The sequence below is a fragment of the Lysinibacillus sp. 1 U-2021 genome, from assembly GCF_029916965.1.
Taxonomy (GTDB): Bacteria; Bacillota; Bacilli; order Bacillales_A; family Planococcaceae; genus Lysinibacillus; species Lysinibacillus capsici.
The window spans coordinates 3051503-3166845 of record NZ_CP123966.1 but is presented as its reverse complement, the minus strand read 5'-3'; the positions used below and the strand labels follow the sequence as shown (position 1 = coordinate 3166845).

Here is a 115343-nt window from a genome sequence, read left to right as displayed (position 1 = left end):
ATAGTACAGCTACTTTTTAGATTTAAGCATCATGAAGATGGGGTTGTCCACATAGAAATGTGAGACAACTCCATTTGTTTTTTTTCACGACATCATCCATACTATTAATGGACTCTATTGAAGATAGGCGGTATAAAAATGAACGCACAAAAACTTTCAAAGCGATTAGAAGCAGTAGCGAAATTTGTTCCTACAGGAGCAGTCATGGCGGATATTGGTAGTGACCATGCCTATCTACCATGCTATTTAATTCACAAAGGGACTGCCTCATATGCCATAGCAGGGGAAGTTGTAAAAGGACCCTATGAATCGGCGGTAGGACAAGTACAGAAGGAAAACTTAACTGAAAAAATTATAGTACGCCTTGCAGACGGTTTAGCAGCGATCGAAGAAGCTGACCATGTGGATACGGTGACAATAGCTGGCATGGGTGGACCATTAATTGTTTCCATTCTAGAGAAGCATCCAGAAAAGCTTCAAGGTGTCACACGTCTAATCCTACAACCGAATATTCACGCCAAGGTTATCCGTGAGTGGGCTTTAGCACATCAATGGGCGATTCTTGATGAAGAGATTTTAGAGGAAGATGATAAAATCTATGAAATCCTTGTGTTACAAAGAGGGCAAATGGAGCTCTCTACAGCCGAGATTTTGTTTGGACCTAAGCTAAGCCTGCGTAAATCACCAGCATTTACGAAAAAATGGTTGCGTGAAAAAGACAATTGGCAACGTGTACTACAATCCATTGAAGGAGCAGAACAAACACCTGAAATTGAAGAAAAACGTGCAGAGTTAACGGCTCTGATACATTTAGTAGAAGGAGTTTTGTAAGATGAAAACGGTAAATGGCCAAGAAGTTATTCAAGTGTTCGAAGCATGGTCGCCCAAAAAACTAGCTTGTATGGACAATGATCCAATTGGACTAGCGATAGGGACCCTCAACAAACCTGTAAGTAAAGTTTTGGTGACGTTAGATGTCACTGAAGCCGTGGCAAATGAGGCAATAGAAAAAGGCTGTGAGCTGATTATCGCACATCATCCACCAATCTTTAGACGCCTAGCGAATATCCGCACAGATCATCCAGCAGGGCGCTTATATGAAAAGCTCATTAAACACGATATTGCTGTATATGCCGCTCATACAAATTTAGATGTAGCCGAAGGTGGGGTAAATGATTTATTAGCAGATGCCCTACAGCTAAAAAACCGTTCAATATTAGAAGAAACGTATGCTGAGAATTTGTTGAAGCTGGCAGTCTTTATACCAACTGCTAATGCCCAAGCATTACGTGAGGCGCTTGCAAAAGCTGGGGCGGGTCGTATTGGCGACTATGAAGCATGTAGTTATACAACGACTGGAGAAGGTCGGTTCCGTGCATTAGCAGGAGCTAATCCGTTCGTTGGCTCTGTTGGTGAATTACATGTGGAGGAAGAAGTAAAGGTAGAAGTTGTTTTTCCTGAATCCATTAAAGGCCGCGTGTTAAAGGCCATGCTTACTAGCCATCCTTATGAGGAGCCTGCCTATGATGTAATACGTCTTGAGCAGCAAACAAATGTGATGGGATTAGGGCGTGTAGGTTACTTAACAAAAGACATGACGTTACAACAATTTGCTGAATTCGTTAAACAGCAACTAGATGTGCCAGCTGTGCGTGTAGTGGGTGATTTACAATCGAAGGTCAGCAAGGTTGCGCTTGTTGGTGGAGATGGTAATAAATATATCTATGCGGCAAAACGTGCAGGAGCTGATGTTTTCTTAACAGGCGATATGTACTTCCATACAGCTCAGGACGCACAAGCCATTGATCTGCAAATAGTAGATCCTGGTCATCATGTAGAAAAGGTAATGATTGCAGGAGTAGCAAAAAAAATGGCTGAACTATGTGAGGATAAAAAATACTTGGTTGAATTCATCCAATCAACGATCCATACAGAACCATTTTTATTTGTATAAGTGAGGGAACTAATATGGCTAATGAAAGACCAGCTGGTAATAAAGCAGGCAAGCTATGGATCATGATTGGTTTATTCATCGTTGTTTTTGGTATTGGTATGACGGTGATGACCAATATGGTCAATGATAAGAAAATCGATGCAATGACACAGCAATGTGAAGATGATGGTGGACAAGCAATTGTAGCAAAGGAGAAAAACTTTTTATCCACTAGCTACTCATTTGAATGTAAACAATGAGATGGGGCTGAACGCTAGCAGTACTAGTGTTTCAGCCTTTTTGAATGCAAGGAATCTATGAACAGTGATAAGATGTAGATAAAATTGATTAACAGAAGTGGAGAGAGTTGTCTTGTTTATTCGTTTATCTAAAGATCAGCAGGAAATGATTCTTGCTGATATTCAACGTTTTTTTTATAATCAGCGTGATGAAGACATTAGTGAATTTGAAGCTGAACGTATGTTAGATTTTATCAAGGAGCATATTGCCCCCTATATTTATAATGCTGCCTTGTCAGATGCCAAGTATGTTGTGGAAAGACAATACGCCTCTATTGAAGAGGAATTAGAGGCATTGGAGCAGCCCATTAAAACAAAATAATCCTCTTTATCCCTCTAGATTAAATATTTGACAGGAAAGAATGGTTGATGATACCTTAATCTTGAATTAGAGATAATTCAATTCTAACTATTCAGAGCTAATTAACGGGTGATGAATAAAGGGATATTTTTCTGACCAAAATGGTTACGAGTGGCGAACACGTACGATAAACCGTGATGGAGTCACAAGAATGGATGATAAGAGGAGGCGTCATATGTTAAAAATCGGTATTATTTTAGGAAGTACGCGAGAAGGTCGTGTAAGCCCACAAGTTGGAGCTTGGGTAAAGGAAGTTGCGGAAAAACGTCGTGATGCGGAATATGAAATTATTGATATCGCTGAATTTAAATTACCATTTTTAGGGGAACCAGGTGGAGATACTTCTGGGGTAGCTGCATGGTCAGAAAAAGTAGCAGCTTGTGACGGCTTTGTCTTTATTGTTGCTGAGTACAATCACTCCATTACAGGTGCATTAAAAAATGCATTAGATTATTTACGAGTTGAATGGAACAATAAAGCTGCTGGTATCGTCTCTTATGGTTCTGTTGGAGGTGCGCGTGCAGCAGAGCATCTACGAGGAATTCTCGGAGAATTGCTAGTTGCAGATGTTCGAGTACATCCAGCACTATCATTATTTACTGATTTTGAAAACGGCTCTGTCTTTAAACCAAAAGAGGTGCAAGCAGATTCAGTTCATCAAATGTTAGATCAGCTTGTGCCATGGTCAACTGCTTTGAAAACAATTCGATCCTAAACTTAAAGCTTTGATTCAGACGGCCGCTTTCAGAAAGCGGTCGTTTTTTGATGAGGTAAAATCCATTAATGTTTGATTTCTTCAAGGACTTTTTCCTTTAAATCATTCTCCATCGAAGATAGTTTTACTGTATTAGTGAGACGCTCTTTTAGTTCTTTATCTGTCATAATGCCACGTTCCTCTAAGATTTGTACAAGCAGATTTAATGTCAGTATATTTTTAATATCCGCTGCTTTTGATGCCATTTAAAACCCTCCATAATGATAGAATTACTACTTCTTAAGTGTACTCCTTTTTGAGAAGCATGACACAGAAAGGACAAAACAAAGCAAATTTATTTCGCGTCCCGGAATATATAGGGAAAAATAAGCGATACAAATTCAATTATAAAGAGTGGAGATACTGTATGGACACTGCATTTTAGTATGAAAAGTATGTGCTGTTTCAAGCTAGAAAAGCGAATATTGTAGTAAAAGGGGACATACCTTCCTATCAGGAGGGATTCAATGGGTAAACGGTTTGGGCTTGTCATCGGACTGTTGGTAGTCATTATATCTATGTTGGTCCTATTTGATAAATTTGCAGGAGAGAAAAGGTCAGAAGCAAATAAAGAGGCTCAATCGCTTATAACAAATGAAGAGTTGAGTCTGGCTCGATTGAAGGATAAGCTACTTGAAAAGTATGTCGGCATTGACGTTAAAACGACGGAAGAAAAGGAATTAGTAATCCAAGTTGTAGGCGGAGAAGACTATTTCCAGTCAATTAAAAAAGATATGGAATCCATAGCAAAAAATGCTTTAAAAACGTCGCCCTTAAAGGACTATCCCATAGTTTTTGAAAGATGGGAGTTTACCTCCTTGCTTGATAACAACAAGATAATGGGGGATGATATGAACCTTTTGATGGAAGATTTAATTGCGGGCTTAGAAGCTTTTGACGTATATGAATATTTAGTTATTGAAAATCGAACAACCATTACCATACAAACAACGATAAAGGGCGCTACGCATGAGGCACTTGAGTTAGCTTTAAGGATGGAAGAAGCCATCAAGAAGATTGTACAAGCAAAAGCATCACAAAATGCTTCCTATGTTATTAACATATTAAATGCCCAACGAGAAAAAATAAATTAGCTGTGTAGAAAAATAACATAGGATTAAGGCATCGAGATTTTAATGCTCGATGCCTTTGACATGTTTAAAGCAGCTATGTAGTTGTTGCAAAGAGAGCTTGATAAAGAGTTGCTAGGAGTGCAACAAAGCGCATATCATCTGCTTGGAAAAGCTTAAACTGTATACCTATCTTTATTAGCTCAGTCTCAATAAAGCTTGCACTCGCAATCTTTTCATCATTGCAATATAAATAAGCAGTAGAGGTAAAATCCTTTTCAAAACGAAATTCTAAATCGTCCATTGTAAATGAATAAGAGGATTCTAATAATTGCACTGTTTTCCGTTGAATGGGTATCAAGCTGCCATCAGGCATAACAATTTGATGGCTGACTCCTTTTGTTAACAGGGTAGATTGTACTTGAAAAAGTGGTGCACCTAATGTAGTTCGTGTCTCATAACGGTACGGTAATGTTTGCTGTGCAGCTACCAGCAAGACAGCATTCAGTACTTTACCAGCAGAGGTACGCTCCATTTTTTGAAGTACACATACTGTTTCGTTGTGTTCATTCACGATTGGAATATCTGTGAAGCTTTTAAAGCCCTTCGGATAGGTAAGTGTAAAAGTTGTCATAAAGAAACCTCCAGTCATTATTTATACGAGGAGGTAGTCGATGAGGTTTCAAGAAACTAGCTCTACGGTGTTTTTTATCTACTTGCCTCTTTATAAATAAAAGAACGGGCTGCTGAAGTAGCAAATTCTTTACTTTCAGCAGCCCTTTTCATTTTAGGACATTTGGGTATGACCGGACAGAGCACGCTTTTCCTGCTCTGTATCAAATTCTTTTTCCATTTTTGACACGACCACTGTTGCTACACCATTACCAATTAGATTTGTAACTGCACGTGCTTCTGACATGAAGCGATCGACGCCGATTAAAAGGGCAATCCCCTCTACTGGGATCATCGGGAATGCTGCTAATGTTGCTGCAAGTGTAATAAAGCCAGAGCCTGTTACACCAGCTGCCCCTTTAGAAGTAAGCATTAAGATGGCTAATAACGTAATTTGATGCCAAACATCTAAATCCACACCATAGGCTTGCGCAATAAAGATAGCAGCCATTGATAAGTAAATGGATGTTCCATCTAAGTTAAATGAATAGCCTGTAGGAATCACTAGCCCTACCACTTGCTTTGAACAACCATAGTTTTCAAGCTTACGCATCATGGAAGGTAATGCAGATTCAGATGAAGATGTTCCGATAACGATAAAGATTTCATCTTTAATGTACTTGATAAATTTAAAAATACTAAAGCCGAAGTAATGGGTAATCAATCCAATGATCACAACAATAAAAATGAACATTGTCATGTAAACAGATAGCATTAAAAATCCTAAGTTTCCTAATGATTTAAGTCCAAAATTTCCGATTGTATAACTCATGGCACCAAACGCACCAATAGGAGAAATTTTCATCACCATGTTAACGATTTTAAAGAAAATATCTGCAACTTGCTCGAAAAATTTAATAACAGGTTTAGCTGGTTCTCCAATCGCCGCCGCAGCTAGTCCAAATAAAACAGCTGAGAACAAGACTGGTAATAATTCACCATTTGCTAAAGCACCAACTACATTTTCAGGAATAATTTGCATAACAAATGCACCTAAACCATGCTCTGCAGCCGCAGCGTCTGTATATTGTGAAACATCAGCACCGCTTGCTGCATCTGTATTAAAACCTTTACCTGGTTGAACAATATTGACAACGATTAAGCCAATTGCAAGGGCAAAAGTTGAAACAATTTCAAAATAAATTAAAGCTTTTCCACCAATTTTACCAACCTTTTTGACATCCCCCATGCTACCAATGCCGATTACGACTGTTAAGAAGATAATTGGTGCTATTAACATTTTAATAAGTTTAATAAATATATCCGCCAAGATTTTGAGCTTTGCCCCGAATTCTGGGAATGTTGCTCCGATGATAATCCCTAGCACAATGGCGATCAATACTTGTACTGTTAAGTTTTTAAAATTTATCCGCATATAGTTCTCCCCCTACAACATCTATGAATATTGTGTGAACGCTTTCATGTGGTTATCATAGCTGAAATTTTCCGACAATAGTGTTTATGACCGTAATGGTTGTATTGTTCATTTTGTTCATTCTGAGAGGAAAAGAAGTTAAGGCTAGTAATATCAAGGGTTTTAAGCTGTTTTATAGTAGTTGTAAGATTGGTGAATCTATTATAATACAAAAGAAAAAATCCTTACGTATTGTAAGGATTTTTCATTAATGAACAAAAGTATTAAGGAGCAACGATTTTTTTAATCTCTGCTAAGATTTGATCGTTTTGAAGATGGGCTCTATAAAAATCATAAACAGGTGCAAGTTGTTCCTTAAAGCGCTGTCTTTCTTGGGGACTCATTGTATACACATCAAAATCATCTAGCTGTTTCAGCTTGTCCATATCTTGTTCATTCATAAGTTCAGCCTGCTCAAATTGCCAATCGGTTGTTTCTTTCATAGCATCCAACAACTGATGCTGAATTTTGATAGGTAAAGAATTCCAAAAGGTTTCATTCATTAACACAGCATAGCCTAAAATTCCATGCTGGGTGATCGTCATATGCTTTTGTACTTTGTAAAAACCCTTTGAATAGATATTTGAAGCGGTATTTTCTTGTGCATCTATTGCATGCTTCTCTAAATCCGAAAAGACCTCACTAAAAGAAATAGGTATAGGTGTTGCTTTGACCACTTCAAATTGCTTTTCTAATGTTTTACTTGGCATCGTACGCACTCGTAAGCCCTGCAAATCTTCAAAAGTATGAATAGGCTGCTTAACAGAGGTTAGATGCTTAAACCCATTGTACCAAAAGCCAAGCCCTTTAATATGGAACGGCTCTAGCTCATTCACCAATTGTTCACCAATAGAACCCGTTAGGACTTCCTTTACTTGCTCATTTGTATTAAATAGAAAGGGTAAATCAAGCACTTGCCAATTAGGAACATAAGCTGTCATTTTAGAAAAAGTAGGAATGATCATTTCCACTTCTCCCTTTTGCAATGCCTGAAATTCATTTTCATCATTAAATAAAGAGGAGTTGGAGTAGACATGTACTTTGACCCTCCCATTTGTTTTTTCTTCTACTAGCTCAGCAAATTTGTTGGCAGCTTGACCTTTAGGGGTATTTTCAGCGACGACATGACTTAAGTGAATTGTTATCTGTGTGTCTAAACCCTTTTGCTCATCATCATAGGGAAGCGGCTTGGCGAATAGTAATCCTTGCTGAACACTGATAGTGAGGATTAACACAAACACAGTTATAATCGTTCCAATAATAAATTTTTTCATTGTATACACCCAATTAATTCGTATTTTCTGATGTTTTTGTTATTCTAACATATGGAGTAAGCTAAAATATAGTAGGAGGGAGGCGGTCAGTTGAAATTTCAGAAGTTATCCATGCAAAGAAAAATTATGTCTCTAACTTTTTTTATTCTCATGCTTTCCTTTAGCATTGGCGGTACCTTTTTGTTAGGTTTTGTCATGAATGAGCAAAAGACCAAACTAAGTGATCAAGCACTTCTTGTAGCAAAAACCGTCTCACAGCTTCCTGAAATAAAAACATATATTGCTAGTGAAAATTACTATGATGCCGTACAGCATATTAATCCTGTTGTAGAAGAAATCCGTGATATCAATGGGGCAAAATATATTGTTGTTCTTGATATGCAACGACGAAAATATTCTCATCCTAATAGCCAGGAACTTGGTCGAATATCACAATCTGGAGATTTAAACGCTGCTTTTTCAGAGCATTACTATACGTCGATTGCACGTGGGGAACATGGTAATATGGTTCGTGCGTTTGTTCCGATTATGAATCATGAAGGACAACAAATAGGTGTTACAGTAGTAGGGTACAGTGTTCTTACGGTAGTGGAGTTACTGCAAACAATGCAAACCGAACTAATGATTACTGTTCTATTATCGTTACTATTTAGTGCATGGGGAGCACGAACATTGGGGCTTCATATGAAAAAGCAAATGTTTGGATTAGAGCCGCATGAAATTGCCAAAATGTATGTAGAACGTACAGAAACGTTTAATGCCATGCACGAAGGCATCATTGCTATCGATAATGATTTGACCATAACGATTTTTAATGAAAAAGCCTGTGATATCTTAGGCGTTTATGAAAAACCCTCTACATTGATAGGACAGAAAATCTTTCATGTCTTGCCAGATACACGACTTCCTGAAATTTTAGAGCTGGATCAGCCGTTATTTAATCGTGAGCTGTATATTAATAATCATAGTATTATGAGTAATCGAATTCCAATACAGGTGAATGGCGAAACTGTTGGTGCAGTGGCCATGTTTAAAGACCGTACGGAAGTGAAAAAGCTTGCCGAAGAATTAACAGGCGTTAGAGCATTTGTCCAAGCCCTTCGTGTACAAACACATGAACATAAAAATAAACTGCATACGATAGCGGGTCTTTTACAGCTAGGTCATCATGAACAGGCACTTTCCTACTTAACACAAGTGAAGGAAGAGCATGATGAAATCACTAACTTTTTAAACGAACGAATAAAAAATGAAAATATTTCTGGGCTATTGCTCAGTAAAATTTCCTATGCGAAGGAACAAGGAATTCGTTTGGAAATTGACCGTGAAAGCCGATTAACATCATTTCCAGCTAATTTGGATCATCATGATTTCGTCATTCTCTTTGGTAATTTGATAGAAAATGCGTTTGATGCATTAAAGGATGTACAGGTCGAGGAGAAGGTGATTCATGTTTCTGTGGATGAAGATGATGACGTTTTAGCCATATTAGTAACCGATAATGGTGTTGGCATGACGGAAGAGGTCAAACAGCACATTTTTGATAATGGTTATTCTACAAAAGAGAAAAACTACCGTGGAATAGGATTATTTTTAATAAAGGAAATTGTCGAAAAAGGGCAGGGTGACATCGAAGTCATCAGTGAGCCGAACAAAGGAACAAGTTTTTTAATCACCTTTTATTATTCATAATGGGATGGAGGGCTAGCAGTGGCACAAATCAGGGTATTATTAATAGAGGATGATCCAATGGTACGAGAGGTAAATCGTCAATTTATTGAAAAGGTAGAGCATTTTCAAGTGGTTGGACAGGCACCTAATGGGTTAGAAGGCATTACGCAAATTTGCCAACTGAAGCCTGATTTAGTTTTTATGGATATTTTTATGCCAGAGCAAGATGGTATTACAAGCTTACGCAAAATACGTGAGCTCGATCTACCAGTAGATGTTATTACCGTGACAGCCGCAAATGATATGGAGACAGTGAAACAGATACTGCATCTAGGTGTTTTTGATTATATTATGAAGCCCTTTTCTTTTGAACGTGTTAAAGGGACACTTGACAATTATTTACGCTTTAACAAGCAAACTCAAACAGAACGAGAGCTCACACAGGGAGAATTAGATCAGTTATTTCATTATCGTGATGGACAAACCATGTTGGATCAATCTGTTACATTGAAATCCGAAAAAAATCTCCCAAAAGGTTTTAATCGTACAACACTTGAAAAAGTTGTGCACTTTTTACAATCGGTGGATGGTGCCTCAGCGGAAGAAGTAGCCAGTGGAATTGGCATTGCCCGCGTAACAGCTAGAAGATATTTAGATTACCTCGAAAAACAAGAGGAAATCACAATGGATGTCCATTATGGTGGCATTGGTCGTCCTATAAACTATTACTTTAGTAAATAAAGAAAATCCTGATTGTCAAAATGACCATCAGGATTTTTTGCGAGTAATTAATAAGGCATAATTTTATCAACAGGTGTTGGTGTCTTAATCTTTGGCAGAATTTTATCTAGTGTTACTGTACGCTTAATCTCGTGTGTAGATGGATCATTTTCATCAAATTGATCAAGGAAGTTAATAACCTCTTTTACAATTGGTGTTGGCGTAGAAGCACCTGCTGTTACAGCAACGATGTTGATACCTTTTAACCATTCTACTTTTAGCTCTGAAACATCTGCAATTCGATAGGATGGTGTTCCTGCAATTTCTACAGAAACTTGTGTTAAGCGGTTCGAGTTATTAGATTTAGGATCACCTACAACAATAAGTAAATCCGCTTCACCTGCTTGCTGTGCAACAGCCTCTTGACGGACTTGTGTAGCTAAACAGATCTCTTTGTGTACCTCAATATGTGGGAATTTTTCTTTTAAACTATCCATTAAATGGGCGACATCCCATTGGCTCATTGTCGTTTGATTTGTGACAAGTAATTTATCATTCGTTAATTGTAAAGCATCAATATCGTTAGAAGACTGTACTAAGTGGACATGATCTGGGGCAACGCCAATAGCACCCTCTGGTTCGGGATGTCCTTTTTTACCAATATAAATAATGTCATAGCCTTCTGCTGATTTTTCACGAATTAAATCGTGGGTAACTGTTACATCAGGACATGTAGCATCAATGGACACTAAGCCTTTTCGCTTCGCAATCTCACGAATTTCCGGTGAAACACCATGTGCTGTAAAAATGACAGTACCTGTTTCAACTTGTTCAATAATTTCTAGGCGGTTATCACCATCTAACGTGATGATCCCATCCTCTTCAAACGCATCTGTGACGTGTTTATTATGCACAATCATCCCTAAGATGTAGATAGGTCTTGGTAATGTTTTATCAAGTGCGGCGTTACGAGCGATCACCATCGCATCCACAACACCGTAGCAATAGCCACGTGGATTAATTTTTAATACTTGCATGGTGGTTGTGACTCCTTTCAAGCTTACCTATCTACATTATAACGGACAGTGACAGTGAATACAAAGAAACGTTCATTTACATTGGTGGTTGGAAAATACGTGGTTTAGATGGAAGTGGCTCGGGAGGCGTAAATGATGCACTTTGCCTAGATGACCGTCTACTTCCAGCAGCCTTACTATCGCTTCCTGCTGCTTCTGTTGCTCCACCGCCAGCGGAAGGAAGTCCTTGGAATCCTTTATACAATTTTAAAAGTGATGGAATATTTTTCACCATCGGCATAGCTTGTTGGATATAGGGGGTATAGGTTTTGGCTGTATTAAATAAACTGTTGGCTTGCTGTAAAAATGAACCGACTTTTGAAGCTTCTTGCACAGGTGGCATCGGCATTTGCCCTCCAAATGAACCTATTCCATTAGCCATTGGAAAGCCGCCTGGAATTCGTGGTTGAACAGGGAAGCCTCCAGGCGGGAAAAAGGACTGTGGTGACATCTGTGGAGGTGTTTGCATGGGCATGGGCATTCTCATGCCACCCGGATACATTGGGTATGGATAAGGTGGTCGAAATACCATAATGATCTCCTTTCTACTTGTTTTTCATTGATGACATACCTGACTATAGCTATGATATGCAAAGGCTAATAGGAGGGTTCAATAAAGCTACATAAAAGCAAAATGTAATATGGAATTTGTAAAGTAGAAGTCCAAATACAGCTAGACCTTAGGCTCCATATTCATTCATCCTCTTCATGATAGCGAAGCATTCGATAGCCTACCCGTACATGTGTCTGAATAAGTTTGGGCTGTGCTGGATTAACTTCTATTTTTTTTCGAAGTGTAGCCATAAATACTCGTAAACTTGGAACATCTGATTGAAGAGCGTTTTGCCAGATTTCCTTTAAAATATAATTATGTGTTAGAACTTTCCCAACATTTTTGGATAAAACAATTAAAAGTTTATATTCAATCGGCGTCACATGTATTTCTTTTCCATTTACAAATACTGTATGATCAACATAATTAATTTGAAGATAACCATTTGTGAAAATGGGATTCTCTTTTTCAAGTGGTTGTTCATAGGCCATTCTTCTTAAGGCAACCCGAATTCTTGCTAATAATTCTTCCACACTAAATGGCTTTGTTACATAATCATCTGCACCTGCATCCAAAGCATTAATTTTATCATGTTCTTCTCCACGAGCACTTACGACGATAATTGGTGTTTGATTCCAACTTCTAATTTTTGTGATTAGTTCTACGCCATCTATGTCTGGTAGACCTAAATCTAAAATAAAAACGTCAGGTTTTATGGTAAGAGCCTTTTGAAGGGCACTATTACCATCACGTGCAATGTCGAATTCATAATGGTTTGTCGCTAATGTCATTTTGATTAAATTGGCAATTGCTACATCGTCCTCAACTACTAGAATTCTTTTACTCATCAAATTTCATTACTCCTTTTTTCAGCGAAAAGTTAAAAATCGTTCCTTGTGGTTTATTATCTGAAACGTTTATGCTGCTACCATGTAATTTTAAAATTGTTTGACAGAGTGCTAAGCCTAAACCAAGACCACGTCTACTATCACTGCGTTGTACTTTTCCAGTTGTAAATGGCTCAAACAAGCTACTTTTTAAAGCGTCATCGATTCCAGGCCCATTGTCAGAAATACTAAAACTTACGAATCCATCTGATTCTTTCACTATGATCGTAATGGCACTACCTGGTGGGGTGTAAGTCAATGCATTATCGATGATATTAATGAAAACTTGTATGATGAGTCGAGCATCCATTAAAGCAAATAAAAACTCAGGTTTAATTTCATAAGATATTTTATGTGTATTGTTTTGACGAATAACATGGGAAAGTGCCTCTTGAATAATATCTTCTACTAGTTCAATTTGCATTTCTAACGCAAATTGCCCATCCTCTAACTTAGATACAGCTAGTAAATTTTCAACCATTTGTACAAGCCATTTTGAATTTTTATAAATATCTTCATACAATTTATTTTTTTCAATCTCTGGTATTAGTGGTGCATTGTTGAGTAAGATATCTGCATTTCCAGAGATAGCAGTGAGTGGTGTCCTAAGGTCATGAGAGATTGCACGTAAAAGGTTAGCTCGCATCTGTTCCATTTCAGCTTCTCGCGCTACTTCCTCATTAAGTTTCTGTAAATACCATTTATCCAAAGCGAATGAAAAATCATTAATAATGGCGTGCAAAATATTGCGCTCAAATGCAGGCAATGGGGAGACTTTAGATAGGGCAATACCTATAACACCCTTCACATCTCCATTAGAAATAACAGGTATATAATAAGCGTTCACTTCAGGAAAGATGTCTGTAGATACACCTGCTACATGCCTATTATTTGTAACCCAACTAACAACACCACATTCATTTGGATTATCGAAAAGTACAGCTATTTTTTGATTTTCACTACTAGACATTGTTTCAGTACGAAAGAAAGATGATTTCTCAATTACCTGGTTATTTATTTCGAAAAATTGTACAGGCTTTTCTACTAATTTAACAATTTGAGACATGCCTTCAACTATTATTTCTTCAATAGACTTAGCATGTTGAAGCCTACGATTTGTTTCAAGGAGCACCTCCATTCGATAAGATTTACGAATGGCTATAATGGTTTGCTCCTTTATCTTCTTTGTTAAGCTACTCGTAATTACGCCAGAGATAAACATGATAAAAAATGTCATTGGATAGTCACGATGATAAGCATCAAATGAAAATCGAGGCTCTGTAAAAAAGTAATTAAAAAGTAAGACAGCAATAATGGAGTTAATAATACTCATCATCGATCCAGTTGACCAAATAGCAAGGATGAGGACCCCTAAAATGTAAATTGTAATGATGTTTGACTCGCTTATACCTATTGAATATAGATATAAGCCGACAATTGATATGAAGCAAAATACGATAAACATTTTGAACAAATCAAGCCATTCAAATGATAATTTATTACTTATACTAGGAAAATAAAATGGTTCATTTTCTTGATCTGGTACTATGTGTAAGGCTAAGTTCGGAACAAATTCATTCAGGCGGTCACTTATTTTTGTGCTTGGTCGCCACCATTTTTTCCTCATACTTGTTCGTCCGATAACAAGTTTCGTGACCCCACTAATTTGAGCATAATTAGCAAGGGCTGCTGCTACGTCGTCTTCTTGAACGATGACGACATGGCCGCCAAGCTGTTCCACAAGTTTAATGTGTTGTTGTAATCGTTCTGAATTTGCACTACTTCCTTCTTGCTCCTGCAGGTTTTGTACATAAAGAGCAGTAAATTTACCGTGTAATGCTTGTGCAAGTCTTGCAGTGGTTCTAATAACTTTTGCATTTGTAGGAGAGCTACTGATACCAACTAGTAGGTGTTCTTCAATTTGTACAGGGTGTTTGACAGATTCATGGTTGTTTATTTGTTTATAGTTGATTGTATCCGCTGCTCTACGTAATGCGATTTCTCGTAATGATACTAAATTTTGTTTACGGAAAAAAGAATGCAGTGCTTTTTCCGCTTGTTGTTTTGCATAAACTTTACCTTCTTGTAGGCGTTGTATTAGTTCATCTGGTTCAATATCTACAACTTTTATTTGAGATGCTTGATCAATTAAGTAATCAGGGATACGCTCTCGTACTTTAATGTCAGTAATTTCTTCTACTAAGTCATGAAGGCTTTCAATATGTTGAATATTTACAGTTGTATAAACATGAATCCCCTTTGACAGTAGTTCTTCAACATCTCCAAAACGCTTCTTGTGCCGCATTGTTGGAACATTGGAATGTGCCAATTCATCGATAAGAACAATTTCTGGCTTGCGCTGCAATACGGCATCAATATCTAATTCATAAAAAGCTTTTCCTCTATAGCTTATTTTTTTCGTCGGAATTTGCTCAAGCCCTTCTAGTAAAGCTAACGTATCTGGACGAGGATGCGGTTCTACATAGCCAACCACCACATCTTTACCTAATTTTTGAGCTTGATGTGCTGCATCTAACATTGCGTAAGTTTTACCTACTCCAGCAGCATAACCGAGAAAGATTTTTAAATTCCCTAAAATTTGTTGCTCCTGTTGAAGTCTAGCTAAAAACATCTCAGGAGTTGGACGTGTATTTTCCATCCTCGTTCACCTCATTTGTATTATAGCGTTAACTCCCATTAAGAAAGTATAAAGATTTTGCCTCTTTATGCTTTCTTAATAGAAAAGTAGATTTCCTAACACTACATTAATTTGAAAGTCAGTATGATGAGAACAACCTAAATGAAGGAGGGGTATTTTATTGATGGACTTTTATATGGTTGTATTGTTACTGATAAGCTTCGGAAGTCTTTTGTCATTAACTACATGGTGCTTCAAGCTAGTGGATGAGCAATAAGGAGGAGATAGGAATGTGGATTTTTATCGGGATTGTACTTGTATTCTTGTTTGGTTATCTAGGGCATGCATTACTTTGTCCTGAAAATTATTAAAGGCTGTTAGGAGGTAATGCACTATGTGGCAAATAGCCATAGTATTAATTATTTATTTACCGCTCGTTATCTTAACTGGGCATTATCTATATCGAGTAACATTACATCAAAAAACATGGCTTGATCCTATTTTAGACAAAGTTGATGCAGTAATTTATAAATTGTGTGGCATTAAACAAGTAGATATGAATGGTAAAGAATATGTACTTTCATTAATACTTTCAAATGCAATTATGGTTTTTATTGGATATTTTTTGTTGCGCATTCAATCATTCCTGTTTTTAAATCCAAATAATATTAGCAATATGGAAGCTACACTTTCATTTAACACAATCATTTCTTTTATAACCAACACAAATCTTCAACATTATAGCGGTGAATCTGGACTCAGTTATTTATCACAGATGCTAGTCATTATCTTCATGATGTTTACATCTGCAGCTACTGGTTATGCAGCTTGTATGGCGTTCTGTCGTCGCCTTGTTGCGAAAACAGATACTATTGGGAATTTCTTTATTGATTTTGTTCGTGTTATTACGCGTATTTTAATGCCTATCTCCATCGTTGTTGCCATTATTTTAGTATCTCAAGGGACACCACAAACCTTAAGTGCAAATAAAACAGTACAAACAATCGAAGGAAAATTACAAGATATTGCACTTGGACCTGTTGCTTCTCTAGAATCGATTAAGCATATAGGTACGAATGGTGGGGGCTTTAACGGAGCCAATTCAACAACACCTTTTGAAAATCCAACCGTTCTCTCAAATATAGTGGAGATGTTATCGATGATGCTATTGCCGGGCGCTTGTGTAGTTGCCTTTAGTTTGATGATTGCTTATAGAAAAAAGAAAACTATTTTTGGAAAACAAGGTTTAGCTATTTTTGCAGCAATGAGTATATTGTTTCTACTCGGATTAGTGACTGTGTACATAGCAGAGAAGGCTGGTAATCCAATTATAAGTGAACTCGGTATAACACAGGAGCTAGGGAGCATGGAAGGAAAAGAAATGCGTTTTGGAGTAGTACAATCAGCATTATTTACCACTGTCACTACTGCGTTTACAACAGGATCTGTTAACAATATGCACGATACATTGACGCCTCTTGGGGGTCTAGTACCGATGTTTAATATGATGCTAAATGTTGTGTTTGGTGGTAAAGGGGTCGGCCTGATGAACATGATGATGTATGTTCTACTAACAATTTTTATTGCCTGTTTAATGATTGGGCGATCTCCTCAGTTTTTAGGTAAAAAGATTGAAGAGAAAGAAATGAAATTAATTGCTCTATGCATTTTGATTCATCCGGCTATTATTTTGCTATTTTCAGCACTAGCAGTTGTAACACCAACAGGAATAGCAGGGATAACGAATCCAGGTGCTCACGGATTATCACAGGTTTTATATGAATTTGCTTCAGCCTCTGCCAACAACGGCTCAGGGTTCGAAGGGTTAGCAGATAACTCCACATTTTGGAACGTGACAACAGGACTTGCAATGTTCTTTGGACGATATTTAACCATTATCATTCAACTTGCGATTGCGTCACTACTTGCCAAAAAATTTTGGCACAGTGATTCAAAAGGAACATTAAAAACGGATAATACTACTTTTACTTTTTTACTAGTGGCTATCGTTTTAATGATTGGTGCCCTAACATTTTTACCAGCTTTAGCACTTGGTCCAATTACAGAGCATTTACAACTTTATTCTTAATGGAGGAGAGAGCATATGGAAACAGTAAGAAAGAGTTTTTTGACAAGTAAGATGCTGAAAAATGCAATGATAGACGCTTTAAAAAAGTTTAGTCCCACTTATATGCTAAAAAATCCTGTTATGTTTGTTGTAGAAGTAGGATTTTTGTTTGTGGTGCTATTAGTTCTTTTTCCAAATATGTTTGGGAGTGTAGTTGAAGAACACGCTCGATTATACAATGGAATAGTTGCTATCCTACTTTTTGTTACAATTCTATTTGCTAATTTTGCAGAGTCAATTGCAGAAGGAAGAGGTAAAGCACAAGTTCAAACTTTAAAAAAAACAAAGACAGTGACACAGGCTCGTGTGTTGCTTCATGATGGTACGGAAATCCTTAAACAGGCCAATGACCTAAAAAAAGGAGATATTGTATTAGTTCAAGCTGGAGAGGTAATTCCAAATGATGGGGAAGTCATTGATGGCATTGCTACTGTGGATGAATCGGCAATAACAGGTGAATCTGCCCCTGTTGTAAAAGAACGAGGCGGCGATTTTTCATCCGTTACGGGTGGTACGACGGTTACGAGTGATTGGTTGATGATTGAAATTACTTCATTGCCTGGCGAATCATTTCTGGATAAAATGATTTCGCTTATTGAAGGGGCTAGCCGTAAGAAAACACCAAATGAAATAGCCCTTAATACACTTCTAGTAAGTTTAACAATTATCTTTCTGTTAGTGGTAGTGTCCCTCTATCCAATGACTATGTATTTGAATGTGCCAATTTCTATCGCAACATTAATAGCACTTACAGTTTGTTTAATTCCTACAACGATTGGTGGATTATTATCCGCAATTGGTATTGCAGGTATGGATAGGGTAACACAATTTAACGTCATCGCAATGTCTGGGAGAGCGGTGGAAGCCTGTGGAGATGTGGATACATTAATCTTAGATAAGACTGGCACGATAACATATGGCAATCGAATGGCAGCTGAGTTTCTACCAGTAAAAGGAGTTGCCAGGGAAGAGTTAATGCAAGCTGCATGGCTTAGTTCTCTAACAGATGATACACCTGAGGGAAAATCTATCTTATCGCTTGCTTGCGAATTAGGGGTGAATACGGACGGTGAAAAAAGCATTATCCAGACAAGTAAACATATTCCCTTTACTGCACAAACACGAATGAGTGGCTTGGATAGGGTGGATGGCACAAAAATTCGAAAAGGTGCCTATGATACGATAAAAAGAGAGAGTTTGAAGGCAGGGTACAGTATTCCTTCAAATCTAGAGTTGCTGGTTCAACAAGTATCTACAGTAGGGGGGACGCCTCTGGTCGTAGCACTGAATGATAAAATTTTAGGCGTTATTTATCTAAAGGATATTGTCAAGGCTGGGCTAAAGGAACGTTTTGAACAGCTTCGTGAAATGGGGATTAAAACCATTATGTGTACAGGAGATAATCCACTTACAGCAGCAGCCATTGCAAAGGAAGCTGGAGTAGATAGCTTTATCGCAGAAAGCAAACCTGAGGATAAGATTCAAGTCATTAAGGATGAACAGGCACAAGGGAAGGTAGTAGCAATGACTGGTGATGGTACAAATGATGCACCAGCGTTAGCGCAGGCCAATGTTGGTCTTGCAATGAATTCAGGTACAAATGCAGCAAAAGAAGCAGCTAATATGGTTGATTTAGATTCAAATCCAACTAAAATTATTGAAATTGTAGAGATAGGGAAGCAGCTTCTGATGACACGTGGCGCTTTAACAACATTTAGTATCGCTAACGATATAGCAAAATATTTTGCCATCATACCTGCTATGTTGATGGTGGCTGTACCTGAGATGAGCGCATTAAACATAATGAAACTTAATTCTTCAACAAGTGCGATTATTTCTGCCTTAATTTTTAATGCAGTCATTATTCCCTTGTTAATTCCAATTGCAATAAAGGGAGTAACGTATAAACCAATGAGTGCTACAAAACTTTTGAATAAAAATTTATTAGTCTATGGTATAGGTGGTATTATAGCTCCTTTTATTGGGATTAAGTTAATTGACATACTAGTTGGTCCACTATGCCGTAGTTTTGGGCTATAGGAGGAAGGTACATGCGAAAACTATTTATGAACTTAAAGCAAGCAATTCTTATTACAATAACAATGTTTATACTGTGTGGGCTAATCTACCCTTTTGCGGTGACTGCTTTAGCTCAAGGATTACTCCATCATCAAGCAAATGGTAGTTTACTAGAAATCAATGGTAAAGCTGTTGGTTCAGAACTGATCGGTCAATCCTTTTCAGCACCATCATATTTCTGGGGACGTGTTTCAGCCATTCATTATAATGTTTATACTGAGGATGATACGGTACCAGACAAAAATGGTCAGTTAAATTATAGTGGTGTGACTTCTGGAACTTTTAACTATGCACCATCTAATCCAGAATTGAAGAAGCGAATTGAAGCAGATATCAAGAAGTTTCTACTTGCAAACCCAACAGTAAAACGCCAAGATATACCTGCAGATTTAATGACAGCTTCTGGCTCAGGGCTGGATCCACATATTAGTGTGAAGGCTGCAAACATTCAAGTGAAGCGCATTGCCCTAGCAAGCGGTCTTTCAGAAGAAGAGATTGAAAAAATCATTGAAGAAAATACGGAGAAACGAACACTAGGAATCTTTGGAGAAAATAAAGTGAACGTTCTAATGGCGAATTTAACTATCATGAAAAAAATGGATAATAGACAAGAATAATAACTATAAAATCAGGTAGAGAAATGCTTTATTCTCTACCTGATCGTATTTTATGCTTGAGAATTTACAAGAATTTTAATATGATTACGTTCCTTCATTAATGCTTCAAAGCCTTCTGTTACCACTTCATCAAGAGCAATTCGTTTCGTAACAAGCTTGTCTGCAGGGAAGTAACCTTGGGTCATCAGCTCCATTACGGCTGGGAAAATATCGCGGTAGGCAATAATTCCTTTGACTGTTCGTTCTGATAGAACGATATTGTTCGGTTGGATAGCAGCTGTAGACTCCCAAATCGACACGATGATTGTTTCACCTTCAAAAGTTGTTGAGTCAATAGCTTGTTGTAATACCACAGGAACGCCCGTTACTTCAAAGGCAACATCTACACCACCATTTGTTAATTCATGTAGACGCGCAACGGCATCTTCATCTTTAGGGTTAATAACGGCTGTTGCACCAAGTTCTAAAGCTTTTGCGGCACGCTCTGCTGAAAGCTCTACAGCATAGATTTCTGCTGCGCCTGCTGCACGTAATGCTTCAATGACAAGAAGCCCGATTGGTCCAGTTCCAAAGACGGCAGCTTTGTCACCGGCTTTTAATTTACTTTGACGCACGGCATGTAGAGCGACTGCTGCTGGTTCTACAAGTGCTCCTTGCTCATAAGAAAGCCCTTCTGGCATTTTGTGAACCATTTTCTCATCTACCATTGTATATTCGGAGAATCCTCCGCCACCGCCTGAAAGACCGTGGAAACCTAAATGTTTACAAATATTATATTTACCTTTTTTACAGGCAGCACATTCGCCACATGCAAGGATTGGTTCTACTACTACAGGATCACCGATTTTAACAGATGTAACACCATCGCCAATTTCAACTACTTCACCTGAAAATTCATGTCCCATTACAATAGGTGCTATGTCTTTACTTACATAGTGAGGTTGCTCCACTGGAATAAAGATTGGCCCAGCTGCGTATTCATGTAAATCACTACCACAAATCCCTGTCCAATGTACTTTGATTTTTACTTTTCCAGGTGCGATGACTGGTTCTTCAATGTTTTCTACACGGATGTCTTTTGCTTTATACCATCTTGCTGCTTTCATAATCTACCAACCTCCCATAATATCTTACAGCTCTATCATAACATGTGGGGAATCTGCTAATCATTAGTTCCCTATAAATTGACATAAAAATTACATATTACAAGCGTTTTCGAACATTGTTACAGCGCTTTTTTGATTGCATATTCTGCGTATTTCAAGTACCTTTGATAAGGGCTTTGTTACGGTGATAATAAAACATTAAAAATATGTTTATGCTAGTAAGAAATAGGACGTAAATATACCTTAAAGTTCGAATCATGGTACAATGAAAAAGATGTTAGGAGGAACGAATGATGTCAAAATATACTGATTATAATTTTCAGCCATTTTTGCAGGACGCCATTGCAAATCTTGGCTTTACAGAACCGACACCAATTCAAAAAGAAATTATTCCGCTTTTATTAAAAGGGAAAAGTGCTATTGGACAGGCACATACAGGAACAGGGAAAACACATAGTTTTTTAATTCCAATTGTTCAACGTATTGATGTAGAAAAACAGGAAGTACAGGCCGTTATTACTTCTCCTACACGAGAGTTAGCACAGCAAATTTTTGATGCATTAAATCAATTAATAGAAGGAACTGCTATTCAAGCAAAACTATTTATTGGGGGTACGGACAAACAACGCTCCATTGATAAATTAAAAACACAGCCACAAATTGTTGTTGGGACACCAGGTCGTATTCGTGACCTTGTTTCAGCACAAGCGTTATTTGTGCATACAGCACCAATTTTAGTTGTCGATGAAGCGGATCTAGCTTTTGATATGGGCTTCATTGAAGAGATTGATGGATTTGCTTCCCAGATGCCAGAAAAGCTTGAAATGTATGTTTTTTCTGCAACAATTCCAGAAAAACTTCAGCCATTTTTAAAGAAATATATGGAAGCGCCAGTGCATGTCCATATGAATGATAAACGACCAGTGGCAGAAGGCATCGATTTTGTACTTGTACCAGTGCGCTCAAAATCGCGTAATAAACGTTTATTAGAAGTCATTGAGGGCATTAATCCCTTTTTAGCTGTTATCTTTACCAACACACGTAAAACAGCAGAACATGTTGCTGGCTACTTAAATGAGCATGGTATCCGTTGTGGCCAAATTCACGGTGATTTAAGTCCACGTGATCGTAAAAAAATGATGAAGCAAATCCGTGATCTTGACTACCAATACATTGTAGCAACTGACTTAGCTGCTCGTGGTATTGATATCCAAGGCATTTCTCATGTTATTAACTACGAGATTCCAGAAGACTTAGAATTCTTTATTCACCGCGTTGGTCGAACAGCGCGTGCAGGCAATAAAGGGACAGCCATTACTTTATTTGAGCCATCAGACGAGGATGCAGTAGTGCGCGTAGAAAAAATGGGCATTCCTTTTGTGCAAAAAGATGTAAAAGATGGCGAATGGTCAGAGTTAAAAGAGCGTCATGCCCGTAAAAATCGTGTGAAGCAAGAGAATGAAATTGATGTGAAAGCAAAAGCGTTGGTACGTAAGCCTAAAAAGGTAAAACCTGGCTATAAACGTAATATGAAGTGGGAAATGGAAAAAATTAAAAAACGTGAACGTCGCTTAAAGGCACGCGGTAAAAAATAAGGGGGCTTTTACATGTTACTTGGCTCACATGTTTCGATGAGCGGGAAAGAAATGCTACTTGGCTCTAGTAAAGAGGCACTGTCATACGGAGCCAATACATTTATGATTTATACTGGAGCACCGCAAAATACACGTCGCAAAGCCATTGCTGACTTAAACATTATGAATGGACTCCTGCATATGAAAGAGCATGGGATGACCAATATTGTTGTACATGCACCTTACATTATTAATATTGGCAATACGGAAAAACCAGAAACATTCCGTCTCGGTGTAGATTTTCTACAATCGGAAATTGAACGTACTGCTGCACTGGAGGCAACGCAAATTGTTTTACACCCTGGTGCCCATGTAGGAGCTGGTGCTGATGCTGGTATTGCTAAAATTATTGAAGGTTTGAATGAGGTATTATCTCAGGACTATCCCGTTCAAATTGCATTAGAAACCATGGCAGGGAAGGGAACAGAATGTGGACGTTCCTTTGAAGAACTTGCTAAAATTATTGATGGTGTAACGAATAACGAGCGACTTTCTATATGCTTTGATACCTGTCATACACATGATGCTGGCTATAATATCGTGGAAGATTTTGATGGTGTATTAAACGAATTTGATAAAATGATAGGCGTGGAACGCATTAAAGTATTGCATATCAATGACTCCAAAAATGTGCGCGGTGCAGGTAAGGATCGTCACGAAAATATTGGCTTTGGTCATATTGGGTTTGATGCCCTTAACTATGTCGTACACCATCCACAATTAATGGATGTTCCTAAAATTTTAGAAACACCCTTTGTCCCTCTCAAGAGTGACGCTAAATCTAAGGTAGCTCCGTATAAAGTGGAAATCGATATGTTACGAAGCGGTACTTTTAAACCTGAGCATATTGAAGCTTTAAAAGGCTAACAGAAATAACCCGAAATCAGGCTAGTTCTGATTTCGGGCTTTTTTTATTTTGTAAACAAGGCGATGAGTTGACGAGAGCGCTTTCTTCCTAAAACGGCCTCCACTTCAACAAGAATATCTTTAGGAATCCCTAAAAATAGCCAAGAAAATGAGAATTGCTCCAAATAAGGTCGAAGTTTTTTTACTTCAGAAGTCGTAATGCTAAAGCCTTCTTCACGAGCAATCGCGACAATTTCCTTATCCGTGCTTTGTGCTAATTGCTGTAAAAATTGAATACTCAAAGTCAATCCTCCTTTATCTCATTAATTTTCACGAAATCATTTATACACTTGCAATCAGCTATTCGAAAAAGCATCCATCTTCTTTTCTTTACAAAAACTGCACTTTCCTTTATACTTACAATTTGTAAATCGTAATGATTTTGAATTAGAAAGAAGCGATCATGCATGAAAACAACACTTATTGACATTGAAAATGTGTCATTTCAATATGACTATACGCAAGTTTTAAAAAACATTTCTTTTCGTGTAGAAGAGGGAGATTTTTTAGCACTTCTCGGCCCAAATGGTTCGGGAAAATCAACATTATTAAAAATTATTTTAGGTTTGCTGAAACCTTTATCCGGAGACATAAAATTATTTGGTGAACCAAGTGCAAATTTTAAGCACCGTGAATGGATTGGCTATGTCTCGCAAAAATCCAATGCCTTTAATTCTGGGTTCCCGGCAACCGTGCAAGAGGTCGTGAAAAGTGGATTAACGAAAAAATTAGGGCTTTTTAAAAGACCTGGCCGAGATGCCAAAGACAAAGTTCAAGAAGCTTTAAAGGCAGTTGGTATGGATGCTTATATGAATCGCAACATTGGAGAACTATCTGGTGGACAACAACAACGTGTTTTTATTGCAAGAGCTTTAGTCAGTGATCCCAAACTGCTCATTTTAGATGAGCCAACTGTCGGCATTGATCACGAGAATGTGCAGTCATTTTATGATATGCTGGCGAAATTAAATCGGGAACAAGGAATTACGATGATTCTTGTCACACACGATGTCGATACGGTATCGAATCGTATTAGCCATGTGGCATGTTTGAATCAAACGATTCACTTCCACGGCTATAAAAATGAATTTGATAATATTTCTCAGGATGCGCTAGACGCTTGGTATGGCCATTCCGTGAGAAAGATTCATTAGAAGGAGCAGGCATATGATTGAAGCAATTTTACATTATGAATTTTTACAAAATGCCTTTTTCTCTGGATTATTAATTGGCATACTTGCGCCCCTGCTAGGTGTGTTTATTGTTGTACGTAGGCTATCCTTGATTGCGGATGCTTTGTCGCATGTAACACTTGCTGGAATTGCTGGGAGCTTATACATTAGTCAATCAGTAACAGCCTTAGCAATGCTCAATCCTATTTATCTAGGAATACTAGCCTCTGTGAGTGGCTCTGTCTTGATTGAGCGTTTAAGACGTTTGTATAAGCACTATGAGGAGCTTGCCATTCCTATTATCATGTCAGGTGGTATTGGGATTAGCGCCATCTTTATTTCACTTGCCAGTGGTTTTAGCACAGATTTAATGAGTTATTTATTCGGCTCAGTTTCGGCTGTATCTCGTCAAGACTTATGGGTAGTGATTGGCATTGCTGCCATTGTGATAATCTTTTTGTTTTTATTTTTTAAAGAATTATTTGTTTTGTCTTTTGATGAGGAATATGCAAAAGCTAGTGGACTTCCAGCTCGTTGGGTTCATCTTTTATTTATGATTGTCACAGCGCTTGTCATTGCGGCAAGTATGCGCATAGTTGGTATTTTACTTGTATCATCTCTAATGACATTGCCTGTTGCAGCAGCAATGCGCTTAGCAAAGGGCTTTAAGCAAACCATCATTTATGCCATTGTTTTTGGAGAAACAGCTGTACTAATTGGTCTAATTAGCGCATTTTATATGGATTTAGCGCCAGGAGGCACGATTGTTGTCACTTCTATTCTGATTTTGTTACTTGTAATCCTAGGGAAGAAAGTAGCCTTTAAAATAGCTGCAAAGCAGGGGGAGGTAGCGCAATGAATATTTCAAGAGCGTGGGAAATATTAAAGGAAAATGGCTATAAAAAAACAGATAAACGGGAGTTAATATTAGATATGTTTGCAGCAACAGATAAATATCTAACAGCCCGTGATTTATTGGATGTTTTAAAAAAAGATTTTCCGGGAATGAGTTTTGATACTATTTATCGTAACCTTGCTACTTTTGTGAAACTTGGGATATTAGAAGAAACAGAGCTATCAGGGGAACGTAATTTCCGTATGCACTGTGAATCTGCGCATCATCACCATCATTTTATCTGTATGGACTGTGGCAACGTCAAAGAGCTTAATCTTTGTCCAATGGAAATGTTAGGTGAAAAATTGCCTGATTATGAAATTGAAAATCATAAGTTTGAAATATACGGTAAATGTCCTGATTGTAAGCATGAAACTCTGTCACATTAAATGTTGACAGAGTTTTTTTCTATGTAAGAAGAGGGTGCCAATAGAAGGCTACCCTCTAAAAGGATTAAGCTACTGCCACTCGACGAATCGCAACAATTTTATTGCAATCTACAATTAAAGGAGAAGCAGCTGCTGCACCTGGCTCAAGGAAGTATGCACAGCAATTTCTTGGATCGAAGGAAATGAAAGTCACACCTAAGAAGCTAATACCTCCAGATAAGAAGATATCTAGTGTAGTAGCTAGCTCTAATTTTCTTAATTGGTGACAAATACAGCCTCTACAGTTGCTGCTCATTCTTGGTGTACATTTTTCTTCTTTTTTACAGTGACATTTTTCCTCTTTTTGGCAATGGCATTTTTCAACTTTACGTTGACAGCATTTTTCCTCTTTTTTAGGACATTTACAGCCTTGCCAGTTCATATGTGACATATATCTTTTATCTTCCATTGTCTAGACCTCCCTTCCTCTAGTTTCGTAAGGGTAACCCTTACAGTAATAATCTATGTTTGGTGCATAGCTAGAGGCTGGCGATATGTCCGATAGGCTGCTTAAAAATCTATATTTTTCTCAAAAACTTTTGCAATGTGTAAAGCCCTAAGCTGAAATATTGCTATAAACATCTAATCAAGCTAATGGTATGGGAATAGATTTCTGATTTCCTTCTACAAGCGCGAAAAAAAGATGAATCTTTACATTTCTGTAAAGATTCATCTTTTAAATAGAAGTTTATTGATGTTTTTGTTGGAAATCTACCATGAAATCTCGTAAAGCTTCACATGCCTCAAGGGGCACTGCATTATAAGTGGAAGCACGACAACCACCTACAGAACGATGTCCATTCAGCCCAACAAAACCTGCTGCCTTTGCCTCTACAAGGAATAATTTTTCCAGCTCCTCATCTGCAACACGGAATGTAATGTTCATTAAAGAACGACTTTCTGGTGTGGCATGGCCTTTGTAGAAGCCATTACTATTGTCAATGGCATCATAAATGACTTTGGCCTTTAATTCATTATGTTTCTCAATTTCTGTTACGCCGCCTTTAGCTTCAACCCATTTTAACACCTCGCCTAGCATATAGATCCCAAATGTTGGAGGTGTATTATAAAGTGAATTACTATCAGCATGTGTTGTATACTTTAGCATCGTCGGAATATTTTTATTGGCTTTTTCAAGTAAATCTTTGCGAATAATTACGACCGTTACACCTGAAGGACCAAGGTTTTTTTGAGCACCAGCATAGATGATTCCGAACTTTTCAATATCAACGGGTTTTGATAGGATGTCACTTGACATATCTGCCACTAATGGAACATTTCCTGTATCAGGGTAGTTTTTCCATTGCGTACCATATATCGTATTATTGGATGTGATGTGAACATATGCATCATCTTCATTGAATTGAATATCTTCTAAAGCAGGAATATTGCGGTATTGGTTTTCTTTTGTGCTTGCAGCTTCAACAGGTGTCCCAAATAATTTAGCTTCCTTAAAAGCTTTCTCAGACCATGAGCCTGATAATACATAGCTAGCTTTTTGCTCGGTTGTTAAGAAGTTCATAGGCACCATTGTAAACTGAAGGCTTGCTCCACCCTGTAAGAATAGTACCTCATAGTTTTCAGGAATAGCATAAAGTTTTTTTAATAAAGTAATGGCTTCGTTATGTACTTCATCAAAAATGGCACTACGGTGACTCATTTCCATAATGGACATACCTGAATCACGGAAGTTTACTAATTGCTGTTGAGCATTTTCTAATACTTCTTGTGGTAGAGCAGATGGACCTGCGTTGAAATTGTATGCACGTTGTGTCAAAGTGGTACACTCCTTGTTTGGTTAATAACAGAACTTTACTGGATTATAACCTAATTTTCAAGAGAAAAAATAAAATTCTTAATATTTGAGCAGAATGGAGACAGACTCGCAACAAAATGTACACATTTAAGCAGGTATTTTTCATTAAAAACGAACAAATAGAAAGTTATTTTTGAAATTAAGTGATATTTTCCGTATATTAAATATTTTTTGTTGCCATAAAAACGATAATGTTCGTGTTTTAATTTACAAGTATTTCCTTCTCGGGAGTGTGAAACCTACAGGCTAAAGCAAAACCATTAAAATCGATTGTTAGAGAAAACTCCTTATTACTTTACGAGAGATAAGCAGGTTTTTGTATAATATTATAAAGAAAAGAAAAAGAGGTGTTCAGGATGTTTACAGTAGAGAAAGCTTGTTTAGTAGTGGTAGATGTGCAAGGAAAGTTAGCAACAATTGTTGATGACAGTGAAATGGTAATTGAAAATGTGGCAAAGCTCGTACAAGCAATGCAGGCACTGGAAGTACCTATTTTATGGCTAGAACAAAATCCAAGTCGTTTAGGGGGAACGGCTCTTGAGATTGCTCAGCATTTAGAAGGGCAACCGATTCCTAAAATGGCCTTTAGTGCGTGCCAAGAAGAGGCATTTGTAGAGGCGATGAAGGAAAATGGACGTACTCAATTCATTGTGACAGGTATCGAAACACATATTTGTGTGTACCAATCGGCTAGACAACTGAAAGAACAAGGATTTGAAGTAGAGGTTGTTGTAGATGCCGTATCTTCTCGAACAAAGGCAAATAAAGAAATTGGGCTTACAAAGATGCATGCGCTCGGTATTTACCCAACTAGCACCGAAATGATCTTGTATGAGCTACTACAACGTGCAGATCATGAACATTTTAAAACCATTTTGAAGCTTGTCAAATAACGTCACTAAAATCGAAACAATTGGTATATGTATTCCATTCATTGTAATAACAATTTTGTTTTCAAGAGAAATATATACAAAGAAATTGGGTTAGATTGAATAAATGTAGATGTCTAATGGGTCTATAGACCTTTATTGGGCATCTTTTTTATTTTAGGGCTAGATTATGTGTGACATTACTCATATAAAAACTTAGCCATTCCATTTGTTGTATACTATAATTAAAAATCGGGAATTCGTTATGGGTAAATAACTTTTAATTAGGATGATGACGATGAAAAAACAGTCATTTTTATGGGAGAAATGGAACAGCTAACATGGCTTGCCAAGCAATCCTCAAAGATCCCTCACACATCTGAGCAGCTTATCTCACAAGGGTTTTTACCTGAGGCAATTGGCCAATATGTGTTCATAACGAAAAATTTCTGGCAGCTTAAAGAGCCTTTATTATGGATTCATTCATTAGAAAATGCCTCTGTAAAAGGTAACTTTTATGCTCACTTGAAAGAGACAAATTCACAGACAGACGCTGCGATTGAAACAAAAGAAGGGCAATTTGTTGTAGCCATAAATCAAAATGCTGATAAGGAAGACGGTAAAGTAGCTAAAAAAGGTGAAATATCCTATGTTTTAATGGCAGAATTTGTTGGGCTCATCCTTGTCATTGCCGTTATCCTGTATATCATCCTTCGTAAACGAAAGAAAAATCAACTGAAACAATAAAAGCAAAGTCGCGAATGTGCGACTTTGCTTTTTTATGCAGGCATGTCCGTTGGTGTTGGTTTTGCATAGCCCTCTTTATACGTGTCATCAATGAACTGACGAATTTCTTTTAAGCTCTTGCCTTCCTTGTGCAGTTGTGCTGATTGGACAGCAATCTCTAAGCACACTAAACAACGCGTCCCATGATCATCCCAAACAATCGAACCATCCTCACGTTTTTCCTGAATAAAGCAATTTAAATTACTTTTATGGCCAGCAGATTCCCCACAGCCGCAATAGCATGGCATCCATTCGAGAATCTCTGTTGATTGTCCAGCGATTTGATAGACTAAGCGTATATTTTCTTGTTTGCCCTCTAAAAAGGTTGGTAGGACGTCAGCAGAAGCCGTTTCTTCTTGGATATCACCAGATGCCTCTGCATGGTCATGACCTTCATGTGAAGCGTCATTTGCTTTAGGAGAGGTTTCAGCACTGTTTTTATTTTCTCCACAAGCACTTAGTAACAGTAACGCCAATATAACAAAAATAGTAATCGATTTCTTCAAAAATAGCGCCTCCTACATGTTTACAATACTTCCATTATAACATCGTTTTCATAAACATTTACAGACGCCTCGTAGAAAATCAGTGAAATATATCTAATCCACGTGTTTTGTTCATGAAATGTTCCATTTTCTCGCTCAATAATTTTTTTAAGAAGAATCCGAACAGGATAAAAATGAACCAGAAACCAAATAGGAAGATGAGGTCCATCCAGACTGTTGACCAAATAATTCCGCCGACAGCTTCCCGCATCATTTCAATCGCATACGTAAATGGTAAAAAAGGGTTGATTATTTGGAAGAACCTCGGCAATAACTCGACTGGATAGGTTCCACCAGAGCCTGCAATTTGTAACACAAGCATCACAATCGCTAAAGCTTTTCCTACATTACCGAAGACGGATACGAGTGTATAGACAACCGTTACAAATACGAGACTAATAAAAAGTCCAAATAAGATAAAGTAGGCAGGTGCTTGAATGGAGCCGTCTACTAAGAAAATATCTCCAATGGTAATAATGAGAGTTTGAATAAACGAGAAAGTTGCAAATGTTAAGAGTCGACCAAAGTAAATTTCTCGAATACTATAAGATGAATCTCCGTGGAGATTCACAGACAATAATGAAATTAACAGTAAACAGCCTACCCAAATAGAGAGTACTGTGTAAAACGGTGTCATGGCTGTTCCATAGTTCGCAATAGGGAATACGCGATGTTCCTTTAATTTAATAGGCTCCTCAAAGAAATCACGTTCGGCGTTGACATCATTTTTTAGTAATTGCACAATCTCTGCTAGATCCGCTTCTTCTTCTAAAGTTCGTAGCTTATTCGCTAATTCTTTGATTTTAGCACTTAAAGTTGGAAATTCAGTTTGTATTTTTTGAATAGCTTGATTTGCTGTTCCTAGCGTGTTTTTGGCCTGTGTCAATTTATCTGTTGCCTGAGGTATGAATTGTTTTACATTTGTCAGCATGGTAGAAGCGTTAGTTAAAGTTTGCTTCGCACTGGTAAGGGTAGATCGAATTTGTGGCTCTAGACTTTCGCTATAATAGGATAAGAATTTTTGTAAATTAGCTGTAGCATTTTGTGCGATTTGCTGAATAGCTGTAATGTCTTGCTTGATAACATCTTTATCAATTGGCTTTAATTGATCCACTTTATTTAGTAAATCGTCATGTAGCGTCTGTAATTGTTGTAATGAGCTAAGCGCATTTGACGTAGAATCAATGAAGTTTGGAGGATGTTCCAAAGCTTCGCGAATGGCTGTCAGCTGTTCGATGATGGGTTGATTCGCTTCGGCATTACTTTCCTGTAAAGAACCAATAATGGTTGTTAAAGAGTCTTCTAATTGCTTACGAGTCGAAGCATCTGCCTGAATTAATTTTTGCAGTGCCTCAAGCGTTTGAATACTCTTGTTTATGTTGTCTTTAGAAGTTGACAATTGATTTTTAAGTGCCTCTTTCGTTTGCGTAATGGAGGCAGGGTCAAAATTTATACGATTGAGCTTATTGATGATCTCTGTAAAATGTTGGGCAATATTTTGAACAGTTGTGACATCCTTTTTGATGATAGGGGATAGTTCATTAAATAAAGCATCTGCTTCATTCACTAAATGTAAACCCTTTTGAATGGTAGTTAAACCATCTGTTGTTAGTTGTTCCACCTGTGGAACTTGTGTCAGCGCCTGATTAAGTAATTGATTTGCCTCTTTTCCTTGAGTAGAGGCTTGCGTTAAAAATGAATTAATATCAGGTAAATGCTGTTCGATAGTAAAAACATAGTTTTCGAATTTGCGAAAATCAGGTATGTCACGTTCCATTTCAATTCCAATTGAATTAAAAATAGAAAAAAGTGTCCCATTGACGGTGGATACAAATTCATTCGAAACCTGCTGTGTAAGTACGCTCGCTCCTTTACTTGTAATTTTAGGGGCAATAGGATTCTTTTTTTCATTTACATAATAATCAATATGGGCCTTCGTTGGTTGGTCGGTTAAAATAGAGGTTAGTTTTTGCGAAAAATCATTTGGAATGATTATGACTGCAAAGTAATCACCATTTTTTAATTGTTCCTTAGCTTTTTTCTCTGTTTCCAGCTTCCAAGTAAAGCTTTTATTCGTACGTAAAGTCTCAATTACTTCATTCCCGACATTAATTGCTTCATCTCTTACCGTGGTTCCCGTATCTTCATTGACAATCGCGATTTTCATATTAGAGGTGTGGGCGTAAGGGTCCATGGAGGCATAAATATTTAGCCAGGCATAAAGAGATGGAAGAAAAATTAGCCCACCTATAATGACAGCTACGACCCAGTTTGTGACAATATTACGGATATCTTTTGTATAAATTTGAAAAACATGCTGGAACGAGTTTTTCATCATGATCACCCCACATTCAAATTTTCATGAACTCTCACTATGTATGTTCCCAAATATACTTGAAATTATGTTATAAATGTGAAATATCTTCATTTAAAGGCGAATTAGTTTACTAGGTTTTCAAAACAATTTATAATCAATCGCGAATGCACTAAAACTAGGGCTTTTAGTGTAAAAAAGGAGGTCACTACTTTAGTGAAAAAATTATTAATTATTGGTTCGGTGATTGTTGTTTTATTTGCAGCAATTATTGTGCTTACCAACGTCTCAAACAAAAGTAAATTAGAAAGTGCAAATAACCCTTATGGCGATAAAAAGCTAAAACAAGAAACAATTGATCAATTGGATGATGAAAACTATCAAAACATTATGTTACCAGACGAACTAAAAGCTAAAATTAAAGCGGGTGAACCGGTCAATGCTTACTTCTTCAGTCCAATCTGTGTACACTGTCAAGCATTTACACCAGTATTAATGCCAATTGCCGATGAGCTTGGTGTTGATATTGCTCAATTGAATGTCTATGAATACGATGATCTATGGGAAAAATATAATATTGAAGCAACACCAACATTCATTCGTTTCGAAGATGGTAAAGAAGTAAATCGCTTTGTAGGAGCTCTTAAAGAAGAAGATTTACGAACGTTCTTAAATACGGTTGTGTTAAATAAATAGAAAAGGAAGAGACTGTATCATAATTATTTAGATACGGTCTCTTTTGTTTTTGTAGTGTATACTAAAAATACTGAATAGTTGTACACTGGAGGAATTCTGAATGTCAATGGATGATTATTTTTATAATGGTGAACTGATGAAATGCTATGAATTAGCGAAGCAGGTGACAAACGAAGAGGACAAAGTATTGGCACAAAAATATATTCGATTATTAGAAGAATATGAATATGATCGTTATCCAAAGCCAACTGCTCATCTCGAAGTACAGCATGTGGAACGAGCTGATGAAAGCTATCCAGAATCAGATCTAGTTGCAGATATACGGGCAATAAAAGATGAAGAGTCATTTGCGAAGCGTATTCAGCAATTGGAGGAAGTCGCAAAAACTGGAACACCCGCAGACAAGGCGCAATCTTTTTTTACACAGGGGGAGCTGTTCCTATTCGCACATCAATACAATGAGAGTGTTCACTGCTTTCAGCAAGCAGTAAAGCAAAATCCGAATAAGGCTGTCTACTGGGGGATCACAGGGCAGACGATGCATCGTTTTGGTTGGATGCCATTTGATGCGCTCGGTTATTTAGAACAAGCGATACAGCTAGATCCAACAAATCCTCGTTGGAAATGGAATAAAGCGCTCGTACTAATTCAATTAGCTAAGGATTTGCAAATGGCTCCATTTATGGCGAATGCAGCAATCACCTTAGAGGATGCACTAGCTTCTTGTGGCGAACAACAGCGGTCATTGAAAGAGGCCATTCAAAATACAGTAGATAATATGGATAGCTATGTTTTCTCCTGATATTTAGGGATTCCTATTTTCACCTTTCACAAACGATAATTACTTTACAACACTATGCGGATGTCCCCAATGTATATGGAGACATCCTTATTTTCTTGAAATAAGATTATGTCAACAGCGAAAAAAGACCTTTTGGCAAGGGAGAGGGTTGATTTCCGTTCCGCCAGCGTCCTTTCCAGGGGTCGTCCGATGAGACGCTTCACTCACTTGCGTTTGCTTCAGGGTCTCACCTGTGAAGCTAAATTCCCTAAGACTGAGGCTGGCTCCACTCCAATCAATCATTCTGCAAAGTGTCTTTACTTTTTTCATAGGAGCATAGCAATCAAATGGCCCATTATTTGTATTTTTAGAGGGAATAGGCTCTTATTTTCCATGTGGAGAAGTGAAGCGTGACACCACCTCTCCATAAAATGAGTAGTAAATACCTTCACTTTATTTGACTTTGCTAAGAAGATACATTTTTATAGAGTGGAGTGGGAGCCTACATGACTCCCGTTGGATAGCGAGACAGGCGAGCCCCTGCATGGATCGGTAACGGAGGAAACAATTTGGCGCTCGCCCACAGGAAAGCAAGTAGTCTTCAACGAAAATCTCTTTTCACCTTTCAAAAAATACTTTGGATGATTTTGTTTTCCAACACAGTGAGGATGTCTCCAATGCATATGGAGACATCTTTTTTACTGAGAAATCTAGTGAGCCGGGTTCGTTGCCATATTTCACAATCATGGTATGATAAGAAAGAAAATGATTTGTAGATATAAAGGACGGATTTTTTATGGCACAAGAAGCGGCAAATAAGTTTATAGAAAACGTATGTAATCATTTAGTTCGCAATATGAATATTACAAAAGTGGAAGAGCATTTTAAAGAAACAATTACTATGCAGCGACAATCAGCCGCAACATCTATGGACTTTTGGGACATGTTGATGATTAATATGCTTTATTTTACTGAGAATGAACAGGCTTGGCAGCAGGAATTTCTAAAAATGCTTCAAGCTAAGGAGTGGCTAAAGCCATCAGCTCTTGAAGAGGAATTATTAATGCATCAGATGCGAATTCGTCAACAAGTGGCAGAGCAATTGGATGCTGCAAAGAATTTATTCCATAAGCAATATGAGACAGAAGGCATGACAGAGGAAGCGATTATTTATGATTATGCCTATAGCTCTGCTGGGCATTCCATGCGTATGGATTTATTAACCGTGCTTGTATCCACGCCAGAGCAGTCAAAAATACTCTTTAACGCAGATCCACAAGAAACGATACGAATTGTCAATGGCTATATTGCCTACCATACTGATGGATTAATTAATAAAACAAAATTACACTAATTTTGTTACAAAGCTTCACGTGAAAGGAATTTGATTAATGAATACACCATTTACTTTTAACCATACACAACCAACAAATATGGACCCTACGAAGAAATACCCTGCTATTTTTTTGCTTCATGGCATGGGCAGCCATGAAGATGATTTACCACAATTAGTGCAAGATTTTCAAGAGCAATGTCATATATTTAGCTTGCGAGGGCCAATTACTCAACATCCCGGCTATGCTTTTTTTACCATTCAAGAGGTGGGGCAACCAGATCGTGCAATCTTCGATAAAGTGTTGATTGCATTGCAACGATTTATATTAGAGGCCATCGAAGAATATCAAATCGATCCTCATAAAGTATTTGTTTTAGGCTTTAGCCAAGGGGCGGTTTTAGCACAATCACTGGCCTTTGTTATGGGGAATTTAGTGACGGGTATTGTTGCATTAAGTGGCTATACGCCAAAGTTTGTGACGGAGGAATACGCTATTCGTTCTGTAGAACATTTACATGCTTTTATTTCGCACGGTGATTATGATTATGTAATCCCATCTCAATGGGGAATGGAAAGCAAGGAGATCTTTGAACAATTTGGTGCTACGGTGACATTTAAACAATACCCAGATGGACATGGTGTAACACCCGATAATCTTCGTGATCTAGTGGCATTTTTAGCGCAGCAACTACAGGAGGAAATTCAATAAAAGGAAATCCGAGGCAAAAATTTGTCTCGGTTTTTTTGGCTATCGTAATATGACCTATTATCAAATTATTTTTCTCCAATAGTGTTTGGAAGAATCGAGGCAAGAAGGTTCAAATTCACGTCAGTCGGTGGTATCATAGTAGATGTTGTGAATGAACGTGCTTTGTTAGATGAAAAACATGTACTTTATGTGAAAAGAGAGACAGAACAGATCTAAAAGGGGTAAAATAATAATTTGATGTGCTAGATGCAAATTTTGTCGCTTTCTATCGATGAAAGCGTGTAGAAATTATGGAGAAAAGGAATTAAGCTGAATGGAACAAAATCTGAAAACGGAGCATAAACCACTATCCTCCGAAAAAACAAGAGGGAAGTCATCACGTTCTTCTATTTTAGCGCAAACCGTCAAGACAGGGATTATCAAATCTAATTTAATACCTATGTGGGCTGGTTTAACGCTAGGCATGTACAAAAATAAAATGACGTTTGTAGACAATATACCAGAAATTATTTTTTCAACAATCGGTTCTGCCCTTGTCATTGGAGCTGCGGGGGCCTTTAATAATGTCTATGATCGTGATATTGATGCAATTATGCCTCGTACACAAAGCAGACCAACTGTAACAGGTGAAATGTCGGCAAAATCGACTTTATCATTAGCTGTTGTAATGTTAATTATTGGCGTAGCTGTGTTGGCACTTGCCTCTCCTTTAGCAGCGGCATTTGGATTATTAGGTGTATTCCTATATGTAGTCCCTTATACCATGTGGACAAAGCGTCGTACGATATATAATACAGAAATTGGTAGTATTAGTGGTGCGGTACCACCATTAATTGGTTGGTCCGCTGTATCTACAGATATTACACACCCAGCGATACTTGGTTTATTTTTTGTTATGGTCATTTGGCAAATGCCACATTTCTATGCTATTGCCATTCGCAAACGTGTAGACTATGAAGCAGCCAGTGTACCCATGCTACCAGTTATCAAAGGGATGCGTCGAACGTATTATCAAACCAATTTTTATTTAATATTATTGATTCTATCAAGCTTTTTATTTGGCTCGTTAAGTGTAGGCATCATGCTTGTGGCATTGATCTTAAGTGTTGCTTGGTTAGTGATGAGTATTTACGGTTATCATAGTAATACAGATCAAGTGAAATGGGCTACCAAAATGTTTGTTTTTTCCCTGTTCCATATGACTATACTATTCTCAACAGTTATTGTGTACTCGCTAGTAGGGGTTATTTTTAAGTTATATTAATTTTTCAAAAATGGCGCTGAAAAAATATCGTTGTGCGAAAACAATTACGAAAATAAAAACCAACAAGTTTACTCGTTACTTGTTGGTTTTTTATTATCGACTGAAATGATTTGGCGACTAGGCCACTCGAATGCATGTAACTGTCCGCCAAACACAGCGCCACCATCAATACCAATAATATTATTTTCTCCGAAATAAACACGATAATCAGTTGGATCATGATGCAGGTTATACGTAGGGGTATGGCCGAAGATTACTGTTTTTTCCCCTTGATAACCTGCGTGGAATTCCTCGCGAATCCAAAGTAAGCGCATAGGGTCAGTTTCGGCTATTGCAGCACCTGGCACAACGCCACCGTGAACGAAAATAGCATCCTCTAACTCAATATATATTTCAAATGTCTCCATTAACTGTAAATGTTCTTCAAGCTTAGGGAGCGTTTTAATAAAGCTAGGCAGAGTATTACTTTGGATGGCTTCCTCAAAGTCTGCCAACTGATAGCCATAGCTTGCTAATGTAGCCTCACCACCACAAAGTCCTACCCAATGGTTCCATGGCTTAGCAAGGCCTGAACGGCATGCATGGAGCATAATCGCCTCATGATTGCCTAGTAAAACTCGTGCACCTTTTGTCTGTAGTTCACTCACTAAATTTAACACACCACTAGAAGAGGGCCCTCTATCAATATAATCACCAAGAAGAAAAAGCTGGTCGTTCATTGGGTCATAGTTTGCTTTTAATAATAATTCTTCCAGTAGCCCTAATTCTCCATGTATGTCACTAATTGCTAGTATACGGTTCATTTACGAGCATCCTTTCTAATAGTACAGCTTTACCCTTAAGTATAGAGAATTATTCTACAAGTTTCGACTTTTCTAGCTTCTCCTAGCTTTTTTCATAGAATTTTTAAAGAAACAATTCTCTTACTACTATGTTTATCATATGAAGGATGTTTTTATAGCTTTATTCATTTGTCTAGAGAAGATGGGTGATGAGAGGAGGGAAATGCTTGAAACGTAACAGCAGAAGCAAATTGCAATGCTCCTACTGTTTGACTTAAAAATTATATCTGTAGTTTTTCCCATGCTTGCTTCGCTATTTGTTCATCAAATGTTGAAATGAGGCGAAAATTATTGCTGTCTAAAATGCGATAATGCTGACTGATGACGTTTTGCTGTAGTCGAAAACCACCATACTCCTGAATGTTTTTCCACCATATGTATCCACCCATTGTTTTCTCTTTTGGCTGCAATGTTCCATTATTTGCGATTAAATCTACAACCTCTAATGGATCACCACCAAGCTCATGCTGTAAAATCGTACTGTCTCTACACAATGTGCAAACTGTAACAGTGGTTGTCCAGCCAGCTAGTATACGGCCCTTTTCAATTTGGACAAGTGTTTTTTTTGATAATCCTAGTAAATCACTCATTTGATCCTGTGTGAAAGCTTTTTCTGTACGGATTAATTTCAGTTTTTCTGAAACGAGTGTGATTAATTGTTCACGATTCATCCTAACACCCCTTATTTTCAGATTGTTAAGTTCCATTATACATGAAAGTAAAGAAGCGTGTTTTTCTTTCACCTTGAGAAGTGGCAGAGATCGCGTAAAATTGAAACAGACTGCCCCTAATGGACAGTCTGTTGGATGCTAGATTTCATATTTTTTCGTATCCGAGATCACCCTGAAGTGAATGCCTTTAATCTGAGCGCTGACCTTATGGCGGAGTGTATCAATATCCACAAGCTCCTCTTTATTTTTGACACACACAGCAATCTCTTGTAATAGCTTTGTAAAAGATTCTTTAAATAGAGCGCGCATATTATCGAAATCTAAACTACGAAAACTCCCATCAATATCGAAAGCTTCCACTGAATTTAATTGCTTGGAAGCTCCTGCAAACCGATCATCGTAGACTGTGTAATTTTCATCTGTTACCACGATAATAAATAGAACTTCTCCCGTGATTGTTTTTAACTCAATATTTGTTTTGTGTTTTTTTACATCAGTAATAATGTGAATACCATCTGAATGATATAGCTTAAATAATGTCATGTGTATGGCCCCCTGCAACTAAAATCATTTTCTCTATTCATTATATAGTGAAATGGCTAATAATGGAATAAGGAATACTGTTTCCTACTGTTACGATTGAACCTCTGTTTTAAGAGGTAGACTTTTTCGAAGAGGACGAACCTCTATATAATGAATTTGATGACCTTGTTGCTCATAGATGCTAAAAATATAGGAGCCTAGCTCAATATTTTTTGATGCTTTAATGCCGTTATTCACAGTTAAGAACCAACCACCTAATGTTTCCACTTCTTCAGCATCCAGGGTAATGTTTAATAGATTTTCTACATCTTCCACAAGCATTTTTGCATTTAATAAATAGTGATGATCTGTAATTTTTCGAATATCCGCAATTTCATCATCATCAAACTCATCTCGAATTTCACCAACAATTTCTTCTAAAATATCTTCAACCGTTACAAGGCCAGATGTACCACCATACTCATCCATTAGGATAGCCATATGGATTCGTTCCTTTTGCATACGTACAAGTAATTCTTGAATGGGCATTGTTTCAATTACGCGAATGACAGGATTTATGAAATCTTCTAGAACTAAGGAGTCGTCTGTAAGTTGTTCAAGTAGACCCTGCGTTAATAGTTCTTTCGCATTGATGAAACCTAATATATTATCTCGGTCCCCATCATAGATCGGGTAACGCGTATATTTTTCAGCAGCGATGTAATGAATAATGTTTGTAAAAGATTCATTTTGTTCAATTCCAATAATTTCTGTTCGGGGAACCATGATTTCACGAGCAATACGTTCATCAAATTCAAAGACGTTATTGACATATTTGAGCTCAGATTTATTGATTTCACCACTTTTAAAGCTTTCAGACAGTAATAATCGCAATTCTTCCTCTGTATGAGATAGCTCATGTTCGCTAGCAGGTTTCATTCCGAATAAGCCAACTAACACGCGTGCAGAACCGTTCAAGAACCAAATAAATGGATACATGATCTTATAGAAAAACATAATGGGTTTTGCAAAAAGAAGTGTAATGGATTCAGCTTTTTGAATGGCAGCTGTTTTTGGGGCTAATTCGCCGACCACTACATGTAAAAATGTAGCAATGGCAAAGGCTGTTCCAATTGTAAAGATCGTCATATATTTATCAGAAATGCCGATTATTTCGAATAGCGGGTGAAGCATAAATTCAAAAGTTTTTTCACCAACCATCCCGATACCAAGAGCGGTTACAGTAATCCCTAATTGACACGCTGATAAGTATTCATCTAAGTGTTGAACAACATGTTTAGCAGCAACAGCTTTTTTATTGCCTTCTGCAACCAGCTGATCGAGTCTTGAGGAACGTACTTTTACAATGGCAAATTCTGTTGCCACGAAAAAGCCTGTTAAAGCTAATAAAATGGTAAAAATCGATAGGTTTATTATGGTCTCCAAATAGTCGTTCTGTAAAAACAGAACGTCACCTCCTAATTATGAATGAGTAATAATAAAGATTGCATTAATGCAATACTTTCGGGTGAAACATTTTTCTTAATCGTTTCAATTTTTTTATCATCTTGCCTGTTCATTTGTGCGAGCAGAGATGTAACATCATGCTCTAAATCTTGCATTTTTAAACGAAGCATCTGTACATCGATTTCTTCATAGGGTGTGATGTTTAACTCATGTTGGATTTGTACAAGTGAAAGCCCCTGTTGTTTGCGCTGTTCAATCAATTGAAGCCGTTTAATCATGGCTTGGTCATAGTAGCGATAATTTGCTGCAGATCGTTCTGCATCTAGCAAACCAATATTTGTATAGTAATCAATTGTTCGTTTAGTAATGCCTGTTTTTTCTGCAAGCTCGCCAATCTTTAATTTTTCTGTCCCAATGCAAACACCTCCAAACCATCACGTGATACTTTGATTATAACGTGATGGTTTTAGTTTATTCAAATGATAGCCTTTGATATTTCGAAATTATAAGATTTTTTTCAAAAAAAGAACGTTTCTACCATGATTAAATGGTAGAGACGTTCCTAGGTTTTACGGAAGTAAATAAGTATCGTATAGGTGATGGAGTGCTTCCTCACCATTTTTTTGTAAGAGAATTTCATCATTATATGTAAGTGTTATGCTCGTTTGTTGGCTATCAATTTTGTCGTCAATTATTTGACAGGTAACAGTCACAAAGCCTGATTCAGTAAGCTTTTCTTTCATATCGTCACTCCACGCCTGATCAGAAAATAGTGGTGGCTGCCAAGTACCTCTCACATGCAGCTCACTTTTTTCAAGGTCATAATCCCAGCGTATGTCACGTAAAATAGTTTTAAATAGGTCATTAACGGTAAACGATGTATCTTTATAGTTAATGTCTAGAGCACGTATTGCATGGACATCTCGGCTAACTGCACTAGCTGCGGAATTAGCAGCTGAATTGATGCCTGAAGCAGCATCTTTAATTTCTGAAAATCGACCACCACAGCCAGAAAGTAGTACGCAGATGCATGTGATATAAGCAACTTTTGTCATCCATTTCACAAGTAGTCCCTCCAGTCTAGTAAGTTGTTATAACTATCTTAACGAAAAGAAAAATATGAAGAAAGGGCATGAAGGCGGTAGTTTGTGACGGTTTTGCAACGATGCGACCTCCACTTGATTGTTCGGCATTTGAGAATTATATAAGTCTGAATATTTAGTAAAAAAACAAAAGAATGGGAGCGGTTTGTGATGAAAATTAATGATGAAATGCTTGATCGATTAGGAACATATTTTGTTTATCATGCTGTTTATGATAATTATGGAATTACGTTTGAAAACTTTGTGGAGCGTTGGCTACGAGGCATACTTGACATATAGCGAGCTATACGTTAAAACTCCTGGAAACAGGAGTTTTTATCTATAAAAAATACATATTTCCTCCTGATTTAGATACTTTACTCATGGTGATTGATGCTATAATTAGCTTAATTGGTTACTTATCTATTACTTTCTATCTAAAGGAGATGATGCATATGAATTTATTGGGGAAAATTCTCGCAACTGTCATTGGAACAGTATTTGTCGTATTTGCAGTACTGACCGTTGTGAATATTTATCAAACAAAAAATTTAACAATAGAAACAGCTCAAAAAATGGCACAGGCAGAAACTTCTGATCACGCCTACCAGATTCAACTTCAGCTTGATTATGCTATGGATACAGCACGTACGCTTGCAGCTAATTTAACGACAATGGTGGAAGAACAAAAGGCTGATCGTGCTTTAACAGATGCTATGTTCCAACGTATTTTGAAAAATAATGAGCAATTTATGGGTGTTTGGTCTGTATGGGAGCCTAATGCCTTCGACGGGCAAGATGAAAAATACATTAATACAGAAAGGCATGATGCATCAGGACGCTATGTTCCATTTTGGACGCGCGATGGTGATAGTATCGTTCCTTCTCCTATTGTTGATTATGATACATCTGATTTTTATCTATTACCGAAACAAAAAGGACAGGAAATGATTTTGGAACCATTTGTTTATCCTGTCGCTGGTAAGGATGTGTTATTAACGTCTATCATTGTGCCTGTTACGATTGACAATGAATTTAAAGGTATCGTGGCCGTGGATATGAGTTTAGAAACATTCGCTCAACTAAGCCAACAAGTAAAATTATTTGATAGTGGCTATGGTTCGATTATCTCGAATAATGGCATGTTTGTGACACATCCAAACAAGGATTATGTGACAAAGCCATTTGCTGAGCAAGAACAGTATACATATAGAAACGAGATCCAAACAGCCATTCAGCAGGGCAAGGCTTCTGTTATTCAAGATTTTTCAAGCTATTTACAAGAGGATAGCTATATTGTCACTGCTCCCATTCATATTGGAAAAGCGGAAACTCCGTGGTCATTGCTTGTCACAGTACCGACTAAAGAAGTGTTAGCACAAACAACAAAACTCACATGGACGATGGTCATCATAGGCGTTGCTGGCCTGATTTATCTTTTAATCGTGCTAACATGGCTTATTCGTCGAATTGTTCGACCTATCGTAATGGCAGTGGCACAGGTGCAAGCGATAGCAGATGGAAATTTAGCAGTGGAACCATTAGCGGAGGATAGCAAGGACGAGCTTGGTCATTTAGCAAAGGCTGTCAATATCATGACAAGTAATACACGAACATTGATTCAGGAAGCAAGGCAAATTTCAAATCAGGCAAGTACCTATAGTGATCGACTCATGTCTTCCACAAATAATATGAGTGTTAGTATCGATCAAGTGCTAACGACAACAGGTGAGTTAGCGACAGGAGCAACCTTACAAGCTGAGCATGCAGCCCTAACGCTAGGTGTAACGCAAGAGGTAGAGCAGAAATTGCAAGCTATTCAAGTGGCTATCAAGGAAATGACTCATCGCTCTCAGGAGACAACGCAGGCATCCAAGCAAGGATTGGTTCATGCGGAACAATCGATTCAAGGCATGGAGGCGATGTCGGAGCAAGTCACATTAACAGCCTCTGTTGTCCAGCAGCTCAGTGACCAATCGACTGAAATTAATCGTATTTTACAAGTAATCAATGCTATTGCAGGTCAAACGGATTTACTTGCACTTAATGCTGCGATAGAGGCTGCTCGTGCAGGTGAGCATGGGAAAGGCTTCTCTGTTGTAGCAGAGGAAGTACGCAAACTTGCGGAGGAGTCCGCCAAATCGACGAATCAAATTGCAGCTATTATTGATACGGTTGTGAAGGATACTGTAAAAGCAGGGGATGCCATGCAAAATGTTGTAGCTGCTGTGCAAACCAACACACAGTATCTTGATGCCAATAAACAAGCACTTGATGCCATCTTACAGCATATCAATGATACTGTAGCGCAAATTGACGAAGTGACAACTGCCTCTCATTTAATTCAAAAGGAAACAGTAGAGGTAGTGCGGGCAGTGGAAAATATGACGGCTGTCAGCCAGCAGTCCTCAGCAGGAACAGAGGAGCTATTAGCAACGATGGAGCAGCAAAATACCGCGGTTCATGAGCTGAAAAATATGGCGGAAAGCTTATCTGGTATGACGAACTCCTTACAACAAACACTAGCAAAATTTCATTCTTAGTAGAGAACTAAGGTTGCGTGTCATCTTCTGTACAACGGGATGACATGCAGCTATATTGTGAGTTACTTTCTAAAGAAAAAATTTTTCTGAATATTTTGTTATTTATTGTCGCATAAATGCTATTATTTATTTAGTTGCTATAGGCAGGAGCTGGTACATATGAAATTACTACATAAAATTTTACTGACAACGTTATCTACAATGATGTTTGTGTTCATCATTATTTTAAGTGTCAATATTGTAAAAACTAATTCATTAGCAGTGGAGGATGCACGACAGCTTGCTCAATCGAGGGCGTCCGAAAGTGCATATCAAATGCAAATGGAACTTGATTATGCGATGGATACAGCAAGGACAGTAGCCTCTAATCTCCAAACAATGGTAGCTAATCATAAGGGAGATCGTGATTTAGCAAACGAGATGCTCAAACAATTACTCGAACAAAATGACACCTTTCTAGGGGTTTGGACAATTTGGGAGCCAAATGCCTTTGATGGACAAGATGCTCATTTTGCCAATTTGAAAGGGCATGATACATCAGGGCGTTTCCTTCCATATTGGGCACGCAGCAACAAAGGTGTGACGCTTGCTCCTCTAGAAGACTATGAAACTAGTGATTATTATGTATTACCTAAAACGTTGAAACAAGAGGTTATTTTAGAGCCGCTCACTTACCCAATTGATGGTCAAGAAGTATTAATGACGTCCACAGCTATCCCTATTCAAATAGATGGAAAAGTCGTTGGTCTTGTTGGAATTGATATAAGCTTAGAAACATTGGTTGCCATTAATAATAAAATCGTACTATATGATACAGGGTATAGTGCCATTGTGTCTCATAAGGGGTCATTTGTTTCCCATCCATCTCCTGATTATGTCAATAGACCAGTGACTGAAATGGAGAAATATAAAAGTGCGGATAAAATTTTGTCTGCTGTTGAGCAGGGCAAACCCTATCTAGTAGAGGATTATTCAACCTATTTGCAGGAAGCTTCCTTTATTGCTGTCTCACCTATCCAAATTGGTCAAACGTCGACACCGTGGGCATTGCAGGTAATTATTCCATCTGAAGAGGTAATGGCCGCCGCAAGTGAGGCAATGTGGTTATCGATACTACTAGCTATTATTGGTATTATTGTATTAGTTGGTGCCATTACTTGGATAGCTCAACGGATCGTCAAACCAGTGGTTCAGACAGTGGAACAGGTCAAAACTATTGCTGGTGGAAATTTAGCAGTGGAGCCGTTACAGGTTCGTTCGAAGGATGAAATTGGTGAGCTTGCACATGCAATGAATCATATGACAGACAATATGCGCGAGCTGTTACAAGCAGCTACACATATTTCCAATCAGGTGAATGTATACAGCGGAGAATTACGTGCTTCTACCAATGATATGAGCATCAGTATCGAACAGGTGTTAACCACAACAAGTGAGTTGGCGACAGGTGCTACTGTACAAGCCGAACAGGCATCTACCACATTAGGCGTTACACAAGAGGTTGAGCAGAAATTGCAAGCAATTCAAATGGCAATTGAAGAAATGCTTCAGGATTCTCAGCATACAACAGCGTCTTCTAAACAAGGTTTAATTCATGCAGAGCAGTCTATTCAAGGGATGGAAGTGATGTCTGAAAAAGTGTCACTGACAGCTATGGTCGTCCAACAGCTCAGTGACCAATCAACAGAAATTAATCGTATTTTACAAGTCATTAATGCTATTGCAGGTCAAACAAATTTATTAGCATTAAATGCGGCGATAGAAGCTGCTCGTGCAGGTGAGCATGGCAAGGGCTTTTCGATTGTGGCAGAGGAAGTACGAAAGCTTGCAGAGGAATCAGCCAAATCAACGAGCCAAATCGCCTCCATTATTGATATGGTTGTTAGGGAAGCAGCAAAGGCTAGTGATGCTATGCAAACTGTTGTCTTAGCTGTGGAAAACAATACGCAATATATTGATGCCAATAAGCAGGCACTTGATGCGATTTTACGCCATATTGTCGATACAGTAGCGCAAATCGATAATGTGACAGCTGCCTCCAGTGTCATTCAACGGGAGACGCAGGAGGTTGTCCGTGCAGTAGAAAATATGACGGCTGTTAGCCAGCAATCCTCTGCAGGAACAGAGGAGCTATTGGCAACGATGGAACAACAGAATTTAGCGGTTCATGACATCAATAACAAAGCTCAACAATTAACAGCTATGACGGACTCATTACAGGCAGCACTCGCTAAATTTCAATATTAAATTAAAAGAGCTGTAGGCGAGTTGAAATTTACATCCAACCTTGCCTACAGCTCTTATACTTATTTGAAAAATTGTGTAATAAATTGATTCGCTTCCTGCCAGTTATAAACCCTTACAACATTATTAGGAACAGCAAGACGATTATAAGGTGTGTCAAATAACACAACAGGTATTTTTAACTCCTCTGCCAGCATTACTGCATTATCATGCTTATCCTCAAAGAAAGCTTCTACACGATGTTTTTTTGCAGCGGCTAGTTTATCATGGCTGCCGAGAAGCTCGATATGGTCGTAAGGTATAGCTTGCGATTTAAACCAATTGACCGTGATGTCTGCTACATTTTCACCTCGAGCAGAAATATAATACAGCTCAAAATTATTTTTCCAAGCGCTTAGAATATTTTTTGCATCTTTTGCCACCTCAGAGACTTCGTACATGTAAGGTTCATTTTCCTTAAACCAAGTATTAAAGGCACTTCGGTCAATAGGTTGTGGGAAGGCAGATAAAAAATCATATTCACAAACATCATCCAGCGTAATATTTACATTGTACTGTTTATTAATATGTGGAATGAGTGTACTTGGACATGTCACAGTCCCATCAATATCAATACCAAAGCGGGGCTTTTTCATGCTAGCACCTCCTTAGGCATTCGCTTTTTGAGCTTCTTCCGCTGCACGTTTTTCTTCCATTTCTGCTGCTAATTTATCAATTTCTTTCTTCAGTTCTTCCACCATTGTTTCTTCTGGCACTTTACGGACTGTTTTCCCCTTCATGAATAACAAGCCTTCACCACGGGCACCAGCGATACCGATATCTGCCTCACGCGCTTCTCCAGGACCGTTTACTGCACAGCCTAGAACAGCTACTTTTAACGGTACATTTAATTTTGAAATATATTCTTCTACTTCATTTGCGATAGAAATTAAATCAATTTCAATACGTCCACATGTTGGGCAAGAAATCAGAGTTGCCATATTAGAAGCGAGGCCAAAGGATTTTAATAATTCTCTTGCTACTTTAACCTCTTCTACAGGGTCAGCAGAAAGAGAGATACGTAATGTGTTTCCAATCCCTTTTGATAGGATGGCTCCAAGACCTGCTGCTGATTTTACAGTACCAGCAAATAATGTCCCTGATTCTGTAATCCCTAAATGAAGCGGATAATTAAAGGCTTTAGATGCCTTTTCATAGGCTTCAATGGCAAGATTAACGTCAGATGCCTTCATTGATACGATAATATCGTGGAAGTCCAAGTCTTCCAGAATTTTAATATGATGTAGAGCAGATTCTACCATCCCATCAGCTGTAGGATAGCCGTATTTTTCTAAAATATGACGCTCTAATGAACCGGCATTTACACCAATACGAATGGGTATACCTTTTGCTTTGGCTGCATTAACAACAGCTTCCACTTTTTCTTTACGACCAATATTACCTGGATTAATACGTACTTTATCAATACCATTTTCAATGGCTTTTAATGCTAATCTATAATCAAAATGAATATCAGCTACTAATGGAATATGAATACGTTTTTTGATTTCGGCAATCGCGTCCGCTGCACGTTCATCTGGTACAGCAACACGAACAACTTGACAGCCCGCTTCCTCAAGACGAAGAATTTCTGCAACTGTTGCTTCTACATCATGTGTTTTGGTTGTACACATACTTTGAATGAATAATTCATTACTACCACCAATTGTTAAGTTACCGACACGCACAGGACGTGTATTTGAACGGTGACAAATTTCACTCATTAACTTTCTCTCCTTTTCGGGCCTCTATTTTCAGCCGTCACTGTCATTTATTTTAGCAGTGTAAGAAAATAAGGACAAGGAAGAAACGCTAACTTTTCATTTTCCGCATTTGTTTTCTAGCTCAAATGAGAGAGGAAGCTTGATATTTTCACCTGGAACTAGTGCTTGTAATTGTAAGTGTGGGTTTAAGTTGTAAAAAAGTTGTAAGCGTTCTGGAAAGGTCATGGGAACTTTAGCAGGGTGTAGAGCAAATAAACTATGAATAGTATCTCCTTCAATCGTTTGTACAGTAATATAATTTGGCTCACGCTGTTGTTCACAAAGTCCGTTTTCTGAGCTCTTTGTGGATAAAGCCGCAAGTGGGATGGACCCTTCTGTTAAATCTACTTTGACGACAAAGGCAATTATAATGATGATAGTTGTTAAGATGAATGCTCGCAAAAAATCCCCTCCTTTTCTACACTATATTGAGAAGAGAGGGGATTCATGCACATTATTTTATATTTGGTTGTTTTGGATATTTTGTAAAGGCCACAATTAATAGAGAAATGGTTAAAAATAAAGATAGTACAGTGATAACAGTACTGCTAACGGGCAGATAGTCTGCTAACATCGAAAGTAATGTAGCCCAAGTGATCGCAAAGGTAGTTGTTCTCCAGATATGGCGATACTCACCTCGACGCTTCATCGCTTTCAAGATAAATAAACCTGCTAAAGCATAAAGGGCAATTTGTGCAAAAATAAGCATTGTTGTCACGACGAAAAGCATTAGGAAGGTGAATGGATATAAGAGCCATTTAATGCCCTCTATGTAATCTGTTAAACCAGTTAAACTATCCATATCGAATGTATCAACGGACATACCTGCTGCAAAACGACCTAAAGAGAATACGGACACAATGGTAATCAGTAGAAAAGTATATTGAATAACCTTTCCAATAGGTAATAAACGATAGGCTGCTAGTTTTTTAGGATGTATAAGACTATCAATAAAAAGCTGTGAGTGTTTCATGCTATATCTCCTCCAATCGATATTTTAACATGTTCAAAGAGGACAAGATATGAAAGAAGTATAAATGAGGAGGGTCTTGATGTTAAAATGTTAACATTATGTAAAGAAGTTAAAGGATTTCTTTACTTTTTGTTTGGAATCATTTAATGATTAGAACGAGGGTAGTAGAGATGTAGGAATTGGAGCGAAAACAATTGACAATAGATTGGCAAAGCATTCTCTTTCAGTTTATAGGCGGGCTAGGGGTCTTTTTATTTTCCATTAAATTCATGGGGGATGGACTTCAAAAATCAGCGGATGATCGGTTACGTGAATGGTTAAATCGCTTTACCACAAACCCTATTATGGGTGTCCTGGTAGGTATATTTGTAACGATTTGCATACAATCAAGTTCTGCCACAACAGTCATCACTGTAGGATTAGTGAGTGCTGGTTTTTTAACACTGCGTCAAGCAATCGGTGTCATTATGGGGGCAAATATTGGTACAACGATTACAGCATTTATTATTGGTATTAATATTGGACTCTATTTTTACCCTTTATTGGCAATTGGGGCTGCCTGTTTATTTTTCTTAAAGAAAGCAACGTATCAACATATTGGTCAGATTCTATTTGGCTTTGGCGGTTTATTTTTAGGGCTAGAGTTGATGAGTGCTAGTATGCAGGCGTTACACCAGCTTGCAGATTTTGCATCGTTAACGCTTCATTTAAGTAATCAACCGATATTAGGCATATTTTTAGGAACCATTTTTACCTTACTTGTGCAAAGCTCTACCGCAACGGTGGGGGTATTGCAAGGTTTATATGCAGAACAATTAATTGGTTTAAATAGTGCTTTACCGATATTGTTTGGAGAAAATATTGGCACGACCATTACAGCTGTTTTAGCTTCCCTTGGTGCTTCTATTTACGCTAAGCGTGCAGCAGCGGCTCATGTATTATTTAATGTGATTGGAACGATTATTTTCATGTTATTGTTCACACCGTTTATGCAATATGTACAGTGGATCAGTGGCGTATTTCATTTAGAGCCTCGCATGCAAATTGCCATTGCTCATGGCTCATTCAATGTCTTTAATATGATGATCCAACTACCATTTATTGCTGGACTCGCAGCCTTAGTTACAAAGCTACTGCCGGGACATGATGGCAATATCAATGTAACAACAAAGCATTTAGATCCATCATTCATTGATTCCTCTCCTGCTATTGCGCTAGGTCAAGCTAAAGAAGAGGTATTACGAATGGGTGAACATGCATTGCGTGGGTTGGAAGAAACGTTTTTATATATGAAATCTGGAGAGGCAGAGCATATTCCAACGGTGCTACAGCTAGAAGTCGGGCTTAATCATCTAGACAATGAAATTACTGATTATTTAGTAATGGTGTCTAAGCAGCCTCTTTCCCGTGCAGACTCAGTAAGACATCATACTTTATTGACAAATGTAAGGGATTTTGAACGAATTGGGGATCACTTTGAAAATATATTAGAGCTTTTACAGTACAAGGATCACCACGAGGTAAGCTTAAGTAAATCAGCGCGACAGGACTTAATAGGTATGTTTAGTTTAGCTATAGAGGCAGTGCGCAAAAGTATAGAAGCGTTAGATACCGCTAGCTTAAGCTTAGCTCAAGAAGTAACAGAGCTAGAAAGCCTGATTGATGATATGGAAGATAAACTACGTCAAAAGCATATTGCCCGATTAAACACGAATGAGTGTAGTGGGGCGGCAGGAATTGTTTATATGGATATCGTGAGCAACCTAGAGCGTATAGGAGACCATGCAGTAAATATTGCAGATTCTATTTTAGGCATTCGTCATTAATGAAACTTTTCACTTTGTTATTTCGTATGAAAGGCAATGCACGTTAAAAGGAGAGAATCTTTATGGAAGTTGTTGGCTGGATCTTAGTGATTGCCTGCTTTATTATTTCATTTATTGGTTTAGTATATCCAATTATTCCCGGAGTACTGTTTTTAGTTGGTGGATTTTTGCTCTATGGCTTATTTTTCTCATTCGCAGAGCTAAGCTGGTGGTTTTGGGTCATTGAAATACTATTTGTCGTGTTGTTATTTGGGGCAGATACTGTGGCAAATGCGTTTGGTATCAAAAAGTTTGGTGGTTCCAATGCTGGCATGTGGGGGAGCACCATCGGGTTATTAATTGGACCATTTGTGATCCCTGTGGCAGGGATTTTAATTGGACCATTTTTAGGGGCTGTGATTGCGGAACTAATCGTTGAGAAACGTACATTTAGTGAGGCAGTGAAAAGTGGTGTCGGTTCTTTAATTGGCTTTTTGACATCTACTGTTGTCAAGGCTGTTATTCAAATTGTTATGATTATTGTATTTTTTATCGCTATTTAATGCCTCACATTTAAGGTTTAGTGTGTGTGAGTAAAGGGTAAGATAGTAAACATATCGGTATTTCGGTCAAAAGGCTGAAATCTTCAAATTGAAGTATTTTTCGTTGAATGGTTTGACCAATTTTGATAATCTAAGGATGTACTAATTATTTCTTATTTTAGGGAGGAACTTAACAATGGCTTACGAATTACCACAATTAACTTACGCTTATGACGCATTAGAACCACATATCGATGCAAAAACAATGGAAATTCACCATTCTAAACACCACAATACTTATGTAACAAACTTAAACGCAGCAGTAGAAGGTACTGAATTTGCTGAAATAGACATTAACGACTTAATCGCAAACCTAGATGCTCTTCCAGCTGACAAACAAACTGCTGTACGCAACAACGGTGGCGGACATGCTAACCATACATTATTCTGGGAAGTAATCGCTCCAGGCGGTTCAAATACACCAGTTGGTGAAGTAGCAAAAGCAATCGATGCTAAATTCGGTTCTTTTGATGCTTTCAAAGAAGAATTTGCTAAAGCTGCTACAACTCGCTTTGGTTCAGGTTGGGCTTGGTTAATCGTTGATGGTGACTCAGTTGCTGTTACGTCTACTCCAAACCAAGACTCTCCAGTAATGGAAGGGAAAACGCCAGTTTTAGGCTTAGATGTATGGGAACATGCATACTACCTAAACTACCAAAACCGTCGTCCAGATTACATCGGTGCTTTCTGGAACGTAGTAAACTGGGATGTAGTAGAAGCTAAATTCCAAGCTGCAAAATAATAACGAATAATTGGCTGTGCCTAAAGTGAGCAATCACGGGGCATAGCCTTTTTTGTTGGATAAAACTGCAAATTAAGGGTGAGAATCTGAAAATAGCAGGATAATGAAGACGAAATATAAGGAGAGCGTGAAATAGGGCAACCTTTCTCTATAAAGTACCGTCAAATAAATGATGTTTTACATAAGAAATCGAAAGTGCGTGCTTTTCTGTCATACCTTCGAATGGTATACTAGGTATCGTGTATTGAAATGATCAGAAGATGAGGAGGGGAATACATATGCGCAAAGCACCAGGAAAAAATCGCGCGGCGAGTGTTAAAGCAAAACATCATTCTAACTTAACATTTCGTATGAATATCCTTTTCTTTGCAATATTTATCGTATTTTCAATGTTAATTTTTAGACTTGGCTATATGCAAATCGTCAAAGGGGAAGATTATGTACGTGATTTAGAGCGTAAAGAAGAGGTACCTGTGAATACAAGTGTACCAAGGGGACGCATGTATGACCGTTATGGCCGTATTTTAGTGGATAATCACCCAGAAAATGCCATTACTTATACAAAAATGCAAACGACCACATCAGAGGAGATGCTTGATATCGCGAAAAAGCTGGCACAATTAATTGAACAGCCAACAAAGCGTGTCACATTGCGTGATAAACAGGATTTCTGGATATTACAAAATCACGATGCTGCCTATGAAAAAGTCACAGAGGCAGAAAAAACAAAAATTAATGCACAAGAAAATATTACAACCAGTCAAATTAATGCAGAGATTGATAAACTGGTACGGGAACGTATAACAAACGAAGAACTTTTACAATTAACAGAGGCAGATTTAGAGGTATTAGCGATTTATCGTGAGATGGTATCTGGCTATAATCTATCTCCTCAAATTATTAAAAGTGAAAATGTATCAGCTGATGAATTTGCTCGTGTATCTGAGCGTTTAACTGAACTACCAGGTGTTAATACAACAACAGACTGGAAACGTGTTAAATTATCATCTTTATCTATTCTTGGTCGTACAACGGTCCCAACAAAAGGGATACCAAAAGAGAAGCTCAATTACTATTTAGCACGTGACTACTCACGTAATGACCGTGTGGGAGAAAGTTACATTGAAGCACAGTATGAAGAATTACTACAAGGTCAAAAAACAGTCGTCAAAAATATTACCAATAAAAAAGGTCAAGTAGTCGATACAGTCACAACCTATGAAGGGGAGCCAGGTAAAGACTTAATTCTTTCATTGGATAGTGAGCTGCAGGCTGAAACGGATAAGATTGTAGAAGAAGAACTGCTTAATTTAAAGGCACTTCCAGGCTCCTATTTATTAGACCGTGCCTTCCTAATTATGATGGATCCGAATACAGGCGACATTTTATCGATGGTGGGTAAGAAAATAGAAAAGAATCCCGAGACAGGGAAAAATGAAGTCGTTGACTATGCATATGGATCGTTTACAACGGCTTATGAAGCAGGTTCATCAGTTAAAGCAGCGACAGTCCTTACTGGCTACAATCAGGACGTTATTTCGATGGGGACTTCAATGGGAGACGAGCCGATTAAATTAGCTAGCACGGATCCGAAAACGTCTATTTTTAACAGGGCTGGATATATTCCGATGAATGACTTGTTGGCATTAGAACGTTCTTCCAACTCCTATATGTTTAAAATTGCGTTGCTGCTTAATGGAACCCCTTATAGTTATGGTATGCCATTACGCTTAAAGGACGATACGTTCTCCAAAATGCGTAATAATTATGCGCAATTTGGTTTAGGTGTGAAAACAGGCATTGATTTACCAAATGAATTTAGCGGAGTGCGTGGTCCATCAGGTCCAACAATGGGTGGTAAAACACTTGACTTGGCGATTGGTCAGTATGATACGTATACACCACTTCAACTTGCACAATATATTTCAACAGTTGCCAATGGTGGCTATCGTATTCAGCCACATGTTGTGAAAGAAGTTCGTGACCCATCACAGGATGGCAAGCAATTAGGACAATTAGTAACTGAAGTAGGTCCAACTATTTTGAATCAAATTGATAATCCTAAAGAAGAGATCGACTATGTAAAGCAAGGGCTACGTCGTGTATATACTGGTTCACATGGTACAGCACGAGCACAATTTGCCGATGCTCCTTATACAGCAGCAGGGAAAACAGGGACAGCAGAGGTAGTGTATTATGGTCCGTTACGTGAGCACTACGGCACAAATACGATTAATTTAACGCATGTTGGCTTTGCCCCGTATGAAAATCCTGAAATTGCCTATGCAGTTGTGATCCCATGGGTTAATACAAACTTAGCTCCACACTACTATCAAAATAATGTCATTGCTAGACGTTCTTTAGATAAGTATTTTGAATTAAAAGCTAAATATCAAGCTGAAAAAGTAACAGATAGTAATGTGAAACAGCCAATTTTACCAGCAATTACGGAAGAAAAAATTGGAGAGAATGAGCAGGATTAAAGGGTATTGGATATACGCTAATACAAAACGGATTTGGAAAAATTATTTTCCAAATCCGTTTTATTTTTACTTTTTTAAGACTAATCACGAACGCTAATCCTAAAGTAAATAGGGCATGTATAGCTAGAGATAATAAGGCATTAAGATACGAGTTGGGTGATTGCTATTCATGATAAACAGGCAGGAATGGAAAATACATCAGCACTTATTCAAAAATCCACTATAGCGATAGCTGACATTGTGCGCAATTCAGAGGCACTTGTCAAAAGTGCTGATGAACTCAATCAGTAGCGAAATTTCAACTGAACTAAGTAGTGAAAGGGGCGTTTGCATAGCAAAACGCCCCTTTCGGATATTTAGTGCCTTTATGCGGATAATTGCTGAATGGCTAATTCAAATTGCTCTCTTGGTTTTACCCCATAAAGTTCTATATTGTTATAGAAATAAGAAGCTAGCATAAAATCAATCGCCTCTTGAAGTGTATAGTCCCGATGTTCCATTACTAATGATAAATATGTTTTAAAATAATCGGCATTTTGTACTTTTGCATGTTTCATGACAAAGGTCAAACTCTCCTTATCATTAAATTAAATATTTCCTGACACAATTGCTTATTATAACACCTTTCCTATAGGAAGCAAGTTTCCTCTATTGTAAATTCATCTTTACAAACGTTTACAAAGCATTACATTCCTTTACATCTCTTTTACGAACCGTTTATACGACTTCAACAATCAGTCATTATAGTAAAGATTGTAAGACAAATAACTATAAAACAGTTCATGACGGAGGCAAATGAGATGAAAAAGTGGAAGTACTTAACGATGACAGCGGTAATGGGTTCTGCATTAATGCTAGGTGCATGTGGTAGCGATTCTGCACAAAACGGAAACAATACAGAAACGAACGCACCAGCAAGCTCAGGACAAGAAGCTGCTGATGAAAAGCTACAAGGGTCTGTAGCTGGAGATGGCTCATCAACAGTAGCACCAATCATTGAGGCAGTTGTTGAAGAGTATGCAGGTACACAACCAGATGTCAAAGTATCAGTGGGGGTTTCTGGTACTGGTGGTGGTTTTGAAAAATTCATCGCAGGTGAAACAGACTTTTCAAATGCATCTCGTAATATAAAAGATGAAGAGAAAGCGAAATTAGAAGAAGCGGGCATTGATTTTACAGAGCTAGCTTTAGCATATGACGGTTTATCAGTAGTCGTGAACCCAGAAAATGATTGGGCGAAGGATTTAACGGTAGAACAACTACAAAAAATTTGGGTTGAAGATGGGACAGAGAAAAAGTGGTCTGATATTGATCCATCTTGGCCAGATGAAAAAATCGTTTACTATTCACCAGGTACTGATTCAGGCACATACGACTACTTTGATGAAGTGATTTTAGATGGAGCAGATCTAGTAAGCTCAGCAACATTATCAGAGGATGATAATATGCTAGTGCAAGGTGTAGCTGGTGATAAAAATGCGATCGGCTTCTTCGGTTATGCGTACTACCTTGAAAATAAAGATAAATTAAACATTGTCAAAGTAAATGGCGTAGAGCCAACAAATGAAACAATTGAAGGTGGCGAATATACACCACTTTCACGTCCATTATTCACATACGTAAAAAATAGTGCGATGAAGGACAATGAAGCAGCTTACGACTTCATTAAATTTACACTTGAAAACGCAGGCGATATGGCTGAAGCAGTAGGCTATGTTCGTTTACCTGAAGAAAAATATACTGAAGGCTTAAAAACTTTAGAAGGCTTAAAATAAGAAGACATGCATAGAGGGAAAGAGATGTGTGCTCTTTCCCTCACTTATTTGAAAGGAGCTCCCAATGGTTTCTCAAAAGGAAGATAAGACATCATCTGTGCAGCAATTAATTGCAAATTCGCGCAACCAAAAAACAAAGAAAATAGTGGAAAAAGCCATGCCAGCTCTATTATTTTCTGCAGCTATTATTTCGATATTAACAACATTTGGCATTGTTTTCACCCTTATTTTTGAAACGTTTGAATTCTTTAAACGTGTGTCGATTACGGATTTCCTTTTCGGTACTAAATGGTTACCGTTTTCAGGTAACGAACCGTTATTTGGGATTCTGCCATTAATCGCTGGTACATTAAAAGTGACACTTATTGCAGTTGTAGTAGCTGTACCATTTGGAATTGCTTCAGCTATCTATTTAAGTGAATATGCAAGTGAGAAAACACGACGAACAGTGAAACCTATTTTAGAGGTATTAGCAGGTGTGCCAACAATTGTTTATGGCTTCTTCGCTTTAACATTTGTCACTCCAGTTTTACAAGAAATTGTACCTGGACTAAAACTTTTTAATGCATTAAGTCCTGGTATTGTTGTAGGGATTATGATTTTACCAATGATTACATCTCTTTCAGAAGATGCCATGTCCTCTGTACCAAATAGTATGCGTGAAGGAGCCTTAGCTCTAGGTGCGACGAAATTTGAAGTAGCAATCAAAGTAGTATTACCCGCTGCGCTTTCAGGGATTATCGCTTCTGTTGTGTTAGCTATTTCCCGGGCAATTGGAGAAACAATGATTGTATCGCTTGCAGGTGGTTCAACACCGAAATTTGACCTTAATGTAACAGACTCTATTCAAACAATGACTGCATACATTGTACAGGTTTCAACTGGTGATGCGGGTTATGGTACAACCATTTATTACTCAATTTATTCAGTAGGATTCACACTATTTATCTTTACTCTAGTAATGAATTTACTTGCTCACTATATTTCGAAACGCTTTAGGGAGGTTTACTAGCATGCGCTATATGGATGACACGGTCGTCATGAAACGAATGACAAAGCGTATTACAGCAAATAAAGTTTGGAAAACGCTCTTTTTCTTAGCTACTACGTTTGCACTTGTTGCTTTAGCTATTTTACTGTACCGCATTGTGACACAGGGGATTGATTACTTAAATATCGATTTCTTGACGAATTTTGCCTCACGATTTGCGGATAAGGCAGGTATCAAAGCTGCTTTAATCGGTTCGCTTTGGTTAATGGCAGTTGTAGCACCAGTATCAATTATTTTAGGAGTTGGTACTGCGATTTATTTAGAGGAGTATGCCAAGAAAAATAAAATCAATGACTTTATTCGCATGAATATATCGAATCTAGCAGGTGTTCCTTCCATTGTTTTTGGATTACTTGGATTAACTATTTTTGTACGTATGATGGGTCTAGGAAAAAGTATTTTAGCTGCTGGCTTTACAATGAGTTTGTTAATTTTACCTGTTATCATTGTAGCGGCTCAAGAGGCTATTCGTGCAGTGCCAAACGAACAACGTGAAGCTTCATATGGCATGGGTGCAACGAAATGGCAAACGATTTTGCGTGTTGTATTGCCAGCTGCCATCCCAGGTATTTTAACAGGAAGTATTTTAGCCTTATCTCGTGCCATTGGAGAAACAGCTCCACTAGTTGTAATTGGAATTCCAGTTATCCTGCAGTTTTTACCGAATGGCTTGCTGAGTCAATTTACAGCATTACCAATGCAAATCTATGATTGGGCAAAACGACCACAAGAAGCCTTTCAGTATGTAGCAGCAGCAGGTATTTTAGTGCTTATGACAGTGCTGCTATTAATGAATTCGATCGCCATCTATATCCGAAATAAATTCCAAAAACGTTATTAATGAGGTGACCTTATGGTAGTAGATTTTAAAGAGGAAAAAACAATTGTCAAACGGAATCAGGCAACGACTAAGTCTGTAGCAGATGTGGCGAAAAATATTGTCTATGATACACGCGATTTAAACTTATGGTATGGTGATCATCATGGTTTAAAAGATGTTAATTTAAGCATCTATGAAAATGAAGTAACGGCTATTATTGGACCATCTGGCTGTGGGAAATCTACGTATCTAAAAACATTAAACCGCATGGTTGAACTTGTACCAATCGTACGTACATCAGGAGAAATTTTATATCGTGAGCGAAATATTTTAGATAAAAACTATACGGTAGAGGAATTAAGAACACGTGTAGGTATGGTATTCCAAAAGCCAAACCCGTTTCCAAAATCTATTTATGATAACATTGCCTATGGACCAAGAATTCATGGCATTAAAAATAAAAAAATTCTCGATGAAATTGTGGAGAAATCATTAAGAGGGGCAGCCATTTGGGACGAGGTAAAAGACCGTTTGAATCAAAATGCCTACGGATTATCAGGTGGTCAGCAACAACGTATTTGTATTGCACGTTGCTTAGCGATTGAGCCTGATGTCATCTTAATGGATGAGCCAACATCTGCCTTGGACCCGATTTCTACGTTGAAAGTGGAAGAGCTGGTCCAAGAACTGAAAAAGGATTATTCCATTGTCATCGTGACACATAATATGCAGCAAGCGGCACGTATTTCTGATCGTACAGCATTCTTCCTAAGTGGAGAGGTTGTCGAATACGATAAAACGGATGTTATTTTCCAAACACCAGCAGATCAACGTACAGAAGACTATATTTCGGGACGTTTCGGCTAAGGAGGAGCAATGAATGATCGTACGTGAACGTTTTGAACAAGAGTTAAAAGAGGTACAGGGGCAATTTCTTGCCATTGCCAATAGCAGTATCCTTGCATTAAAAACAGCTTTTGAAGCATTGGTAGAGCAGGATTTAGAAAAGTCTTTGAAAATTTTGGAGGACGATTTAATCATTAATCGCCTTGAAGAAGAAATTAATGACCATGTGATCCTAATGATTGCCAAGCAACAACCAGTAGCAACAGATTTACGCCGTCTCATGGTTCTCGTAAAGGCAGCTTCAGATATGGAAAGAGTAGGGGACTATGCGGTTAATATAGCTAAAGAAGCAATTCGAATTGGTAAGGAGCCAATGATATTCCCAATAACAAATCTCCAAACCATGTGCAATAAAACAGTAGAAATGCTAGAGAGCATCATGAAGGCCTTTACTGAGGAAGATACGGTACGCGCTAAAGAGATTGCAGAGTTAGATGATTACGTGGACGATTTATATGGGGCAACGATCACCCTTTTACTCCGTGCTGGGGTAGAAAACCCCTCCCATATTTCACAGATTACGCACCTAACATTTATTTGCCGCTATTTAGAGCGTTCTGCTGATCATGCTACAAATATTGCTGAACATCTATTTTACTTAGTAAAAGGCAAACATTATGAATTAAATAATTAAGAAAGAAGAGCTGCGTTTTAGCTCTTTTTTTCATTTGCAGAAAAAAATCTCCTGAAGCAGCAACATTGTCTTTGGCTGTAGCGTCTTTATAGCAAGCGTTTTTGTATTGTCAAAAATTTTTTTTGGTTATACTATAGACATTATCCAAAAAATGTGGTGCTTAGGAGGTGCTGCTATATGAAAGATGCAATTGAATCCCTCATCAAGCAATTTGACAAGCAGTTGACAATAGAACAACTTGACTATTTACGTTTTCTCTATGAAAACCTACATATAGAGGAGTTAAGTGAAGGGGAACAACATTATTTTATCGATTATTTTTTCAAGAGTGAGCCATTACGAAATATGGCAGCATTTGCTCTGGAATTGACGGATATCATGCATGAAATCCAAGAGAATATTCCTGCTATTGAGAAGGCAGAACGCTTAGCAAATGGCAAAGAGCAACGCCAGTATTATGAACGAAAATGGTCAGAGCTTAGACGTCAAAAGCTGAAGCAACAGACAACGAAAAGCGGCAATATTTACTATGTACCCTTTCATGATTATCAACAAGACCCTGGCCCGATGATTATTTGTTTAGAACAAACGACAGGAATGGCCGCTTATTCTGAGATTTGTAAAAGTATGATTTTAGCGTTATTTATGAGTGCACATCGAGAAGGCCGTGATTTATACATTGTACCGTATGATCGGCAAATTCATGTCCACTACCGCTTTGAAAATGGTCATTTAAATTTAGCTGATTTTAAAAGTTTTATCGAATATAAGGCAAAGGGAGAGGCAGCCATTTTACCTGTTTTACAATTTGTGAAAGCATTGCTACAGGAAAATCAATTAGGTACAGAAGCAGATGTCATTATTTTTACAGAAGGAGCACCTATTGATGGGCAGCATCTCGTTGGCAAGCAAGCAAAAATGATGCTAAAGGAAATGAAGCAAAAATATCATGCTGAATTTTCGGTAATTGCCATGCATGAACATAACTTTAATAAACAGCAATTTTGGTTTGCTAGTAGGGCTTTTTTTGCAGATGATGCCATACAATAACAAGAACGGGGCTAACCATTACTGAAGGTCGGCTCCTTTTTGCTGGCGATACATAGGTAGTTATAAAGGAGAAATACATGGATTCATTACATTGGTTATTACCTAAATTTACAGTCCCAACCTGGCTAGATGGCTTAATTGCTGTCATTATTTGTTTAGTAGGGTGGCTTATTCAACGATTCATCATCAAAAAAATTATTCATCGTGTTGTGCTATTTTTAAAAGATCGTCAGCGCAATTTCCAAGCAAATGTACTGGCTCAATTTAGTAAAGCAATTGGCTATGCCTTTATGACGACGGTCATTGTGCTAAGCTTATCTTATTTAATAAAAGTCCCTTTATTTACACATCCATCAACAAAGAATTTTGTATTGTCTATTATGGTGTTTCTTGCTTTTAAAGGGATTTATGATGTTTTGAATTTTTATACGAAACAACCATTTGAATTAACGAGCGAAGAGGATCAGAATGTTTTATTACCGTTTTTTCTACGAATCGGTAAAGTACTTATCATGATTTTTGCTATGTTTACGATTGCTTCCTTTTGGGATTTTAATCTGAATGGCTTTTTAACTGGAATCGGCTTAACGGGTGTGGCGATTGCCTTTGGGATTCGCGATACACTAGCGCATGTATTTGGTGGCATGTCCGTAGCTTTAGATAATCCATTCCAAATAGGAGATTGGATTGCGACAGAGGATCAAAAAATTGAAGGAACGATTGAGGATATCAATTTAAGAAGTACGTTAATTCAAACAGGCGATAAAGGACTTGTGTATGTGCCGAACTCCTATTTAGTGAATCGTCCTCTTTATAATTTATCTAAACGAGAAAAACGGAAGTGTGAGCAATTTTTATATATCGCTGCTGCTAATGATGAGGAAGACATACGTAGCGCTTTAACGGCCATTCATAAGGAAATTTATTTACATGCTAAAACAGAGAAAGACATGATTCATGTATTTATAGATGAATTTCATCATGATTCGTATCGCGTGCTTGTTCGATTCTTTGTTGCCACAAATGATACTGCTGTTATGCTGGAAGTGCGGCAGGATATTTTATTTGCGATTCGTCAAATAATGGAGGAGCTATCGATTACATTAGCTAGCCATCCTGAAGAAGAAAGTCTGCGAAATAAAAAATAAATTGAATTGTAAGATAGTTTGCTTTACAATATTACCAAGAAATCAGCTTTGATGAAGAGTAGTAGCTAGTACAATTTGTTATAGAGAGCTAGTGGTTGGTGAAAACTAGTACAAATGTTTAGTGAATGGACTTCGGAGCTCTAATCCTGAAAAAAGTACGGATTAGCGGATGCCTACGTTACAAGGCTTAGAGAGGGTTTTCCTATCAGGAGACCAATGAAGGTGGCACCACGGCTTTTCCGTCCTTTTGTGATGGAAAGGCCTTTTTATATTTTTTTCTTTAGACGGCAAATGTTTTAGCTGAATGAAGAGAAAGCCTTTAGCAGATTTCTGCTGCTAAAGATAGATGAGGTGTAGATGAGAAGAGCTTAGAGAAGGAGAGAAGAGTATGACAGTTGAGCTTAGAAAGTATGCTATGAAAGTATTACAGGGGGATATGATGACCCCGATCTCTGTGTATCAATCACTGAAAGGGCAGCATAAAATGTTGTTCGAATCCTCAGCGAAACATGAGGAAAGTGGGCGATATTCCTTTATCGCCATCAATCCAGTGGCTGAACTAAAAGGAAACAATGAAGAATTCGTGTTTTCAAAAGGAGCAGAAAATGACAAGGCTAGGGGCAATGTGCTTGATCGATTAAAAGAACTAATACCCTTTCATGAAGAAAGCTATCCTTTTGCTTTCTTTGGAGGAGCGATAGGTGTCTTTGGCTATGAAACAGCATTTTACACAGAAAAAATAGGGGACTATTTACAGGATGATTTAGCTATGCCTGATGTTCATGTTTTTTTCTATGATACATTTATTGTTTTTGATCATCTAACACAGGAAATTACACTAGCTTCGATTGATCTATTTCAGGATGGGCGTTCATTAGAGGAGATGGAAGCTGCTATTACAACGATGGAGCAACAGCTTTGTGCAGGTACGACCTTTGAGGCATTAAAGGTGGATGAGCTACAGTTTAAGCCTATGATTTCAAAGGAACGATTTGTTGCTTTGGTGGAACGTGCTAAGCAGCATATTTTGAGAGGTGATATTTTCCAAATTGTGTTATCGCAACGTTTTTCTGCGCCGTTTACAGGTTCGCCATTTTCGCTCTATCGTCAATTGCGCACGTCTAACCCGTCACCCTATATGTTTTATATGGATTATGGTGACTATGTTATTTTAGGAACATCTCCTGAAAGTCTTGTAAAGGTAAAAAATCGAAAAGTGACAACCAACCCAATAGCAGGTACAAAGCCGCGTGGCATGACAATAGAACAGGATGAAGCAATCGCAAATGCGCTATTAGAGGATAGCAAGGAAATAGCTGAACACCGTATGTTAGTGGATTTAGGTCGCAATGATCTTGGTCGTATTGCAAAAGTCGGTTCCGTCAAGCTAAATAAATATATGAAAATAGAGCGCTATAAATATGTGATGCATATGGTATCTGAGGTGATTGCCGAATTGCGAGATGACCTCCATGTTCTGGATGTACTTCGTGCTTGTTTACCTGCTGGCACAGTGTCAGGGGCGCCAAAAATTCGGGCCATGCAACTGATTAATGAATTAGAACCAGTAAAGCGTGGGGTATATGCGGGAGCAGTAGGCTACATTTCGACAACTGGTGATATGGACTTGGCCCTCGCGATTCGCACGATGCTCATTAAGGATCAAAAGGCACATGTACAGGCAGGAGCAGGTATTGTTTATGATTCGATTCCATTGTCAGAATATGAAGAAACACTGAATAAGGCACGTGCCCTATTGGAGGTAAAAAAATGATTTTAATAATAGATAACTACGATTCTTTTACCTATAATTTATTTCAACAAATCAGTATGCTTGGAAAAAGCGTCAAGGTTGTACGAAATGATGCCATTACTATAGAAGAAATTCAAAAACTATCGCCAGAAGCCATCATTTTATCACCAGGGCCAGGAACGCCAAATGAAGCAGGGATAACGATAGAGGTCATCAAGGAACTCTATCAAAAATTCCCTATTTTAGGTATTTGTCTTGGGCACCAATCGATAGGGCTGGCTTTTGGCGCAAATATTGTGCAGGCCAAAAACATTATGCACGGAAAGCTGTCCCCATTACAATACGAGCAAACGGGTTTATTTGCCAAATTAGATGGAGATATCGAGGTTATGCGCTATCATTCACTTATTATTGAAGAACAAACTTTACACATGGATTTTAAGATACTCGCAACAGCGGGGGATGACGGAGAGATTATGGCCATCCAACATAAAGAATATCCTCTTTATGGGCTGCAGTTTCATCCCGAATCAATTGGCACAAAAGAAGGCAGTATGATGATGCAAGCCTTTCTAGAAAGTTTAGCGTAATAAAAAAGCTGTCGCCTCATATCTGAATGGGCGACAGCTTTTTATGTTATTGTTTCTTGCCTGTAATTAAATTAGCTATTTCTTCTAAAGTCATGGAAGAATTGACCTCATAGGAGCCGATTTGTAAGCTTCTAGCATATTTAGGGTTAGCGAGTAGTAACTCCATTTCAACACTATTGGTAATAATGCCACCGTCTTCAAGTTTTTGTGCCACACTATACGGTGTGATACCACTATAGATTTGCAGAGACATCGTTGTAACATCTGTATCCGCTTCTTCATCAGCTTGTTCAGATGCATCTGTTGTCGAAGTTTTTTCAGTCGTATGTACTTGCTTTAATTGATCCTTTAACGAGGCAATTTCTTGATTGGCCTTACTTAATTTGTTTTGTAGTTCTTTTACCTGTTGTTGATTGGAAAATTCCTTGGTAGGAAGACCAATATTTACATCGAAGTGGTTTGCGAGTGCAAGCAATGCCCCAACAAGAAAAATGGCTATACCAAATGCGCGAATGGCAGACATATTCATCAATCAACGCCCCCCGTTTGCAATCACTTGCCGAACTTGCTCTTCTGTTAAATTTGAGCGAATACTAATATCTGCTATAGAAAGACCCTGTTTATTTAATTCAAGTACCTGACTAATAATAATTTGATGAATCGGTTTTGCTTGTGCTGTTGTTTGTCCAACTTTTGCCCCCTGTGCAGCCTGTTGAACAGCCTGCATGACTTGATGCACTTTAGAATCTTGGCCTTTTGGAGGGATACTTGATTTTGATTTCACTTGGAACTCAGGCTCTAGTAAAAGTTCTTCCTCCACAATCTTTAGACGACGCTTTAAATTATTCGTTTCTTGGAAGATGGAGATAGATAATTCTTCGACATCTTGTTCGATTTTTTTCGAGCTATTTTTGAAAAAGAACGAAACGATGATCAGAAAAATGCCGATACTCATTAATACGATGGATAAATCCAATAGCTTCACCTCAATGTAGTATGTAATTATAAGATATTTTACCATATGCAAACTTAATATGAAATGAAGGTAGATTTTTTTTCAGTTTATGTTATAATAGGTTAGTCGTATAAATCATGCTCAAATTTAAATTCTTGATATAGAGTGGGAGGGTTAATGATGCGCGTAAATATTACTTTAGCTTGCACAGATTGCGGCGAACGTAACTACATTTCTAAAAAGAACAAGCGTAACAATCCAGAGCGTCTTGAACTTAAAAAATATTGCTCTCGCGAGAAGAAATACACTCTTCACCGTGAAACTAAGTAATCGCTCATTAAGCCAAAACCACAAGTGGTTTTGGCTTTCTACATTTTATCACATCATTCAATGTAACAATTCCAGGAGGATATGAAGTTTTACGATATAGGAGGTAGCCTAGATGGATAAAACAACTTTACGAAACACGGTACGCCAAGCCCTTGCAACTATGAAGGATGAGGACTATCATCGTCAATCATTAGCTGTTTTAAAAAAGGTGCTACAGGAACCATATATAATAGAAGCAAATACAATTGGCATGACCATTTCAAATAAGCCAGAAGTCGACACAATTCTTATAATTGAGGAATTATGGAAACTAGGTAAAAAGGTCGCAGTTCCTAAATGTCACCCGAAAACAAGAGAAATGTCGTTTTTTGCCATTGAATCATTTGCACAGCTTGAAACTGTATATATGCATTTGCGTGAGCCCATTCCAGCAAAAAGTGAGTTTGTTGACGCAAATGAGATGGATATCATTGTTGTACCAGGCGTTGTTTTTGATCCATACGGTTATCGAATCGGCTATGGCGGTGGTTATTATGACCGCTATGTATTAAACTATAAGAAGGGTAAGCTGATGTCGCTGCTCTTTGATGAGCAAATCATTGATTGTGTTCCTACTGAAGCACATGATTGCCCAGTAGATATCATTGTGACGCCCACAAAACGTATTGACTGTGTTGCACAACGAGGAGCGAACGAAAATGGATAAAATGCTAGATATTTATGAACTCTTGAAAACATATGGTACCTATATTTATACACGTGATCCTATTGGCGATTTAATGCTGATGGAGGATGAAATACGTGAGCTCTATAAAGCGAATGTACTAGACATAAAAGATTATCAGATGGCCCTACTGCTTATTCGACAAGAAACAACAAGACTTCGTATGGAAGAGCATAAAAAGTAATGTTTGAAATATAATGTAATTGGGTATTGTAAAATTAATGTAACATGTATGTAATATTCTTAAAAACAGTGGGTTTCCGCTGTTTTTATGTTTTTATGAAACTTTTTACAATGCAAAACGTATATATAGATATCTGGTGCATAGAAAGAGCAGGGTGAAAAAATTTTCCACAAGATATGTGTTGATTATCTGTTAAAAAAGGATTAAGATATATTTTGTTTCCGTAACAAAATGTAAAAAATTATTATTTTTTTGTAAGGAAGTAGGGAGGATGTTAGGAATGAAATCAATAAAGTGGCCTAAACATTCATTTATGATACTAGCAATTATAGCAACTTGGATCAAAACGGTCATTGTTTACCACACAAGCTTTGAAATGAAAATTGAAAATGCAATGCAACAGTTTATTTTATTTATTAATCCATTAAGCTTCTTGCTATTTACGTATGGTTTATCACTATTCTTTAAATCAGCAAAAGCTAGAAATCGTTATTTGATTACGGTCAGCGTTATTTTGTCCATTGTTTTATACGGAAATGTAGCGTTCTATCGATTCTACAATGATTTTATTACGCTACCAGTATTATTCCAAACAAGTAACTTTAGTGACTTAGGAACATCAGTAGCAGCCATTGTTGAGCCTTGGGATGTATTATATTTCGTTGATGTCGTGATCTTAATCTTAGCGAATAAATTTTTACCAAAAATGAAAGATGCATTTAAAGTGAATATTGAATTCCGTCGTGCATTCTTTGTGCTTGCAATAGCAATGACATTCTTAAATTTAGGATTAGCAGAAACTGAGCGTCCACAATTACTAACACGTAGTTTTGACCGCGAATTATTAGTAAAAAACATTGGTACGTACAATTACCACTTGTATGACATTTATATTCAATCTAAATCATCTGCACAACGTGCGTTAGCTGATGGTAGTGAACTAGTAGAAGTGAACAACTATATACGCTCTAATCAGGCTGCTGTAAATCCAGAGATGTTTGGGAAATATAAAGGTCGTAACCTGATTGTGGTATCGATGGAGTCATTACAAAACTTTGTCATTAATAATGACATGAATGGTCATGAAATTACGCCATTCTTAAACTCTTTAACAAAGGATAAAGATACGTATTATTTCAGTAACTTCTATCACCAAACAGGTTTAGGAAAAACATCTGACTCGGAGTTTATTGTTGAAAACTCATTGTTTGGTTTAGGTCGAGGTGCTGTATTCTTCACGCATGGTGGAAATACGTATAATTCAATGGCTGAACGCCTTGGAGAAAATGGATACTTTACAAATGTCATGCACCCTAATAATAAATCATTCTGGAATCGTGACATGATGTATCAATCGTTAAAAATTAATAAATTCTACGATATAGATTCATATACTGTGGAAGAGGGGCAAGCTGTAAACTGGGGAATGAAAGATGTTCCATTCTTAGAGCAATCAGCTGCTTTAATGAAAGATATGCCTCAGCCATTCTACTCTAGACTGATTACTTTAACGAACCATTATCCATTTACATTGGATCCAGAAGATATTATGATTCCTGAATATGATTCAAATTCAGGTACATTAAATCGTTACTTCCAAACAGTACGTTACATGGATGAGGCTTTAAAAGACTTCTTCCAACAGTTAAAAGATCAAGGTGTCTATGATAATTCTATTATTGTGATGTATGGGGATCACTATGGTATTTCTGAGAACCATAATAAAGCAATGGCGCAATATTTAGGAAAAGATCAAATTACACCAATGGATAATGCAATGCTTCAAGAAGTACCTTTATTCATCCATATCCCAGGAGCTGGCGATGGAAAAGAAATGGCTGAGATTTCAGGACAAATGGATTTACGTCCAACGATCTTACACCTTCTTGGCGTTGAAACGTCAAAAGATATGCAAATGGGTGCAGATTTATTCTCTCCAGAGCATGAGGACTTTGTAGTCTTCCGTGATGGACGTTTTATTACAGATAAATACGTCTATGCTGGTGAAGCTTGCTATGACAAAGCAACTGGCGAAGAAATAGATGGTGAGCCATGTCAGTCTTATGCTGATCGTGCTACAATGGAGCTAGAAAATTCTGATGCCATCATTAATGGAGACTTACTTCGCTTCTATGACGAAAAAACAGGTAATTTAAAGCAGGATTCAGTTAAATAATCAAAGAGAGATCTCGTATAGGGATCTCTCTTTTTTATTGCTGATAAAAAAGAATGAGTCTCAAGCACTATTCATAAAATTTTTTTGTGAAGCCTATGCTAAAGAAAACACCTTTCGCAATGTTTTACAACACTATGCAACGTGAATACACTTTATTGAACATTTCTTTTTATTGACAAATAGCAAGATACGATTATAATAAGTGTAAATATCTGCATAACGAAGATTTGTTTTTCGCATTTCGGAGTATAAGAGTGAAAGGCATCGAAAAGAACGAGTAACTTTAATGGAACTGACAGAGAGTAGCCGGTTGTTGAGAGGCGCAAGGGGATATTAAAGTGAATACATCTTGGAGCTGCGTACCGAAACTATAGTAGGCTACGACGGGGTTGCATCCGTAATCATTGCAAAAGTATCGCTATGGCTGTACTTGTTGAGGAGAGCTATGTGAATAGCTCTCGAAAAAAGGTGGTAACACGTTTATCTACGTCCTTTAGGAATTTCCTAAAGGCGTTTTTTTTATGCCTTCTAAGCATAAACGTGTAAAGCTATTAAGGCCTTGTCAACAAAATCGGTACCCCATATACTCTTATAGAACTTGCAATATTAATATTTAATATTACAAGGAGATGTTTCGTATGTTTTTTACACCAAAGGAGCAAATAGCGATTATCAAGAAAGGTGCTAGCAAGATTGTTGATGAACAGGATTTACTTAAAAAATTAGAGCGATCGTATAAAGAACAGCGACCTTTAACGATTAAGCTAGGGCTCGATCCGTCCGCACCAGATATTCATTTAGGTCATGCGGTTGTTCTACGGAAAATCAAGCAAATGCAAGATTTAGGCCATCATGCAGTGATTGTTATCGGTGATTTTACAGGACGAATTGGCGATCCTACAGGTAAAGCTAAGGGGCGAACAGCCTTAAATGACGATATAGTGAAGAAAAACGCCCAAACTTATTGTGAGCAAATTTTTAAAGTACTAGATCCGAACAAGACAACGGTTCGTTTTAATAGTGAATGGTTAGCGAAGCTGTCCTTTGAAGAAGTCATCAAGCTAGCAGCCACAACATCTGTTGCTCGACTTCTAGAGCGCGAAGATTTTCAGAAACGTTACCAACAGCACATCCCAATTGGTATACATGAGTTTTTCTACCCGCTTATGCAAGCATATGATTCAGTAGAACTTGAGGCAGATATAGAGTTAGGTGGAACGGATCAGACGTTCAATATTTTAATGGGACGCACCTTACAAAAGCATCGAGGATTAGAAAAACAAATTGCTATTTTTATGCCCTTACTAGAGGGGTTAGATGGTATTGAAAAAATGAGTAAGAGTTTAGGTAATTATATTGGCATCAATGAAGCACCTGAGATTATGTTTAAAAAGGTGATGGAAGTACCAGATACTTTAATTATCAAATATTTCGAATTAGCAACAGATGAGCATCCACTACACGTGCAGGCTATTCAAGATAGACTACAAAAGGGAGAGAATCCCCGCGATTTGAAATTCCTATTAGCAGAAATTATAACGGCTTTATACCATGGATCTACAGCAGTGGAGGAAGCAAGAGCTTATTTTGAAGCAGCATTTCAAAAAAAGGAAATACCGAAAAACATTCCTATACTGCTCTTAGAAATTGATAAGGAAAGAATCGTGGATATCATTCCACAACTAGTGGCAATGGGTTTTATTCAAAGTAAGAGTGAGTTTTTGAGGGTAATCAAGCAAAAAGGAGTATCCTTGAATGGAGAAAAAATGGCGATGGATGACATATCACAAGTATTAATGAATAATGATGTTCTACAAATCGGCAAGAAGCGGTTTCTTCAATTCAATAAGTAATAATAGACAAAAAAAGAGCAATCTCCGAAGAGACTGCTCTTTTTTTGTCTGAATTTTAGTGTAATTTTGGTGGGTAACCGCTGTGAACAATCGTCATGATGACGAACCATCCGAATACAGCAGCACTTAATAAGTTGAAAACAACGCTTAATAGGTTCTTTTCTTTAATTGCTTGGAATGTACCAAATACAGCTAAAATCGCTACTAGACCAAAAATAACCATTAATAAGTTCATTAAAAATAGACACTCCTTTCGACATCAGAAAATGAATGTCGCAAACAATATTCCTCCTTAATTGTAAACGTTCTACTTGTTTTTGTCGAGGACTAAAATACTGTAAACTATGAACATTTATCGTCAAATTGTGGCAAAGCCTGTATAATAGGAAGTTGAGGTGATAACTATGATGAACGTACGAAGTTATTCTCTTGGTCCCGTCCAAACGAATTGCTATATCGTATCGAATAAAGAAAAAGAATGTATCGTATTTGATCCAGGTGAAGAGGCGGAGCGTCTAATTAAAACAATCCGTAGCAACGGCTTAAAACCTCTTGCTATCTTTTTAACACATGCCCATTTTGATCATATAGGGGCAGTAGATGCAGTGCGTGAGGTATTTGACGTTCCTGTATGGATTCATGAAAAGGAAGTTAGTTGGCTAGCAGATCCAACGAAGAATGGCTCTAGTAAATATCCTGCATTACCAGATTATAGGGTAGCCGCACCAGCGCAAGATACAATCATCAAAAAAGAGCAGCAAATTGAAATAAGTAATTTTGTGTTTCAAGCTGTTTTTACACCTGGGCATTCACCGGGGAGTATTTCTTATATCTTTGAAAATGACGGTTTTGCCATCGTGGGAGATACGTTATTTGAACAAGGTGTAGGACGTACAGATCTATTAGGTGGATCAACCAAAATTTTATTGGAATCTATCCATCATAAACTGTTGACATTACCTGAGGATACTATTATCTATCCTGGACACGGTAATTATACAACGGTAGGTGCAGAAATGGAGACAAATCCTTTTTTAAATGGATTTTAAAATAGGGACAATAAACTGTTTTAGCACATAAAAAAGCGTATCTCACCGAAAGTGAGATACGCGATTTTGTTTGTATTAATGACCGCCACCAGGTACGTGAATGAATGTTGTATAGTACGTGAAGCCAGCGAAGAATACAGTTAAATATGCTCCGAAAATGTACATGTACATACGTTCTGAAAGGTTTAAGAAGCCTAATAATAAGAATAAACCTGTATTACCTAAGAATAATAGCGATACCTCGTTCATACCTCCAAGGTAGAACATAACGGCAAAAATACCTGTCCAGAATGCCATAACTTTATACATATTATCCATGAAATTTCCCCTCCTTTTGCCCACGACACAATAATCTCTTACTCATTATAAATGATATGAAAGGTGTCTGTAAACTGGAACTTCTCCATGTTTGTGACAAACAAATGGATTTTTAATCTAGCTATCGATTTCTGTCACGTTTATTTCATATTTACATAAATCGCAATTATGTATCATACTTTCCATTTGCACAAATTCATTATTCGTAAACAATGCATCTAATTGACCTTTTAAATAGGATTCATGTAATGAACAAACAATTTCAGAATAGGCTGTCAGTTGCTCCTGGAATGGACAATTGAAAATGGAGAAGATAACTTTTTTTCCTTGCTCAGTTTGTTGAATTTGTGGAATATAGCCAATTAAAGCGGCATTGTCCGTTAATAGCTGAAGTTTTTCATCGAAGGAAAGAGAATTACTTACTGTCAATTCAGCACTCATATAATTTTTCATTTGCTGGTAGCCGTCTTGGTAGCTAATTTCCTGGCACTTTGTTAATGCAGATGGACCAAAGTCTTCAATTAATTGTATCGTCCATTTTAATAAACGATCTTCCTCGCGTCTTGGAAAAGTAAGAGATACGCCTTTTTCTGAAGCTTTATAAACACGTCCAGGTCTGCCACCTTTACCTGTTTTTACATAGTCAGCTGTAATAATATTTATTTCTGAAAGCTTCGTTAAATGAAGTCGAGCAACGTTTGGATGGATACCGAATTTATCAGCAATATGTTGTACAGTAACTGTTTTTTTCTCTTGCAATATGTACTCATAAATAGAGTATCTTGTTTCATCCGCTAGTGTACTAGTAATTTTTAATGGATGGATCATGAGCTTCACCTCTTTAATTTATTATAAAAATTATGTTCGTCTACCAAGTGTTAGGAAAATAATCATGTTGATACTATTATATTGTATTATTGAAAAAGATACAGTTCATTTCGGCATAAATATTAATTTTTTCATGTATTTATATTCTTTTTTAGTGGAAAATTGCACTTTATCCACATTTTTATAGCAAAAAACATTTTTGGTAGAAAATTAACTTACAAATTTTTATTTTCTGAAAAGGGCTTTTCTCGTGGCGAGTTCCTCTTTATACTAGGAAATAACGAATAGAGCGGTCATATTCGAATGAACTAAAAGAGAGGTGCATATATGCAGAATTTTGAAACAGTTGTCGAACAAAAATGTGAGCAACTTTTACTAAAGGCCTATCATTTTGGAGCATCCGATTTATTGCTAGTTCCAGGAAACATAAAGTATCGGATCTATTTTCGAAAATATGATAAACTTCTACAAGCTGGTGAGCTACCTTATGAACTTGCAGAAAGAATGATCTCTTACTATAAATTTCTTGCAGAATTAGATATTAGTGAGCGTCGTAAACCTCAAAGCGGTGCCTTTCAAAAGGCAATGGAGCAAAATTCTTATTCGTTTCGAGTATCCACACTTCCTTCTGTATTTTTAAAAGAAAGCTTAATTATTCGTTTACTTCTCCAAAATCATGCATTTCCACTAACTTCCCTAAGCTTTTCCAAAAGCGCAGCTCACCAACTCATGGAGCTGATACAAAACCGACAAGGTCTTCTGTTTTTTACGGGAGCAACAGGCTCTGGCAAGTCTACTTCACTTTATTCCCTCATCCACTACTGTTCCACAGAATTGAATCGACATGTAATCTCTTTAGAAGACCCTGTAGAAAACAGTCAAGCCAATTTACTTCAAATTCAAGTCAACGAGCGAGCAGGCGTTACGTATGCTGCAGGATTAAAAGCCATTTTACGCCATTCACCTGATGTCATTATGATTGGTGAAATTCGCGATAGAGAAACAGCAAATATTGCCATCCAAGCCTCTTTAACAGGGCACTTAGTTGTCTCCACTATTCATGCAAAAGACTCCATTAATTGTCTCTATCGTTTAATGGATTTAGGTGTGTCGATAGAAGAGCTTCGTCAAACGGTTATCGGTATAGTTGCCCAAATGCTTGTTCAAACCTCAGCTATACATGAAGAACGTCGAGCTGTCTATGAGATATTACATGATGACCATCTATCAAGAGCCATCACCGCCATCAAAGATAAGGGCAATTACAAACTTCCTTATGATTTAACATTAATGGGACAAAAAGAATTAGTGGAGAGCCTATATGCAGTTACAAACATACATCGATAAAATGGCTCTTTTTTATAATCGGGCTACGAAATGGCGGGTAAAGGAGCAAGCTCAGCTTTTCAATCGTTTATGTGTATTAATGCAGGAAGGATATTTATTTCCCCAAGCTATTTCCATGCTACTACCTCATCATATTGAAGCACATGAGGACATACAACAGCAAATTGATGAAAAGCTCAGACAAGGAGTAGGCGTTGCAGGGATATTTGAAACATTACAGCTAGGGAATCATTATTTAATGGCAATTAAGGTGGCGGAAAACAATGGTCATATGATAGAAGCGTTTGAAGGTGTAGCTAAACAGATAACAGTAAGTGAAAAGACTAAAAAAAAGTTAATCAAGCTGCTGATCTATCCTGTCACACTGATTATCTTTTTATTGTTATTATTTTTTGTGTTTCGTACATTTTTTTTGCCGAACATTGAAAGAATGGTCGGCAGTCGTACCTCTGAAACAGAGGAGACAAGCATTGCATTGTCCAATCTGTTATTGCATGTTCCAGATGTAGTTATCTCGACCATGTTCATAGTAATAGGTAGCGTATTCCTTTTTCGATTCTATCTTAAACGACAAGCTGTTGCTCATCAACTTACAGTCTTATTAAAAATCCCCTTTCTACAACGCTATTTTAGGTTGACTTTGACAAGGCAATTTGCTGCTTATTTAGGAAGCTTACTACAAAGTGGATTTTCATTACAAGCAAGCCTACAGCTATTAGAGGAACAGCAACTACAACCATTTCTTCAAGTTCTTTCACAGCGTATAAAAGATAGAGTCATCTTTGGAGAATCACTCACACAGGCGGTAACGATCATGGCCGTTTTTCAAAAGGACTTTCCGATGTTCGTTGAGCATGGCGAGCACAGCGGTTATTTAGCAAAAGAGTTAATATTGTATAGCGATTTATTAATGGAAAAGCAGGAACAGCTTTTGCAAAAAATATTATCGTTTGTGCAGCCTAGTTTCTTTATCCTTATAGCTGCTTGTATAATAGCGGCTTATATCAGTTTATTATTACCCATCTATCACATGATTGAATTAGTTTAGGAGGAAGATGATGAAACGTCTTAACCAACAAGATGGTTTTACTTTAATTGAGATGCTTATAGTTTTGTTAATTATATCTATTCTTATTTTAATTACAATCCCAAATGTTACAAAGCATTTCGCCACAATAGATAAGAAAGGCTGTACGGCTTATATAAGCATGGTACAAGGTCAAGTAGAGGCGTATCGTGTAGATTATATGGCTTATCCTACCTTAGAGGATTTAGTGGCAAAGGGCTATTTAAAGGAAAATGAAACAACCTGCCCAAATAAAGAAGAAATAGTGATTACTAATGAGGGAGAGGTACGTCCAGCCAATGTCAACTTGGAAACAGGTACGGATAGCTAATGAATGTTCGTAAAAACGGCGGTTTTACCATTCTTGAAATGCTGGTTGTCTTATTTCTTGTTATGAGTTTAACAGCAATTGTTAGTAAATTCTCATTGAAAATAGCAGAAACCAAGGAATTAGAACGATTTTTTACGCAATTACAGCTAGATATTCAATATATTCAAACCTATAGTATGAGCCAACGACAATATATAGCCTTGAAAATGGAAGGTTCAATAAATCGTTATACTATTCAAAAAGATATTTATACTCATTTATATGAACGTTCTTTTCCGAAGGGGGTTGAATTTTTGCCAGCTGAGAGTTCCATTCAAACACTTGTCTATAACTACAGCGGCAATGTGATGTCAGCAGGCACCATGGCATTTAAAACACCACAGGGCAAGAAAAAAGTAATCATAACATTAGGGCGAGGGAGAGCTAGGATTGAATGAGTCAGGCTATTCTTTTGTAGAAACTATTTTAGGTGTGGGTATTTTGATGTTACTTTGTACCTCGTTAATCCCCATTACCTATACGATGAAAACAAATCTTGCTAATAAAAAAATGGAGCTAATTGCAGCTGAAACAGCATACGAAGGTTTAAAACAGTACCATGCGATTCAAGTAACAGAGGGCTCTCGGACCATTGAACAGGTTGCTTATCATTGGATCGTTGACGAACAACAAATTTGTGTCCAATTTCAAAATTTACAGGAGTCACGCCAAAAATGTATCCAAGTGACAGGTGAAGCCTCATGAATGAAAAAGGCTATACATTAATAGAAGCTATGTTTCAATTAGTCGTTTTTGTGCTTATTTCTCATTTTTTTGTCCTTATAATACTTTGGTTTGCAGAAATGAAATCAACTATGCTAACAGATGAACAAACAAAGTGGGAACTATTTGTTTCCGACTTGAACCTCTCTCTAAAAGAACTTTCCACCTTTTCCATTCGTGAAGATCAAAAAAGAATAACTTTCCAAACAGCTAATACGCTCCATCATGTTGATTGCTACTCAAATATTATTCGTGAGCAGGTAAAGGGTGGACATGTTCCTATGCTAATAGGAATCAATAAATGTCAATTTAGCTATTCCGAAAATAAGCTGACGGTAGCTGTTGAAATGGCGAGTGGTATTCAAAAGGAGCGAGCCTTTTATGTGCCAATTATTGAAAAATGACAGAGGGGCTATTTTTTTGATCGCAATTGCATTATTATTTTTTGTAACTACTTTTGTTCTTGCGTATTATATGTCTTATGAAATGCAGTATCGAACATATGATGGGCTAGAAAAATTGAATGTTCGAGCTACGATAAATTTATTGGGACAAATTTTGTCAGACAGTGTAGAATCGTAGTTATAAGAAGGTGAATCGAATTGCGAAAAATATATTTAGTTGGTTTTATGGGTAGTGGAAAAAGTGCATTAGGAAGACGCTTAAGCTATTTATTGAAGATGCCATATTATGATATGGATCATGAAATTGTGCGTCAGCAGGGGATGACCATTCCACAGATTTTTGAAAAATACGGTGAGGCCCACTTTCGAGAAATAGAAACAGAATTTTTGAAAAATTTCAGGGACGAGGCTTGCATTATTTCGACTGGTGGTGGCGTTGCCATTAATGCTGAAAATCGAAAAATTATGAGACGCAGTGGATTGGTGTTTTTTTTAGATGCGTCGTTTGAGGATATTTATAAACGAGTTCAGCATGATCCAAATAGACCCATTGTACAGAGCTCTACAAAGGAGGAGCTAGAAAGTCTGTATCACTACAGAAGGAAGTTTTACCGTGATGCAGGTCATATTCAGGTACTGACAGAAGGTAGGACGATTCGCCAAATTCTAGAGTATTTAGTATTTCAAGTGAAAAGGTTAAAAAACGAACGATGAATATATTATGTCAATTTAATGTTCGTGTTTTATTATCTTTTAAAAAATGATTGCCTTTCCAATGCATTTAATGTTAGGATATAGACAAATAAGTAACTAAATGTTCATTGAATACTAAATAGTACCAAGATTTATCTTGGGCGGATGATTGTGCGGGGAGAGAGCGTGTAGACGCCACCGAAGGAGCAAGTAGCAATGGGCTATGAATCTCTCAGGTAAAAGGACTCGTACAAGACGCAACTCTGGAGAGAGCTGTAGTATAACAATAACAGCCACCAAAGGGGAAAGCCGACTGATTGGCAAGGGTAAAGCTTGCGAGCCAGTCTGGTGTAACTTTCAGGTGCAAGGACAGAGAATCCCGAAAAGGGGTTCGTCTGTCTTTTTTTATGTCTATAGCCAGTTTTACGTAATTGATTGTAGGAATGCAAAAAGCAGACGAACTACTACCAGTAAAAATGTAACTAACAATAAGGGGGCAAAAAAGAATGGCGAATGAATTAAAACGTACACCTCTATTTGAAGAATACGCGAAATATGGTGCAAAAACAGTTGACTTCGGTGGATGGGAATTACCTGTTCAATTCTCTTCTATTAAAGAAGAACATGATGCAGTGCGTAATCGTGCAGGCTTATTTGATGTATCACATATGGGAGAGATTTTAGTAACTGGTCCCGATGCATTAGGTTTTTTACAAAATCTGTTATCAAATGATGTCTCAAAAATTGTTGACGGTCAAGCGCAGTACACGGCAATGTGCTATGAAGATGGTGGCGTTGTTGATGATTTATTAACATATAAATTAGCTGACAATCACTATTTATTATGTGTCAATGCAGCTAACATTGAAAAAGACTATGATTGGATGATGGAAAATCAACATCAATATGATGTGACGATTGATAACCAATCGGATGCCTACGCACAAATTGCTCTGCAAGGACCATTAGCAGAAGAAGTTCTTCAATCCCTTACTTCAACTGATGTAAGTGCCATTAAATTTTTCCGCTTCCAAGAGAATGTGGAGGTTGCCGGACATAAAGTATTAGTTTCGCGCAGTGGCTACACAGGTGAAGATGGCTTTGAATTATATGGCGCTCCAGAAGACATCAAAGCGCTTTGGGGTAAAATTTTAGAGGCAGGTCAAGAAAAAGGTGTGGTTCCAGCTGGACTAGGATGTCGTGATACACTTCGTTTTGAAGCGGGGCTACCACTATATGGTCAAGAGCTATCAGCAACAATTTCTCCTCTAGAGGCTGGTATTGGCTTCGCTGTGAAATTAAATAAAGAAGGCTTCATTGGTCATGAAGCATTAGTAGCTCAAAAGGAAAATGGTCTACCACGCAAACTTGTAGGCATTGAAATGATTGATAAAGGCATTCCACGCCATGGCTACAAAGTGTTTAAGGATGGTCAAGAAATCGGTGAAGTGACAACTGGTACACAGCTTCCTTCATCTAAACGTAATGTTGGTCACGCATTAATTGACAGTCAATTCGCAACAATCGGAACTGAGCTAGAAATCGAAATTCGCGGTAAACACTTAAAGGTAATAACAGTAGAAACACCGTTTTACAAGCGTTCAAAATAATAGTTGAAAAGAGGGACCTACATTTATGAAACATCGTTATTTACCTATGACGGAGCAAGATCAAAAAGAAATGTTAGACGTAATCGGTGTATCCTCAGTCGATGAGTTATTTGAGGATATTCCTGAGAAAGTCCGTTTTAAAGGCCTTTATGATATTAAAGAAGCTAAATCAGAATCTGCTTTATTAAAAGAATTAACGGCACTTGCTGCTAAAAATAAGGATACAAATGCCAATGTATCATTTTTAGGCGCAGGTGTTTATAACCACTATAAACCAGTGATCGTGGACCATGTTATTTCTCGTTCAGAGTTCTATACGGCTTATACACCATATCAGCCTGAGATTTCACAAGGTGAGCTACAAGCCATCTTTGAATTCCAAACGATGATTGCCGAGCTAACGGGTATGGATCTTGCAAACTCTTCTATGTATGACGGTGGTACAGCTTTAGCAGAGGCAGGTATGCTGGCAGCTGGTCATACGCGTCGCAAGAAAATTTTAGTGTCTGAAGCAGTGCACCCAGAATATCGCGATGTTGTTGCTACATATGCCTACGGTCAATCCATTGAGATTGTGACTATCCCGCAAAAAGATGGTGTGACAGATGTGGATGCATTAAAAGAGTTGATCGATGACAACACAGCAGCTGTTATTGCACAATATCCAAACTTCTTCGGCCAAGTGGAAGACATCCAAGTGATCGGGGATATTGCACATGCTGCAAAAAGCTTACTTGTTGTATCTTCTAACCCACTTGCATTAGGAATCTTAACGCCTCCTGGCAAGCTTGGCGCTGATATTTGTGTAGGTGATGCGCAAGTATTCGGTATTTCTGAAGCCTTCGGTGGCCCACACTGTGGTTTCTTTGCAGTAACAACAAAATTAATGCGTAAGGTCCCAGGACGTCTTGTTGGTGAAACAGTGGATGGTGAAGGCCGTCGTGGTTACGTTTTAACACTACAAGCACGTGAACAACATATCCGTCGTGATAAGGCAACTTCAAATATTTGCTCAAACCAAGCACTTCTTGCACTTGCAGCTTCTGTAGCGATGACAGCTCTAGGAAAACAAGGTATCCGTGAAATGGCTACTCAAAATATTGCGAAAACACGTTATGCAAAAAATGCCTTTGAAGCAGCAGGCTTTACAGTAGCATTCCAAGGTGCACACTTTAACGAAATCGTAGTGAAAACGAATAAATGTGTGAAGGAAATCAATAAAGGCTTAATCGAAAAGGGTATTATCGGTGGCTATCCTTTAGGTCAAAATTATGACTCTCTGAAAAATCATGTGCTAATCGCAGTAACTGAATTACGCACGAAGGAAGAAATTGATGCACTTGTTGCAGAAATGGGGGCTCTTAATGCATAACGAAAATCAATCACTCATTTTTGAAATTTCAAAAGAAGGTCGCGTTGGCTATAGTTTAGAAGCACTAGATGTGCCTGAAGTAGACCTAGCAGATTTATTACCTGCAAACCTAGTACGTTCAGAGGCAGCAGAACTACCTGAAGTATCTGAGCTGGATATTATGCGTCATTATACAGCACTTTCTCGTAGAAACCATGGGGTAGACTCGGGCTTCTATCCGCTTGGCTCTTGTACGATGAAATATAATCCGAAAATTAACGAAACAGTTGCACGTCTTTCAGGCTTTGCAAATGTTCACCCATTACAGGATGAATCAACAGTCCAAGGGGCAATGGAACTTCTTTATGATCTTCAAACGTCTTTAGTAGAAATTACAGGGATGGATGAAGTTACATTACAACCAGCAGCAGGTGCTCATGGTGAATGGACAGCGTTAATGATGATTCGTGCCTTCCATGAAGCAAATGGGGAAGGTCACCGTAACAAAGTAATCGTGCCTGACTCAGCTCACGGTACAAACCCAGCCTCAGCGACAGTAGCGGGCTTTGAAACAATCACTGTCAAATCGGATGAAAATGGCTTAGTTGATATCGAAGACCTTCGCAAAGTAGTAGGTTCTGATACAGCAGCACTCATGTTAACGAACCCGAATACACTAGGGTTATTTGAAGAAAACATTATCGAAATGGCAGAGCTAATTCACTCTGTAGGCGGTAAAGTGTACTATGATGGTGCGAACCTCAATGCCGTTATGAGTAAAGCACGTCCTGGCGATATGGGCTTTGACTGTGTGCATTTAAATCTACACAAAACATTTACAGGCCCACATGGTGGCGGTGGTCCAGGTTCTGGTCCAGTAGGTGTAAAAGCAGATTTAATTCCATTCCTACCAAAACCAGTATTAGTAAGAACTGAAGAAGGCACATACCACTTTGACTACGATCGTCCACAATCAATCGGACGCGTAAAACCTTACTATGGTAACTTTGGTATCAATGTTCGTGCTTATACGTATATTCGTACAATGGGGCCAGATGGCTTAAAAGCTGTTACAGAATATGCTGTATTAAATGCAAACTATATGATGCGTCGCTTAGAGCCATTCTACGATCTACCATATAACCGTCACTGTAAACATGAATTTGTCTTATCAGGTCGTCGTCAGAAGAAGCTAGGCGTTCGTACATTAGATATCGCAAAACGTTTGTTAGACTTTGGCTACCATCCACCAACAACATACTTCCCATTAAATGTGGAAGAGGCGTTAATGATCGAGCCAACTGAAACTGAATCTAAAGAAACATTAGATGCATTCTGTGATGTAATGATTCAAATTGCGAAAGAAGCAGAAGAAAATCCATCAATCGTTCAAGAAGCACCTCATACAACAGTCGTATCTCGTCTAGACGAAACACGCGCTGCTCGTACACCAGTGCTTCGTTATCAAAAAGCATAGTCTACAAAACCGTTCACGTTTAGGTGAACGGTTTTTTTTGCACCTTAAATTACAAGCTGAATGAATGAACATTGGATTTTAGCGTGCTGGCGACGTAATATAAAGCCAAATAAAAGTGTGACTGATTACTGCCTCATGACTTTTGGGAAGAAAATCATAAAAGGAAAGCAAGGTTTTCGATTATTTTGTTTAGATGTAACTTTTCAAGGATAAGAGGGTAAGTTGTAAATGAAGAGGTGAACAATGCTATTTCTCCTAACTATTTTTGGAAGTTGGACTTTCCTTTTTGAAATTCATAATATCCTGAAAGAAAAGTACAAATGCTTAAAGAACTATTTTATATATATTCATCCTAAAAGACTAATGTCGTTATATGATTAATACTTTTTATTCATTTTTCCTATATAGAAGATTATTTTAAAAAACAGCTTTGGGCCCAAGAGTAATTGAACCTTTAGTTTTTTTTTATAAAAAAATAGGATTAATCCTATATTAACTGAAAAAATATCATAATTATTATATGTAACATTTTTACTAAAAATACTTTAAATTGTTTTTAATGTCAATATCTTCTATAGAAAATATTGACATTAATTTTTGGTGTTGTATAGTTACTTTTGTGATACATCCTATCATTAGTGAATAAAAAATGCATAAAAGTAGAATTAGAGTTTCTAGTACATAGCTTAGCCTCAAATTGATTTTTATTCCTGAAATATTCTTTATAAGAAGTAGTTATATAATTCTAATCCTGTATTTTTATCACTAAATGTTTATGCTTACCCGAAATTCGTTATCTAAAGGAGGGACGGCTGTAGAAATATACAGCCAAATGAATGGAGATTATTAATCAAACAAACAGAACCATGCTATTTGAAGAAATTAATCCTGAAAAAATGGACTTAATTACGCTTGTTGGAGATGTGAAGGGAATCGACAGTCTAAGTGATGAAAAGATTAAAGAAATTCCATGATGGAGATGATATCGGCTACATTATCGACGAGAAAACGAGCACGTGTCAAATTGACCTTGTGTTTAATGGCAATGTGAAGAATTTAGAAGTAATGATTACAAAAGGGACAAGTGCTGTTAAAGCCTAACAAGTTTAAACATACAATTATTCAATTTTTCAGTCGTATGTTAATGCCAGAAATGCCGACACAATATCAACCACCCGATAAAGCTTGAGGTTGCTTTCATGCCCCCCTGCAACGGGTAGATTTTGCAGCCTTGCCGCAGCAGTCTGGCGATGTACACCTGACAGTGCCGCCAATTGACTGATATTCAGCGTCAGATTTTTTAACTCTCGATCCATACCCGCTCCAGAATGTTTTAAACATGCATCTTGCGAACGACTTTAGGCAAACGGTGTTAGTGATGAACAAAAAACAATCAAAATCGACACCACAAAAATAAAAATACTGTAATATCAATCTATTACAGTAGTGGTGATGACGGATGAAATTTCAAAAACTAGCCTTTTTCCGCGACGCTCCCGCCCCGTGGCAGGGGCCCCCACCGGGAGGACCCGACAGCCTGACAGCCTGACAGCCGTGATGAGCATCTGATACAGCGCTTTACATAATGGAATAGGAATAATTCAGAAGGACATCACAGCATGCCCACACAAATTAGTGTGAGTGTCCTGTTTCTTCCTACGCACAGGACTGACGAGCATGAGGGGAAAATATGCGAACCATAAATGCCTCATCTTCAGCAATGCAACCGGCATCCGAACAGGACGATATTGTAAATTCACCTAATTACGAGGACATTGCAGTAGTTGAATTGCAGCTCTGTATTAGCCTGACAGTGACAGAATGCGATATTGACTCTGTCACAGGTGAAATAGTTTGAATGATTAGCAGTTATGGTGCTCAGTCAACCACCAGGGAATAATCCTTCGAATTCTTATCGTGCTTCACCAACGCTGCCTCAATTGCCCTGAATGCTTCCAGAGACACCTGATGTTCTATACATGCAATTACAACATCCGGGTAACTCATAGAAATGGTGCTATTAAGCATATTTTTTACACGAATCAGATCCAACGAGAGTTCATCAGCAGATTGTTCTTTATTCATTTTGTCGCTCCATGCGTTTGCTCGTCATCTAGCGGTTAAAATATTACTTCAAATCTTACTGCATAAAAGAGGAAAAGTATGAAAGTTTGAGTACATCGACCTTACATACATCTGTCGGTTGCATATCCCTCCTGGATGCCAGCAAGGCTCAATTTTGTTACGCAATCAACACTATTCATCAAAAACAGGCTTAATATTTGACATAAATCATCAACAAAACACAAAGAGGTCAGACCAGATTGAAACAATAAACACGATAATGCTAACTACGCGCCATCGTATCACATGGAAGGTTTACCAATGGCTCAGGCTGCCATTTTTAAAGAAATATTCGATCAAGTGCGTAAAGATTTAAACTGTGAATTATTTTATTCTGAGCTAAAACGTCACAATGTCTCACTTTATATTTACTATTTAGCCACAGATAATATTCACATTGTGTTAGAAAACGACAACATAGTGTTAGTAAAAGGACTCAAAAAGGTTGTAAATGTTAAATTCTCCAGAAACAAACATCTTATAGAGACCTCCTATAATAAGTTGAAATCAAAAGAAATCACATTTCAACAATACAGGGAAAATCTTGCTAAAGCAGGAGTTTTCCGATGGGTTACAAATATCCAGGAACACCAAAGATATTACTATGCCTTTGATAACTCATTACTATTTACTGAAAGCATCCAGAAAACTACACAGATCTTACCACGCTAAACCATAACGTCCGGCTTCTCTCACTCCTGAGCCGGACTGCATTGGTTTAATAAAAACCATCAACAATTGTGATTTAGATATTCGGAACCATTCAAATATAACAAAACCCCGTAAAAACGAGGTTTATGGATAAATTTTATTATTGAATACATCAGATTAAATTAATCTTGACATCATAGCTTTCAAGACCCGTCATTTTTTCCCGTGCGGTAAACTGAATACTGGTAACTTCTTTCCCGGTCTTTTTCTTAAGTTCAATAATTTTTTTTGTTATATATTCAGAAATATCTGCTTCTGCTTTTGTTTTTAAGTTTTCAATATTCATCATTTCCTCTTTTAGTCTGTTATGACTTTCCAGTTACACAGTAAGTCGATTATATGGTGCAAACGTGTAAAAGATAAGATGAAACATCGCAATAATCAACATACGATAGTCTAAATTTTACACAAACAGACAAAGAGAATTTTCCTGAATTATCAATGCAATAGCATCAAATCAACTCAAGAGCCTTATTGCTGCTTCCAGAATTTCTTCTGAAGTAACATGTCGATCCGCGGCTACATAAATGACTTTATGATCTCCGGTCAGAGATGGAAACCCTGCGGCCATTACAGTAAGGTGTGTTTTTTCGCCATTTGGATATTCACGCATGATGGTGTTAACTCCAGTCATCGCTGGCACTACCACTGCTGGTTCAGAGTTAAAAAAAACTATGATTTTTTTCATGATGTTACCGTAGTATGTGAGTATCCATCGAATAGACACCAAGCAAAAAAGCTCCCGAAGGAGCCTTCATTTTCACTTTTTCAAATCCAACGACAGACGGCTGGCATTTAAGTATTGTGAAATATTATCAAATGTAATCATCATTGATTTACAAAAGATACATTTTGCCCCGAAAGGATTCATGTCAGAAACATCAAAAGATGATGTTCTATACTGGGAACCATGACAACACGGGCATCTAAAGTGAATATGGTTTGTAATATTGTCTACCTCAAAGCGCCACTACATGAACAGCGGCAGGACCTTTAGGTCCGTTCTCAATACCAAATTCAACTTCCTGATTCTCAGTTAATGTTTTGAAATCGTTGCTCTGAATTGCTGAGAAATGGACAAACACATCTTTGCTGCCATCTTTCGGCGTGATGAAACCAAAACCTTTTTCAGGGTTAAACCATTTCACTAAACCAGTCATTTTGTTAGACATAATTATTACCTTTTGAAGAAATTAGCCCTTGGGCAGAATGGTCCGAAAAAAAATATCAGAGAGAAAAACCAACAAGGAAATCTCAAGAGGTACAAATAATAAAATTATAACAATGACTGCTTCAGATAAATTTGTAACAAACCAGAACACCATTAACGCATGATTAACCACCCATAGCAAGGATTACTTTTGTAAAGAAAAACACAGCAATGAAAGAATAGCTTTATTTATTAATAAAACGTGTCATTCTGATTAAGACCTTTTATCTTACCCTTAAGATTTCAGGAATTTTGGCTCATGGAAGAGTCCTTTTTATTTAAATTTTACATTCCGCGATGTAAATGTTCCGATTTAATATTACCCTACATTTGATGCTTTTTATCTCTTAAAGATTCATAGATCTGTTGACAAGTCACTCCTGCGATGTAGCGTTCGTCAGCAATTTCAGCATAAAGCTGAGCTTCTGCTGCAATATCTCCGAGCATGTTGGTGAGCATTCCTTCGGCGGTTTTGGTTGTTTTGCCTCTGACGGCAGCGGCAAGATCTGCGGTATGCTTCGCTGCGTCAAGGCGTATGGCATATTTTTTTGCTTCGGCACGCAACTGGTTAACACTATCAGACAGATAAGCAGCCCTGGCAGAAATTTCAGCAGATTTCTGTTGCGCATCTTTAACAGCCTCATCACGGGCTATAGTTCGCCCCTGTTCAATTATTCGAGCAGCAAATTGAGCATTTACCTCTTGTGATAATGCGGCAGCATCACGTTCCGCCCATTTTTTTTGCCATCCTCGGTCGCTCCAGACATTTCCGACGATAAATCCTGACAACACGAGAAAAATCACCATGAATATCTGATTCACTGTTCTATCCCCCAGCAGGTTAATGCGCTCTCCTGGTCACGACGAATAACCTGACCGTAACAGTTATTTGAACGAATGCGGCAATCGCGTCCGCCATCCTTAATCCACCAGCGAATCGCTTCGCATGCACCTTTACGATCACCAGCATTCAGCCGCTTATAAAACGTCGACGGGAAACACTTACCGGGGCCAATGTTATAGGGACAAAATGACGCGATACCCGCTTTTTGTGGTTCGGTCAGTGGTACTTTAATATTGCGCTCCACCCATGCCAGCGCCTTATCACGCTCAATGGCGTTGACCTGGTCGCATTTTTCCTTCGACAGTTTCATATTGGGAAAAACGGTTTTTCCATCCACCACTGTGGCACCCCGACAGATGGTCCATATGCCAGAACCATCGCGGTATGCCATTGTGTGGTTACCTTCTTTTTCGTCCAGAAACTGGTCAAGTATCTGAGGAGCAGATGCGCCAGCACCAATCAGCGGCGAAGCGAGGGAAGCAGCTCGACCCCGCCCGCGGAAAGCGTCCGCCCGTAGTGGAAATCAACGGCTTTACTTTATTTTATTGTAAAAGAAAAAAGACTGTAGGCAAACTCAAAATTCATTGAGTTTGTCTACAGTCTGAGGCATCCTTGTTAGGGATGCCTTTTTGTTTTAAGAAACCATATTTTTTACTGAGTCCATTCTAACATTCGATCAACTATAGAATCTTTGATGCGTCGAATATGTCTTTCTGAAAGTTTCATATGTGTCTCCTATCAATGCAAAACTTTTTCCTTCTAATATCCAATGTAGAATCTCAATCTCTCAAGGTTTTGTAATGTAATCAATCCGCTTTTGAATTTCGCTTATCTTTCTCTTGTAGTCCAAAATGATTCGCGTTGAATATATTTCGCGTCTTATTACATCATTAAAAACTGGATCACTAGTGCTACCTTGGCCTTTCGGCGTACCAGCTTCTTCACCATATTGAGCTGTTGCTGATTTTATACCTAAATCACCCATTCCTTTCACAGCATTTCTGTGAATCTCTAATGTATCCATCATCCAACGGTAATCTTTTATTGCTTGTTTCAACTGTTCTTTATTAATTATAATTTGCCCTTGTTTGCCCATTAGGTTTGCCCTCCTAAGTTGTGGTATAATTCTTTTACTAGACTGTCTTAAAAGGGCATAAATCAATTCGAACTGTAGCGTGTGACGACGCTGCGGTTTTTTCTATGTTATAATTTACATAAAATACATAACGAGGTAATTTAATGGACATATTTATAGATATATCGAGCGCTGGAAGTCTGTGGTTTTTTATACCACCAATGATCTTACTACCAGTTGTAATGATAGGATGTGCAATGATTTATAAAATCCTATTGGGCAATATTTTGCCAAAGAAGATTTACAACTTATTGCTTGGTCCAATTGCCCTTCTTGGATTCTTTATTTGCGCTATCCCAATGAACATGGGATTTTATGGGTTTTTTAGAGCTCTATTATAATCGCTCTATTTTCATTTAATCCTCAAAGTGTTCAATAAGCTTTTTCACCATGTCTATATGAACCACCTTCATTTTAAGCATTTTTGACTCTATGGCTTTTCCTAAGTCAATGTTACGAGAACCACATAAATCGAAAATACGGATACATACATCTGCTAATTCCTCAACAAATTTTCTGCATCACTTTTGCGATCTTCCTCTAATGCCTCGCTAACTTCGCATTTAATTTGCCGTATTTTTTAGCGAGCCATGAATTTTCTCCAGCTCGTACCAAGTGTGGTGGATCAAATACCACCAAATGAAAACTTTCATCTGCAAACGGCATGTTACGGAAATAAAGCTACAACATCTGGCTTCACGATTAATTGTCGTCCATCGTACAAAATAGCTTCTTCTTCACGAATATCCATGTACAATGCATCTTCATTTTGCTTGTCGAACCAAAACATTCGGCTACCTCACCAGGCATCTAAAACACGCTGCATACCCTTCATCCTTTCTGCACAATATCTTTCTACTGCGATAGTATTAAACCATTCAGATTTGTAAATAATGGATATATAACTACTATGAATTCTTCCTTAAAAGCTGAGTCCCCAAACTAATTCATAGTAGTTATGCACAGCCATCCATTTCTATGGAATGTTGTGGATTTTTAATGTATAAGTAAAATTAATATGCATACCTTAATATAAGTGTCTCGAACGCACTCTTTTATTAGCTGTGGCATTAGTTCCCTGCCGTAGCTTTTTATTTTTTTCAAATGCAATGAACTATAAAACCCAGCTAAGTCAAACATATAAATAGTAGTGATAAGCTAAACTAGTGTAACCAGATACCTCCTGATTTGTTACTTAGGATTACTTCTTCCCAAGTGACCCTTAAAATATTTTTTGTTTCAAGGACAAATCACTATACATAACCAACAACCACCTAGTTATAGTATTGTTAAGCAAAATGGCTTAGCAAACCCAAACAGAATTAATTTAGCCGTTTCCAATTAAAGGGATGGCTCTTTTTATTTTTACTGCATACACTTTCCCAACTAACCTTTGCAACTCCCTACTTTACATTTTCTTTCTAAAATTGCGTCTAAAATTCACCTTTTTGCAATGTGCTTGCTTTAGAAATCTTCATAGTCTAATGAGAAAAACATTTCTTCGGGTGTATTTTCACTATGGTCTATCGATAAACCCGTGACTATACCTTCGTTAAAAGCGCTCATTATTACTTGTTCTAATTCTTGTTTGTTTAAATAAGGCACAATGATTTTTCTCCTTTCGGTACTGCACACTTTCTTTCACTTGCTCCCATCATCCCAATCCACAAGCTCAATTGTCCTTTACTGGCACTGGCTCAAGTAAAACTTTCACTTTATTCAGCTCCCATGCATAACGACCATCCATAAAATCACCAAAGTACAGTTCGTCACCCTCTAATTTTTCTCCGAATTCAATGCCAGCAGCACTTAACTCATTCGGTATCAAATGACATTCAACTAATTCTACAGTAGCAATGACAGCTCCAAGCGGTAAGTCTGCATTATCAATTCCATGCTTTTGAGGAGCTCTCTTTATTGGTAGATATTCACAATACTCCATATCCATTGTTTTACCAGCGTGGATAGCACTTGGACCTCGATATTTCGTCTTCCAGCTATGTGTCTCGAACCGCTTCTTCACCTAAAGCAATAAGAGTAGCCCAAGGTTGTTTAATTGTGATTGCTTTCATTTGTGTTCTCCTCTAATTCGTCTTTGTAGACCAAAAGACGTGCGGGTTTGTAACCTTCGAAATGACTAGTCAACATATCCACTTTTCAATTTGGAGCATATCCACCTTTAGAAAGTTTCTCTGTTAACTCACACCATTGTGGTCCAATAACAGCAAGTAACCCTTCGTCTACAAGTTGTAGTGTGGCATTTGAAATAAATCGTACATGCTCCCACCTTTTTGGATATTTTCGTGTCAATTTTTCCTCTGTAAAGTCAATTACTTTCATTGGCACTAAATCCAAATAATCTACAAATGAACTTTTACTTAAGGACCAAACATGGGTATTAAATTCACCTGATCTGCAGCCATTAACAAAACATAATGATCCCTTTGGTAGATTTCGCTCTGATTTACTTCCTTTAAATCGGACAACTGGTGCAGCACTTGCTTGTAAAAACCATAGGCATTCTCGTTCTTGCTTTCGTAATTCATCACGAAAACTTAATTGCTCATTCATTTCAGTCCCTCCTAAAATAAGCTCAACTGCTCATATTTTTGTTTTTCGGTAGGTACGTGCACAATTTCAGGCTTATCGTTCACCGAATCTTCCGTTCTTTGTTCTAATTTCAGTATATCGTGCATGACCGCTTCTGATTCTTCAAGATACATAATACGCTCAAAACAATTTGTACGTTGATATGCGCCGATTGGTGGGTCATCTGGACGAAGCTTAAAGAACACACTGTAATACCCATCTGCTCGTTGCTCCGTAATGATGTACTCCTCGTCAATTCGATAAAAATGTGAGGGTGGCTTAACTACACGGGCCAAATATTTATTAAGTACTTGAGCTGGCACATCAATAGCAACGTCCACTAGCTACCAAGTAACCCTAAAATGCTTATAACAGTCTCCGAAATGGCTGTGTTTTGAGCACTATAAATCGTGATATCGACATTAAAAATGCCCGCTGTTTGTTTATCGAGCACTAGTAATAATGCGATTAATGACACCCAAAATTGTTTATTCTGTAGACGTACTTTCCAGTTAATTGTCATGTGTAATTCCCTCCATTTTATCTAAACGTTTATGAGCTTGTTTACTTGATTCTTCCACACGAATTACACGTTCAGATAACCCTGTAACACGCATTTCTTGCGCTTTAATATCAATTCTATTTGATTCTACTCCAGCGTTAATGTTGTCTAATTTCGTGCGAATAACAGCCGAATCAGACGCATCATTTTTTACATCTTTGTCTCGGTTTCGATTTAATGTTAAGTAGCTGATAAAAAATGAACCTACAACTATTAACACCCCAATTTCAATGGACATAAAGTCATCTCATCAATAAAAATAGCACTTCTCGGAACAGTGCATTGCTTAGGTCTTGTTGTATAAAAATAGCCCTCCACAATCATCTGTGGAAGGCAAAATAAAGTAAACTCTCCATAAGCACTCTTTGTAAAATTTATTTCTTCAAAATACTCAATGAAGTAGCTTTAGACGGATCACCAGAAAATAATGTAACTACACCTATAAGACCATATAATTGTAAACTCAAAGTATCACCAGCATTTAAGTTTACTGTGGCTTTTTTAGTTAGAGAATCCGTACCAGTAGCTGGATTTAACGCACTATCTGGAAGTTGGATTCCATTTAAAAGTATTCTAGAAGATACCATTGATGGTGTAGTAATATAAACATGATACTCAAGTTCATAAGTTCCTGATTCTTGAACTGTGAAAATATCATTTGCGCCATTTACAGTTACATTATTTAACTGTTGAGCATTAGGTAATGGAATGTTTGTTCCACTCAACACAACAGCAATTAGTGACCCAGATGTGTTGCTTGCAGAACTTAAAATTGTGCTATTCTCGTCTTATACCTATCGGATTTATAACGAGCCTTCACCGTACAGGCGACTTTCATCACATACGGCGATCCGTCAGCAGTAGGTCTTCAATATTTATTTCCCCAATTCTAGTATATTCTATCAACATTAAATTTAGGTTAAATATTTTAGACAAAAAGTTAATGTGCCATGAGAAGCATTGAGTACAACCGTTGCCCATATCGATTGCTCTCATAGCACATAATAAAAATCCTTCGCTTGAAAGGCGAAAGACCTCTCTATGATCTTTTTTCCAAATTAGAATCTAAAAGAAATTTTAATTTCCCTTCCAAAACTCCTTTACCAATATTTTTCCCTTCTTCAAATTTATAATCATTAATTCTATATATTTCAAATAACTCTTCATCTACATAGTGTGCTCTTAGACAACTATCTGGTCCTAAAATTACAATTAAATCCTGAAAGTTTTGATGATCTTTATATTTCCCCATGATAATATTAGTACCTTTTTCTCCATTGTGATACTTGATTTCAATATTTCTATTATCTGAGTCTGTACCATCTAAACCTATTTCTCTTTGGGAATCGGATAATCTAATGTTAAACTCCGAAGCACAAATAAATTCAGCAATATTTCCTGTATACGAGGTAGAACGGATAACACCTAATTCCTTTAATACTTTACTTGTTTTAAAAAAATCTGTAATAGCTTTTCTTTGTTTTGCGTTCAAGAAAACCCACTCCCTTCATCTACTTATTTCGACAAAAGGTAATGATTTCCTTCTTTTACAAACAAATTACTTAGTTATTTGTGTCTATTTCTTCAACTCATATTTCAGAGCATTGATTTCAAGTCTCATCTTGCAAATAAAAATAGGCTTATAATTATTTAAACACGACCTCAACCTTTTGTTTTCCATACTCACAAATCACTTTAGCTGCGGTAATTCGGGTATCAATAGTAACACCCCAACCTTTTTCACAAACCGTTACCATGTCACCTACGCGGAAATTTTCAACTAAACGTGATGTAGTCAGTATCTGTCCACCAAGATAAACCTCTTGAGCATGTTCGGTCAGCTTTTCATTTCCGGGCTTTTGTAAATCTGCAATAACTTTAGTAGCTGGACGTGGATTACCATCATCAGATACATCTCTGGCATCGACAAACATCTTGTAGCGATCAGCATCTACAGCATCACCAATCGAGATGATTCTGCGTTCTATACCTTCACCTTGTCCCGCAACAACAGCGAAGTTCTTGTATTCTAAATCACTTTCGGTATATTCAAGTGATTCGATTGTTTCAAACTATGTTGAAAAAATAGCTTGTGGCATTCCAAGTTGGTTAGCTACAAGATTATTTCTCGATAGCGAATAATATAAGTCTGATCCAGCCTATTATACGGAAAGATGATATTACCCTTTGTCAGCTTTTCAGCATGCTGCAGATAACGGTTGATTTGTAGCTCTAGTTCTCCTATATCAGACCAGGAGATACCTACCTGTACTGACGAGTATTGATTCAACTTCACCAAGTAAATTAAAATTATCATCAATGATTTTTAATGGGATGTTTTGCAGTTTGAACACCTTCCTCTCCAAAATCAGAACCACCAGTCTAACTGGTGGTTTGCTCTACGCGTGAAACGCTGGGGTACTGGCCCATGTCTAAAGACACACTGAAAGGTCCGCCAACCGCACTCCGTTTTTCACGCTACCACTAAAGTGGTTCTATTATTTTCGCTTTTTTGCTTGTATTTCTTCTCCTGTAAATGGATCATTGAATTCTTTCATGGTCATTTGATCCTCAAGAATATCCTCTTGCAATTGATTTTTTATATATTCCTGTATGATTTTTCTGTTTCGACCTACTGTATCTACATAATATCCGCGATTTCAAAACTTCCTATTTCCATATTTGTATTTCAGGTTCGCATGCCGATCGAATATCATTAAACTACTCTTCCCTTTCAAATAGCCTCCAAACGATGAAACACTTATTTTTGGTGGAATACTCACCAACATATGAATATGATCAGGACAGGCTGTAGCTTCAATGATTTCTACTCCTTTTCTTTCACATAACTGGCGAAGAATTCTACCTATATCTGCTTTGATTTTTCCATAAATAATCTGCCTTCTATATTTTGGCGCAAAGACGATGTGATACTTACAATTCCATGTCGTGTATGCTAAACTTTTATTATCCATTTAGAGCTCCTTTCGTACGAAGTCGGTTGACCAGACCTGATTTCATTGTACGGCTGGGGTTTTTTTCTTGTCCATAGCTAGAAGCTCTTTGGAACCCCTCGCATAGCAATGGGTTTTCAAAAGATACAAATAAAAAGCACTCTCAACTGAGAGTGCTAAAAAAATTCTTTTTATGGTGCTGGCAATATTGTTAAAGTAGTTGTGTAACTTGGATTAGCATCAATAGTTACTTTTATTTCATAATCACCTGCCGCTGGCATTGTTGTATTCCCTAAATCTATTTTTACCCATTCACCTGATGCTAAATTAACATTTTCAAGCGTAACTGTTTTTCCACCATCCGATATTTTTTCGTTTCCAAGAGGTCTCCAATTTAAAATAGGATATGTCGATTCTGTGGTGAAATAGTCTGACCCATCTGCTAAGAAAGCATCTCCAAGTTCAAACTTAATTGTTGCATTTGTTAGATTAGTATGTGAAGTATACTCTACATAGAAGTATGTTCGTACTGTCCCAGCTGTTCCGATATTTGAAAAACTAATATTAGATGATATGCTATTCTCGTCTTATACCTATTGGTTTTATAACGAGCCTTCACCGTACAGGCGACTTTCATCGCATACGGCGATCCGTCAGTGTTAGATCTTTATACTTATTTCCCCTATCGTCATCATACTTACAAATTTAAAGTTAATCAATAGAATCACGACAAGGTAAAGAAATCTTAACGTACCCATTCATTTAGACAATAAAAATAACGCTAAGCTTATGCTTGTGTTTCACCTTCGTCTAACTTCTTATATACAACTTCACGTAAATTAGATACCTGTTCGCGCTTGTCAGGATTCGTTTTAACAAAATTGCACCAAATCCCGACTAAGCCACTGTTTTATTAAACATCACTTTCACCTCCAGGTAGCGACATTGCAATTAATGTGGAAAGTTCCATAATAGCATTTTCTTGGTCTCCTAGCCCTTGTTCTTGCATCGCTATATAAGATGACATTTCCATCATACTACCTAGTAACAGATAATTTTCCTGCTCTAATCGAGTAACCTTTTCCTCTGCCGTTTCTTCAATCCCGATTTTTTTCATTGCACTCATAGTTCCGTCTTGGTTACGTATTTTGTACTCAAATGGTATTTAGTCCACCGCCCCTGAAATAAGCTGTATTTTATGATTGAGCGATAAATCTGTACGTAATGGTGTGATTTTTAGAATAATATTTTGCTTCTCTTCTGAAACTATGTGTTCGAAAGTATCTTCTATAGTGCCACTATTTGTCGATGCAGTATTAACTGGTGTGAGCGTGATGCATTGCTCCTGTTCCCCTGTCAAAGTCATTGACAACTCAACTTTTACTGCCAAATCTGCGTCACGTTCAATAAATAATAAAACACCCTTCACTGATCCTTTTGGCTGCTCAATCTTATATCGAGCTATGGATTGCAAAATAAGTGTTTTCACTGTGTTTTTATTAAGTTTTATCGTCTTACTTGTCTTAGCATTATAGTTGTCAATTACCTTAACCACAATCGTATTTTCACCAACAGCAAGTTGACTAAGTGTTATCTCAAGTTCCCATGCTCCACCTGGTCCACTATAAATTTGAACTGGAATCCCGTTTTGATGCGGTTTGTTACTTTAACACTTGCATTCACGTCAAGATCGCCTGATGAACCTTTAATTTTAAATTTATCGCTATTAATACTTCCACTTGGTGTAATAGGATCAACTGTTAACAAAGGTGCTCTATTTGGTACAACATAAAATGTTAGTGTTATTGCGGATGACTCTGCACCATTGCTATCTATAGCCAGACTTTTAATTTTGGGCTATCCCATCTACTAAAGTTCTTGTAATTGCTGTCGCACCATCATACGAAAAGATCAATGTCTAGTAAAATTTGATGTTTATTTTCACCCAATAAATTAGTAAGAACCTTAATTAAGTGTTCCAGTACATAATGCGCTTTATCTTGCATACGAGCAAGTAACTTTAGCTTACGAAACTTCAATGTTTCTCTTTTCAAGTCCGCACGAATCCAAAATCTTTTTCTCTAATGACTGAATCATGAAAAGTGGACGAAGTTCACATATAAACCACTCCTTCAGTTTTACTAGCCTTTTATATTATTAAGATACCTAATCTCTTAATAAAATATGGGCCGGCCGTGTATGTCTTGCTCCGTACTAATTTACGAAGCGCAGGTCGGTCGTCGGTCTGTCTTTCCCTAATATTTAGGTTTTTATAAATACCAAGTGAGGAAAACCTTACCGCACCGTCCTGCCTCCCAGTTTACATCATATTTTTCATATCACAAAACATGCTACATGTTTTACATTTGTTCTTTTTGTTACATCTGTTCCATTTGTTCTTTTTTTACCACAATCGCGCCCGATTTGTATAACATCATATTAGTCTATTGAATAGTATCATTGTACTGTGCAGTAGTGTTTAAACAAAAAACTTGCCTAAACCGTTTTTCAGTCCCTGTGTGCTTATAAATTTTTTGGTATTAGATTAATATCGATTTTCTGCTCTTTCCAGTTATTTCTTATTTCCCAAACTCCGCCATATTTATCAACTGCTACATTATTGGAGATATCAACAATATCTATTAATCCTGGTACATCTGCATAATAAAAACCAATATTTTCATAACCAGCAAAATAATCGACCTTGTTGACCCTATTAATATTAACATATCTTTCTGGCGGCATCTGTCTACCATCTTGAACATCTCCTGTTACGATCATTTTTACTGTTCCATCCTTTAGTAAAATTGTATTCCCCGATATTTTCATAACATTTGATATTCCTTCGTATTTGTATGTTATAACTGGTTTATCTCTAAGGGAATAACTTTCCCAAAGTGATCCATCTGCTTTTACAAAATAATCCTCATCAGCCCAAACAATTTCGCTTAATTCAGTATATTGTCTCCAAAATTCGGATTCTCCAACATAGTACATTCCCCAAATCGTTCCATCCGCCTTTAAAACAGCCCCATTATTAAAGATTTTAACTATTCCCGTTAATCCTTCTATTTGGAAAGGTGGCAAGGTATATCCTTCGCCATTTCTTACTGCTGGATATTTTCCGGATCTCCATACCGTACCATCTGATTTTAAATAATATTCAGCATCGTTTGTAACAGCAATATCGACGATGTCAACCAATTCTTCCAATAAGAAAGGAACAACAACACTGCCATCTATTACATTACTCCATAATTTCTTTTCCCGTGCATATACCTTACCATCTGTTGTTAAAAATAATGTATTATATATTCCAAAAATAACTTTCTTGATTTTCGGGAGATTTTTCAGTTGCTGTGGTTGCTTAACCTCTTCACTTTCAAATCCAAGACCTAATTCTCCTGTATTATTGCTACCAAACGCCCATACCGTACCATCCTTTTTTAATATGAAACTACCTGGTGGTGACCATCTAGGATAATCCCAATAACTCCCTCCGAGCGATACTAGCTGATAAGAATAATTAATATTAGGATTATCAGATCCTTCGCCTGGTTCATTATCATTATCATTATCATTATCATTATCTTCATTTGGTTCTTCAGTTGATGGTAGGATTGTCACTTGAACTTTTTTCTTTATTTCATTTCCGCTTTGATTATTATAAGTAACGTCAATCTCTGTAGTAGACCCTTGTTTTGCATTTTTATTAACTGTGACTGTTCCTTGGTTATCAACCATTGCTATGCTTTCATCAGATGAAGTAAATGTAATATCTTTCAATGTATAATCTGGACGGCCTGCCTTATAAAGCTTCTCTATTCTAATCAATTGACTTTCTCCTGGATTGAGTTTGATTTCTAAAGGAGAGACATTCAATTCTTCAACGTATTGGCAAACATCCGTGTTATCTAATAATTTCTCTACTCCAAGTAATGTATATTTTGATTTTAATACTTTAATATCTATCCCTGCATCAAGGTAAATAGAATTGGACCCTTTATAACAAGCCGTATCTTTGTATAAATAAGTAGCCAATTTTGTTTTGAGTCCTGCATCCACTGCCATACCTACTAACTTAATTTCTGTAATGGATAAATATACACCAGCGCCCATTCCAATTTTTCCATTAAAGTTAACTTCTCCAGTTAAACTTGTTTCTTCTTTTGGTGAATAATACTCCTCTGGCAATTTAGCGTTATCAATTTTATTCACACTTCCCTCATTCCACTGTGCACCTATTTGGAAATCCATTGATTTACGATATTCTAATCTAACTTCCCCATTTAATTCTGTTACTAGAAATAATTCGAAAGATGCACCTACAATAGGGAACGAAGGAACAGGAACATAAAAATCTATTATTTTTACCTCTTTTCTAAATCCCTCTTTTATTTGTTGTTTTGCACCTATTGCAGCATGAATATCTACTGTTCCATCAAATTCCACTACCCCACTCTTAATTCCTTTCCAAAACCAATCGTCATTAATATCTACAAAAAGCTCCGAATTTTTTAAAGTAATTGCTCCATCTACATAGTAGTTTTCCCCAATTTGCAAATTACTAAAACTAAGTTCAATATCTTCACCTGAAACAGAAGCTATTACACCATTATTTAATACTTTAGAATCTGTTGATGCTAATAATATATTTCGATTGGGTTCTAAACTTATATCGCCTTTAACATGGTCTAAAGTAATTGGAATACGCTGTGAAATGTCAATATTCTGTATTATTTCATCAATTGAAGGTTCCTCAGTTTTAAAGATTTGTTGTTCAGAGGTTTTATCAATTGAAATTATCTTTTTAGCTAAACCAAATGGATACTCTTCCGAAGGTGGTAAAACAAGCACATCACCTATTTCTAGTAAACTACTAACATCATTTGCAATGATTGTATTTTCATCAAGCACATTTATTGATTGACTTTGTTGTTCATTCAATAGTTTAACATTATCTTGGTAAACCACTTCATTTTTACTATCTTCTCGAGGCACTAATGGCTTAAATTTTACTATTTCATCACTCCCCACAATGAATTCCATTTTTATAGGTTCATTTAGGATTTGTTGACTGTTAGATTTTACATTTTCCGTTATATATAAGGTATAGGTCTCGAAGGGATTATAGCCAGTTGTTGGCGCTTCAATTATTAATTCCCTCCCTTCGTTTGAAAGAGCGAATGATATATCAACCATATTATTTTTTGAATCTACAATATAAACATTGTCCTTATTTATGGAATCAGAATCTACAGGTTGATTAAAGGAGATAGTCCATGACTTGTTTACAGGAACGTTCTCTTTACTATCCCAGTTTTTCCACACAGAATGCTCTGTAGCTTTTTCAGCATAAACAGAAAACAAAGGTTGAAAAAATTGCAAAGTAGATATTAGTAGTACAAAAGTTATTAATATAAGTATTTTTTTCAATTCACATTACTCCTTTAGATTTAATTTACAGTACTGCAGAACTATCTAAAGAATAAGTATAAAACATTTAATCTAGCAAAGTAATCATATCTCCCAAAAAATCTAAAAAATACCTTCATGAGCCGATTGTTGAGCAAATGTTGTTATTAAAAAAGTAGCCAAAAAGGCTACTTCATCATTTGTTTCAAAATATTATTTCTAACTCTAAATATTGTAGTACTTGAAAGCTTCATATGCTTTCCAATCGCTCGCATACTATCCCCATCAAGCAATCTATGAAGTACTTCCACCTCTCTATCACCTTGTACTAACGGAATACGTTTTGCACCTCTGCAATCTTTTGCTCGTATTCTTTAATTCAATAATTTAGCGAATATACATGACGTTGTACTTCTGTATAAACTGGATCGCTTGTACCTCCACTAGCCTTTGGTAATGTTGCCTCAATGCCATACATAGCCGTTTTTGCCCCAATGTAGCTATTGATATCAGCTTTCGCTACTGGCTGCCTTGCTTCCTCGATTGTTTCAAACATCCATCGTTAATTCTCAATCCATTGTAGTAAATCCTCTTTTGTAACTTTAATTTGCCCTGTTAACATAGGTTTGCCCTCCTAAGTTGTGTTTTATAATGACTTATCTGAAAAGCCATCAAAGGGCATAAACCAATTCGAGCTGTAGCGTGTGATGACGCTGCGGCTTTTTCTTTTTTCAAAAATATCTCGAACATACTAATCCTAGAAGTTTGGTAAGTATAATTCTTACCAAACTTTTTCATTAAATTTAACTAAATATTAGTTTATTGTAATGTATAAAGATACTTTTTTAATTCCGTGTTTTTTATTAACTTTTTATCACAAAATAGTTATAAATTAATATTAAACTATTAACTATATCCAAATAATTATAGTTGTTCTGTACTTTATTTTTAAAATTATTTATTGCAGAATAGACAAATTACCAGCCAATTTACAATCCTTTTCATAGATTAAGAATATAAGGTTACGATACCTTAAATCTATTGTGGAAGGAGGGTATACGATGAGTGTTAATAGAAATCCAGCAGCTAGAAAAAAATGCTCCTCTTGCAATTCAAGAGTAAGTAACGTTTCAAACGAAAGTAATCATTGTAAGGGCTGCGTATGTGAACAATTGAAATCTCTTTCAGTAGGTACTACGGTAACACTTCGTTTAGATGGCATTAATTTAAATAACTATAGATTTACGTCCTTAAATCAAGATAATTGTTGTGCTTACTTTACTACCCCTAGTAATAAAACTGCAATTGTAGATTGTAGAAAAATTCAAGTAATTGAAATTTAAAGGACTTAGAGAGCCTATTCTTTTATGGGATAGGCTTTCTTTTCTCCAAAGAAAGGACTTTAAATTTTGCCTACATTAAGACATAACTTTTTATTTTTCCAAAGGCAATAAACTATAAAACCCAAGTTAGCTAAGCATATAAATAGTAGTGTTAAGCTAAACAAGTTTAACAGAAACCTCCTGAATTGTTACTTAGGGTCACTCACACTCAGTGACCCTTTTTAGTTTCTTTCCTCATATTGTTCAGTAAATCATTAGTCTTTTACTATAGATTTGTATAAATGTTCGATTACTTAATATAAGATTTTTAGAAAAACGAGAGATTAATCTTTGTTCCATGATATATTAGAGTGTATTTTGATCTTCGATAAAGTAATTTAACGAAATAAGGAGTGTAATATCATGAAAAAGCTCGGTATAGGTGGGCTATTGATATTAGTGATTGTAATAGGTACTGTTTTTTATCAGCAACATCAATTAATTAATGATTATCGAGCACTACTTTACAATCAACTATACATAATCCAAAAACCAATTGAGCGTATTTTGTTATTCCAGGAAACTGCTGAAAAGTATACACAAGAGCAAAGGAAGCAATTGTTTAATCCACTGTACGATGCATATACAGATGTTGCTAACTATACTGGTGGTGGACTGCAATTAGAGCCACATATTAAGAAAGAATATTTTATGGACTATTTGTATACAAAGAATCAATATGCCCAAAGTTTAGATGCCTATATTGAGGCACAAACACCAGAACAACGTGAACTAGCTCATACACAGCTAAAAGAGCAATTCGAAGCCTACAAGAAATTTTTAGAAAAGACTAAAACAGAATTAGTCAAAGTATTTGATTAAGGGGGAGGGTTATAAAATCCCCCTTTCATTTACTGAACATTATCTTTCAATTGTACTTTGTAAAAAAGGTTGCTGTTTTATAAAATTGACTGACAATTTTCTATTCACCTCGTTAGCTTTCTTGGAAAGATTTTTGATATTTATGGTAAAATTAAAGATTGTAAAGAAAACTACATAAACTAACAATGCAGGTTTGTAATAAAAGATTTATCGGGGGGATTTTATTGAATAATAAAAATTCTGGAATAATTTACCCATTAATTTTTGGTATTTTAACCATTTTAATTGTACTAATACTATTGTCTATTGCGTTTTTCGACGAAGAAATATTAGAATTTTTCAAAGATGCTCTTTCTGAAGATTATTAGTATTACACAATCCTCATAATATGCAGTAACAAAAAAATAAAAAAGTTTTAAAGATTCAACCTAATTTTAACCTTAGTGTTTTATGCTAGTTGTGGGGAAATAAGTTTTAAACGTCTATCACTGACTGATCGCCATGTGCGATGAAAGTCGCCTGCATGGTGAAGGCTCGTTATAAAACTGAAAAATATAGAAGGTATAAGACGAGAATAGCGGACTACCAACAGCTCCAATTATTAATGTGTACTCTGGTACTGTTTATTTTTCTGGAATTCTACCAGGTGCAAATCTTAAAATATGGTCTAATGGCTCACTGTTCTATACTATTCCAAACCCTGCAAGTGGTTTTAGTTTTAAAGGCATAGCATTAGGTACGAAGGTATACGCTACACAAGTCGTAAACGGGGTAGAGAGTAATCCTTCAAATGAAGTAACAGTTCAGTAAATAATCACTTTTAACCTCATCATCTTGGTGGGGTTTTTTTCGCAATCGTCTCTCCAGTACTGAACAATTTCTTTCTACTATTCCTCATTTCACTCCCTTTGACTTAACTTTCCTAAGTATGATTGTTTTCATATGTCTATCCCATTTTCAAAACAAACTCAACTGCTCATATTTTTAAAAATGGTTGGAGGAAGTAAAAGAGGTGCAATTTACAGAATCAAAAGTCATGCTTAATGATACTAAAACTATTTCCGCGATGATTGTAGAAGTTAGAACGTAAGTACAAGTACAATATCTAGCTTGAATTGCACCTTTTATGGTTGTGTCGATAATAATACCAAGTAACCCTAAAATGCTTAAAACAGTCCCCGAAATGGCTGTGGTTTAAGCATTTCAAATCGTAATATCGCATAGAAAATGCCCGCTATTTGATTAGCGAGCTCTAGTAATAATGCGATTAATGAAACTCAAAATTATTTATGTTGTTGACGTTCTTTCCGATTGATTTTCATATTACATTAGTCCTCCTTTAATAATAAAAAACAATATTGCACTTACAAAACCACCAATAAGCACTCTTAATATCCATGTTGTATTGTCTTTAATTCAGCCTATATCCTCGTGAATTTCCTTAATATTTGATTCAGCAACAGCCAGACGCGTTTTTACATCGGTCATGTCATTTTCTAATCTTCCCATTCGTTGTTGCTCCATGTGAATCACCTCATCAATAAAAATAGCACTGCTCGGCACAGTACGTTGCTTATGTCTTGTTGTATAAAAATAGCTCACCACGAAAGTGAAAAGCAAAAAGAAACCTCACCAAAAGGTGAGGCCTTAAAATTACTCATTAATAAACACTCGGTTATTACGTGTAGTATCTACATTTAAGTTGATATAATATTTTTCGTTTGGATTTGAAACACTTTGAACTACAACAACGAAATTATCCTGTGCAAAAATTGATAAATCGCTGTCAACATTCACATCAAATGTAAGTGTATGTTCATTCTTAACTGTTACAGTAACACCCTCATTAGGTCCTGTAAAATTGAGTACTCCATCAAAACCTGTTTCAGCTCCATTAAACTCTACATAGACAATATAATCTGCCCCACCAATAGGAGTTTCTTTAAAAACCTCTGTTGACATATATCGAGTTGCTGTATTTCCATAAGTTCTATATATTGCTTGATTAGGTCCTATTGCCTCTGTGAGTGTTTTTTTGTTTCCTATAACAGTGAAGTTCACTTCGTTTGATGTCCAATCAACTTTATTTACAAATACCGGTCCGCTATTCTCGTCTTATACCTTTTGGTTTTATAACGAGCCTTCACCATACAAGCGACTTTCATCGCATACGGCGATCCGTCAGCAGTAGATCTTCAAAACTTATTTCCCCTATCGTCATCATAATTACAAATCTAAAGTTAATCAATAGAATCACGACAAGGTAAAGAAATCTTAACCCTTCTACTCAGCACAGTGCATTACTTAGGTCTTGTTTTTATTAAGCGCTAAAACTAAATTTAGAAATATCCAATTTGGGTCAGCCGGATTAATCATCTGAGTATACACAAAATGACGCAAGACTATTTCTACATCGCCAGTAACACTTAAAACAATTTGTGCAAACACAAGCATCCCTCCTTTTCTAGTTTTTCTATACTAGAAAATATAGGTGTGATCCATAACTGTTTTTAAGTTGTAGACATAAAAAACATGTCGTAGGTTCTGTTTAAAAATAACACTAACTTTTACTGCGTTTAATTTGTTACTCCATAATTTGAAATAGGTATACAAGAAAAACCTCGCCCGAAATAGGCGAGGTAAAACAAATTATTAATTTACATCAAGTGATACCCTAGCATCTGTATATCCAGTCGCTTTTATTGTCCAGATATACCTGCCAGTACCCCAATTCTAGTATATTCTATCAACATTAAATTTAGGTTAAATATGTTAGACAAAAAATTAATGTGGACATGAGAAGCATCGAGATTCAATCCAGTGTACCGTCAACCATCTCGATTGCTCTCTCAAGCATTGTAAATTGTATTGTCAACATGAATAATGCCCGCTATTTGATTAGCGAGCTCTAGTAATAATGCGATTAATGACACCCAAAATTGTTTGTGTTGTAGACGTAATTTATAATTAATTTTCATGCTATATCAGTCCCTCTTAATAATAAAAGCCAATATTGCACTTATAAGACCACTGTATGCAATCTTAATATCCACGTTGTATTTTCTTTAATCCCACATATATCTTCGCAAATTTCCTTAATATTTGATTCAGCAACAGCAAGCCGTGTTTTCACTTCGGTCATGTCATTTTCTAATCTTCCCATTCGTTGCTCCACGTGAATCACCTCTTCAATAAAAATAGCACTGTTCGGTACAATAAATTGCTTTGGTCTTGTTGTATAAAAATAGCCCTCCATAACGATGATGTGGAATGCGTAGTTCTTAGAATTCGTATTCTTTTTTCTTTCTTTTGATATATGGAAAAAGTATTGCTTCTTCAAAATTCTCTATTATCTCAAACTCGTCTAAAACAAAATAAGCTGTCACTTCTCCGTAATTTTTATCGTAATGACTAGTAAGTTTAAATTCTTTCAAATAACCCTTTTCTTTGATTTTCTCAAATAATATGTCATCTGCTGTTTTCATCATTCCGCTTGTAAATATGCCATCTTCATCCAATAGATAATTCTTTTATAGCCATATTGATTAATTCATCAGATATTGATTCCGCCATTTCACGCACACTAAGATTCATTACTAACCCTCCCCTTCTAATTCATAATAATGCAAAAGTGGAAAGTTTTCCTTAAATATTTTTTGCCCCCAAAAATAACAATAAGCTTCTGCTTGCGCCTCGAAATGTAGCGTTTTTTTACGTAGCAAAAAACATAGACCATGAGTCCTTATTGGTACTCTTTGCCCAATGTACATAGGAAATGTTGTTGTTTTAGCAACCCGTGCTATATATAAGTGACCATTTGTAGGGTCAATAGCGATGTCCACATTGGTACACGCGGTATTAATAGTACCTAATGACGTAGACGAAATTGCTTGAATACTGTTAGTTACGTTTTTGGCAAATAAAATACATGTAATAACTTTTTGCTCTCAAAACCACACAAAGCCGGCCCTCTCACCTCAAAGCATTTTGGCTGTTTGATGCAGTTTTCAAAGCAAAATAAAAAGCCTTCATCCTAAGATGAAAGCTTAAATAGTGTGGAATCCTATTGTCGAGTTCTCACTTTTGACATTCTGGCAGAACGTACCACGTTATTTCGTAATTGTATGTTAGATTTATAGTGCATTTTCGTGCACTTTAAATCTATAGTAAGTTTGACGAAGTTCACATATAAACCACTCCTTTCAAAATTCGAACTATACTAATTTATAAATACAAAAAGCCCACCTTATTAGATGTGACTCGCAATAAAACCGTTATGTCAATCTTAAAATTACAATAGACGCGCTGATAACTGAACTACCACCAGCTGTAGTATTTAATAAAGATACGGGAGTGTTTTAATATTCCTTAAAGTAAGAACATCCAAAGCATTTAAAGTCGTGATCACTACCAATAGGTTGTTGTGGTACCTGTACTCCTTGATGGACATTCTTGTTATTACAACTTACCTCCCAATCTTCATGAATTCTGCTAACTCTATTATTAGTTGGCTCTTTTTCACTTCTATTGAGATTGTCGAAACGCATTTTATCATCCTCTTTGTTTTATTACATTATTCAATGAGGGATAAATGAAATAGACAATTTTACTAAACCTGAATGTAATAAATAGCTATCATAAATAAATAAAAGACCACTATATTAAGTGATCTTTGAACAAGGGAATGATTTATTTTTATACATATTATTCTTAACAAAACAAGTAAACTGGCGCATTGCCTTATCTCTAAAAAAATATAGGCCAGCCATGTATGTCATGCTCTGAACTAATTTGCTTGGCGCAGGTAGGTACTCCGTCTGGCTTTCCCTAATAATTCAGCTCCTTTAAATACCAAAGGAGGAAAACTCTGCTGAACCGTTCTATCTCCCATTTTACAAGATAAATTTTTTTACTACCTAATTTGTAAGGTATATAATGTTTGTAACATATATCACATCTAAACATTGATTCGTTTATTATTTCTCAATACTATTGCAAGCATTGAGTATGTAATTCATGAACTGGATAGTATCATCAATACGTTGTTTTTTTGATCTATAATAACGTATGTGTAATCCTTCTCTAATACTAATAGCTTCTTTTATAAGGTTATGCCATCTTTCTGGTATATGATTGATTGCATATTTACTAACATCTACCTTTGAAACGATATCATATTCTCTAAGTGTATAAAATTGACGTAACATCCCTGTAACAGACCACTCTACTTCCATATCGACAATTTTATTTGGTAACAGAAGAGCTAGGGTCTTATATTTTTTTAATGTCTTCAATCGATTTAACCAATAGGTATTCATATTATCTAAAACATAATCAATTAATATACTTTCATCAACATTAAACACTAGTGTGGTAACATCTGTACCCTTTATAGTGATTCCTTTGGTTTTTAAAATCCACCAAGTAATAGGATTAGTACCATCATTACTCCATTTTGTTTTACCTTCATTTACGTATAAACAATTCTCTATCTCAGATTGTTTCTTACCAACATCTTTATCTAGTAAATAACACCCATCCATTACTGTTTTCTTATATTTTTGATTTAAGTTTTCATGAAGATCAGATATTATTTTCACATCTGATTCAGTTAGGGATCGATTTACAACAGCAATAAAGTCAATATCACTAGAACCTTCTATGTAAGCATGAAGAGCAATTGAACCATGTAAATATAATGCATCCAGTGTATTAGGAATTTGATTTTCAAATAACGATAAATATTCATTTAAAAAACTTTGAACTTGGATAGAAACTTTAGAATCCACAGAAACTCTCCTTATAATTCTAATCAATACTTATATTACTAAATAAATAATATAATTCTGTTTTCATTATGAAGATATTCTTTTTTTTATTCGACACTTTTTAAATTAGGAATAGTATACTTTTTCTACTTTATATAATGTCTGCTCGATAGTGGAGCAGAGAACGGCATCCGCTTTGTAAAATTTAACTCGAAAGTATAAACTTTTCAAAAAGTTCTTTATATTATTTTTTTGCTTAAAGGCAGGGAGAAATTCTGAATTTTTCTCCACATCACCAAAACTTTGAATCCACTGCTCTACACAAGTCTGACTAAGTATTTTTCTATTTAAAACACTAATTATGGATTTGACCATTCTCTCATCTTCCCCATCGGAGTAAATTCGCTCTGTTATAGTCATCTTTTCGTAAACCAAATCGAGGATAGTTAAGAGGTCGCTTTTATCCAGTTCGGAACATTGAGCCAAATCATCTAAAGCATCTGCTGCATGGGCTATGGCATGAGCCCAGCCTTTTTCTTCATCATACCCACGGTAATCTCGCTCTTCTTGTACATTGTAAAATACTTTCTCTTTTATGTGATGAATTTGCTCTCTTGAGAGAAATGGTGATTCTCTATGCCTCGTTAAGAGGAGCGGTATGACTAGCATGGAGAAAGACCGAGTGAAGACAGAGTCTGTATTTGTTTCACCAAGCTTAAAAAGCAAATGGTTTTTATCCAAAACAACCGGTAAAAGTTGTTCTAGTTCGTTTGCGGTGAGAGATTTATCAGGAATCCAGTGTGATAAGGTTGTATAAATTAGCTCATCACGTAGTTGGGCATTCAAAGAGCCAATGTTATTTATCATTTCTAGTATCAACTGAAATCTATCGGGAGGTACTTGGTACCCATTTTCTTTTATTAATATCAACTTTTCTTTTAAATTCATTTTACACGCTCCTATTAGAAAAATTTGTTTGAAATCAACCCTTTATTGATTAGTAAAGTATTCAACTTACGCCTTTTCTTAATTCGCTCAGTTTTTCTACAACAAAATCATTCAAATCTTTTAGTAATTTATTTGAATCCTTTATGTAATACTTATTATGTCATCGGAACGTTTCTTCTAGTTCATTTAAATTACCTATCGAATCTAAACTATTAATTATTATTTCGATATTCCGATTAATTGTAACCGTTAATTCGTTTCGCAGTTTTTCGATTTTCAGATTGTTTTTGACCAAATCCCTTTTAGCCCTATCATAAATTTCGTCATCTTTACGTTTTAAAGAAAATCTATCCTCATATGTGTTAATTATTAGTAATTCTGAAATTATCCATTATTTTTTTGTAGATTTGAGTAGATTTTATAATTTCATGGTTCAACGCTTCTGCTTTGGTAAGAATTAATGCAATGTAATCTCTATCCCTTGCCTGCTTATCTTGTTTTTTTAACGAATCCTCCACTGATTTTTTGTTTGCTTCGATAATGAAAGAAGTAGTTACAATTACGCCTACCATTCCTATTATCCCACCCACTATACTACCTATAAGTCCATTATCAACTTTTAATCCATCGATCAATATTGTATCAATTACGAATGATGTCCCTAAAATTAGGACAACAAAAAATATGATTCCAATAAAAATGTTTTTAATTTTATCTGAGGTTATTTAACCTCCCACTAAATCATAATCTGAGAGATAATAAATTGGAACAATTTTCTACAAATTCCACTTTCAAAACATCACCAACCCCTGCCATCTCAACTCATAGCGTTTTGGCTGTTTGATGCTGTTTTCAAAGCAAAAGAAAAAGGTGTGACCTTTAATATTGTTTTACATTAGATTTGCTTTATGGAATTTCCTTCTAATTACTTTTTCAATGGATTCATATTTGGTAATTCCATTTTCTATTAGTGTTAATTTCGGAAGTGTAAAGTAAATTATTATTGCAGAAGTAATTCCAATAAGAGCACCTACCATTACATCTAATGGATAATGAACTCCTACCCAAATACGTGAAATTCCGACTAATATAGCCAGCAAAATCCATAGAATCCATTTTCCTTTTTTAAATAACCAAAATGTATCTTTAAACCATCGTAAAAGGTGACAATTAATTGCTTAAGCTAACATTATTGTCACTTTGATTTGAAAGCCTTTATGATTAGTTGTATCAATTGCTCGTTTCTGACATGCACGTACAAGTGAACGTGTTTATTTTACATATTCATAATGTATATTGACTCAATCTGAATAGTGAAATATTTACCAGTTTATGTTATCCTTATATAAATTATTAGGAAGCCTCGGGGGTTGTTATGTGTTGAAAATACATTCTACAAATAGATTTATCATATTTATTTTTGGCATTACTTTGATGATAACTGGATTAGGAAGATTATCTGGTTTCTTTGAATATGATTCAGTTATTCCAGATCAATCTGTTGCACTACTATACATATCTATGGGCGTTTTTGTAATGTTCATTTCTTACTTTGTCAAACCCAAAAAAGAAAAAGGTTAATAATTTACCATTCCATATCTTTCAAGCATGTTCCTCATATTGTGTAGTTAGAAACTGTATCCAACCATCCTTGAAATATCTCTTTAATTCTCTTTTCCTAACAACCGTTTCTTTATTGTTATTTACTAATCTTACATACTTACTATTTTTTGTTAGCATGAAAGTATAACTTTCGTATGTTTTAACTTTAAAACCTATGGTATAGGTTCTACGATACTCTAATTTGCTAGGTAGCCAGCCTAGTTTATGCCGTAATATAAATGGTTTCATAAAACATACTCCTTTATTATAAATTCATATAATTTACTGACAGCCCATATTGACTTTCGCACTTTAGTACTTCCTCCATCAACCTCAATTACTCCTATTGTACAATAATCAAACCGAACCATATTTTCAAATATTACTTAATCATGTTATCATTTTGTAAGTTATTACCTAAATATCAGGGTTGTTATAAAATGAAAACACATTCTAAAATTGGACATATCATATTTGTTTTAGGCATCTTATCGCTTTCAATCGGATCAGCGAGATTAACAGGTGCCCTAGAATACAATTCATTTATTTCAAATAAATCTGTTGCAATACTTTTCATTGCTATAGGGGTTTCTGTTATGTTCATTTCATTCTTTGTAAAACCTCTAAAAGTTAAATAACTTTACAGAACAATATCTTTTAAATATCTAACTCCAATTGACCTGTTATTTCTTTTCTTGTACATGATCATTCCAAGCAAGTTGATAATTACTTGCTATCAGAGTTAGCTGGAACAAATTTAAAAGCCTCTAACAGTCAAGTTGCAAACTACGTTTTAAAAAGACCATTAACGATATAACCAGTACTCATATTATTTTATAAGTGACCTGACTTTACTGAGAAAGTGAATTAATATCTTTATTACGAATATGAACAACTCCTGTATTACTAACTTTTATATTCACTTCTGTAATGCCTCTTTTTAAAATATGTTCTATTGCATATCTAATCTCCCATTCTTTAACCTGACCAAGATCATTTGAAATACTAGCATGGCTGGATTTCTTATTTTCACTATGAATAATGACTGTCCCTTCACATTCATATACCTTTACAACACCACCCATAAAACCAGAAGCAATAGTTACAACATCAACTCTTTCCTTTGTTATATCTCGAAATGCTTTAGTTGGAAAATTATATATTTTCGCCATTTTGACCTCTCCTTCCACGGAACGTTTGTTTGTATTTATATTAGAACAAACATTCGCTCTTTAGCAAGGAGAAATTTATGAAAATATAAAAAGTATGTTATATAGATTTTTTTGAGATTAACGCTTATTCTATGTACAAATTAATCTGCTAATTATTGATAGTTCTTTAACCACTCATAATGCATGTGTAGCCCCTACTTTTTAATCAATTTTAAAACCAATAATACCCATTTATTGAAATATACACTAATATATGATTAAATGTAAATTACTAGGGGATTATACTAGAATGGAGGAATAATAATGGTAAAAACAATTAAAGGTCGCATTTTTGGTTTTGCTCTACTCTCAGCTTTACTTGTTTCATTTTTCATCTATCCATCAGGTAATGTTTCAGCAGCCGAAATCAACGTTGTTCAAAACTCTACTAGTATAGACAATGTCAGTCCAGCTGCTGTGTATACTAAATATGTCACAGTTAATACAAGAACTTCAACGTTTCCACCTGGACAAATTTATCATGTTGAATGGGATGGAGATTTTAAATACGCAGGATACCTAACAAGATTTGATTATGCATACGATCCTGATGCAGGTATTTACTTTGCAACATATAAAGGAAATATTACAATTCAATAAAATTGAATAAACACCTAATCCCCTAGAGTTTTAATAAAGCATAACTAAACATCCTGGTCACTTTTAATAGAAGTGACCTTTTTCTTTCGATAATCCTCGGTAAACTTAATTAATTGTCTACCTTCTCCTCGCTAATACGCTTTTGATGTCATGTAAAACTTGATTAATTTATCATCAATCTTGAATTGTTTGTCGTTTATCACTTTGTACAATGCATATTCAGCTGCTATTGACTCCCCACTTTCTTTCCAGTAATCTTTCTGTTTTATTAAATCCTCCAGTGGTTTTAGCAGCCTGTAGACAAACTCAATAAAGTTTGTCTACAGGCTGACACCTTCTTCTCTGTTTTAATGAAAATTTGATTTATTTAGTAAAGTCCCAAAGGCAATGTTCACATTTTTTAAGAAGCTTCTTTACAAATCATTAGTAAATTGCCATCAAGATCTTTAAACACAAAATAAAAATTATCCTGAATCTCTGTAACAAGTTCAACATTATTTTCTCTCATATATTGATAAGAAGCTTGAATATCATCGGTGAAAAGCTAAATAGAAGCAGCTTAAATTATTGTTTTTCATACTGAATATCGTGGTACTCGAAAGTTTCATTTGCTTGCCAATCGCTCGCATACTTCTTGAGGATCAATGTTTATCACTTTCTAAAATATGGGTACATTCTTTTCCTACATTTTCTAAATACATCGTTAAAATCAACAATTTTCTTCTTTATTTTTCTCTAAAAGTTGCTTTATTTTATTATCTATATTTAATAAAACTAGTTTAATTTGTTTAATCTGATATTCTCTTTGTAACATCTGCTCATATTTTTCTTGAAATATAACTTTGATTTCAAGCAGATTTTGTAATTCTTCTTTTGTCAGTTTTTTATTTTGATCAATATTTTCCGACCAATCAAAAAGCATTTTGATTTCTTGAAGAGAAAATCCTGTTTGTTTAAGTTTAAGTATTGCTTCCACTGTATCAAAGTCTTTCTTGTTATAATTACGGTGCTTATTTTTAATTTCTGGATGCAATAAATTCATTTTTTCATAATAACGTATAGTATCTTTACTAAGACCAGTACATATTGCAAATTCACCAATTTTCATTATGATCCCCTTCTATAATATAAATTTATAAACCATTAGGGTAATTATACAATGGAAAATGAAACGAATGATATGATGGCTGAATGTAATTCGTCCATTTGTTAACCGCCCTTCTGAAACTGCCAATATATGTATCAGGATAAATGCAATTATTAGTAATATAAACATCCAGTCTTTGTTTGGTAGACATAATATTAAGAGAATACTAATTGATACGATAATAAATATGAATGTTCGTACTTCAAATCCAACTTCTTTCCATTTTTTTATCCCAGCCACCCCTATTAAAACCGCGTATAACACAATTAGTATAGTTGTCATAATGACCATCCCCATCACTCCATTCTTTGATTTTATTCATCTTAAAAGATGGAGCCAACTCCATGTCAACAGATAATAAACAACTTACTTTCACTTACAAATAGGCTAAGAAATAATTCCATTAAGCTAAAGTATCATCATCTTCGTCACAAAACACCCTAGTCTAGCTCTGAACAAGCTTTGGTTTAATTTCAAAGTAAAAGAAAAGCCTCCATTTAGGAACCTCCCTAAATGTTTTTTTAATTGCTTAATTAGTACAACCGTACTAAAATAAATACATGAGTAAAAAAAATAACACAACTAACCAAAAAGAAATGTCATTTATTGAAAAAGCTCGTAGAACTCAAATTGTGGAATGTGCTATCGAAACCATTGCAGAGGTGGGTTACGCTCAAGCTTCTTTAGGTCAAATTGCAAAGCGTGCACAAATCAGTAAGGGGGTTATCTCCTATCACTTTGCAAGTAAGGGGGAATTATTAGAGCAAGTAATTTATGATTACTATATGGCATGTCAAGCTTATACTGCTCCTCTAATAGAAAATCAAAAATCTCCTATAGATAGGCTTAGCGTTTATATTGAATCAAACCTTAGATTCATAGATGAAAATCGGCAGCATGTTTTCGCTGTCATTGAAATTGTTTCTAATGAAAGAACTGCTGATGGCAAACTACGATTTGCGGCGGATCATGATGATACTATTTTTCTTCCCATTGAAAACATACTTACGCTAGGAATGCAAGCGGGTGTCTTCCGAGAATTCACCAAATTGGCTTCAAGAGTAATGGCGTTAACGATACGAAATTCCATTGATGGATTCACTATTGAATTAATGAGAAATCCCCAGTTAAATGTTGAGGAATATACGAGAGAACTGATTACAATATTTGATAAATCAACGAAAAAGTAATAGGTCAGACTTGAGGAGGATAGGTATGTATTACTATGAGGTAATTTGTTCTAGTTGTAGAAACAAATTCAGAGTATACGAGGGGTCACTGAGATTCAGACAGTTAAAGGAAAGAACCGATAAGATTTTTCGTTGCGAAGAATGTTATAGCAAAATTCGTATGGATGCCATTAAAAATTTCTTTAGATAGCTCTTTCAGCCGATCTTGAGAATAATAAAAGGAAGTACAAGTTAAATAAGTATAAAGCCCAGGCTCAAAATTAATGAGTATCTGGGCTTTGGTCAGTCGTTTCTTAAAATGCCTATTCATGTGTGGATTAAGAATTTGCTGCTGATATTCTACTTTGAACACAAAATCTTTGCAAAAATAAAAAGCCATCAAGAACCAGGAACAACTACTACTGCCCCATTCGATTGCACCCATCACATATAAAAAGAACACCTATGTTAGGTGCTCTTCTGATCAATTTTTCTTGTTTAAATCATCTGGATAAACTATCGTGTTAATTACATCTCCATTTGATTCATCTTTAAAAATTACTTTGACTTTATAATCCTTTTCATCTACACCATTAAATAATTGATAGTACATACCTGTTAAAGCTAGTCCGAATGAGGCCATTGTGTCAAGACTATTATCAAATTCTTCTTTGTTTACAGATAAAGTGAATTCTGAAAAGGATTTGTCATAGGTTACATCTTTAATAGATTTGAACTCTTCACTTGCTTTAAGCTCATCTACACTTGCTAGAATGCCTTCTTT

136 protein-coding genes, 2 pseudogenes, 1 riboswitch and 2 other annotated features (1 of these 141 cut by a window edge) are annotated in these 115343 nt (G+C 36.7%); of the genes and pseudogenes, 67 read left to right on the top strand and 71 right to left on the bottom strand.

Going from position 1 to position 115343, the window contains the following annotated elements; genetic code table 11:
• The first annotated feature begins 138 nt into the window (after window positions 1-138).
• The 5 genes from QH639_RS16415 to QH639_RS16395 all read left to right on the top strand — a co-directional run bounded on the left by QH639_RS16415 (window position 139) and on the right by QH639_RS16395 (window position 3308).
• Window positions 139-831 (top strand): tRNA (adenine(22)-N(1))-methyltransferase, encoded by a 693-nt coding sequence (locus tag QH639_RS16415; protein WP_131520563.1) that lies wholly within the window; start codon window positions 139-141, stop codon window positions 829-831.
• A gap of 1 nt (window position 832) precedes the next feature.
• Window positions 833-1954, top strand: coding sequence for a Nif3-like dinuclear metal center hexameric protein (locus tag QH639_RS16410; protein ID WP_131520564.1), 1122 nt, complete (start codon window positions 833-835; stop codon window positions 1952-1954).
• A gap of 14 nt (window positions 1955-1968) precedes the next feature.
• Window positions 1969-2193, top strand: a complete 225-nt coding sequence (locus QH639_RS16405; protein ID WP_048392200.1) for a hypothetical protein — start codon at window positions 1969-1971, stop codon at window positions 2191-2193.
• Window positions 2194-2305: 112 nt separating this feature from the next.
• Window positions 2306-2554, top strand: coding sequence for a DUF2164 domain-containing protein (locus QH639_RS16400; protein ID WP_048392201.1), 249 nt, complete (start codon window positions 2306-2308; stop codon window positions 2552-2554).
• Between the two features lie 214 nt (window positions 2555-2768).
• Window positions 2769-3308 (top strand): NADPH-dependent FMN reductase, encoded by a 540-nt coding sequence (locus tag QH639_RS16395; RefSeq protein WP_048392202.1) that lies wholly within the window; start codon window positions 2769-2771, stop codon window positions 3306-3308.
• A 65-nt stretch (window positions 3309-3373) separates the two neighbouring features.
• Here QH639_RS16395 and QH639_RS16390 read toward each other — a convergent pair whose 3' ends face one another.
• The gene (locus tag QH639_RS16390) at window positions 3374-3553 is read right to left on the bottom strand and encodes a hypothetical protein (RefSeq protein ID WP_054550103.1); all 180 of its coding nucleotides are present in this window, start codon (window positions 3551-3553) and stop codon (window positions 3374-3376) included.
• Window positions 3554-3814: 261 nt separating this feature from the next.
• Here QH639_RS16390 and QH639_RS16385 point away from each other — a divergent pair, with 261 nt between their 5' ends.
• Window positions 3815-4441, top strand: a complete 627-nt coding sequence (locus QH639_RS16385) for a hypothetical protein (protein WP_131520565.1) — start codon at window positions 3815-3817, stop codon at window positions 4439-4441.
• 73 nt (window positions 4442-4514) lie between these two features.
• Here the strand turns inward: QH639_RS16385 and QH639_RS16380 are convergent, their stop codons facing one another.
• The 3 genes from QH639_RS16380 to QH639_RS16370 form a co-directional block, all read right to left on the bottom strand.
• On the bottom strand, window positions 4515-5051 hold the full coding sequence (locus QH639_RS16380; RefSeq protein WP_281114828.1) for a tubby C-terminal domain-like protein: 537 nt from the start codon (window positions 5049-5051) through the stop codon (window positions 4515-4517).
• A 153-nt stretch (window positions 5052-5204) separates the two neighbouring features.
• Complete coding sequence (locus QH639_RS16375; RefSeq protein WP_131520567.1) at window positions 5205-6464, bottom strand: dicarboxylate/amino acid:cation symporter; 1260 nt, start codon at window positions 6462-6464, stop codon at window positions 5205-5207.
• A gap of 263 nt (window positions 6465-6727) precedes the next feature.
• Window positions 6728-7777 (bottom strand): TRAP transporter substrate-binding protein, encoded by a 1050-nt coding sequence (locus QH639_RS16370; protein WP_131520568.1) that lies wholly within the window; start codon window positions 7775-7777, stop codon window positions 6728-6730.
• Window positions 7778-7888: 111 nt separating this feature from the next.
• Between QH639_RS16370 and QH639_RS16365 the strand changes: the two genes are divergently transcribed.
• Both QH639_RS16365 and QH639_RS16360 read left to right on the top strand, forming a co-directional pair.
• Window positions 7889-9469 (top strand): ATP-binding protein, encoded by a 1581-nt coding sequence (locus QH639_RS16365; RefSeq protein WP_481817329.1) that lies wholly within the window; start codon window positions 7889-7891, stop codon window positions 9467-9469.
• An 18-nt stretch (window positions 9470-9487) separates the two neighbouring features.
• Window positions 9488-10189, top strand: a complete 702-nt coding sequence (locus tag QH639_RS16360) for a response regulator (RefSeq protein ID WP_016993520.1) — start codon at window positions 9488-9490, stop codon at window positions 10187-10189.
• Between the two features lie 47 nt (window positions 10190-10236).
• Here QH639_RS16360 and QH639_RS16355 read toward each other — a convergent pair whose 3' ends face one another.
• The 4 genes from QH639_RS16355 to QH639_RS16340 all read right to left on the bottom strand — a co-directional run bounded on the left by QH639_RS16355 (window position 10237) and on the right by QH639_RS16340 (window position 15343).
• Window positions 10237-11205 (bottom strand): 4-hydroxy-3-methylbut-2-enyl diphosphate reductase, encoded by a 969-nt coding sequence (locus QH639_RS16355; protein ID WP_048392210.1) that lies wholly within the window; start codon window positions 11203-11205, stop codon window positions 10237-10239.
• A 76-nt stretch (window positions 11206-11281) separates the two neighbouring features.
• The gene (gene vrrA / locus QH639_RS16350; protein WP_004227219.1) at window positions 11282-11776 is read right to left on the bottom strand and encodes a VrrA/YqfQ family protein; all 495 of its coding nucleotides are present in this window, start codon (window positions 11774-11776) and stop codon (window positions 11282-11284) included.
• A gap of 161 nt (window positions 11777-11937) precedes the next feature.
• On the bottom strand, window positions 11938-12645 hold the full coding sequence (locus tag QH639_RS16345; protein ID WP_004227221.1) for a response regulator transcription factor: 708 nt from the start codon (window positions 12643-12645) through the stop codon (window positions 11938-11940).
• Window positions 12638-15343: a sensor histidine kinase gene (locus QH639_RS16340; RefSeq protein WP_237898266.1), complete on the bottom strand. Its 2706-nt coding sequence runs from the start codon at window positions 15341-15343 to the stop codon at window positions 12638-12640. Before QH639_RS16340 ends, QH639_RS16345 begins: the two co-directional genes overlap by 8 nt.
• A gap of 373 nt (window positions 15344-15716) precedes the next feature.
• Here QH639_RS16340 and kdpA point away from each other — a divergent pair, with 373 nt between their 5' ends.
• The 3 genes from kdpA to kdpC are packed head-to-tail and all read left to right on the top strand — an operon-like array spanning window position 15717 to window position 20146.
• Window positions 15717-17411 carry a potassium-transporting ATPase subunit KdpA gene (gene kdpA / locus QH639_RS16335; RefSeq protein WP_131520571.1) on the top strand — a complete coding sequence of 565 codons (1695 nt, stop codon included), beginning with the start codon at window positions 15717-15719 and terminating at the stop codon, window positions 17409-17411.
• Window positions 17412-17426: 15 nt separating this feature from the next.
• Entirely contained in the window at window positions 17427-19490 is a 2064-nt protein-coding gene (gene kdpB / locus QH639_RS16330) for a potassium-transporting ATPase subunit KdpB (protein WP_131520572.1), read from the top strand.
• Between the two features lie 11 nt (window positions 19491-19501).
• A complete protein-coding gene (kdpC, locus tag QH639_RS16325; protein ID WP_115674097.1) occupies window positions 19502-20146 on the top strand; it encodes a potassium-transporting ATPase subunit KdpC in 645 nt (214 codons plus the stop codon).
• A gap of 50 nt (window positions 20147-20196) precedes the next feature.
• On the opposite strand, the gene QH639_RS16320 is transcribed toward kdpC, so the two are convergent.
• A complete protein-coding gene (locus tag QH639_RS16320; RefSeq protein ID WP_131520573.1) occupies window positions 20197-21252 on the bottom strand; it encodes a 2,3-butanediol dehydrogenase in 1056 nt (351 codons plus the stop codon).
• Window positions 21253-21545: 293 nt separating this feature from the next.
• Here QH639_RS16320 and QH639_RS16315 point away from each other — a divergent pair, with 293 nt between their 5' ends.
• On the top strand, window positions 21546-22847 hold the full coding sequence (locus tag QH639_RS16315; RefSeq protein ID WP_048392216.1) for a DEAD/DEAH box helicase: 1302 nt from the start codon (window positions 21546-21548) through the stop codon (window positions 22845-22847).
• Window positions 22848-22859: 12 nt separating this feature from the next.
• Complete coding sequence (locus QH639_RS16310; protein WP_259419303.1) at window positions 22860-23753, top strand: deoxyribonuclease IV; 894 nt, start codon at window positions 22860-22862, stop codon at window positions 23751-23753.
• A 44-nt stretch (window positions 23754-23797) separates the two neighbouring features.
• Here the strand turns inward: QH639_RS16310 and QH639_RS16305 are convergent, their stop codons facing one another.
• Entirely contained in the window at window positions 23798-24034 is a 237-nt protein-coding gene (locus tag QH639_RS16305) for a Nif11 family protein (protein ID WP_004227236.1), read from the bottom strand.
• A gap of 165 nt (window positions 24035-24199) precedes the next feature.
• Here QH639_RS16305 and QH639_RS16300 point away from each other — a divergent pair, with 165 nt between their 5' ends.
• The 3 genes from QH639_RS16300 to QH639_RS16290 are packed head-to-tail and all read left to right on the top strand — an operon-like array spanning window position 24200 to window position 26248.
• The gene (locus QH639_RS16300) at window positions 24200-24946 is read left to right on the top strand and encodes a metal ABC transporter ATP-binding protein (RefSeq protein WP_131520575.1); all 747 of its coding nucleotides are present in this window, start codon (window positions 24200-24202) and stop codon (window positions 24944-24946) included.
• 13 nt (window positions 24947-24959) lie between these two features.
• Entirely contained in the window at window positions 24960-25823 is an 864-nt protein-coding gene (locus QH639_RS16295) for a metal ABC transporter permease (protein WP_131520576.1), read from the top strand.
• Window positions 25820-26248: a Fur family transcriptional regulator gene (locus QH639_RS16290; RefSeq protein WP_004227247.1), complete on the top strand. Its 429-nt coding sequence runs from the start codon at window positions 25820-25822 to the stop codon at window positions 26246-26248. Before QH639_RS16295 ends, QH639_RS16290 begins: the two co-directional genes overlap by 4 nt.
• Before the next feature lie 64 nt (window positions 26249-26312).
• On the opposite strand, the gene QH639_RS16285 is transcribed toward QH639_RS16290, so the two are convergent.
• The gene (locus QH639_RS16285) at window positions 26313-26696 is read right to left on the bottom strand and encodes a hypothetical protein (protein WP_048392221.1); all 384 of its coding nucleotides are present in this window, start codon (window positions 26694-26696) and stop codon (window positions 26313-26315) included.
• A 279-nt stretch (window positions 26697-26975) separates the two neighbouring features.
• A complete protein-coding gene (gene serC, locus QH639_RS16280; RefSeq protein WP_131520577.1) occupies window positions 26976-28064 on the bottom strand; it encodes a 3-phosphoserine/phosphohydroxythreonine transaminase in 1089 nt (362 codons plus the stop codon).
• Window positions 28065-28459: 395 nt separating this feature from the next.
• On the opposite strand from serC, the gene QH639_RS16275 reads away from it, so the two are divergent.
• The gene (locus QH639_RS16275) at window positions 28460-28996 is read left to right on the top strand and encodes a hydrolase (protein WP_131520578.1); all 537 of its coding nucleotides are present in this window, start codon (window positions 28460-28462) and stop codon (window positions 28994-28996) included.
• 303 nt (window positions 28997-29299) lie between these two features.
• Window positions 29300-29719, top strand: a complete 420-nt coding sequence (locus QH639_RS16270; protein WP_227744903.1) for a hypothetical protein — start codon at window positions 29300-29302, stop codon at window positions 29717-29719.
• Window positions 29720-29751: 32 nt separating this feature from the next.
• Here the strand turns inward: QH639_RS16270 and QH639_RS16265 are convergent, their stop codons facing one another.
• Both QH639_RS16265 and QH639_RS16260 read right to left on the bottom strand, forming a co-directional pair.
• Window positions 29752-30264, bottom strand: a complete 513-nt coding sequence (locus QH639_RS16265) for a PCYCGC motif-containing (lipo)protein (protein ID WP_131520580.1) — start codon at window positions 30262-30264, stop codon at window positions 29752-29754.
• A 79-nt stretch (window positions 30265-30343) separates the two neighbouring features.
• Entirely contained in the window at window positions 30344-32641 is a 2298-nt protein-coding gene (locus QH639_RS16260; protein WP_237898265.1) for a YhgE/Pip domain-containing protein, read from the bottom strand.
• Window positions 32642-32833: 192 nt separating this feature from the next.
• Between QH639_RS16260 and QH639_RS16255 the strand changes: the two genes are divergently transcribed.
• The 5 genes from QH639_RS16255 (at window position 32834) to cyoE (ending at window position 37403) form a co-directional block, all read left to right on the top strand.
• Entirely contained in the window at window positions 32834-33313 is a 480-nt protein-coding gene (locus tag QH639_RS16255; protein WP_131520582.1) for a thioredoxin family protein, read from the top strand.
• A gap of 100 nt (window positions 33314-33413) precedes the next feature.
• Window positions 33414-34115, top strand: a complete 702-nt coding sequence (locus QH639_RS16250; RefSeq protein ID WP_131520583.1) for a tetratricopeptide repeat protein — start codon at window positions 33414-33416, stop codon at window positions 34113-34115.
• Between the two features lie 775 nt (window positions 34116-34890).
• Window positions 34891-35448 carry a hypothetical protein gene (locus QH639_RS16245; protein WP_131520584.1) on the top strand — a complete coding sequence of 186 codons (558 nt, stop codon included), beginning with the start codon at window positions 34891-34893 and terminating at the stop codon, window positions 35446-35448.
• Between the two features lie 37 nt (window positions 35449-35485).
• Window positions 35486-36139: an alpha/beta hydrolase gene (locus QH639_RS16240; protein WP_066036432.1), complete on the top strand. Its 654-nt coding sequence runs from the start codon at window positions 35486-35488 to the stop codon at window positions 36137-36139.
• 313 nt (window positions 36140-36452) lie between these two features.
• The gene (gene cyoE / locus QH639_RS16235; RefSeq protein WP_131520585.1) at window positions 36453-37403 is read left to right on the top strand and encodes a heme o synthase; all 951 of its coding nucleotides are present in this window, start codon (window positions 36453-36455) and stop codon (window positions 37401-37403) included.
• Window positions 37404-37471: 68 nt separating this feature from the next.
• Here cyoE and QH639_RS16230 read toward each other — a convergent pair whose 3' ends face one another.
• From QH639_RS16230 to QH639_RS16205, 6 genes are all read right to left on the bottom strand, one after another.
• Window positions 37472-38206: a metallophosphoesterase gene (locus QH639_RS16230; RefSeq protein WP_131520586.1), complete on the bottom strand. Its 735-nt coding sequence runs from the start codon at window positions 38204-38206 to the stop codon at window positions 37472-37474.
• A 260-nt stretch (window positions 38207-38466) separates the two neighbouring features.
• Window positions 38467-38916 carry a helix-turn-helix transcriptional regulator gene (locus QH639_RS16225; protein WP_009370152.1) on the bottom strand — a complete coding sequence of 150 codons (450 nt, stop codon included), beginning with the start codon at window positions 38914-38916 and terminating at the stop codon, window positions 38467-38469.
• Window positions 38917-39054: 138 nt separating this feature from the next.
• Window positions 39055-39459, bottom strand: coding sequence for a hypothetical protein (locus tag QH639_RS16220; RefSeq protein WP_131520587.1), 405 nt, complete (start codon window positions 39457-39459; stop codon window positions 39055-39057).
• Window positions 39460-39549: 90 nt separating this feature from the next.
• On the bottom strand, window positions 39550-40884 hold the full coding sequence (locus tag QH639_RS16215; RefSeq protein ID WP_131520588.1) for a hemolysin family protein: 1335 nt from the start codon (window positions 40882-40884) through the stop codon (window positions 39550-39552).
• 32 nt (window positions 40885-40916) lie between these two features.
• Complete coding sequence (locus tag QH639_RS16210) at window positions 40917-41258, bottom strand: MerR family transcriptional regulator (protein ID WP_237900989.1); 342 nt, start codon at window positions 41256-41258, stop codon at window positions 40917-40919.
• A gap of 216 nt (window positions 41259-41474) precedes the next feature.
• On the bottom strand, window positions 41475-41960 hold the full coding sequence (locus QH639_RS16205; RefSeq protein WP_227744916.1) for a hypothetical protein: 486 nt from the start codon (window positions 41958-41960) through the stop codon (window positions 41475-41477).
• A 195-nt stretch (window positions 41961-42155) separates the two neighbouring features.
• Here QH639_RS16205 and QH639_RS16200 point away from each other — a divergent pair, with 195 nt between their 5' ends.
• The 3 genes from QH639_RS16200 to QH639_RS16190 all read left to right on the top strand — a co-directional run bounded on the left by QH639_RS16200 (window position 42156) and on the right by QH639_RS16190 (window position 46777).
• Entirely contained in the window at window positions 42156-42287 is a 132-nt protein-coding gene (locus tag QH639_RS16200) for a hypothetical protein (RefSeq protein ID WP_281116231.1), read from the top strand.
• A gap of 155 nt (window positions 42288-42442) precedes the next feature.
• Window positions 42443-44530: a methyl-accepting chemotaxis protein gene (locus tag QH639_RS16195; RefSeq protein ID WP_131520591.1), complete on the top strand. Its 2088-nt coding sequence runs from the start codon at window positions 42443-42445 to the stop codon at window positions 44528-44530.
• Between the two features lie 159 nt (window positions 44531-44689).
• Window positions 44690-46777: a methyl-accepting chemotaxis protein gene (locus tag QH639_RS16190; protein ID WP_281114827.1), complete on the top strand. Its 2088-nt coding sequence runs from the start codon at window positions 44690-44692 to the stop codon at window positions 46775-46777.
• A 59-nt stretch (window positions 46778-46836) separates the two neighbouring features.
• Here QH639_RS16190 and QH639_RS16185 read toward each other — a convergent pair whose 3' ends face one another.
• The 4 genes from QH639_RS16185 to QH639_RS16170 all read right to left on the bottom strand — a co-directional run bounded on the left by QH639_RS16185 (window position 46837) and on the right by QH639_RS16170 (window position 49549).
• Window positions 46837-47409, bottom strand: coding sequence for a 5' nucleotidase, NT5C type (locus QH639_RS16185; protein ID WP_281114826.1), 573 nt, complete (start codon window positions 47407-47409; stop codon window positions 46837-46839).
• Between the two features lie 12 nt (window positions 47410-47421).
• Window positions 47422-48537, bottom strand: a complete 1116-nt coding sequence (gene ispG, locus QH639_RS16180; RefSeq protein ID WP_004230987.1) for a flavodoxin-dependent (E)-4-hydroxy-3-methylbut-2-enyl-diphosphate synthase — start codon at window positions 48535-48537, stop codon at window positions 47422-47424.
• 96 nt (window positions 48538-48633) lie between these two features.
• Complete coding sequence (locus tag QH639_RS16175; RefSeq protein WP_281114825.1) at window positions 48634-48978, bottom strand: hypothetical protein; 345 nt, start codon at window positions 48976-48978, stop codon at window positions 48634-48636.
• Between the two features lie 52 nt (window positions 48979-49030).
• Window positions 49031-49549 (bottom strand): DUF1189 family protein, encoded by a 519-nt coding sequence (locus QH639_RS16170; RefSeq protein ID WP_066036426.1) that lies wholly within the window; start codon window positions 49547-49549, stop codon window positions 49031-49033.
• A 194-nt stretch (window positions 49550-49743) separates the two neighbouring features.
• On the opposite strand from QH639_RS16170, the gene QH639_RS16165 reads away from it, so the two are divergent.
• The 5 genes from QH639_RS16165 (at window position 49744) to QH639_RS16145 (ending at window position 55472) form a co-directional block, all read left to right on the top strand.
• Window positions 49744-51375 (top strand): Na/Pi cotransporter family protein, encoded by a 1632-nt coding sequence (locus QH639_RS16165; protein ID WP_131520595.1) that lies wholly within the window; start codon window positions 49744-49746, stop codon window positions 51373-51375.
• A gap of 62 nt (window positions 51376-51437) precedes the next feature.
• Window positions 51438-51917: a DUF456 domain-containing protein gene (locus QH639_RS16160; protein WP_004230999.1), complete on the top strand. Its 480-nt coding sequence runs from the start codon at window positions 51438-51440 to the stop codon at window positions 51915-51917.
• A gap of 175 nt (window positions 51918-52092) precedes the next feature.
• Window positions 52093-52698 (top strand): superoxide dismutase, encoded by a 606-nt coding sequence (locus tag QH639_RS16155; RefSeq protein WP_281114824.1) that lies wholly within the window; start codon window positions 52093-52095, stop codon window positions 52696-52698.
• A 278-nt stretch (window positions 52699-52976) separates the two neighbouring features.
• Window positions 52977-55181 (top strand): peptidoglycan D,D-transpeptidase FtsI family protein, encoded by a 2205-nt coding sequence (locus tag QH639_RS16150; protein WP_131520596.1) that lies wholly within the window; start codon window positions 52977-52979, stop codon window positions 55179-55181.
• A gap of 156 nt (window positions 55182-55337) precedes the next feature.
• Window positions 55338-55472, top strand: a complete 135-nt coding sequence (locus tag QH639_RS16145; RefSeq protein ID WP_255501590.1) for a hypothetical protein — start codon at window positions 55338-55340, stop codon at window positions 55470-55472.
• A gap of 74 nt (window positions 55473-55546) precedes the next feature.
• Here the strand turns inward: QH639_RS16145 and QH639_RS16140 are convergent, their stop codons facing one another.
• A complete protein-coding gene (locus QH639_RS16140; protein ID WP_131520597.1) occupies window positions 55547-55738 on the bottom strand; it encodes a hypothetical protein in 192 nt (63 codons plus the stop codon).
• Window positions 55739-55981: 243 nt separating this feature from the next.
• On the opposite strand from QH639_RS16140, the gene QH639_RS16135 reads away from it, so the two are divergent.
• From QH639_RS16135 to QH639_RS16095, 9 genes are all read left to right on the top strand, one after another.
• Complete coding sequence (locus tag QH639_RS16135) at window positions 55982-56956, top strand: PstS family phosphate ABC transporter substrate-binding protein (protein ID WP_131520598.1); 975 nt, start codon at window positions 55982-55984, stop codon at window positions 56954-56956.
• A gap of 64 nt (window positions 56957-57020) precedes the next feature.
• Window positions 57021-57968 carry a phosphate ABC transporter permease subunit PstC gene (gene pstC, locus QH639_RS16130; protein WP_004231004.1) on the top strand — a complete coding sequence of 316 codons (948 nt, stop codon included), beginning with the start codon at window positions 57021-57023 and terminating at the stop codon, window positions 57966-57968.
• Window position 57969: 1 nt separating this feature from the next.
• Window positions 57970-58848, top strand: a complete 879-nt coding sequence (gene pstA / locus QH639_RS16125) for a phosphate ABC transporter permease PstA (RefSeq protein WP_048392246.1) — start codon at window positions 57970-57972, stop codon at window positions 58846-58848.
• Between the two features lie 12 nt (window positions 58849-58860).
• Entirely contained in the window at window positions 58861-59694 is an 834-nt protein-coding gene (pstB, locus tag QH639_RS16120; RefSeq protein WP_131520599.1) for a phosphate ABC transporter ATP-binding protein PstB, read from the top strand.
• 13 nt (window positions 59695-59707) lie between these two features.
• A complete protein-coding gene (gene phoU / locus QH639_RS16115) occupies window positions 59708-60367 on the top strand; it encodes a phosphate signaling complex protein PhoU (RefSeq protein WP_048392248.1) in 660 nt (219 codons plus the stop codon).
• A gap of 177 nt (window positions 60368-60544) precedes the next feature.
• The gene (locus QH639_RS16110) at window positions 60545-61417 is read left to right on the top strand and encodes a vWA domain-containing protein (RefSeq protein WP_259419296.1); all 873 of its coding nucleotides are present in this window, start codon (window positions 60545-60547) and stop codon (window positions 61415-61417) included.
• A gap of 77 nt (window positions 61418-61494) precedes the next feature.
• On the top strand, window positions 61495-62565 hold the full coding sequence (locus QH639_RS16105; RefSeq protein WP_281114823.1) for a mechanosensitive ion channel family protein: 1071 nt from the start codon (window positions 61495-61497) through the stop codon (window positions 62563-62565).
• A 39-nt stretch (window positions 62566-62604) separates the two neighbouring features.
• Window positions 62605-62815 (top strand) — a binding site (T-box leader).
• Window positions 62816-62953: 138 nt separating this feature from the next.
• Window positions 62954-64339 (top strand): anthranilate synthase component I, encoded by a 1386-nt coding sequence (trpE, locus tag QH639_RS16100; protein WP_259419295.1) that lies wholly within the window; start codon window positions 62954-62956, stop codon window positions 64337-64339.
• Window positions 64336-64908 carry an anthranilate synthase component II gene (locus QH639_RS16095; RefSeq protein ID WP_131520603.1) on the top strand — a complete coding sequence of 191 codons (573 nt, stop codon included), beginning with the start codon at window positions 64336-64338 and terminating at the stop codon, window positions 64906-64908. The genes trpE and QH639_RS16095 overlap by 4 nt, the downstream gene beginning before the upstream one ends.
• A gap of 46 nt (window positions 64909-64954) precedes the next feature.
• Here the strand turns inward: QH639_RS16095 and QH639_RS16090 are convergent, their stop codons facing one another.
• Window positions 64955-65437, bottom strand: coding sequence for a hypothetical protein (locus tag QH639_RS16090; protein ID WP_131520651.1), 483 nt, complete (start codon window positions 65435-65437; stop codon window positions 64955-64957).
• Window positions 65438-65440: 3 nt separating this feature from the next.
• Entirely contained in the window at window positions 65441-65893 is a 453-nt protein-coding gene (locus QH639_RS16085; protein WP_237900987.1) for a hypothetical protein, read from the bottom strand.
• A 150-nt stretch (window positions 65894-66043) separates the two neighbouring features.
• Between QH639_RS16085 and rpmG the strand changes: the two genes are divergently transcribed.
• From rpmG to tyrS, 5 genes are all read left to right on the top strand, one after another.
• The gene (rpmG, locus tag QH639_RS16080) at window positions 66044-66193 is read left to right on the top strand and encodes a 50S ribosomal protein L33 (protein WP_008408521.1); all 150 of its coding nucleotides are present in this window, start codon (window positions 66044-66046) and stop codon (window positions 66191-66193) included.
• 112 nt (window positions 66194-66305) lie between these two features.
• Window positions 66306-66899: a 5-formyltetrahydrofolate cyclo-ligase gene (locus QH639_RS16075; protein WP_281114822.1), complete on the top strand. Its 594-nt coding sequence runs from the start codon at window positions 66306-66308 to the stop codon at window positions 66897-66899.
• Window positions 66892-67101 carry a YqgQ family protein gene (locus QH639_RS16070; RefSeq protein ID WP_004231021.1) on the top strand — a complete coding sequence of 70 codons (210 nt, stop codon included), beginning with the start codon at window positions 66892-66894 and terminating at the stop codon, window positions 67099-67101. The genes QH639_RS16075 and QH639_RS16070 overlap by 8 nt, the downstream gene beginning before the upstream one ends.
• 280 nt (window positions 67102-67381) lie before the next feature.
• Complete coding sequence (locus tag QH639_RS16065) at window positions 67382-69277, top strand: LTA synthase family protein (RefSeq protein ID WP_237898259.1); 1896 nt, start codon at window positions 67382-67384, stop codon at window positions 69275-69277.
• Between the two features lie 255 nt (window positions 69278-69532).
• Window positions 69533-69774, top strand: a binding site (T-box leader).
• 141 nt (window positions 69775-69915) lie between these two features.
• Complete coding sequence (tyrS, locus tag QH639_RS16060; RefSeq protein ID WP_281114821.1) at window positions 69916-71130, top strand: tyrosine--tRNA ligase; 1215 nt, start codon at window positions 69916-69918, stop codon at window positions 71128-71130.
• A 55-nt stretch (window positions 71131-71185) separates the two neighbouring features.
• On the opposite strand, the gene QH639_RS16055 is transcribed toward tyrS, so the two are convergent.
• Window positions 71186-71365: a DUF2759 domain-containing protein gene (locus tag QH639_RS16055; RefSeq protein ID WP_004231029.1), complete on the bottom strand. Its 180-nt coding sequence runs from the start codon at window positions 71363-71365 to the stop codon at window positions 71186-71188.
• A 169-nt stretch (window positions 71366-71534) separates the two neighbouring features.
• Between QH639_RS16055 and QH639_RS16050 the strand changes: the two genes are divergently transcribed.
• Window positions 71535-72179, top strand: a complete 645-nt coding sequence (locus tag QH639_RS16050; RefSeq protein WP_131520608.1) for an MBL fold metallo-hydrolase — start codon at window positions 71535-71537, stop codon at window positions 72177-72179.
• A 75-nt stretch (window positions 72180-72254) separates the two neighbouring features.
• On the opposite strand, the gene QH639_RS16045 is transcribed toward QH639_RS16050, so the two are convergent.
• On the bottom strand, window positions 72255-72497 hold the full coding sequence (locus QH639_RS16045; RefSeq protein WP_004231035.1) for a DUF2626 family protein: 243 nt from the start codon (window positions 72495-72497) through the stop codon (window positions 72255-72257).
• Between the two features lie 117 nt (window positions 72498-72614).
• Entirely contained in the window at window positions 72615-73325 is a 711-nt protein-coding gene (locus QH639_RS16040; protein ID WP_131520609.1) for a helix-turn-helix transcriptional regulator, read from the bottom strand.
• A 327-nt stretch (window positions 73326-73652) separates the two neighbouring features.
• Between QH639_RS16040 and comGA the strand changes: the two genes are divergently transcribed.
• The 13 genes from comGA (at window position 73653) to QH639_RS15975 (ending at window position 83467) form a co-directional block, all read left to right on the top strand.
• Window positions 73653-74672 (top strand): competence type IV pilus ATPase ComGA, encoded by a 1020-nt coding sequence (comGA, locus tag QH639_RS16035; RefSeq protein WP_131520610.1) that lies wholly within the window; start codon window positions 73653-73655, stop codon window positions 74670-74672.
• Window positions 74647-75720 carry a competence type IV pilus assembly protein ComGB gene (gene comGB, locus QH639_RS16030; RefSeq protein WP_237898258.1) on the top strand — a complete coding sequence of 358 codons (1074 nt, stop codon included), beginning with the start codon at window positions 74647-74649 and terminating at the stop codon, window positions 75718-75720. Before comGA ends, comGB begins: the two co-directional genes overlap by 26 nt.
• A gap of 10 nt (window positions 75721-75730) precedes the next feature.
• Window positions 75731-76069: a competence type IV pilus major pilin ComGC gene (gene comGC, locus QH639_RS16025; RefSeq protein WP_131520612.1), complete on the top strand. Its 339-nt coding sequence runs from the start codon at window positions 75731-75733 to the stop codon at window positions 76067-76069.
• Window positions 76069-76506, top strand: coding sequence for a competence type IV pilus minor pilin ComGD (comGD, locus tag QH639_RS16020; protein WP_131520613.1), 438 nt, complete (start codon window positions 76069-76071; stop codon window positions 76504-76506). Before comGC ends, comGD begins: the two co-directional genes overlap by 1 nt.
• On the top strand, window positions 76499-76813 hold the full coding sequence (locus tag QH639_RS16015; protein WP_259419293.1) for a hypothetical protein: 315 nt from the start codon (window positions 76499-76501) through the stop codon (window positions 76811-76813). The genes comGD and QH639_RS16015 overlap by 8 nt, the downstream gene beginning before the upstream one ends.
• Window positions 76810-77235, top strand: a complete 426-nt coding sequence (gene comGF / locus QH639_RS16010; protein ID WP_131520615.1) for a competence type IV pilus minor pilin ComGF — start codon at window positions 76810-76812, stop codon at window positions 77233-77235. Before QH639_RS16015 ends, comGF begins: the two co-directional genes overlap by 4 nt.
• Window positions 77236-77251: 16 nt before the next feature.
• Complete coding sequence (locus QH639_RS16005) at window positions 77252-77413, top strand: hypothetical protein (RefSeq protein WP_225340350.1); 162 nt, start codon at window positions 77252-77254, stop codon at window positions 77411-77413.
• A gap of 20 nt (window positions 77414-77433) precedes the next feature.
• Window positions 77434-77949, top strand: a complete 516-nt coding sequence (locus tag QH639_RS16000) for a shikimate kinase (protein ID WP_004231053.1) — start codon at window positions 77434-77436, stop codon at window positions 77947-77949.
• A 144-nt stretch (window positions 77950-78093) separates the two neighbouring features.
• Window positions 78094-78186, top strand: a riboswitch (glycine riboswitch).
• Window positions 78187-78434: 248 nt separating this feature from the next.
• The gene (gcvT, locus tag QH639_RS15995; RefSeq protein WP_131520616.1) at window positions 78435-79538 is read left to right on the top strand and encodes a glycine cleavage system aminomethyltransferase GcvT; all 1104 of its coding nucleotides are present in this window, start codon (window positions 78435-78437) and stop codon (window positions 79536-79538) included.
• A 25-nt stretch (window positions 79539-79563) separates the two neighbouring features.
• The gene (gene gcvPA / locus QH639_RS15990) at window positions 79564-80910 is read left to right on the top strand and encodes an aminomethyl-transferring glycine dehydrogenase subunit GcvPA (protein ID WP_016993971.1); all 1347 of its coding nucleotides are present in this window, start codon (window positions 79564-79566) and stop codon (window positions 80908-80910) included.
• Window positions 80903-82366: an aminomethyl-transferring glycine dehydrogenase subunit GcvPB gene (gcvPB, locus tag QH639_RS15985; RefSeq protein WP_016993972.1), complete on the top strand. Its 1464-nt coding sequence runs from the start codon at window positions 80903-80905 to the stop codon at window positions 82364-82366. Before gcvPA ends, gcvPB begins: the two co-directional genes overlap by 8 nt.
• Before the next feature lie 836 nt (window positions 82367-83202).
• Complete coding sequence (locus QH639_RS15980) at window positions 83203-83340, top strand: hypothetical protein (protein WP_156113261.1); 138 nt, start codon at window positions 83203-83205, stop codon at window positions 83338-83340.
• The gene (locus QH639_RS15975; RefSeq protein ID WP_176408523.1) at window positions 83312-83467 is read left to right on the top strand and encodes a hypothetical protein; all 156 of its coding nucleotides are present in this window, start codon (window positions 83312-83314) and stop codon (window positions 83465-83467) included. Before QH639_RS15980 ends, QH639_RS15975 begins: the two co-directional genes overlap by 29 nt.
• Window positions 83468-83496: 29 nt before the next feature.
• Here QH639_RS15975 and QH639_RS15970 read toward each other — a convergent pair whose 3' ends face one another.
• Window positions 83497-83682: a DUF1441 family protein gene (locus QH639_RS15970; RefSeq protein ID WP_281114820.1), complete on the bottom strand. Its 186-nt coding sequence runs from the start codon at window positions 83680-83682 to the stop codon at window positions 83497-83499.
• A gap of 374 nt (window positions 83683-84056) precedes the next feature.
• On the opposite strand from QH639_RS15970, the gene QH639_RS15965 reads away from it, so the two are divergent.
• Window positions 84057-84224: a hypothetical protein gene (locus QH639_RS15965; protein WP_001309516.1), complete on the top strand. Its 168-nt coding sequence runs from the start codon at window positions 84057-84059 to the stop codon at window positions 84222-84224.
• 20 nt (window positions 84225-84244) lie between these two features.
• On the opposite strand, the gene QH639_RS15960 is transcribed toward QH639_RS15965, so the two are convergent.
• Window positions 84245-84451: a hypothetical protein gene (locus QH639_RS15960; RefSeq protein ID WP_001031431.1), complete on the bottom strand. Its 207-nt coding sequence runs from the start codon at window positions 84449-84451 to the stop codon at window positions 84245-84247.
• 300 nt (window positions 84452-84751) lie between these two features.
• On the opposite strand from QH639_RS15960, the gene QH639_RS15955 reads away from it, so the two are divergent.
• On the top strand, window positions 84752-85162 hold the full coding sequence (locus QH639_RS15955) for a DUF1398 family protein (RefSeq protein WP_000035577.1): 411 nt from the start codon (window positions 84752-84754) through the stop codon (window positions 85160-85162).
• A 151-nt stretch (window positions 85163-85313) separates the two neighbouring features.
• Here the strand turns inward: QH639_RS15955 and QH639_RS15950 are convergent, their stop codons facing one another.
• The 25 genes and pseudogenes from QH639_RS15950 to QH639_RS15835 all read right to left on the bottom strand — a co-directional run bounded on the left by QH639_RS15950 (window position 85314) and on the right by QH639_RS15835 (window position 100466).
• Window positions 85314-85490: a GnsA/GnsB family addiction module toxin gene (locus QH639_RS15950; protein WP_000981006.1), complete on the bottom strand. Its 177-nt coding sequence runs from the start codon at window positions 85488-85490 to the stop codon at window positions 85314-85316.
• Between the two features lie 168 nt (window positions 85491-85658).
• Window positions 85659-85889: a protein YnfN gene (gene ynfN, locus QH639_RS15945; protein WP_000720962.1), complete on the bottom strand. Its 231-nt coding sequence runs from the start codon at window positions 85887-85889 to the stop codon at window positions 85659-85661.
• Window positions 85890-85893: 4 nt separating this feature from the next.
• The gene (gene ynfR / locus QH639_RS15940; protein ID WP_120795388.1) at window positions 85894-85959 is read right to left on the bottom strand and encodes a small protein YnfR; all 66 of its coding nucleotides are present in this window, start codon (window positions 85957-85959) and stop codon (window positions 85894-85896) included.
• Window positions 85960-85961: 2 nt separating this feature from the next.
• Window positions 85962-86138, bottom strand: coding sequence for a cold shock small protein YmcF (ymcF, locus tag QH639_RS26520; RefSeq protein ID WP_087902522.1), 177 nt, complete (start codon window positions 86136-86138; stop codon window positions 85962-85964).
• A 22-nt stretch (window positions 86139-86160) separates the two neighbouring features.
• Window positions 86161-86373 carry a cold shock protein CspI gene (gene cspI / locus QH639_RS15935; protein WP_000066495.1) on the bottom strand — a complete coding sequence of 71 codons (213 nt, stop codon included), beginning with the start codon at window positions 86371-86373 and terminating at the stop codon, window positions 86161-86163.
• Between the two features lie 362 nt (window positions 86374-86735).
• Window positions 86736-87233: a DUF2514 domain-containing protein gene (locus QH639_RS15930; RefSeq protein ID WP_001071769.1), complete on the bottom strand. Its 498-nt coding sequence runs from the start codon at window positions 87231-87233 to the stop codon at window positions 86736-86738.
• Entirely contained in the window at window positions 87230-87673 is a 444-nt protein-coding gene (locus QH639_RS15925; protein ID WP_481817328.1) for a lysozyme, read from the bottom strand. The genes QH639_RS15930 and QH639_RS15925 overlap by 4 nt, the downstream gene beginning before the upstream one ends.
• Window positions 87674-88042: 369 nt before the next feature.
• The gene (locus tag QH639_RS15920; RefSeq protein ID WP_281114819.1) at window positions 88043-88351 is read right to left on the bottom strand and encodes a hypothetical protein; all 309 of its coding nucleotides are present in this window, start codon (window positions 88349-88351) and stop codon (window positions 88043-88045) included.
• Between the two features lie 600 nt (window positions 88352-88951).
• A pseudogene (locus QH639_RS15915) lies at window positions 88952-89180 on the bottom strand (SAM-dependent methyltransferase); the annotation flags it as partial.
• 674 nt (window positions 89181-89854) lie between these two features.
• The gene (locus tag QH639_RS15910; RefSeq protein ID WP_281114818.1) at window positions 89855-89995 is read right to left on the bottom strand and encodes a hypothetical protein; all 141 of its coding nucleotides are present in this window, start codon (window positions 89993-89995) and stop codon (window positions 89855-89857) included.
• A gap of 67 nt (window positions 89996-90062) precedes the next feature.
• Entirely contained in the window at window positions 90063-90338 is a 276-nt protein-coding gene (locus QH639_RS15905) for a hypothetical protein (RefSeq protein ID WP_348638161.1), read from the bottom strand.
• Window positions 90339-90547: 209 nt separating this feature from the next.
• A complete protein-coding gene (locus QH639_RS15900; RefSeq protein ID WP_281114817.1) occupies window positions 90548-90961 on the bottom strand; it encodes a hypothetical protein in 414 nt (137 codons plus the stop codon).
• A gap of 11 nt (window positions 90962-90972) precedes the next feature.
• Window positions 90973-91320, bottom strand: a complete 348-nt coding sequence (locus tag QH639_RS15895; protein WP_281114816.1) for a hypothetical protein — start codon at window positions 91318-91320, stop codon at window positions 90973-90975.
• Window positions 91320-91502, bottom strand: a complete 183-nt coding sequence (locus tag QH639_RS15890; protein ID WP_281114815.1) for a phage holin — start codon at window positions 91500-91502, stop codon at window positions 91320-91322. The genes QH639_RS15895 and QH639_RS15890 overlap by 1 nt, the downstream gene beginning before the upstream one ends.
• Complete coding sequence (locus tag QH639_RS15885; protein ID WP_281114814.1) at window positions 91492-91779, bottom strand: hypothetical protein; 288 nt, start codon at window positions 91777-91779, stop codon at window positions 91492-91494. Before QH639_RS15885 ends, QH639_RS15890 begins: the two co-directional genes overlap by 11 nt.
• Before the next feature lie 136 nt (window positions 91780-91915).
• Window positions 91916-92314: a BclA C-terminal domain-containing protein gene (locus QH639_RS15880; RefSeq protein WP_281116209.1), complete on the bottom strand. Its 399-nt coding sequence runs from the start codon at window positions 92312-92314 to the stop codon at window positions 91916-91918.
• 266 nt (window positions 92315-92580) lie between these two features.
• The gene (locus QH639_RS15875; protein ID WP_281114813.1) at window positions 92581-93033 is read right to left on the bottom strand and encodes a hypothetical protein; all 453 of its coding nucleotides are present in this window, start codon (window positions 93031-93033) and stop codon (window positions 92581-92583) included.
• 154 nt (window positions 93034-93187) lie between these two features.
• On the bottom strand, window positions 93188-93604 hold the full coding sequence (locus QH639_RS15870; protein ID WP_281116208.1) for a Gp37-like protein: 417 nt from the start codon (window positions 93602-93604) through the stop codon (window positions 93188-93190).
• A gap of 435 nt (window positions 93605-94039) precedes the next feature.
• A pseudogene (gene tnpA, locus QH639_RS15865) lies at window positions 94040-94516 on the bottom strand (IS200/IS605 family transposase).
• A gap of 170 nt (window positions 94517-94686) precedes the next feature.
• A complete protein-coding gene (locus QH639_RS15860; protein ID WP_281116207.1) occupies window positions 94687-95043 on the bottom strand; it encodes a BslA/BslB family hydrophobin in 357 nt (118 codons plus the stop codon).
• A 365-nt stretch (window positions 95044-95408) separates the two neighbouring features.
• Window positions 95409-95621: a hypothetical protein gene (locus tag QH639_RS15855; protein WP_281114812.1), complete on the bottom strand. Its 213-nt coding sequence runs from the start codon at window positions 95619-95621 to the stop codon at window positions 95409-95411.
• 39 nt (window positions 95622-95660) lie between these two features.
• Window positions 95661-96050, bottom strand: coding sequence for a hypothetical protein (locus tag QH639_RS15850; protein WP_281114811.1), 390 nt, complete (start codon window positions 96048-96050; stop codon window positions 95661-95663).
• 968 nt (window positions 96051-97018) lie between these two features.
• Window positions 97019-99931 (bottom strand): Ig-like domain-containing protein, encoded by a 2913-nt coding sequence (locus QH639_RS15845; protein WP_281114810.1) that lies wholly within the window; start codon window positions 99929-99931, stop codon window positions 97019-97021.
• A 167-nt stretch (window positions 99932-100098) separates the two neighbouring features.
• Window positions 100099-100185 carry a hypothetical protein gene (locus QH639_RS15840; RefSeq protein ID WP_281116206.1) on the bottom strand — a complete coding sequence of 29 codons (87 nt, stop codon included), beginning with the start codon at window positions 100183-100185 and terminating at the stop codon, window positions 100099-100101.
• A 104-nt stretch (window positions 100186-100289) separates the two neighbouring features.
• Window positions 100290-100466, bottom strand: coding sequence for a hypothetical protein (locus tag QH639_RS15835; RefSeq protein WP_281114809.1), 177 nt, complete (start codon window positions 100464-100466; stop codon window positions 100290-100292).
• Between the two features lie 505 nt (window positions 100467-100971).
• On the opposite strand from QH639_RS15835, the gene QH639_RS15830 reads away from it, so the two are divergent.
• Together QH639_RS15830 and QH639_RS15825 are read left to right on the top strand one after the other, a co-directional pair.
• Window positions 100972-101253: a hydrolase gene (locus tag QH639_RS15830; RefSeq protein ID WP_281114808.1), complete on the top strand. Its 282-nt coding sequence runs from the start codon at window positions 100972-100974 to the stop codon at window positions 101251-101253.
• Window positions 101254-101655: 402 nt separating this feature from the next.
• On the top strand, window positions 101656-102114 hold the full coding sequence (locus tag QH639_RS15825) for a hypothetical protein (RefSeq protein WP_281114807.1): 459 nt from the start codon (window positions 101656-101658) through the stop codon (window positions 102112-102114).
• 1416 nt (window positions 102115-103530) lie between these two features.
• Here QH639_RS15825 and QH639_RS26395 read toward each other — a convergent pair.
• The 10 genes from QH639_RS26395 to QH639_RS15775 form a co-directional block, all read right to left on the bottom strand.
• Window positions 103531-103734: a hypothetical protein gene (locus tag QH639_RS26395; RefSeq protein ID WP_348638160.1), complete on the bottom strand. Its 204-nt coding sequence runs from the start codon at window positions 103732-103734 to the stop codon at window positions 103531-103533.
• A gap of 33 nt (window positions 103735-103767) precedes the next feature.
• The gene (locus QH639_RS15815) at window positions 103768-104175 is read right to left on the bottom strand and encodes a hypothetical protein (RefSeq protein WP_205443752.1); all 408 of its coding nucleotides are present in this window, start codon (window positions 104173-104175) and stop codon (window positions 103768-103770) included.
• Between the two features lie 243 nt (window positions 104176-104418).
• Window positions 104419-104562, bottom strand: a complete 144-nt coding sequence (locus QH639_RS15810) for a hypothetical protein (RefSeq protein ID WP_281114806.1) — start codon at window positions 104560-104562, stop codon at window positions 104419-104421.
• 401 nt (window positions 104563-104963) lie between these two features.
• Window positions 104964-105092, bottom strand: coding sequence for a phage holin (locus QH639_RS15805; RefSeq protein WP_281114805.1), 129 nt, complete (start codon window positions 105090-105092; stop codon window positions 104964-104966).
• A gap of 41 nt (window positions 105093-105133) precedes the next feature.
• The gene (locus tag QH639_RS15800; protein ID WP_348638159.1) at window positions 105134-105289 is read right to left on the bottom strand and encodes a hemolysin XhlA family protein; all 156 of its coding nucleotides are present in this window, start codon (window positions 105287-105289) and stop codon (window positions 105134-105136) included.
• Between the two features lie 106 nt (window positions 105290-105395).
• A complete protein-coding gene (locus tag QH639_RS15795) occupies window positions 105396-105632 on the bottom strand; it encodes a hypothetical protein (RefSeq protein WP_281114804.1) in 237 nt (78 codons plus the stop codon).
• A 1458-nt stretch (window positions 105633-107090) separates the two neighbouring features.
• Window positions 107091-107903, bottom strand: coding sequence for an aminoglycoside adenylyltransferase domain-containing protein (locus QH639_RS15790; protein WP_281114803.1), 813 nt, complete (start codon window positions 107901-107903; stop codon window positions 107091-107093).
• A gap of 105 nt (window positions 107904-108008) precedes the next feature.
• Window positions 108009-108830 (bottom strand): DUF2785 domain-containing protein, encoded by an 822-nt coding sequence (locus QH639_RS15785; RefSeq protein ID WP_131520111.1) that lies wholly within the window; start codon window positions 108828-108830, stop codon window positions 108009-108011.
• A 362-nt stretch (window positions 108831-109192) separates the two neighbouring features.
• The gene (locus tag QH639_RS15780) at window positions 109193-109402 is read right to left on the bottom strand and encodes a hypothetical protein (RefSeq protein ID WP_237898093.1); all 210 of its coding nucleotides are present in this window, start codon (window positions 109400-109402) and stop codon (window positions 109193-109195) included.
• Window positions 109403-109720: 318 nt separating this feature from the next.
• Complete coding sequence (locus tag QH639_RS15775) at window positions 109721-109933, bottom strand: phosphatase PAP2 family protein (RefSeq protein WP_481817327.1); 213 nt, start codon at window positions 109931-109933, stop codon at window positions 109721-109723.
• A 274-nt stretch (window positions 109934-110207) separates the two neighbouring features.
• Here QH639_RS15775 and QH639_RS15770 point away from each other — a divergent pair, with 274 nt between their 5' ends.
• Window positions 110208-110411 (top strand): hypothetical protein, encoded by a 204-nt coding sequence (locus QH639_RS15770; protein WP_227744867.1) that lies wholly within the window; start codon window positions 110208-110210, stop codon window positions 110409-110411.
• Window positions 110412-110432: 21 nt separating this feature from the next.
• Here QH639_RS15770 and QH639_RS15765 read toward each other — a convergent pair whose 3' ends face one another.
• Together QH639_RS15765 and QH639_RS15760 are read right to left on the bottom strand one after the other, a co-directional pair.
• Complete coding sequence (locus QH639_RS15765) at window positions 110433-110681, bottom strand: hypothetical protein (RefSeq protein WP_237898094.1); 249 nt, start codon at window positions 110679-110681, stop codon at window positions 110433-110435.
• Window positions 110682-111283: 602 nt separating this feature from the next.
• On the bottom strand, window positions 111284-111604 hold the full coding sequence (locus QH639_RS15760) for a DUF1827 family protein (protein ID WP_048392662.1): 321 nt from the start codon (window positions 111602-111604) through the stop codon (window positions 111284-111286).
• 303 nt (window positions 111605-111907) lie between these two features.
• Here QH639_RS15760 and QH639_RS15755 point away from each other — a divergent pair, with 303 nt between their 5' ends.
• On the top strand, window positions 111908-112243 hold the full coding sequence (locus tag QH639_RS15755) for a hypothetical protein (RefSeq protein WP_054550262.1): 336 nt from the start codon (window positions 111908-111910) through the stop codon (window positions 112241-112243).
• Between the two features lie 709 nt (window positions 112244-112952).
• Here QH639_RS15755 and QH639_RS15750 read toward each other — a convergent pair.
• Window positions 112953-113351, bottom strand: a complete 399-nt coding sequence (locus QH639_RS15750) for a MerR family transcriptional regulator (RefSeq protein ID WP_131520109.1) — start codon at window positions 113349-113351, stop codon at window positions 112953-112955.
• A gap of 599 nt (window positions 113352-113950) precedes the next feature.
• Between QH639_RS15750 and QH639_RS15745 the strand changes: the two genes are divergently transcribed.
• Window positions 113951-114580: a TetR/AcrR family transcriptional regulator gene (locus tag QH639_RS15745; protein WP_131520108.1), complete on the top strand. Its 630-nt coding sequence runs from the start codon at window positions 113951-113953 to the stop codon at window positions 114578-114580.
• A 25-nt stretch (window positions 114581-114605) separates the two neighbouring features.
• On the top strand, window positions 114606-114770 hold the full coding sequence (locus QH639_RS15740; RefSeq protein ID WP_131520107.1) for a DUF2197 domain-containing protein: 165 nt from the start codon (window positions 114606-114608) through the stop codon (window positions 114768-114770).
• 273 nt (window positions 114771-115043) lie between these two features.
• On the opposite strand, the gene QH639_RS15735 is transcribed toward QH639_RS15740, so the two are convergent.
• Window positions 115044-115343, bottom strand: the 3' portion of a protein-coding gene (locus tag QH639_RS15735) for a hypothetical protein (RefSeq protein WP_131520106.1). The gene runs 261 nt beyond the window's last position; only the last 300 of its 561 coding nucleotides appear in the window; its start codon lies off the right edge, out of view; its stop codon occupies window positions 115044-115046.

What these genes read in the sequence shown, in the direction of transcription:
- QH639_RS16290 (WP_004227247.1), top strand. Translation starts at nt 25,820, where the DNA reads ATGAATATTTCAAGAGCGTGGGAAATATTAAAGGAAAATGGCTATAAA.
- kdpC (WP_115674097.1), top strand. Translation starts at nt 19,502, where the DNA reads ATGCGAAAACTATTTATGAACTTAAAGCAAGCAATTCTTATTACAATA.
- QH639_RS15740 (WP_131520107.1), top strand. Translation starts at nt 114,606, where the DNA reads ATGTATTACTATGAGGTAATTTGTTCTAGTTGTAGAAACAAATTCAGA.
- QH639_RS15955 (WP_000035577.1), top strand. Translation starts at nt 84,752, where the DNA reads ATGGCTCAGGCTGCCATTTTTAAAGAAATATTCGATCAAGTGCGTAAA.
- QH639_RS15760 (WP_048392662.1), bottom strand. Translation starts at nt 111,604, where the DNA reads ATGGCGAAAATATATAATTTTCCAACTAAAGCATTTCGAGATATAACA.
- QH639_RS15840 (WP_281116206.1), bottom strand. Translation starts at nt 100,185, where the DNA reads ATGCGAGCGATTGGAAAGCATATGAAGCTTTCAAGTACTACAATATTT.
- QH639_RS16110 (WP_259419296.1), top strand. Translation starts at nt 60,545, where the DNA reads ATGAAAGATGCAATTGAATCCCTCATCAAGCAATTTGACAAGCAGTTG.
- QH639_RS16410 (WP_131520564.1), top strand. Translation starts at nt 833, where the DNA reads ATGAAAACGGTAAATGGCCAAGAAGTTATTCAAGTGTTCGAAGCATGG.
- QH639_RS16155 (WP_281114824.1), top strand. Translation starts at nt 52,093, where the DNA reads ATGGCTTACGAATTACCACAATTAACTTACGCTTATGACGCATTAGAA.
- QH639_RS15965 (WP_001309516.1), top strand. Translation starts at nt 84,057, where the DNA reads ATGCGAACCATAAATGCCTCATCTTCAGCAATGCAACCGGCATCCGAA.
- QH639_RS16300 (WP_131520575.1), top strand. Translation starts at nt 24,200, where the DNA reads ATGAAAACAACACTTATTGACATTGAAAATGTGTCATTTCAATATGAC.
- QH639_RS15825 (WP_281114807.1), top strand. Translation starts at nt 101,656, where the DNA reads ATGAAAAAGCTCGGTATAGGTGGGCTATTGATATTAGTGATTGTAATA.
- QH639_RS16135 (WP_131520598.1), top strand. Translation starts at nt 55,982, where the DNA reads ATGAAAAAGTGGAAGTACTTAACGATGACAGCGGTAATGGGTTCTGCA.
- tyrS (WP_281114821.1), top strand. Translation starts at nt 69,916, where the DNA reads ATGTTTTTTACACCAAAGGAGCAAATAGCGATTATCAAGAAAGGTGCT.
- QH639_RS15920 (WP_281114819.1), bottom strand. Translation starts at nt 88,351, where the DNA reads ATGGGCAAACAAGGGCAAATTATAATTAATAAAGAACAGTTGAAACAA.
- QH639_RS15950 (WP_000981006.1), bottom strand. Translation starts at nt 85,490, where the DNA reads ATGATGAATATTGAAAACTTAAAAACAAAAGCAGAAGCAGATATTTCT.
- phoU (WP_048392248.1), top strand. Translation starts at nt 59,708, where the DNA reads ATGATCGTACGTGAACGTTTTGAACAAGAGTTAAAAGAGGTACAGGGG.
- cspI (WP_000066495.1), bottom strand. Translation starts at nt 86,373, where the DNA reads ATGTCTAACAAAATGACTGGTTTAGTGAAATGGTTTAACCCTGAAAAA.
- QH639_RS16385 (WP_131520565.1), top strand. Translation starts at nt 3,815, where the DNA reads ATGGGTAAACGGTTTGGGCTTGTCATCGGACTGTTGGTAGTCATTATA.
- QH639_RS16225 (WP_009370152.1), bottom strand. Translation starts at nt 38,916, where the DNA reads ATGAATCGTGAACAATTAATCACACTCGTTTCAGAAAAACTGAAATTA.
- QH639_RS16205 (WP_227744916.1), bottom strand. Translation starts at nt 41,960, where the DNA reads ATGACAAAAGTTGCTTATATCACATGCATCTGCGTACTACTTTCTGGC.
- pstB (WP_131520599.1), top strand. Translation starts at nt 58,861, where the DNA reads ATGGTAGTAGATTTTAAAGAGGAAAAAACAATTGTCAAACGGAATCAG.
- QH639_RS15780 (WP_237898093.1), bottom strand. Translation starts at nt 109,402, where the DNA reads ATGGTAGGCGTAATTGTAACTACTTCTTTCATTATCGAAGCAAACAAA.
- trpE (WP_259419295.1), top strand. Translation starts at nt 62,954, where the DNA reads ATGACAGTTGAGCTTAGAAAGTATGCTATGAAAGTATTACAGGGGGAT.
- QH639_RS16220 (WP_131520587.1), bottom strand. Translation starts at nt 39,459, where the DNA reads ATGACATTATTTAAGCTATATCATTCAGATGGTATTCACATTATTACT.
- cyoE (WP_131520585.1), top strand. Translation starts at nt 36,453, where the DNA reads ATGGAACAAAATCTGAAAACGGAGCATAAACCACTATCCTCCGAAAAA.
- pstC (WP_004231004.1), top strand. Translation starts at nt 57,021, where the DNA reads ATGGTTTCTCAAAAGGAAGATAAGACATCATCTGTGCAGCAATTAATT.
- QH639_RS16395 (WP_048392202.1), top strand. Translation starts at nt 2,769, where the DNA reads ATGTTAAAAATCGGTATTATTTTAGGAAGTACGCGAGAAGGTCGTGTA.
- QH639_RS16270 (WP_227744903.1), top strand. Translation starts at nt 29,300, where the DNA reads ATGGAACAGCTAACATGGCTTGCCAAGCAATCCTCAAAGATCCCTCAC.
- QH639_RS16380 (WP_281114828.1), bottom strand. Translation starts at nt 5,051, where the DNA reads ATGACAACTTTTACACTTACCTATCCGAAGGGCTTTAAAAGCTTCACA.
- kdpB (WP_131520572.1), top strand. Translation starts at nt 17,427, where the DNA reads ATGGAAACAGTAAGAAAGAGTTTTTTGACAAGTAAGATGCTGAAAAAT.
- QH639_RS15900 (WP_281114817.1), bottom strand. Translation starts at nt 90,961, where the DNA reads ATGAATGAGCAATTAAGTTTTCGTGATGAATTACGAAAGCAAGAACGA.
- QH639_RS15885 (WP_281114814.1), bottom strand. Translation starts at nt 91,779, where the DNA reads ATGTCCATTGAAATTGGGGTGTTAATAGTTGTAGGTTCATTTTTTATC.
- QH639_RS16355 (WP_048392210.1), bottom strand. Translation starts at nt 11,205, where the DNA reads ATGCAAGTATTAAAAATTAATCCACGTGGCTATTGCTACGGTGTTGTG.
- QH639_RS15750 (WP_131520109.1), bottom strand. Translation starts at nt 113,351, where the DNA reads ATGAAAATTGGTGAATTTGCAATATGTACTGGTCTTAGTAAAGATACT.
- rpmG (WP_008408521.1), top strand. Translation starts at nt 66,044, where the DNA reads ATGCGCGTAAATATTACTTTAGCTTGCACAGATTGCGGCGAACGTAAC.
- QH639_RS16310 (WP_259419303.1), top strand. Translation starts at nt 22,860, where the DNA reads ATGTTACTTGGCTCACATGTTTCGATGAGCGGGAAAGAAATGCTACTT.
- QH639_RS16160 (WP_004230999.1), top strand. Translation starts at nt 51,438, where the DNA reads ATGGAAGTTGTTGGCTGGATCTTAGTGATTGCCTGCTTTATTATTTCA.
- QH639_RS15830 (WP_281114808.1), top strand. Translation starts at nt 100,972, where the DNA reads ATGAGTGTTAATAGAAATCCAGCAGCTAGAAAAAAATGCTCCTCTTGC.
- QH639_RS16365 (WP_481817329.1), top strand. Translation starts at nt 7,889, where the DNA reads ATGCAAAGAAAAATTATGTCTCTAACTTTTTTTATTCTCATGCTTTCC.
- pstA (WP_048392246.1), top strand. Translation starts at nt 57,970, where the DNA reads ATGCGCTATATGGATGACACGGTCGTCATGAAACGAATGACAAAGCGT.
- QH639_RS16140 (WP_131520597.1), bottom strand. Translation starts at nt 55,738, where the DNA reads ATGAAACATGCAAAAGTACAAAATGCCGATTATTTTAAAACATATTTA.
- QH639_RS15765 (WP_237898094.1), bottom strand. Translation starts at nt 110,681, where the DNA reads ATGAAACCATTTATATTACGGCATAAACTAGGCTGGCTACCTAGCAAA.
- gcvPA (WP_016993971.1), top strand. Translation starts at nt 79,564, where the DNA reads ATGAAACATCGTTATTTACCTATGACGGAGCAAGATCAAAAAGAAATG.
- QH639_RS16405 (WP_048392200.1), top strand. Translation starts at nt 1,969, where the DNA reads ATGGCTAATGAAAGACCAGCTGGTAATAAAGCAGGCAAGCTATGGATC.
- ynfN (WP_000720962.1), bottom strand. Translation starts at nt 85,889, where the DNA reads ATGAAAAAAATCATAGTTTTTTTTAACTCTGAACCAGCAGTGGTAGTG.
- QH639_RS16340 (WP_237898266.1), bottom strand. Translation starts at nt 15,343, where the DNA reads ATGGAAAATACACGTCCAACTCCTGAGATGTTTTTAGCTAGACTTCAA.
- QH639_RS16285 (WP_048392221.1), bottom strand. Translation starts at nt 26,696, where the DNA reads ATGGAAGATAAAAGATATATGTCACATATGAACTGGCAAGGCTGTAAA.
- QH639_RS16150 (WP_131520596.1), top strand. Translation starts at nt 52,977, where the DNA reads ATGCGCAAAGCACCAGGAAAAAATCGCGCGGCGAGTGTTAAAGCAAAA.
- QH639_RS16390 (WP_054550103.1), bottom strand. Translation starts at nt 3,553, where the DNA reads ATGGCATCAAAAGCAGCGGATATTAAAAATATACTGACATTAAATCTG.
- gcvT (WP_131520616.1), top strand. Translation starts at nt 78,435, where the DNA reads ATGGCGAATGAATTAAAACGTACACCTCTATTTGAAGAATACGCGAAA.
- QH639_RS16250 (WP_131520583.1), top strand. Translation starts at nt 33,414, where the DNA reads ATGTCAATGGATGATTATTTTTATAATGGTGAACTGATGAAATGCTAT.
- QH639_RS15785 (WP_131520111.1), bottom strand. Translation starts at nt 108,830, where the DNA reads ATGAATTTAAAAGAAAAGTTGATATTAATAAAAGAAAATGGGTACCAA.
- QH639_RS16190 (WP_281114827.1), top strand. Translation starts at nt 44,690, where the DNA reads ATGAAATTACTACATAAAATTTTACTGACAACGTTATCTACAATGATG.
- QH639_RS16045 (WP_004231035.1), bottom strand. Translation starts at nt 72,497, where the DNA reads ATGGATAATATGTATAAAGTTATGGCATTCTGGACAGGTATTTTTGCC.
- QH639_RS16090 (WP_131520651.1), bottom strand. Translation starts at nt 65,437, where the DNA reads ATGAATATGTCTGCCATTCGCGCATTTGGTATAGCCATTTTTCTTGTT.
- comGC (WP_131520612.1), top strand. Translation starts at nt 75,731, where the DNA reads ATGAAACGTCTTAACCAACAAGATGGTTTTACTTTAATTGAGATGCTT.
- QH639_RS15980 (WP_156113261.1), top strand. Translation starts at nt 83,203, where the DNA reads ATGGAGATTATTAATCAAACAAACAGAACCATGCTATTTGAAGAAATT.
- QH639_RS15835 (WP_281114809.1), bottom strand. Translation starts at nt 100,466, where the DNA reads ATGTTTGAAACAATCGAGGAAGCAAGGCAGCCAGTAGCGAAAGCTGAT.
- QH639_RS16295 (WP_131520576.1), top strand. Translation starts at nt 24,960, where the DNA reads ATGATTGAAGCAATTTTACATTATGAATTTTTACAAAATGCCTTTTTC.
- QH639_RS16185 (WP_281114826.1), bottom strand. Translation starts at nt 47,409, where the DNA reads ATGAAAAAGCCCCGCTTTGGTATTGATATTGATGGGACTGTGACATGT.
- QH639_RS16375 (WP_131520567.1), bottom strand. Translation starts at nt 6,464, where the DNA reads ATGCGGATAAATTTTAAAAACTTAACAGTACAAGTATTGATCGCCATT.
- comGF (WP_131520615.1), top strand. Translation starts at nt 76,810, where the DNA reads ATGAATGAAAAAGGCTATACATTAATAGAAGCTATGTTTCAATTAGTC.
- vrrA (WP_004227219.1), bottom strand. Translation starts at nt 11,776, where the DNA reads ATGGTATTTCGACCACCTTATCCATACCCAATGTATCCGGGTGGCATG.
- comGD (WP_131520613.1), top strand. Translation starts at nt 76,069, where the DNA reads ATGAATGTTCGTAAAAACGGCGGTTTTACCATTCTTGAAATGCTGGTT.
- QH639_RS15755 (WP_054550262.1), top strand. Translation starts at nt 111,908, where the DNA reads ATGGTAAAAACAATTAAAGGTCGCATTTTTGGTTTTGCTCTACTCTCA.
- QH639_RS16370 (WP_131520568.1), bottom strand. Translation starts at nt 7,777, where the DNA reads ATGAAAAAATTTATTATTGGAACGATTATAACTGTGTTTGTGTTAATC.
- QH639_RS16065 (WP_237898259.1), top strand. Translation starts at nt 67,382, where the DNA reads ATGAAATCAATAAAGTGGCCTAAACATTCATTTATGATACTAGCAATT.
- QH639_RS16040 (WP_131520609.1), bottom strand. Translation starts at nt 73,325, where the DNA reads ATGATCCATCCATTAAAAATTACTAGTACACTAGCGGATGAAACAAGA.
- QH639_RS16230 (WP_131520586.1), bottom strand. Translation starts at nt 38,206, where the DNA reads ATGAACCGTATACTAGCAATTAGTGACATACATGGAGAATTAGGGCTA.
- QH639_RS15970 (WP_281114820.1), bottom strand. Translation starts at nt 83,682, where the DNA reads ATGGATCGAGAGTTAAAAAATCTGACGCTGAATATCAGTCAATTGGCG.
- gcvPB (WP_016993972.1), top strand. Translation starts at nt 80,903, where the DNA reads ATGCATAACGAAAATCAATCACTCATTTTTGAAATTTCAAAAGAAGGT.
- QH639_RS16075 (WP_281114822.1), top strand. Translation starts at nt 66,306, where the DNA reads ATGGATAAAACAACTTTACGAAACACGGTACGCCAAGCCCTTGCAACT.
- QH639_RS16415 (WP_131520563.1), top strand. Translation starts at nt 139, where the DNA reads ATGAACGCACAAAAACTTTCAAAGCGATTAGAAGCAGTAGCGAAATTT.
- QH639_RS16195 (WP_131520591.1), top strand. Translation starts at nt 42,443, where the DNA reads ATGAATTTATTGGGGAAAATTCTCGCAACTGTCATTGGAACAGTATTT.
- QH639_RS16055 (WP_004231029.1), bottom strand. Translation starts at nt 71,365, where the DNA reads ATGAACTTATTAATGGTTATTTTTGGTCTAGTAGCGATTTTAGCTGTA.
- QH639_RS16170 (WP_066036426.1), bottom strand. Translation starts at nt 49,549, where the DNA reads ATGAAACACTCACAGCTTTTTATTGATAGTCTTATACATCCTAAAAAA.
- QH639_RS16095 (WP_131520603.1), top strand. Translation starts at nt 64,336, where the DNA reads ATGATTTTAATAATAGATAACTACGATTCTTTTACCTATAATTTATTT.
- ispG (WP_004230987.1), bottom strand. Translation starts at nt 48,537, where the DNA reads ATGAGTGAAATTTGTCACCGTTCAAATACACGTCCTGTGCGTGTCGGT.
- QH639_RS15745 (WP_131520108.1), top strand. Translation starts at nt 113,951, where the DNA reads ATGAGTAAAAAAAATAACACAACTAACCAAAAAGAAATGTCATTTATT.
- QH639_RS16105 (WP_281114823.1), top strand. Translation starts at nt 61,495, where the DNA reads ATGGATTCATTACATTGGTTATTACCTAAATTTACAGTCCCAACCTGG.
- QH639_RS15890 (WP_281114815.1), bottom strand. Translation starts at nt 91,502, where the DNA reads ATGACAATTAACTGGAAAGTACGTCTACAGAATAAACAATTTTGGGTG.
- QH639_RS16315 (WP_048392216.1), top strand. Translation starts at nt 21,546, where the DNA reads ATGTCAAAATATACTGATTATAATTTTCAGCCATTTTTGCAGGACGCC.
- comGA (WP_131520610.1), top strand. Translation starts at nt 73,653, where the DNA reads ATGCAGAATTTTGAAACAGTTGTCGAACAAAAATGTGAGCAACTTTTA.
- kdpA (WP_131520571.1), top strand. Translation starts at nt 15,717, where the DNA reads ATGTGGCAAATAGCCATAGTATTAATTATTTATTTACCGCTCGTTATC.
- QH639_RS15805 (WP_281114805.1), bottom strand. Translation starts at nt 105,092, where the DNA reads ATGAAAATTAATTATAAATTACGTCTACAACACAAACAATTTTGGGTG.
- QH639_RS16240 (WP_066036432.1), top strand. Translation starts at nt 35,486, where the DNA reads ATGAATACACCATTTACTTTTAACCATACACAACCAACAAATATGGAC.
- QH639_RS16245 (WP_131520584.1), top strand. Translation starts at nt 34,891, where the DNA reads ATGGCACAAGAAGCGGCAAATAAGTTTATAGAAAACGTATGTAATCAT.
- QH639_RS16070 (WP_004231021.1), top strand. Translation starts at nt 66,892, where the DNA reads ATGGATAAAATGCTAGATATTTATGAACTCTTGAAAACATATGGTACC.
- QH639_RS16260 (WP_237898265.1), bottom strand. Translation starts at nt 32,641, where the DNA reads ATGATGAAAAACTCGTTCCAGCATGTTTTTCAAATTTATACAAAAGAT.
- QH639_RS15960 (WP_001031431.1), bottom strand. Translation starts at nt 84,451, where the DNA reads ATGAATAAAGAACAATCTGCTGATGAACTCTCGTTGGATCTGATTCGT.
- QH639_RS15905 (WP_348638161.1), bottom strand. Translation starts at nt 90,338, where the DNA reads ATGGATATGGAGTATTGTGAATATCTACCAATAAAGAGAGCTCCTCAA.
- QH639_RS15855 (WP_281114812.1), bottom strand. Translation starts at nt 95,621, where the DNA reads ATGAGTGCAATGAAAAAAATCGGGATTGAAGAAACGGCAGAGGAAAAG.
- QH639_RS16050 (WP_131520608.1), top strand. Translation starts at nt 71,535, where the DNA reads ATGATGAACGTACGAAGTTATTCTCTTGGTCCCGTCCAAACGAATTGC.
- comGB (WP_237898258.1), top strand. Translation starts at nt 74,647, where the DNA reads ATGCAGTTACAAACATACATCGATAAAATGGCTCTTTTTTATAATCGG.
- QH639_RS16275 (WP_131520578.1), top strand. Translation starts at nt 28,460, where the DNA reads ATGTTTACAGTAGAGAAAGCTTGTTTAGTAGTGGTAGATGTGCAAGGA.
- QH639_RS16320 (WP_131520573.1), bottom strand. Translation starts at nt 21,252, where the DNA reads ATGAAAGCAGCAAGATGGTATAAAGCAAAAGACATCCGTGTAGAAAAC.
- QH639_RS16345 (WP_004227221.1), bottom strand. Translation starts at nt 12,645, where the DNA reads ATGAGTAAAAGAATTCTAGTAGTTGAGGACGATGTAGCAATTGCCAAT.